This window comes from Streptococcus sp. FSL E2-3488 (assembly GCF_038003585.1).
Lineage (GTDB): Bacteria > Bacillota > Bacilli > Lactobacillales > Streptococcaceae > Streptococcus > Streptococcus thermophilus.
The window spans coordinates 1,326,443-1,441,785 of sequence record NZ_JBBOPL010000001.1; the positions used below are offsets into that span (position 1 = coordinate 1,326,443).

General features: G+C 39.6%; 91 protein-coding genes, 3 tRNA genes, 1 other RNA gene, 14 pseudogenes and 1 other annotated feature (1 of these 110 cut by a window edge). Of the genes and pseudogenes, 22 read left to right on the forward strand and 87 right to left on the reverse strand.

Translation table 11 applies throughout. The annotated features are described in order from the left end of the window. The first annotated feature begins 101 nt into the window (after positions 1-101). The 3 genes from MHH90_RS06810 (at position 102) to MHH90_RS06820 (ending at position 3,273) form a co-directional block, all read left to right on the forward strand. Positions 102-2,360: an ATP-dependent Clp protease ATP-binding subunit gene (locus tag MHH90_RS06810; RefSeq protein ID WP_167401453.1), complete on the forward strand. Its 2,259-nt coding sequence runs from the start codon at positions 102-104 to the stop codon at positions 2,358-2,360. A 142-nt stretch (positions 2,361-2,502) separates the two neighbouring features. Next, entirely contained in the window at positions 2,503-2,961 is a 459-nt protein-coding gene (locus MHH90_RS06815) for an NUDIX hydrolase (RefSeq protein ID WP_002947302.1), read from the forward strand. Positions 2,962-2,970: 9 nt separating this feature from the next. Further along, positions 2,971-3,273 (forward strand): DUF1827 family protein, encoded by a 303-nt coding sequence (locus tag MHH90_RS06820; protein WP_011680916.1) that lies wholly within the window; start codon positions 2,971-2,973, stop codon positions 3,271-3,273. A gap of 40 nt (positions 3,274-3,313) precedes the next feature. Here MHH90_RS06820 and MHH90_RS06825 read toward each other — a convergent pair. From MHH90_RS06825 to parE, 13 genes and pseudogenes are all read right to left on the reverse strand, one after another. Beyond that, a pseudogene (locus tag MHH90_RS06825) lies at positions 3,314-4,276 on the reverse strand (Gfo/Idh/MocA family protein). A gap of 98 nt (positions 4,277-4,374) precedes the next feature. Further along, on the reverse strand, positions 4,375-5,610 hold the full coding sequence (locus MHH90_RS06830) for an aminoacyltransferase (RefSeq protein ID WP_084825857.1): 1,236 nt from the start codon (positions 5,608-5,610) through the stop codon (positions 4,375-4,377). Further along, the gene (locus MHH90_RS06835; protein ID WP_014621342.1) at positions 5,588-6,130 is read right to left on the reverse strand and encodes a TVP38/TMEM64 family protein; all 543 of its coding nucleotides are present in this window, start codon (positions 6,128-6,130) and stop codon (positions 5,588-5,590) included. The genes MHH90_RS06830 and MHH90_RS06835 overlap by 23 nt, the downstream gene beginning before the upstream one ends. A 212-nt stretch (positions 6,131-6,342) precedes the next feature. Beyond that, on the reverse strand, positions 6,343-6,963 hold the full coding sequence (locus MHH90_RS06840; protein WP_167401452.1) for a DUF3862 domain-containing protein: 621 nt from the start codon (positions 6,961-6,963) through the stop codon (positions 6,343-6,345). A gap of 43 nt (positions 6,964-7,006) precedes the next feature. After that, positions 7,007-7,356: a transfer-messenger RNA gene (gene ssrA, locus MHH90_RS06845) on the reverse strand. A 294-nt stretch (positions 7,357-7,650) separates the two neighbouring features. Then, a tRNA-Arg gene (locus MHH90_RS06850) sits at positions 7,651-7,722 on the reverse strand. A 68-nt stretch (positions 7,723-7,790) separates the two neighbouring features. Beyond that, complete coding sequence (rpsA, locus tag MHH90_RS06855; RefSeq protein ID WP_011225678.1) at positions 7,791-8,993, reverse strand: 30S ribosomal protein S1; 1,203 nt, start codon at positions 8,991-8,993, stop codon at positions 7,791-7,793. A gap of 120 nt (positions 8,994-9,113) precedes the next feature. Further along, positions 9,114-9,185, reverse strand: a tRNA-Gln gene (locus tag MHH90_RS06860). A 68-nt stretch (positions 9,186-9,253) separates the two neighbouring features. Beyond that, positions 9,254-9,334 (reverse strand) — tRNA-Tyr (locus MHH90_RS06865). Positions 9,335-9,394: 60 nt separating this feature from the next. After that, on the reverse strand, positions 9,395-9,625 hold the full coding sequence (locus MHH90_RS06870) for a DUF2969 domain-containing protein (RefSeq protein WP_011225677.1): 231 nt from the start codon (positions 9,623-9,625) through the stop codon (positions 9,395-9,397). Between the two features lie 118 nt (positions 9,626-9,743). Further along, on the reverse strand, positions 9,744-10,772 hold the full coding sequence (locus MHH90_RS06875; protein ID WP_255408489.1) for a branched-chain amino acid aminotransferase: 1,029 nt from the start codon (positions 10,770-10,772) through the stop codon (positions 9,744-9,746). 157 nt (positions 10,773-10,929) lie between these two features. Then, positions 10,930-13,386 (reverse strand): DNA topoisomerase IV subunit A, encoded by a 2,457-nt coding sequence (gene parC / locus MHH90_RS06880; protein WP_084825854.1) that lies wholly within the window; start codon positions 13,384-13,386, stop codon positions 10,930-10,932. A 636-nt stretch (positions 13,387-14,022) separates the two neighbouring features. After that, positions 14,023-15,972, reverse strand: coding sequence for a DNA topoisomerase IV subunit B (gene parE / locus MHH90_RS06885; protein ID WP_084828589.1), 1,950 nt, complete (start codon positions 15,970-15,972; stop codon positions 14,023-14,025). Between the two features lie 137 nt (positions 15,973-16,109). On the opposite strand from parE, the gene plsY reads away from it, so the two are divergent. Then, a complete protein-coding gene (gene plsY, locus MHH90_RS06890; protein WP_002950167.1) occupies positions 16,110-16,751 on the forward strand; it encodes a glycerol-3-phosphate 1-O-acyltransferase PlsY in 642 nt (213 codons plus the stop codon). A 113-nt stretch (positions 16,752-16,864) separates the two neighbouring features. On the opposite strand, the gene MHH90_RS06895 is transcribed toward plsY, so the two are convergent. The 10 genes from MHH90_RS06895 to MHH90_RS06940 all read right to left on the reverse strand — a co-directional run bounded on the left by MHH90_RS06895 (position 16,865) and on the right by MHH90_RS06940 (position 25,139). Then, positions 16,865-17,224, reverse strand: coding sequence for a helix-hairpin-helix domain-containing protein (locus MHH90_RS06895; protein ID WP_002950165.1), 360 nt, complete (start codon positions 17,222-17,224; stop codon positions 16,865-16,867). Between the two features lie 70 nt (positions 17,225-17,294). Beyond that, complete coding sequence (locus MHH90_RS06900) at positions 17,295-17,549, reverse strand: DUF1912 family protein (RefSeq protein ID WP_002950164.1); 255 nt, start codon at positions 17,547-17,549, stop codon at positions 17,295-17,297. A 112-nt stretch (positions 17,550-17,661) separates the two neighbouring features. Then, a complete protein-coding gene (gene mmuM, locus MHH90_RS06905) occupies positions 17,662-18,612 on the reverse strand; it encodes a homocysteine S-methyltransferase (RefSeq protein ID WP_011680907.1) in 951 nt (316 codons plus the stop codon). An 11-nt stretch (positions 18,613-18,623) separates the two neighbouring features. Then, positions 18,624-20,000, reverse strand: coding sequence for an amino acid permease (locus tag MHH90_RS06910; RefSeq protein WP_167401451.1), 1,377 nt, complete (start codon positions 19,998-20,000; stop codon positions 18,624-18,626). Between the two features lie 128 nt (positions 20,001-20,128). After that, positions 20,129-20,728 (reverse strand): ribosome biogenesis GTP-binding protein YihA/YsxC, encoded by a 600-nt coding sequence (yihA, locus tag MHH90_RS06915; RefSeq protein WP_002950154.1) that lies wholly within the window; start codon positions 20,726-20,728, stop codon positions 20,129-20,131. Positions 20,729-20,737: 9 nt separating this feature from the next. Continuing rightward, on the reverse strand, positions 20,738-21,964 hold the full coding sequence (clpX, locus tag MHH90_RS06920; protein WP_084828584.1) for an ATP-dependent Clp protease ATP-binding subunit ClpX: 1,227 nt from the start codon (positions 21,962-21,964) through the stop codon (positions 20,738-20,740). 17 nt (positions 21,965-21,981) lie between these two features. Continuing rightward, the gene (locus tag MHH90_RS06925) at positions 21,982-22,152 is read right to left on the reverse strand and encodes a hypothetical protein (RefSeq protein ID WP_002886174.1); all 171 of its coding nucleotides are present in this window, start codon (positions 22,150-22,152) and stop codon (positions 21,982-21,984) included. A gap of 4 nt (positions 22,153-22,156) precedes the next feature. Further along, complete coding sequence (locus tag MHH90_RS06930; RefSeq protein ID WP_011680903.1) at positions 22,157-22,660, reverse strand: dihydrofolate reductase; 504 nt, start codon at positions 22,658-22,660, stop codon at positions 22,157-22,159. 107 nt (positions 22,661-22,767) lie between these two features. Continuing rightward, the gene (locus tag MHH90_RS06935) at positions 22,768-23,628 is read right to left on the reverse strand and encodes a thymidylate synthase (RefSeq protein WP_002950145.1); all 861 of its coding nucleotides are present in this window, start codon (positions 23,626-23,628) and stop codon (positions 22,768-22,770) included. A gap of 335 nt (positions 23,629-23,963) precedes the next feature. Next, positions 23,964-25,139 (reverse strand): IS256-like element IS1191 family transposase, encoded by a 1,176-nt coding sequence (locus MHH90_RS06940; RefSeq protein ID WP_340725732.1) that lies wholly within the window; start codon positions 25,137-25,139, stop codon positions 23,964-23,966. Positions 25,140-25,271: 132 nt separating this feature from the next. Between MHH90_RS06940 and MHH90_RS06945 the strand changes: the two genes are divergently transcribed. The 5 genes and pseudogenes from MHH90_RS06945 to MHH90_RS06965 all read left to right on the forward strand — a co-directional run bounded on the left by MHH90_RS06945 (position 25,272) and on the right by MHH90_RS06965 (position 29,221). Continuing rightward, positions 25,272-26,447 carry a hydroxymethylglutaryl-CoA synthase gene (locus tag MHH90_RS06945; protein ID WP_011680902.1) on the forward strand — a complete coding sequence of 392 codons (1,176 nt, stop codon included), beginning with the start codon at positions 25,272-25,274 and terminating at the stop codon, positions 26,445-26,447. Continuing rightward, positions 26,440-27,711, forward strand: coding sequence for a hydroxymethylglutaryl-CoA reductase, degradative (locus MHH90_RS06950; RefSeq protein ID WP_011680901.1), 1,272 nt, complete (start codon positions 26,440-26,442; stop codon positions 27,709-27,711). Before MHH90_RS06945 ends, MHH90_RS06950 begins: the two co-directional genes overlap by 8 nt. A 172-nt stretch (positions 27,712-27,883) precedes the next feature. Continuing rightward, positions 27,884-28,332: pseudogene (locus MHH90_RS06955) on the forward strand (DUF1836 domain-containing protein). Beyond that, entirely contained in the window at positions 28,325-29,002 is a 678-nt protein-coding gene (gene trhA, locus MHH90_RS06960; protein WP_011680900.1) for a PAQR family membrane homeostasis protein TrhA, read from the forward strand. Before MHH90_RS06955 ends, trhA begins: the two are co-directional and overlap by 8 nt. Before the next feature lie 33 nt (positions 29,003-29,035). After that, positions 29,036-29,221 carry a PspC domain-containing protein gene (locus MHH90_RS06965; protein ID WP_080998444.1) on the forward strand — a complete coding sequence of 62 codons (186 nt, stop codon included), beginning with the start codon at positions 29,036-29,038 and terminating at the stop codon, positions 29,219-29,221. 91 nt (positions 29,222-29,312) lie between these two features. On the opposite strand, the gene MHH90_RS06970 is transcribed toward MHH90_RS06965, so the two are convergent. From MHH90_RS06970 to mvk, 18 genes and pseudogenes are all read right to left on the reverse strand, one after another. After that, on the reverse strand, positions 29,313-29,495 hold the full coding sequence (locus MHH90_RS06970; RefSeq protein ID WP_011680899.1) for a hypothetical protein: 183 nt from the start codon (positions 29,493-29,495) through the stop codon (positions 29,313-29,315). Positions 29,496-29,506: 11 nt separating this feature from the next. Further along, positions 29,507-30,373: a DUF3114 domain-containing protein gene (locus MHH90_RS06975; RefSeq protein ID WP_167401449.1), complete on the reverse strand. Its 867-nt coding sequence runs from the start codon at positions 30,371-30,373 to the stop codon at positions 29,507-29,509. 19 nt (positions 30,374-30,392) lie between these two features. Continuing rightward, positions 30,393-31,336, reverse strand: a pseudogene (locus MHH90_RS06980) (alpha/beta fold hydrolase). Between the two features lie 49 nt (positions 31,337-31,385). Next, on the reverse strand, positions 31,386-33,332 hold the full coding sequence (gene thrS, locus MHH90_RS06985) for a threonine--tRNA ligase (RefSeq protein WP_002950123.1): 1,947 nt from the start codon (positions 33,330-33,332) through the stop codon (positions 31,386-31,388). 55 nt (positions 33,333-33,387) lie between these two features. Beyond that, positions 33,388-33,713 (reverse strand): annotated as a pseudogene (locus tag MHH90_RS06990) (MazG-like protein). Positions 33,714-34,044: 331 nt separating this feature from the next. Further along, positions 34,045-35,367 (reverse strand): glycosyltransferase family 4 protein, encoded by a 1,323-nt coding sequence (locus MHH90_RS06995; RefSeq protein WP_011225663.1) that lies wholly within the window; start codon positions 35,365-35,367, stop codon positions 34,045-34,047. Next, positions 35,368-36,366: a glycosyltransferase family 4 protein gene (locus tag MHH90_RS07000; protein ID WP_002947973.1), complete on the reverse strand. Its 999-nt coding sequence runs from the start codon at positions 36,364-36,366 to the stop codon at positions 35,368-35,370. It lies immediately after the preceding gene. 130 nt (positions 36,367-36,496) lie between these two features. Further along, a complete protein-coding gene (locus tag MHH90_RS07005) occupies positions 36,497-36,850 on the reverse strand; it encodes an LPXTG cell wall anchor domain-containing protein (RefSeq protein WP_024009797.1) in 354 nt (117 codons plus the stop codon). 67 nt (positions 36,851-36,917) lie between these two features. Then, the gene (locus tag MHH90_RS07010; RefSeq protein WP_023909504.1) at positions 36,918-37,388 is read right to left on the reverse strand and encodes a Spy0128 family protein; all 471 of its coding nucleotides are present in this window, start codon (positions 37,386-37,388) and stop codon (positions 36,918-36,920) included. Between the two features lie 270 nt (positions 37,389-37,658). Next, positions 37,659-37,811, reverse strand: coding sequence for a hypothetical protein (locus MHH90_RS07015; RefSeq protein WP_011680892.1), 153 nt, complete (start codon positions 37,809-37,811; stop codon positions 37,659-37,661). Positions 37,812-38,306: 495 nt separating this feature from the next. After that, the gene (locus MHH90_RS07020; protein ID WP_002950109.1) at positions 38,307-38,999 is read right to left on the reverse strand and encodes a 5'-methylthioadenosine/adenosylhomocysteine nucleosidase; all 693 of its coding nucleotides are present in this window, start codon (positions 38,997-38,999) and stop codon (positions 38,307-38,309) included. A gap of 67 nt (positions 39,000-39,066) precedes the next feature. Further along, complete coding sequence (gene macP, locus MHH90_RS07025; RefSeq protein ID WP_167401448.1) at positions 39,067-39,327, reverse strand: cell wall synthase accessory phosphoprotein MacP; 261 nt, start codon at positions 39,325-39,327, stop codon at positions 39,067-39,069. A gap of 3 nt (positions 39,328-39,330) precedes the next feature. Continuing rightward, entirely contained in the window at positions 39,331-39,879 is a 549-nt protein-coding gene (locus tag MHH90_RS07030; RefSeq protein WP_002947978.1) for an NUDIX domain-containing protein, read from the reverse strand. A 75-nt stretch (positions 39,880-39,954) separates the two neighbouring features. After that, positions 39,955-41,337: a bifunctional UDP-N-acetylglucosamine diphosphorylase/glucosamine-1-phosphate N-acetyltransferase GlmU gene (gene glmU, locus MHH90_RS07035; protein WP_011680891.1), complete on the reverse strand. Its 1,383-nt coding sequence runs from the start codon at positions 41,335-41,337 to the stop codon at positions 39,955-39,957. Between the two features lie 548 nt (positions 41,338-41,885). Beyond that, positions 41,886-42,893 (reverse strand): type 2 isopentenyl-diphosphate Delta-isomerase, encoded by a 1,008-nt coding sequence (gene fni, locus MHH90_RS07040; RefSeq protein ID WP_011680889.1) that lies wholly within the window; start codon positions 42,891-42,893, stop codon positions 41,886-41,888. A 49-nt stretch (positions 42,894-42,942) separates the two neighbouring features. Beyond that, complete coding sequence (locus tag MHH90_RS07045) at positions 42,943-43,938, reverse strand: phosphomevalonate kinase (RefSeq protein WP_011680888.1); 996 nt, start codon at positions 43,936-43,938, stop codon at positions 42,943-42,945. Then, positions 43,931-44,875 (reverse strand): diphosphomevalonate decarboxylase, encoded by a 945-nt coding sequence (mvaD, locus tag MHH90_RS07050; RefSeq protein ID WP_002947985.1) that lies wholly within the window; start codon positions 44,873-44,875, stop codon positions 43,931-43,933. Before mvaD ends, MHH90_RS07045 begins: the two co-directional genes overlap by 8 nt. Beyond that, positions 44,857-45,735, reverse strand: a complete 879-nt coding sequence (gene mvk / locus MHH90_RS07055; RefSeq protein WP_084828575.1) for a mevalonate kinase — start codon at positions 45,733-45,735, stop codon at positions 44,857-44,859. The genes mvaD and mvk overlap by 19 nt, the downstream gene beginning before the upstream one ends. A 262-nt stretch (positions 45,736-45,997) precedes the next feature. On the opposite strand from mvk, the gene MHH90_RS07060 reads away from it, so the two are divergent. Beyond that, the gene (locus MHH90_RS07060) at positions 45,998-46,561 is read left to right on the forward strand and encodes a nucleotidyltransferase family protein (RefSeq protein ID WP_014608096.1); all 564 of its coding nucleotides are present in this window, start codon (positions 45,998-46,000) and stop codon (positions 46,559-46,561) included. A gap of 268 nt (positions 46,562-46,829) precedes the next feature. Here the strand turns inward: MHH90_RS07060 and MHH90_RS07065 are convergent, their stop codons facing one another. From MHH90_RS07065 to MHH90_RS07095, 7 genes and pseudogenes are all read right to left on the reverse strand, one after another. After that, positions 46,830-48,125: an FAD-containing oxidoreductase gene (locus MHH90_RS07065; protein ID WP_340725860.1), complete on the reverse strand. Its 1,296-nt coding sequence runs from the start codon at positions 48,123-48,125 to the stop codon at positions 46,830-46,832. Between the two features lie 657 nt (positions 48,126-48,782). Beyond that, a pseudogene (locus MHH90_RS07070) lies at positions 48,783-49,127 on the reverse strand (alanine dehydrogenase); the annotation flags it as partial. Then, positions 49,096-49,233, reverse strand: coding sequence for an alanine dehydrogenase (locus MHH90_RS07075; RefSeq protein ID WP_002950088.1), 138 nt, complete (start codon positions 49,231-49,233; stop codon positions 49,096-49,098). The pseudogene MHH90_RS07070 and the gene MHH90_RS07075, both read right to left, overlap by 32 nt. A 432-nt stretch (positions 49,234-49,665) precedes the next feature. Next, the gene (locus MHH90_RS07080) at positions 49,666-50,811 is read right to left on the reverse strand and encodes an amidohydrolase (protein WP_084828573.1); all 1,146 of its coding nucleotides are present in this window, start codon (positions 50,809-50,811) and stop codon (positions 49,666-49,668) included. Between the two features lie 235 nt (positions 50,812-51,046). Continuing rightward, positions 51,047-51,766, reverse strand: coding sequence for a 16S rRNA pseudouridine(516) synthase (locus MHH90_RS07085; protein ID WP_014608092.1), 720 nt, complete (start codon positions 51,764-51,766; stop codon positions 51,047-51,049). Between the two features lie 79 nt (positions 51,767-51,845). Next, on the reverse strand, positions 51,846-52,529 hold the full coding sequence (locus tag MHH90_RS07090) for a VIT1/CCC1 transporter family protein (RefSeq protein WP_011226975.1): 684 nt from the start codon (positions 52,527-52,529) through the stop codon (positions 51,846-51,848). 93 nt (positions 52,530-52,622) lie between these two features. After that, positions 52,623-52,724, reverse strand: a pseudogene (locus tag MHH90_RS07095) (nucleoside phosphorylase); the annotation flags it as partial. 46 nt (positions 52,725-52,770) lie between these two features. Here MHH90_RS07095 and MHH90_RS07100 point away from each other — a divergent pair. After that, positions 52,771-53,618, forward strand: a protein-coding gene (locus MHH90_RS07100; RefSeq protein WP_340725797.1) for an IS630 family transposase whose coding sequence is annotated in 2 segments (ribosomal slippage) — positions 52,771-53,074 and positions 53,074-53,618 — 849 coding nt in all. Because the reading frame shifts where the segments join, the coding sequence is not laid out codon by codon here. A 7-nt stretch (positions 53,619-53,625) separates the two neighbouring features. Here the strand turns inward: MHH90_RS07100 and MHH90_RS07105 are convergent. The 7 genes and pseudogenes from MHH90_RS07105 to MHH90_RS07135 all read right to left on the reverse strand — a co-directional run. Then, positions 53,626-54,291: pseudogene (locus tag MHH90_RS07105) on the reverse strand (nucleoside phosphorylase); the annotation flags it as partial. A 78-nt stretch (positions 54,292-54,369) separates the two neighbouring features. After that, positions 54,370-54,864: a DUF6773 family protein gene (locus MHH90_RS07110; RefSeq protein WP_340725861.1), complete on the reverse strand. Its 495-nt coding sequence runs from the start codon at positions 54,862-54,864 to the stop codon at positions 54,370-54,372. A gap of 13 nt (positions 54,865-54,877) precedes the next feature. Continuing rightward, entirely contained in the window at positions 54,878-55,075 is a 198-nt protein-coding gene (locus MHH90_RS07115) for a helix-turn-helix transcriptional regulator (protein WP_004182985.1), read from the reverse strand. A gap of 178 nt (positions 55,076-55,253) precedes the next feature. Further along, positions 55,254-56,237 (reverse strand): oxygen-dependent tRNA uridine(34) hydroxylase TrhO, encoded by a 984-nt coding sequence (gene trhO / locus MHH90_RS07120; protein WP_084828571.1) that lies wholly within the window; start codon positions 56,235-56,237, stop codon positions 55,254-55,256. Between the two features lie 188 nt (positions 56,238-56,425). Beyond that, entirely contained in the window at positions 56,426-57,148 is a 723-nt protein-coding gene (locus MHH90_RS07125) for an ABC transporter permease (protein WP_002952657.1), read from the reverse strand. Between the two features lies 1 nt (position 57,149). Further along, positions 57,150-58,061 (reverse strand): ABC transporter ATP-binding protein, encoded by a 912-nt coding sequence (locus tag MHH90_RS07130; protein ID WP_002950066.1) that lies wholly within the window; start codon positions 58,059-58,061, stop codon positions 57,150-57,152. Next, positions 58,058-59,190 (reverse strand): annotated as a pseudogene (locus MHH90_RS07135) (ThiF family adenylyltransferase). The gene MHH90_RS07130 and the pseudogene MHH90_RS07135 overlap by 4 nt, the downstream one beginning before the upstream one ends. 332 nt (positions 59,191-59,522) lie before the next feature. On the opposite strand from MHH90_RS07135, the gene MHH90_RS07140 reads away from it, so the two are divergent. Beyond that, entirely contained in the window at positions 59,523-60,233 is a 711-nt protein-coding gene (locus tag MHH90_RS07140) for a LytR/AlgR family response regulator transcription factor (protein ID WP_011680876.1), read from the forward strand. A 135-nt stretch (positions 60,234-60,368) separates the two neighbouring features. On the opposite strand, the gene MHH90_RS07145 is transcribed toward MHH90_RS07140, so the two are convergent. Then, positions 60,369-61,720, reverse strand: a protein-coding gene (locus MHH90_RS07145; RefSeq protein ID WP_148259541.1) for an IS3 family transposase whose coding sequence is annotated in 2 segments (ribosomal slippage) — positions 60,369-61,261 and positions 61,261-61,720 — 1,353 coding nt in all. Because the reading frame shifts where the segments join, the coding sequence is not laid out codon by codon here. Positions 61,721-61,775: 55 nt separating this feature from the next. Between MHH90_RS07145 and MHH90_RS07150 the strand changes: the two are divergent. Next, positions 61,776-62,969, forward strand: a pseudogene (locus MHH90_RS07150) (sensor histidine kinase); the annotation flags it as partial. 165 nt (positions 62,970-63,134) lie between these two features. Here MHH90_RS07150 and MHH90_RS07155 read toward each other — a convergent pair. Further along, positions 63,135-63,836 (reverse strand): glucosamine-6-phosphate deaminase, encoded by a 702-nt coding sequence (locus MHH90_RS07155; RefSeq protein WP_024704019.1) that lies wholly within the window; start codon positions 63,834-63,836, stop codon positions 63,135-63,137. A 149-nt stretch (positions 63,837-63,985) separates the two neighbouring features. Between MHH90_RS07155 and queA the strand changes: the two genes are divergently transcribed. Beyond that, positions 63,986-65,029, forward strand: coding sequence for a tRNA preQ1(34) S-adenosylmethionine ribosyltransferase-isomerase QueA (gene queA, locus MHH90_RS07160; protein WP_024009787.1), 1,044 nt, complete (start codon positions 63,986-63,988; stop codon positions 65,027-65,029). Positions 65,030-65,126: 97 nt separating this feature from the next. Here the strand turns inward: queA and MHH90_RS07165 are convergent, their stop codons facing one another. The 4 genes from MHH90_RS07165 to MHH90_RS07180 form a co-directional block, all read right to left on the reverse strand. Further along, positions 65,127-66,914 (reverse strand): ABC transporter ATP-binding protein, encoded by a 1,788-nt coding sequence (locus tag MHH90_RS07165; protein WP_011680872.1) that lies wholly within the window; start codon positions 66,912-66,914, stop codon positions 65,127-65,129. Between the two features lie 12 nt (positions 66,915-66,926). Beyond that, positions 66,927-68,663, reverse strand: coding sequence for an ABC transporter ATP-binding protein (locus tag MHH90_RS07170; protein WP_014621319.1), 1,737 nt, complete (start codon positions 68,661-68,663; stop codon positions 66,927-66,929). Positions 68,664-69,574: 911 nt separating this feature from the next. Continuing rightward, entirely contained in the window at positions 69,575-70,750 is a 1,176-nt protein-coding gene (locus MHH90_RS07175; protein ID WP_340725732.1) for an IS256-like element IS1191 family transposase, read from the reverse strand. Positions 70,751-71,030: 280 nt separating this feature from the next. Continuing rightward, entirely contained in the window at positions 71,031-80,372 is a 9,342-nt protein-coding gene (locus MHH90_RS07180) for a mucin-binding protein (RefSeq protein WP_340725918.1), read from the reverse strand. 240 nt (positions 80,373-80,612) lie between these two features. On the opposite strand from MHH90_RS07180, the gene MHH90_RS07185 reads away from it, so the two are divergent. Beyond that, on the forward strand, positions 80,613-81,788 hold the full coding sequence (locus MHH90_RS07185; RefSeq protein WP_340725732.1) for an IS256-like element IS1191 family transposase: 1,176 nt from the start codon (positions 80,613-80,615) through the stop codon (positions 81,786-81,788). A gap of 376 nt (positions 81,789-82,164) precedes the next feature. Continuing rightward, a pseudogene (locus MHH90_RS07190) lies at positions 82,165-83,414 on the forward strand (ISL3 family transposase). Positions 83,415-83,506: 92 nt separating this feature from the next. Here the strand turns inward: MHH90_RS07190 and MHH90_RS07195 are convergent. Further along, positions 83,507-84,659 (reverse strand): annotated as a pseudogene (locus tag MHH90_RS07195) (MucBP domain-containing protein); the annotation flags it as partial. A gap of 39 nt (positions 84,660-84,698) precedes the next feature. Continuing rightward, the gene (locus MHH90_RS07200) at positions 84,699-84,986 is read right to left on the reverse strand and encodes a hypothetical protein (protein ID WP_011680866.1); all 288 of its coding nucleotides are present in this window, start codon (positions 84,984-84,986) and stop codon (positions 84,699-84,701) included. Positions 84,987-85,675: 689 nt separating this feature from the next. On the opposite strand from MHH90_RS07200, the gene MHH90_RS07205 reads away from it, so the two are divergent. From MHH90_RS07205 to MHH90_RS07220, 4 genes and pseudogenes are all read left to right on the forward strand, one after another. Next, a complete protein-coding gene (locus MHH90_RS07205) occupies positions 85,676-86,722 on the forward strand; it encodes an FtsX-like permease family protein (RefSeq protein ID WP_038694561.1) in 1,047 nt (348 codons plus the stop codon). Positions 86,723-86,726: 4 nt separating this feature from the next. Continuing rightward, positions 86,727-87,401, forward strand: coding sequence for an ABC transporter ATP-binding protein (locus tag MHH90_RS07210; protein ID WP_011681376.1), 675 nt, complete (start codon positions 86,727-86,729; stop codon positions 87,399-87,401). 62 nt (positions 87,402-87,463) lie between these two features. Then, positions 87,464-87,799 (forward strand): annotated as a pseudogene (locus MHH90_RS07215) (integrase core domain-containing protein); the annotation flags it as partial. 451 nt (positions 87,800-88,250) lie between these two features. Further along, positions 88,251-89,508 (forward strand): ISL3 family transposase gene (locus tag MHH90_RS07220; protein ID WP_340725862.1). Its coding sequence is split into 2 segments (ribosomal slippage): positions 88,251-88,874 and positions 88,876-89,508, totalling 1,257 coding nucleotides; the frame shifts between segments, so codons are not numbered across the junction. A gap of 170 nt (positions 89,509-89,678) precedes the next feature. On the opposite strand, the gene rplL is transcribed toward MHH90_RS07220, so the two are convergent. The 19 genes and pseudogenes from rplL to MHH90_RS07325 form a co-directional block, all read right to left on the reverse strand. Continuing rightward, positions 89,679-90,047, reverse strand: a complete 369-nt coding sequence (gene rplL / locus MHH90_RS07225; RefSeq protein ID WP_011680864.1) for a 50S ribosomal protein L7/L12 — start codon at positions 90,045-90,047, stop codon at positions 89,679-89,681. A 74-nt stretch (positions 90,048-90,121) separates the two neighbouring features. Beyond that, a complete protein-coding gene (gene rplJ, locus MHH90_RS07230; protein ID WP_014621268.1) occupies positions 90,122-90,625 on the reverse strand; it encodes a 50S ribosomal protein L10 in 504 nt (167 codons plus the stop codon). Positions 90,626-90,656: 31 nt separating this feature from the next. Further along, positions 90,657-90,793: a sequence feature (ribosomal protein L10 leader region), on the reverse strand. 122 nt (positions 90,794-90,915) lie between these two features. Then, positions 90,916-91,922: pseudogene (locus tag MHH90_RS10275) on the reverse strand (ABC transporter permease); the annotation flags it as partial. Between the two features lie 60 nt (positions 91,923-91,982). Beyond that, positions 91,983-92,144: a hypothetical protein gene (locus MHH90_RS07250; RefSeq protein ID WP_014727363.1), complete on the reverse strand. Its 162-nt coding sequence runs from the start codon at positions 92,142-92,144 to the stop codon at positions 91,983-91,985. Between the two features lie 261 nt (positions 92,145-92,405). Beyond that, positions 92,406-92,747, reverse strand: a complete 342-nt coding sequence (locus MHH90_RS07255) for a hypothetical protein (RefSeq protein ID WP_226024073.1) — start codon at positions 92,745-92,747, stop codon at positions 92,406-92,408. A gap of 22 nt (positions 92,748-92,769) precedes the next feature. Then, the gene (locus MHH90_RS07260) at positions 92,770-92,904 is read right to left on the reverse strand and encodes a hypothetical protein (protein WP_024009779.1); all 135 of its coding nucleotides are present in this window, start codon (positions 92,902-92,904) and stop codon (positions 92,770-92,772) included. Between the two features lie 162 nt (positions 92,905-93,066). Further along, positions 93,067-93,822: a class I SAM-dependent methyltransferase gene (locus MHH90_RS07265; RefSeq protein ID WP_220018017.1), complete on the reverse strand. Its 756-nt coding sequence runs from the start codon at positions 93,820-93,822 to the stop codon at positions 93,067-93,069. Positions 93,823-93,941: 119 nt separating this feature from the next. Then, entirely contained in the window at positions 93,942-97,121 is a 3,180-nt protein-coding gene (carB, locus tag MHH90_RS07270; protein WP_002947270.1) for a carbamoyl-phosphate synthase large subunit, read from the reverse strand. A gap of 344 nt (positions 97,122-97,465) precedes the next feature. Further along, the gene (locus MHH90_RS07275) at positions 97,466-98,554 is read right to left on the reverse strand and encodes a carbamoyl phosphate synthase small subunit (RefSeq protein ID WP_023909470.1); all 1,089 of its coding nucleotides are present in this window, start codon (positions 98,552-98,554) and stop codon (positions 97,466-97,468) included. A gap of 152 nt (positions 98,555-98,706) precedes the next feature. Further along, the gene (locus MHH90_RS07280; protein ID WP_002947266.1) at positions 98,707-99,633 is read right to left on the reverse strand and encodes an aspartate carbamoyltransferase catalytic subunit; all 927 of its coding nucleotides are present in this window, start codon (positions 99,631-99,633) and stop codon (positions 98,707-98,709) included. A gap of 24 nt (positions 99,634-99,657) precedes the next feature. Next, entirely contained in the window at positions 99,658-100,935 is a 1,278-nt protein-coding gene (locus tag MHH90_RS07285) for a uracil-xanthine permease family protein (RefSeq protein WP_011680858.1), read from the reverse strand. Between the two features lie 347 nt (positions 100,936-101,282). Further along, complete coding sequence (gene pyrR, locus MHH90_RS07290) at positions 101,283-101,804, reverse strand: bifunctional pyr operon transcriptional regulator/uracil phosphoribosyltransferase PyrR (RefSeq protein WP_002944491.1); 522 nt, start codon at positions 101,802-101,804, stop codon at positions 101,283-101,285. 233 nt (positions 101,805-102,037) lie between these two features. Continuing rightward, positions 102,038-102,928 (reverse strand): RluA family pseudouridine synthase, encoded by an 891-nt coding sequence (locus MHH90_RS07295; protein WP_014621261.1) that lies wholly within the window; start codon positions 102,926-102,928, stop codon positions 102,038-102,040. Beyond that, positions 102,912-103,373: a signal peptidase II gene (gene lspA / locus MHH90_RS07300; RefSeq protein WP_002946082.1), complete on the reverse strand. Its 462-nt coding sequence runs from the start codon at positions 103,371-103,373 to the stop codon at positions 102,912-102,914. The genes MHH90_RS07295 and lspA overlap by 17 nt, the downstream gene beginning before the upstream one ends. 8 nt (positions 103,374-103,381) lie before the next feature. Beyond that, complete coding sequence (locus tag MHH90_RS07305; RefSeq protein WP_002946084.1) at positions 103,382-104,287, reverse strand: LysR family transcriptional regulator; 906 nt, start codon at positions 104,285-104,287, stop codon at positions 103,382-103,384. Positions 104,288-104,402: 115 nt separating this feature from the next. After that, positions 104,403-104,774, reverse strand: a complete 372-nt coding sequence (locus tag MHH90_RS07310) for a hypothetical protein (RefSeq protein ID WP_232977095.1) — start codon at positions 104,772-104,774, stop codon at positions 104,403-104,405. A 75-nt stretch (positions 104,775-104,849) separates the two neighbouring features. Next, complete coding sequence (locus tag MHH90_RS07315; RefSeq protein ID WP_014608072.1) at positions 104,850-105,368, reverse strand: hypothetical protein; 519 nt, start codon at positions 105,366-105,368, stop codon at positions 104,850-104,852. Continuing rightward, positions 105,352-105,648 (reverse strand): hypothetical protein, encoded by a 297-nt coding sequence (locus MHH90_RS07320; protein ID WP_014608071.1) that lies wholly within the window; start codon positions 105,646-105,648, stop codon positions 105,352-105,354. Before MHH90_RS07320 ends, MHH90_RS07315 begins: the two co-directional genes overlap by 17 nt. A 63-nt stretch (positions 105,649-105,711) precedes the next feature. After that, on the reverse strand, positions 105,712-105,975 hold the full coding sequence (locus MHH90_RS07325; protein ID WP_002950007.1) for a hypothetical protein: 264 nt from the start codon (positions 105,973-105,975) through the stop codon (positions 105,712-105,714). Positions 105,976-106,335: 360 nt separating this feature from the next. On the opposite strand from MHH90_RS07325, the gene MHH90_RS07330 reads away from it, so the two are divergent. Continuing rightward, complete coding sequence (locus MHH90_RS07330; RefSeq protein ID WP_011680849.1) at positions 106,336-107,094, forward strand: peptidylprolyl isomerase; 759 nt, start codon at positions 106,336-106,338, stop codon at positions 107,092-107,094. A gap of 35 nt (positions 107,095-107,129) precedes the next feature. Here MHH90_RS07330 and MHH90_RS10280 read toward each other — a convergent pair. Further along, positions 107,130-109,031 (reverse strand): annotated as a pseudogene (locus tag MHH90_RS10280) (beta-glucoside-specific PTS transporter subunit IIABC). A gap of 303 nt (positions 109,032-109,334) precedes the next feature. Between MHH90_RS10280 and MHH90_RS07355 the strand changes: the two are divergent. Next, the gene (locus MHH90_RS07355) at positions 109,335-109,970 is read left to right on the forward strand and encodes a hypothetical protein (RefSeq protein WP_011225614.1); all 636 of its coding nucleotides are present in this window, start codon (positions 109,335-109,337) and stop codon (positions 109,968-109,970) included. A gap of 100 nt (positions 109,971-110,070) precedes the next feature. On the opposite strand, the gene MHH90_RS07360 is transcribed toward MHH90_RS07355, so the two are convergent. From MHH90_RS07360 to glyS, 4 genes are all read right to left on the reverse strand, one after another. Continuing rightward, positions 110,071-111,638 (reverse strand): IS3 family transposase gene (locus tag MHH90_RS07360; RefSeq protein WP_340725827.1). Its coding sequence is split into 2 segments (ribosomal slippage): positions 110,071-110,993 and positions 110,993-111,638, totalling 1,569 coding nucleotides; the frame shifts between segments, so codons are not numbered across the junction. Positions 111,639-111,723: 85 nt separating this feature from the next. After that, positions 111,724-113,115: an amino acid permease gene (locus MHH90_RS07365; RefSeq protein ID WP_011680847.1), complete on the reverse strand. Its 1,392-nt coding sequence runs from the start codon at positions 113,113-113,115 to the stop codon at positions 111,724-111,726. 170 nt (positions 113,116-113,285) lie between these two features. Then, positions 113,286-113,543 (reverse strand): DUF896 family protein, encoded by a 258-nt coding sequence (locus tag MHH90_RS07370; protein WP_002949992.1) that lies wholly within the window; start codon positions 113,541-113,543, stop codon positions 113,286-113,288. Between the two features lie 12 nt (positions 113,544-113,555). After that, positions 113,556-115,343, reverse strand: the 3' portion of a protein-coding gene (glyS, locus tag MHH90_RS07375) for a glycine--tRNA ligase subunit beta (protein ID WP_022096943.1). The gene runs 249 nt beyond the window's last position; the window shows 1,788 of its 2,037 coding nt (coding positions 250-2,037); its start codon lies beyond the right edge, outside the window; the stop codon is at positions 113,556-113,558.

The window sequence follows — 115,343 nt, forward strand, 5'->3', positions numbered from 1 at the left end:
TAACTACTGCATGCTATAATAGAATCATAGATTTGACCTTTTTTGACCAATATATTTTCAAATAAAGGTCTTTCCCAACTCAGATAGAAAGAGGTACTGATATGCTCTGCCAAAACTGTAACCTTAATGAAGCTAGTATCCATTTGTATACCAACGTAAATGGTAATCAGCAACAAGTTGACCTCTGTCAACATTGTTATAAAATCATAAAATCTGATCCAGAGAACCCCCTTAACCAATTCAATCAAGCAGGAGGTTCCAACTTCTTCGACGATTTCTTCAGTGACCTAAACAACTTCCGTTCTTCTAACGGAGACCTTCCTAATACACCTCCAACACAAGAGGGAGGTAACCGTGGAAACGGTGGTCCAGGCCGTCCTGGAGGACCACGTCAACAATCCCCTCAACAACCTCAAGGCCTTCTCGAAGAATTTGGAATTAATATCACAGATATTGCTCGTCGTGGAGACATTGATCCTGTCATTGGTCGTGACGAAGAAATCATTCGCGTCATCGAAATTCTGAACCGCCGTACCAAGAACAATCCTGTTCTTATCGGTGAACCTGGTGTTGGTAAGACCGCAGTAGTCGAAGGACTTGCCCAAAAAATCGTTGATGGAGATGTGCCACAAAAACTCCAAAGCAAGCAAGTTATCCGTCTTGATGTTGTAAGCCTAGTTCAAGGGACTGGTATCCGCGGCCAGTTCGAAGAACGCATGCAAAAGCTCATGGAGGAAATCCGCCAACGTCAGGATGTTATCCTCTTTATTGATGAAATCCATGAAATTGTAGGAGCTGGTAATACTGGGGACGGCAATATGGATGCTGGAAACATCTTAAAACCTGCACTTGCCCGTGGAGAGCTTCAACTTGTTGGAGCAACAACACTCAACGAATACCGTATCATTGAGAAAGATGCGGCACTCGAACGTCGTATGCAACCTGTTAAGGTAGATGAGCCAACAGTTGAGGAAACAATCACAATTTTGCGTGGTATCCAGCCTAAATATCAAGACTACCACCATGTCAAATACACTGATGAAGCCATTACTGCAGCTGCAGAATTATCCAACCGCTACATTCAGGACCGTTTCTTGCCAGACAAGGCCATCGACCTTCTCGATGAATCTGGCTCTAAGATGAATTTAACCCTCAACTTTATCGATCCTAAGGACCTCGATAAACGTTTGATTGAAGCTGAGAATCTTAAAGCTCAGGCTACTCGTGACGAAGACTTTGAAAAAGCTGCTTATTTCCGTGACCAAATTGCTAAATACAAGGAAATGCAACAGCAAACCATCAAAGATCAAGATATGCCTATCATTACTGAAAAACATATCGAAGCCATTGTCGAGCAAAAAACCAATATTCCTATCGGTGATTTAAAAGAAAAAGAACAATCTCAACTTCTCAACCTCGCCGATGACCTTAAGGCGCATGTTATTGGCCAAGATGCCGCAGTTGATAAGATTGCCAAAGCTATCCGCCGTAATCGTGTTGGACTTGGTGCACCAAACCGCCCAATTGGTAGCTTCCTATTTGTAGGCCCTACAGGAGTCGGTAAAACTGAGCTCTCTAAACAGTTAGCCATCGAGCTCTTTGGTTCATCTGATAGTATGATTCGTTTTGACATGTCAGAATACATGGAAAAACACGCTGTTGCTAAATTGGTCGGTGCTCCTCCAGGCTATGTTGGTTACGACGAAGCTGGGCAATTAACCGAAAAGGTCCGCCGTAACCCTTATTCACTCATTCTCCTTGATGAGGTTGAAAAAGCTCACCCAGATGTGCTTCACATGTTCCTTCAGGTACTTGATGATGGTCGTCTGACTGATGGTCAAGGGAGAACTGTAAGTTTCAAAGATACCATCATCATCATGACTTCAAATGCTGGTACTGGTAAAGTGGAAGCAAGTGTAGGTTTTGGAGCTGCTCGTGAGAATCGTACCAATTCTGTTATCAACCACCTCGGAGATTTCTTCAGTCCTGAATTCATGAACCGTTTTGACGGTATTATCGAGTTCTCTGCCCTAAGCAAGGAAAATCTCCTTACTATCGTGGACCTTATGCTTGATGGCGTCAACCAACGCTTGGCAAACAACGGTATCCACCTCAGTGTGACTGATAAAGTTAAGGACAAACTGGTTGACCTTGGTTATGATCCTAAGATGGGTGCTCGACCATTGCGTCGTACAATCCAAGACCACATCGAAGATGCCATTACAGACTTCTACCTTAAAAATCCAAATGAAAAAGATCTCAAGGCTGTAATGACTTCAAAGGGACACATCACCATTAAATCTGCTAAAAAAACTGAAAAAACTTCTCAGAAAACTGAAGCATTAAAAGAAGTCAACTAAGGAAAGAAACCAAGTCGAATGACTTGGTTTTTTATACTTTTACATTTTCTCTTTGTAAAATTATCCCTAATTCTGCCTAAATCAATAGGAAAATGAGGAGTTTTTTAGTATAATGTAGGAAAATAAACCTAAGGAGCAACTCATGAATCCAACATTTGGTGACAAGGTTGAGGAAGCTCATTATCAAACACGTTACGGTGTTTATGCTGTAATTCCTAACCAAGACAAGACAAAGATCATTTTAGTGCAGGCTCCTAATGAAGCTTGGTTTCTCCCAGGCGGAGAAATCGAAGCAGGTGAGAATCACTTTAGTGCCTTAAAACGCGAGTTAATTGAAGAAATTGGGTACACAGCCACTTTAGGTCAGTACTATGGACAAGCTGACGAATACTTTTATTCAAGCCATCGTGACACATACTACTACAATCCAGCCTACATTTATGAAGTTGTAGATTTTTCAGAGATTGGAAAGCCCCTTGAAGATTTCAACAACCTGGCATGGTTTCCAATTGATGAAGCAATTGCCAAGCTAAAACGTGGTAGCCATAAATGGGGAATCGAACAATGGAAAGAAAGCAATACACTAATTGCCAAATCCTAGGAGGAAACTATGAAACTCATTAATACAACCTGGACCCATCAAAAACTAGTTAACAATCAACTCGATAATACAGATGCCTTTCTTGTAGAGACATACTCTGCTGGAAATACAGATGTTGTCTTTACACAAGCACCGAAACATTACGAACTTCTAATCTCAAATAAACACCGTGCTGTTAAGGACAACGAATTAGAAGTTATCCGTGAATTCTTCCTCAAACGAAAAATTGACAAAGACATCGTTTTGATGGACAAACTAAGAACAGTACACACAGATAAATTAATTGAGATCTCATTCCCAACAACTGTATAAATTCAAAAAGAAGCCGTAGCCAACCGCCACAGCTTCTTTTTTATAAGACTTTAGAAGCTTGGTCCAAGACTTCCATAACCTGGCGGCTATGCTTCAACTGCTTGGCAACACTTTCAAAATCCATTGTCGCAATCATTTTTTCAAAAACTACAAATTCATCATACATACGATGGTTTGGGTTATTAAGATTAGTCACAATCTCTTCTTGACCATTAAGAGTAAGATCAATTTCAGGAAGGGTGTTGGTTACACCAAAAATGGTAATAGCTCCCTTATCACCTTGAATAGTTGAGCGAATTTCAGCACTACAGTCCTTTGCTCCAATGGCAGCAGCCTTAAAGTTACCATAGTCCAAAACTAAAATTCCTGAAGTATCTACTCCTCGCTCTACATTCGGTAGATATTCCACACGATTAGGATTTCCAAAAAGACCAACAAGAAGATGAATATTATAGATATTAAGATCTCTAAGCGCTCCACCACCAATTTCAGGATTGAAGGCAGGAGCAATTTCTCATCGCTTAAAGGCATCGTAACGTGACGAATATTGGGAATAATTGATGTTGACAATTTTGATATCACCAATTTCAGATAAGGAGTACTTGATAACTTTAAAATTTTCCAAATATTGATTTGTTATTGCTTCTATCAAGAGAAGCTCTTTTTCTTAAGCAAGCTTAATCAGCTCTTCGAACTCTTCCAAATGCAGGGTAAAAGGTCTCTCACAGATGACATGCTTGCCAGCCAGAAGTGCTTGCTTGGCATAATCATAGTGAGTATGATTAGGTGTTCCAACATAAATGGTGTCAACATCTGGATTGGACAAGATGGCTTCATAATCACTTGTCGCCTGAGTTAGACCATATTGTTTGGCTAAAGTTTCAGCCTTATCAAGTGATTGTGGTGTCGACATTATAGCCTTCAGCTCAATGTCCTCAATAGTCGTTAACACAGGAAGGACCTCTGTAACAATCATTCCTGTACCTAATAGTGCGAGTTTCATTAAACTACCTCCTTCTTTCTCTAAACGCTTTTATACATGGAGTAATTCCATAAACACAACTATAATGAAAGAGGACTCCCATAGAAGCCCTCCGAGACTTAGTTACGTCCAAGCAGTTTCTTAACTCCTTGAATGGCTTTATATTTTAGCGGTTGTGGATAATAACGGAAAGTTCCCATCTTACGAACGATATAACCATTAAAGTTTTGTTTAAATCGCAAAACCCCATCAGAACCATCAAAGATGCCCATGATACCAAGGAAATTATAGAAACCAATACCACGTTTAATAGCCTGTGTCATCACATACTCCTGCAAGAGTGCAGGTGCATAAAACTTATTAAATTCAGGGTAAGAGCCACTGAAAAGATAGACTGCCTCTTGAGGTGTGTAAACGAAAAGACTTCCGGCTAGAACAATGTCTTCCTGACCATACTTGTCAATAAAGGCAGTTGCTTCGCCCTTGCGAACATCAAAAGTCTCAAACTGACTTAATAGCTCCCTCAATTGGTTTTGTTTTTTCTCAGATTTTGGATTGGTCTCTAAATCAGCTTGTAATTTGACAATTCTAGCTCTCAACTTTGCCTGATTACTCTCTAAATGATCAAAGTAATCTTGAAAATTCAGGGTAGCTACCATAAAATCAGCATTATCACCAAAAGCATCATAAAAATCTTGATAATAATCTAAAGATTTGTCACTATACTCACGACGATCAGAGGTCGCTGAAGTGATTTCTTTAAAAATAGATAACTCATCGCGTTTCAATTTCTTCAGTTTAATACCGAATGTTTTGGCTTTTTTTACAAGAGGTTTCCCTTTTTTACTGAATGATTTGATGAGATCTTTTTCTTCAATCCCAGACAATTCTTTAACATAGTGCCAATCGGGCTCACCACCAGGATACCCTGTCTGCAAACCATCAAAACTATAACCTAGGTCAGTCAATTGACTAATCAATTGCTTCTGCTCACTACTTATTGGTTCACCATTACTATCAAAGATTTGATAAGTATCATAAGGTTTGATTACCAGTTCAAGAGCACCATTTGCCTTAGCATAGTCCTTCAAACATTGGTAAAAGTCACTTAGATGAGCCACACTTGAGTGAATTGGTCCACAATTCACCTCCATACGAAGCCCACCGGTCATAGGCATACTATAGACAATCGCTGAAACTTCTATTTGGTTACCTTCTTTCCAGGCAACATAGCTAATGCTAAATCCACGTTTCTCAAGAAGCTTAGCCATTTCTTCAGTTTGCATAAAAGAACGCTCAGAAACCTGTTGAGCATGTGTATTAAATTCTTCTTTAGTTACTTGAATAAAGCTCATTTTTTTCCTTCCTAAAATGGATACAGTAAATTACTAGTGAGATAAACAGCAAGAGAACAAGTATTGCCACTAACGGTAGTCGGATTGGACGACAATTAAGCAACAAATCCCCACTGACAGCATAAATAACGGAGAGTGGGGTCATTCCAATTAGTGGCGCTAAAATCCTTGTCCTTGTGGGTAATTTCATCTGAACATAAGCGTAATTGACCAAAGCTGATGGGATAAAAGGAATAGAGAATGCTAGGAAAATACCAATAAAGCGATGTTTAAAGTACTCATCATAGTTTAGGAGTTTCTCCATACGTTTAGACTTATCAAGTCTTCTTAAAATTTCAATTCTAGTCAAATTATCAAAAGTATTACCTATAATATTCAAGGGAATTGAAAGCAAAGGGGCATAAAGTAGCCCAACAAAAATACAAAAAATAGAACTTGAAACTCCAAAAATAGCTAATGACAGAATCATGAGACTAATAAGAACAAGTGCATTTAAAAAATTTGCCTGCTTAAAAACCAATTTTAAAAAGGTTTGATCATGATTAGCATTCCTCTATTTCTTGATTTTGGGGATAAAGTTATTTAAAAGAAGCCATAAGATTACCAGAATTAAACCTACTATCCCTATAAAAAATACCCTTTTTAGTCATTACATTTTCACAAATTTAATCACTCCTTTTATTATAACAAAAAAATACCTTCATTGATTTAGAAAGGCATCTTTTACTGTGATTACTTGTTAATCAAATTTTCTTGAGACTTGTTTTCCAAGGTACCATTTTTAAAGTTAAGAGTAAGGCTACCTGTTTTCCCTTTCTTAGTTACAAGGTTAGATGACCAAAGTGCTTGTGTCATTGTCGCATCAGAAGAAACAGCGATAGAATAAACATCTGGTACCCCAAGTATTTTGACCGCATTATCATAGCTAGTTCCATTTTTAAGATCTTCATACATTTTCAAAGTGATTTTAGAATCCCGAACGTAAGAAAAAGTTGAAATTGACTTAACAACGGTACTATTGTTAAAAAGTTTTGATGTAACAACAACATTATCATACTGCCAATTATAGACATCAAGCGTGGCGTCTCCTGCCTGCTCATGACTAGTTGATGTTGGCTCACCAAACCACCCCTTCAAACTATCAAGATTTGATCCCCCAGAAAACTCCTGAGAAGCATTTGCCATGATAATCTTATCAAAGTTCTGACGAACATTTCCATGCTTAACAGTTAAAACCTTTGATGCTTCATTATCCAAAGAACCTTTCGTCTCAGTCTTAGACGAAGAATTTCCGCAAGCAGCTAAGGAAACAAGTGAGACACCTAAAACGGTCAAAGACAAAAATTTTTTCATAATAAGTTACTATACACAAATAAAAGGCTGACGCCTCAAGTTTTTATGGAGCCGGTGGGAGTCGAACCCACGTCCAAGCATCTGCCAACATATTCGTCTACGACCATAGGTTATGTCTTTCATTTAACAGATAGACGACACATAACTCAAGCCTTCTATATGCGAGCCTATAAATCTCTTTTCGACCAGCTAGGCAATGATCGAACGTAGCTTATAAATCAATAAAACCTCTAAACAAACATAAGCAATCTGCTAGAAGTCACGCGAGCAGGTGTTTAGGCTGCTACAGCGTAAGAATTAGTATTTTTTGCAGTTATATTTAACTGAGCGTTAACGTCGCCACACGAGTCGCAGAATATGCCTCATAATGCCTGTCGAATCCGTAACGGCCCCAATATGAGATATTGATTATTATAGCAAAATTTTTAATAAATAGCAAAAAATTACCAAGATATACACAAAAGTATAGACTATGTACGATTTATTAGCATCTAGCTTTCTACCCAATTTACAGAAATAGATAATTCGGTTATTATTACAAATTACTATTCATTGACTTTCTCCCTAAACTCTAAAGATACTATATATCAGTTACCTTTTCTAACATTCCCTGAATTTAAAGAGCACTCTTGATAGATTTAACAACTAAAAAACGCTGAAAGCACTACGCTCTCAACGTTTCCACTTTGCACCCTAAGGGAATCGAACCCCTATCTCAAGAACCGGAATCTTACGTGATATCCATTACACTAAGGGTGCTAACAGTATACTATTATAGCATACTATATAATATAAAAAAAGACATGTTTCCATGTCTCTTTATTATCTTACAATTCGATATCTCCGAAAAGATCCGCCATTGAGAATCCAGATTGAGTTTCTGGAAGTTCGTAGTCACGTTTTTCTTGACGTTTTGGACGGCGTGGACGAGATTGACGCTTTTCGTTGTTTTCCCCTTCAGCGTTAGCTGGACGTTCTTCAAGAGCTTTGATAGAAAGTGATACACGTTCTGCATCAGCGTTTACTTCAAGAACTTTAACAGTAACGTCTTGACCTACTGAAAGAACATCTTTTGGATTTTCAACACGTTTGTGTGAAATTTGTGAGATGTGAACAAGTCCATCGATTCCTGGTAATACTTCAACGAAACCACCAAAGTCAGTCAAACGCTTAACTTTACCTTCGATTACATCACCAGCAGCAAGTTTTTGTTCAACACCATCCCATGGTCCAGGTGTTGTTGCTTTAAGTGAGAGTGATACACGTCCTGCTTCTTCGTCGATAGCAAGAACTTTAACTTCAATTTCATCACCAACAGATACAACTGATTTAGGTGAAACGTTACGTTCGTGAGACAATTCAGTCACGTGAACAAGTCCGTCTACACCACCAAGGTCAATGAAAGCACCGAAGCTTGTCAAACGAGCAACTTTACCAGTTACTACTGAACCAACTTCAAGTTTAGAGAAGACTTCTTTACGAGCTTCTATAGCTTCTGCTTCAACAACTTCACGACGTGAAAGGATGAAACGGTTTTCAGCTGGATCAACTTCTTTAATTTTAGCGTCAAATTCTTGACCTACGAATTGTTCAGTGTTACGAACAAAACGAGTATCAATCATTGAGGCTGGAATAAATCCACGGAGTCCTTCAAATTCAACTGAAAGTCCACCTTTAACAGCACGTGTTCCTTTAACAGTAACAACTTCTTCTTCACGACCAACAAGTTTATCCCAAGCTTTGCGAGCCTCCAAGCGTTTTTTAGATACAAGGTAAGTTACAGTATCAGTATCTTTACCAACAACTTGACGAAGAACAAGCACTTCAAGTGTTTCACCATCTTTAACAAGGTCGGCAACGTTTGCGTCACGGTCATTTGTCAATTCACGACGTGTCAAAACACCTTCGATACCTGTTCCTTCGATAACAACATTTGCTTGATCATTATCTACTGAGATAACTTCAGCTGTTACAACGTCACCTGTGCTAACTTCGCTAACACTATTTAGCAATTCTTCAAATTCGTTCATTCTAAAAAAATCCTCCAACAAGAGCCAGCCAATTCTGACCCTTGATAACAATATATTTTTCAAGGTACCCGCAAAGACAATTATTAACATAGACGGTGCCAATGCACCCGATACCATTGACTGGGGTAGCTGGATTCGAACCAACGCATGAGGGAGTCAAAGTCCCTTGCCTTACCGCTTGGCTATACCCCAATAACAAAATGCTATAAAAAAACATCTAAGCACTTGATATCGAATATTCCGATTCAGTTTCTTAGACATGGAGAGAGAGGGATTCGAACCCCCGAACCCGAAGGAGCGGATTTACAGTCCGCCGCGTTTAGCCTCTTCGCTATCTCTCCTTAAGAACAAGAAACAGTATAACACAGTTTCTTGATCAAAGCAAGCCTTTACTTTGGATTTTAATGATTAAGATTGTAGGCTTCGATAATGGCAGCTATTGCATCATCCATTTTCTTGTGGAAACCTGATACATTTTCTTTATCAACAACGGCAAACTTTCCATCGATTTCTACAATTTGTCCGATGACTTTCTTTCCAACAAGAAGCTCAAAACCTTCAATGGTTGCTTTGTTTACAATGACTTTGGCATCTTTGATTTGGATTTCAATTTTTTTGTCTTTTTTACTCATAGATCTATACCCGATACCTAAATCGAGCCATCCTTTCTTAGTGTATGTCCTTAATTTTACCGAAAAAGAGAAAAGCTTGCAAGGGCAAGCTTTAAAATAATCATTTATTTACTTGGAATTAGTCAACTTTGACAATCCATCCTTCTGGGGCCTCAACGTCACCAAATTGGATACCTGTTAGCTCATCATAAAGTTTACGTGTTACAGGTCCGACTTCTGTTTCTGAATAGAAGACATGGAAGTCATCACCGTGTTGTACACCACCAATTGGTGTGATAACAGCAGCTGTACCACAGGCACCGGCTTCGACAAATTTATCCAACTCGGCAATCTTAACATCACCTTGAATAGCTTTCATACCAAAACGATTTTCAGCCAGGTAAAGCAATGAGAATTTCGTAATTGATGGCAAGATAGATGGGCTAAGCGGAGTAATGAACTCATTATCTGCTGTAATCCCAAAGAAGTTTGCAGAACCGACTTCTTCAATCTTAGTGTGGGTTGCTGGGTCAAGGTAGATAACATCAGAGAAATTAGAATCATGGGCAATTTTCCCTGGCAACATACTTGCCGCGTAGTTACCACCAACCTTAGCAGCACCTGTACCATGTGGTGCTGCACGGTCATATTCGTCCTGGATAAGGAAATTCGTTGGAGCCAATCCGCCTTTGAAGTAGTTCCCTACTGGCATAGCGAAAATTGTAAAGATATACTCATCTGCCGGGTGAACACCAATAATGTCTCCAACCCCAATCAAGAGTGGACGAAGATAAAGTGTTGCGCCAGTACCATATGGTGGGACGTATTCTTCATTAGCACGGACTACTTTTTTACAAGCATCTACAAATTTTTCCACTGGAACTTGTGGCATCAAAAGACGATCAGCAGTACGTTGTAGACGTTTGGCATTTTCATCTGGACGGAACAATTGAATAGAGCCATCTTTAGTGCGGTAAGCTTTGAGACCTTCAAAAGCTTCTTGACCATAGTGAAGGGCTGGAGATGATTCTGAAATGTGCAAGGTTGCATCCTCAGTCAATTGCCCCTCATCCCATTTACCATCTTTGTAATATGAAATATAACGGAATGGAAGTTTACGGTAATTAAATCCTAAATTTTCCCAGTCTAAATCAACTGTCATGTGTATGTCCTCTTTTCTGTTACTATGTGCTCTCTAGTATAGTCCTTTTCATTGAAAATTTCAATGTTATTTTGCAAAATTCTGACAATTATTTTATAAGAGTTATTTTGTCAGCCAAAGAAAAAACTCTGTCCTCTAGTAAGAGAACAAAGCTTTCTTAACTCTATTTTTTAAGAATTTTGGCTGAGAAGACTTCTTTATCTGCTAGTCCTTCAATGAAACTTCCATTGCTAGTACGCTCTGACAGATTAAGAAGTGATAAATCAACCTCTGCAGTTTCACCTGTCGTAGCTATTACAAACAAGATCTGAGGAGTCTCTTCTACTGGTGTTGCTAGAAGATCTATCTCAGCTCCAGCATTTTCTGTAAAGACTGGACCAGCTGTGAAGACACGGTGAGGCTTGGTCTTAAGCTCACGAAGAACCTGGAGACCTCGACCAGCTCGCTTAGCCCGTGGAATATCGGACGTCGCCACACGTTTGAGACTAGCTCGTTGTGTAAGTAAGTAGAAACTTTGCGTATTTGCCACAAAAACGGCTTGAACCTTGTCGTCATCCTTAAGATTGATTGCCTTAACACCTACTGCCTTAGCACCAACCACTGGAACTTCATCCGCATTGAAACGAAGGGCATATCCTTTTTGAGTGATAATCATGATATCATCCAATTGAATTGGAGTTACTGTGACAATCATATCACTTTCATCCTTGAGTTTACCATATTTAACTGACTTAGACTTATAGGTACGCCATGGCGTAAATTCCTTACGTTCGAAACGTTTAATTTGACCAAGCTTAGTGGTTGCCAGGTAAGTACCAGTTTCAAAATCATCCAGGATTTCTGCATAAAGCACTTTTTCATCTTTTGAAAAATTAGTTATAGTTTGTGATAAATGCTCTCCTAGATCCTTCCAACGAATATCTGGTAACTCATGTATTGGACGATAAATCACATTGGCCTGATTGGTAAAAATCAAGAGATGCTGTGTCGTCTTAGCCTGCTGAACCAGAATCAAATCATCATCATCACGTTTTCCAACTTCTTCAATCTTCGAAGCATTGAAAGATCGTGGGCTAGTACGTTTGACATAACCACCACGAGTGATGCTGACATAGGTTTCTTCTTCAACAATTAGACTTGCGGTATCAATTTCAATAGTCTTGGTTTCTGCTTGCAACTCTGAACGACGGTCATTTCCAAATTTCTTCTTAATATCACGAAGTTCACGTTTCATGACATTAAACAGGGTACGCTCATCACCAATGATGGCAGCCAAGGTCGCAATCTGTTCACGTAAATTGGCTTCCTCATTTTGGAGAGCGACGATATCCGTATTTGTTAAACGATAAAGTTGCAAGGTCACGATAGCTTCGGCTTGTTCTTCTGAAAAATCATAGCTGACTTTAAGATTTTCCTTGGCATCTGACTTATTTTCAGAAGCTCTGATAAGGGAAATAACCTCATCCAAAATTGAGATAACACGAATCAACCCTTCAACAATATGAAGGCGTTTTTCAGCCTTTTCCTTATCAAATTTTGAACGAGCAACGATAATATCGCGACGGTGAGCAATGTAGCTAGACAAAATCTTTTGTAAGCCCACTTGACGTGGGGTGAAATGATCAATAGCCACCATATTGAAATTGTAGTTGACCTGCAGATCCGTATATTTCAAAAGGTAGTTAAGAATGGTTTGGCTGTCAGCATCCTTCTTAAGTTCGATAGCAATACGCAAGCCTGAACGGTCAGACTCATCACGAACTTCTGCAATGCCTGGAACCTTGTTATTGACTCGAATATCATCAATTTTTTTAACAAGAACTGCCTTATTAACATCGTAAGGAATTTCAGTAACAATAATCTGTTTCTTGCCACCTTTGAGTTGTTCAATTTCAGTACGCGAACGCACGACTACTCGGCCCTTACCAGTTTCGTAAGCCTTACGAATCTCATCTTTCCCCTGAATAATAGCACCTGTCGGGAAATCTGGTCCAGGCAAGAATTCCATCAACTTATCCAGTTTAGCAGATGGATGGTCAATCATATAAACAACGGCATCGATGACTTCTGCCAGATTATGTGGCGGAATGTCTGTAGCATAACCAGCAGAAATCCCTGTCGCACCATTGACCAAAAGGTTTGGAAAGGCTGCAGGTAAAACGGTTGGTTCCTTCTCTGTATCATCAAAGTTCCAAGCCCAAGGAACAGTGTTTTTATCGATATCTTGAAGAAGATACCCAGCAATCTCTGACAAGCGTGCCTCGGTATAACGCATAGCCGCTGGTGGATCACCGTCCATAGAACCATTGTTACCGTGCATCTCAACTAGGATTTCACGATTCTTCCAGTCCTGGGACATACGCACCATGGCATCGTAAATAGAGCTATCACCATGTGGGTGGAAATTACCCATGATGTTACCAACAGACTTAGCCGATTTACGATAGCCTTTGTCATAGGTATTGCCATCCTTATTCATGGAATAAAGAATACGACGTTGAACGGGTTTCAGACCGTCACGAATGTCAGGTAGCGCACGCTCCTGAATGATGTATTTGGAGTAGCGTCCAAAACGCTCTCCCATGATGTCCTCAAGGGACATGTTTTGAATGTTAGACATAAGATACAAAGGGACGATTCGGCTTGCCGAAAATCTCTGTAGAAAAATAGGAAACCGATGCAAGGTTCGATGAAGCCAAGGCGATTTATCTACTTTTCCTAAGAAATTAGTCCCGTGTTCAGTTACATTCAGTAACCAAACGACCCTTTCTGTAAAGTTTAAAATACGTTGTTAAATGGTGGGGAAGGAATTTTCACACAGTATTTAGGGCGTGTTCAACTCCTTTCAAAGAATGTTGAGTGGTTTTCTATAGAAAAAGGAATTTAGTTACTGCAAGTAACCGAACAATCCTTTCTGTAGTTTAAAGTGTTTAAAATAGATTATTGAATCAGTGATTAGAGAGTTCCTCCTCAGCATAAGCCGTCATCTCTCATTCTCTTTATGATTGTAGGCAAACTCCATCTTTTTAGCCAATCATACTTACCTGTAAAATCATCATGAGAAGCCTTACCTCTAAAAAACTTTCAGGGTCTCCAAATTTAGATTCAATTACCTTAAGTATGCATAGACGAAATACTATCGGTGTATACAATCCTAAAAGTCTAATTTGTCGACGATTCATGATGATTACAAGAAAAATTGAGGACAAAAAACTAATAAAAGAAAACCTAAGTATAGATCCATTATTCACACTCCTTAAAACGCTGTCGTTTCTTCCAAGGTAAATTTAACATTATCCTCAATCCATTGACGGCGAGGAGCTGCCTTATCTCCCATTAGCACTGAGACGCGGCGTTCGGCACGCGCTAAATCGTCAATAGTCACTTGGATAAGCGTTCTGGTCTCTGGATTCATGGTTGTTTCCCAAAGCTGGTCAGCATTCATTTCACCAAGTCCTTTGTAACGTTGGAGAAGCGCACCTCTACCAAACTTTTGACGAAGTTCTTCAAGTTCCCCATCGGTCCAAGCATATTCGACAACTTCCTTCTTGCCTTTACCTTTAGACATCTTATAAAGAGGGGGCAAAGCAATATAAACGTGCCCTGTTTCAACCAATGGACGCATATAACGATAGAAGAAAGTAAGCAACAAGGTCTGGATGTGAGCTCCATCGGTATCAGCATCGGTCATGATGATAATCTTGTCATAGTTGATATCGTCAAGGTTAAAATCAGCTCCAACACCTGCACCAATAGTGTAAATCATGGTATTGATTTCTTCATTTTTGAGAATATCTGCCATTTTGGCTTTCTCTGTATTTAGGACCTTACCTCGTAAGGGCAGAATTGCCTGGAATTTACGATCACGGCCTTGTTTGGCTGATCCACCAGCAGAGTCCCCTTCGACCAGATAGAGCTCATTTTTCTTGGCATTTTTAGACTGGGCTGGTGTCAGTTTCCCTGACAAGAGTCCCTTGTCTTTTTTATTTTTCTTTCCATTTCGGCTAGCATCACGAGCTTTTCTGGCAGCTTCACGGGCATCACGGGCCTTGATAGCCTTACGCACCAAGTTAGAAGCCAGATCTCCATTTTCCATAAGGAAATAAGTCAGATACTCTGAAACAATACCATCAACAATAGGGCGAGCAAGTGGTGACCCCAACTTATCCTTGGTTTGCCCCTCAAACTGAAGGTGCTCTTCAGGAACTAAGAGCGAGATAACCGCTGACAAGCCCTCACGGTAATCCGACCCTTCAAGGTTCTTATCCTTTTCTTTGAGTAAGCCAGTCTTACGTGCATAATCGTTAAAGGCCTTGGTAATAGCAGATTTGAACCCCGTCTCGTGAGTACCTCCGTCCTTAGTTCGGACATTATTAACAAAGGAAAGGATATTATCAGAGTAACCATCATTGTACTGAAGGGCTAATTCCAAGTGAAAATCTTGCTGATCTCCATCAATATAGATGACTGGCGTCAGCGTTTCCTTGTCTTCATTCAAGTAAGACACAAAGTCTTGGACTCCATTTTCATAATGGAATTCTTCGCGTACTTCTTCTTCACCACGCAAGTCTGTCAATGTCATGGTAACATTCTTAAGAAGGAAGGCTGATTCTTTGAGACGCTCTGAGATAGTATTAAATTTGAAGTCTGTCGTTGAAAAGATGCTAGCATCAGGCATGAAGGTTACTTTTGTCCCTGTCTTAGACTTAGGTGCCTTGCCAATCTTTTCGAGCCCTGTAACAGGGTGACCACCATTTTCAAAACGCTGGCGATAAACACTACCATCACGGGTAATCTCTACCTCAAGCCAGCTAGAAAGTGCATTTACAACTGATGATCCTACACCGTGAAGACCACCAGAAGTCTTATAACCACCTTGTCCAAATTTACCACCTGCGTGGAGGACTGTGAAAATAACTTCTACCGTTGGTTTACCCATGGCATGCATACCTGTCGGCATCCCACGTCCAGAGTCAGAAACGGAAACAGAACCATCCTTATTTAAGGTGACAGCAATGACATCACCAAAGCCTGAGAGAGCTTCATCGACCGCATTGTCGACAATCTCCCAAACCAAGTGATGAAGACCTGTCCCATCTGTTGAGCCAATGTACATCCCTGGGCGTTTGCGAACAGCATCTAACCCTTCCAGTACCTGAATGGCATCATCATTATAATTATTTACATTTATTTCTTTTTTAGCCAAGAGTGACCTCCAAAATTTTCATCCTTATTATTTTATAAGTTTTCAAAAGAATTTGCAAAGGAAATTGAGAAAGCTCATAGGGTATCTTTATGCTGACTAGCTTTGTCAATTACTAGGCTGTATGCTATAATTATCTCATGAAAATCTTATTGTTAATCCTTATCGCCTACTTGCTAGGTTCCATTCAGACTGGTCTCTGGATTGGAAAAGTTTTCTTTCACACTAATCTTCGAGAGCATGGATCTGGAAATACTGGAACAACCAATACCTTTCGTGTTCTTGGTAAGACTGCTGGCACAATCACTTTCTTAGTGGACATGCTTAAAGGAACTTTGGCAGTGCTCTTACCTATTTGGCTGGGTGTCACGGAAGTGTCACCCCTAATCATTGGTTTCTTTGCAATTATCGGGCATGTTTTTCCATTCTTTACGGGATTTAAGGGTGGAAAAGCCGTTGCGACAAGTGCTGGGGTGCTTCTTGGTTTTGTTCCCCTCTACTTTGTCTTCCTACTCCTGGTCTTTGCTTTAACGCTCTATTTAACCAGCATGATTTCATTTTCAAGTATCACTGCTGCAGTTGTTGGACTGATCACCTTGGCTACTTTTCCAGCCATCCACTTCTTGCTAGATGGCTATGACCCAATCTTTAGTGCTGTTCTTATCATCATAGCTTTAGTGATTATTTTCCGTCACACTGAAAATATAGCTCGTATCCGTAACCATCGAGAAAACCTGGTACCCTTTGGACTTAATTTAACTAAACAAAATCCAAATAAATAATTAATTACTATTGACCACTAGCCAAGCTAGTGGTTTTCTTGTTCTGCTAACCAACTGACGGCCTCAAAACAAATAATAAAGATCCAAAGTCTCTACCTCGGATCTTTTTAGGCTTAAGCTTTAAAGCTGACACCATTTTCTTTTAATTTTTTAACTGTCGCAGGTCCTACCCCCTTGAGCGCTAGGACTTCTTCTTCAGTCACAGTAGCAAAAGCCGCTACTGACGTCAAACCTTCATTGTAGAGGGTCTCTACAAGGTTCGAACGAAGACCGTCAACTTCTGGAAGTTCTGCAAAGGATTCAAGACTAAGATCTGTAGTTACCACTTCTTCCTTAGCAACTGTCTTAGATTCAGCAAGAGGTTGTGGTGCTACTGGTGGCACCGGTGGAACAGGGGCTTTAAGATTATTGAAAAGTCCTTGTTTTTTCAAACGGTGTTTAAAAGCTTTCTTTTTATTTTTTACTTTAGCCATGTCTAGTTTTCTCCTATTTTGACAAACGACTTTTTCTTATAAAGCACGGTTGTCATTTTTTCATTCTCTATTAATAGTGACGTTCTCCGAACAGGCCATCTGGCATATCATGGAAACCTTTACCCGCACGATAATTGGTAAACTTACCAATTAGGAAATTGTAGGCATCTAATTTAGCCTCATAACGGAAACTTGCATCACGTGCACGCTCATCGCCATCTTCTTCCCAGATTTTCTTGCTAGCAGCCAAAGCCGTTTCGTTTACTTTAACTTGGGTAACAACCCATTCCTCAAAGTCTTTTAGAAATTCTTGTTCGTAGGTCATGTTTTCCTCTTCATTTTAAAAACCAGCTTAATGCTGGCTTCATTTTCTACTAATAGTGTGTAGAGCTAATAGCCTTACAATTTCTTATTATAACAAATAATTAGAAATTTGACTAGGTTCTAAATTCTTGATATAAGGCTTTAATGTCATTTGGACGTGTTCGACAGCAACCACCCAAAATTTTCACGCCAAAATGAGCATGCCAATACTTGCTATGTTCAACTAGGGTTAAAGCGTCTTTATCTTTGGGTTTCCAAGTCTGACTGTCGCCATCATAAACTTCACCTGAATTGGGATAAGTAATGAGCGCCTTGCCAGCATTCTTAAGAAAAGCTAGAGCCTGGTTATACAGAAGAGGTGAACTACAGTTGATGCCTACAGCCAAGATTTGATTTGACTGAGAAACAAGCTTGGCCATTTCAGCTAGAGAAGTCCCATCACTGATAGCATCTGGAATCTGGACTGTAAAACTCATATAAGCTTCTGCTTCTGGAAACTCTTCAGCTAGAAGTTCAATCAAGGCTTGTGTTTCCAAACGATTTGGAATGGTTTCCAAAGCCAACAAATCCACACCTTGATCTAGGAGAATTTGAATCCTAGGGCGATGAAAATCCTTAAGCTCCTTGATAGTAATTTGACCATAATCACCACTATACTCAGAACCATTAGCCAAATAAGCCGCGTACGGACCAACATCTCCAGAAATCAAAGGATATGGTCGTTTTGCTTTCTCAGTCTCATCTAATGCTCCCCATACCTTATCACGTGCAGCCTTTGCTAACCGGACCGTCAGGGCAATAATCTGCTCCGCTGCTTTCTCGGTAAGTCCTGCCTCTACCAATCCAGGTAAGGTCGCCTGATAAGATGACGTGGTAATCAAGTCAGCCCCAGCAGCTACATAAGTTTCGTGAAGTTCTTGAATAACTTCTGACTTCTCAAGAAGGTACTTAGCTGACCAGAGCTTACCTGAAATATCATACCCCAGGGCTTCCATCTCTGTTCCTAGAGCCCCATGAAGAATGAGGAGAGAATTATTTTCCAAATAATCTTTAAATGTTGCCATAAAACTCCTCCTTACCATTTGTTAAAGCAAAGGTAGTGATAAAGGTAACAGAAAATCATGAAAGGAATACCGAAATAGAGTCCCGCACGTTGTGAACTATCCCAAGCAATCCCAAGCACAGAAATAGCCAACAGAACAATTGTGATATAAGGGAGGATTGGATTAAACGGTGTCTTATAGTCCAGTTCGTCTTCGGAATGTTCTAGCTTCCACTGTTTTCGGAAATTAATCTGTGCCATAGGAATAGAAAGCCAAACAACAACAACTGCAAAACCAGCAATTGATACTAGAGCTAGATAAACCGTATCCGCTGCATAGATACTTGAGAAGAGCGATAAAACTGCCCCAGCCATGGAAATCAAAAGGGCTGTGATTGGAACGCCATGCTTATTGATTTTCACTAGTTTTTTATTGAGCATTCCCTCATTGGCCAAAGACCAAAGCATACGGCTTGAAGCATAGAGTCCCGAATTCCCAGCCGAAAGAATAGCTGTCAGGATAACAAAATTCATAATGTCTGCCGCAAATGGAATCCCCATCTTGTCAAAGACATCAACGAAAGGGGCTGAGGATACCCCTGCTTCTTTCATTGGAAGAAGCGAAGCCAATACCACAATAGTCAAGACGAAGAAGATAACCAAACGTCCAATGGTTGTTTTAATAGCACGTGGAACAGCCTCTTTGGGATTATCTGTTTCACCAGCTGCAATACCGATTAATTCTGTTCCCGAAAAGGCATAATTAACCGCCAACATAACTGACACAATGGCAAGACCTCCATTGGGAAAGAGACCATTGGCCGTCAAATGCTTAAACATAATAGCTTCATGGTGACCTTCAAAACGCACCAAACCAAACATAGCTCCTAGACCTAGTATGATAAAAACCAAGATGGCGATGACTTTGATTGACGAGAAGACGGATTCTGCTTCCGCAAAAGATCTCACACTCAAAGCATTAATCCCCAAAATTACTAAGGCAAAGAAGGCTGCAAAAATCCAAGCCGGAACTGACGGAAACCAGCGTTGCATCAGCATGGCCGCACCTAGGAATTCTGTCCCCAAGGCAACCGTCCAACAAATCCAATAAAGCCAGGCTACAGTAAAACCTGTTCCAGGACTGATAAACTTAGTGGCATAGGTGTGAAAGGATCCCGTTACTGGCATAGCTACTGCTAACTCCCCCAACGAAAGCATAACCAAGTAAACGACAACAGCTCCCACAAGATAAGAGAGGATAGCACCAAGGGGACCTGCTTGTGCAATCGTATAGCCCGAGCTCAAGAAAAGACCAGTGCCGATAACACCACCCAGCGAGAGCATAAAGAGGTGGCGTGAGGTCATCTTCCGTTGAAACTGACCCTCATTTTCATAATTATGGTTTTCCATAGATTCCTCCAATAAATGTAATAAAACAAGCTTATCACAATAAAAGATCTTTGGATAATAGGTTGAAACTATCAAAGAGATAGAGAAAAACTATCACAAGAAAAAACTCGGATTTCACCGAGCTTTTCTTACAATTCTGCCAAAATAGTATCCCATGCCTCGTCATAGCCATCACGTGTGACAGATGAAAAAACGATGAAATGGTCATTTTTGTCGAAATTGAGTTTTTTCTTAATGATCGATTCGTGCTTGTTCCATTTTCCACGAGGAATCTTATCAGCCTTAGTCGCTACAACAATAACTGGAATTTCATAATACTTTAGAAATTCATACATTTGAATATCGTCCTGAGTTGGCTCATGTCGGAGGTCAACCAAGCTAACAACGACACGAAGATTATCTCGAGTCACAAGGTACTCCTCAATCATTTTCCCCCATTTAGCACGTTCTTTTTTGGAAACACGGGCATAACCATAACCTGGAACATCCACAAAGCGTAACTTGTCGTCAATATTATAGAAATTGAGCAATTGTGTTTTTCCTGGTTTACCAGAAGTACGTGCTAGATTTTTACGACCAAGAAGTGTATTGATAAAGCTTGACTTACCAACATTCGATCGTCCTGCTAGGGCAACTTCAGGTAGGTCATCTTGTGGGTAGTGACTCTTATTTGCCGCACTGAGTAAAATCTCAGCATTGTGCGTATTTAGGACTTGTTCTTCAGTCATAGGTCCTCCTTATGCTGTTTCCAATACTGGAGCAGCTTTCCCATCAACAGCTTCTTTGGTGATACGAACCTTAGTGACATCTTCCTGACTAGGGATTTCAAACATAACATCCATCATGACTTCTTCAATGATAGAGCGAAGCCCACGCGCACCAGTCTTACGTTCAATTGCCTTACTTGCAATAGCCTCAAGGGCATCCTGGTCAAACTCAAGTTCAACCCCATCATAAGACAAGAGGGTTTGATACTGCTTCACCAAGGCATTCCTAGGCTCTGTCAAAATACGCACCAAGTCGTCAACCGTTAACTGTTCAAGGGCCGCAAGAACTGGCAAACGTCCGATAAATTCAGGGATAAGTCCAAATTTTTGGATATCTTCAGCCACAATTTCTTTCATGTATGATGATTCGTCATCAATTGCTTTATTATTTTGACCAAACCCAATGATTTTCTCACCAAGACGTTGCTTAACGATATCTTCGATACCATCAAAAGCACCACCCACGATAAAGAGAATATTCTTAGTATCAATTTGAATCATCTCTTGATTAGGGTGTTTACGACCACCTTGAGGTGGAACGCTAGCCACTGTTCCCTCAATAATCTTCAAGAGAGCTTGTTGAACCCCTTCACCTGAAACATCACGAGTGATTGAAACATTCTCACCTTTTTTGGCAATCTTATCAATCTCGTCCACGTAGATAATCCCACGTTCCGCACGTTCAATATTAAAGTCTGCCGCTTGGATTAGTTTGAGGAGGATATTTTCCACATCCTCACCCACATAACCTGCCTCTGTCAATGATGTCGCATCCGCAATCGCGAAAGGAACATTCAAACTACGAGCCAAAGTCTGAGCTAAGTAAGTTTTCCCTGACCCTGTTGGTCCAATCATGAGGATATTTGATTTTTGCAAGTCCACATCATGATCTTCACGACTTTCTGTGAAGTTGATACGTTTATAGTGGTTGTAAACAGCTACTGCCAAGGCACGTTTGACACGATCTTGCCCCACGACATAGTTGTTCAAAATATCTAAAAGTTCTTTTGGCTTTGGCGTTTCAGCCAAGTCAGCTAAAACTTCTTCAGCCGTTTCCTCACGAATGATTTCTTGTGACAAGGCCACACATTCGTTACAGATAAAGACGCCATTACCGGCGATAATTTTCTTCACTTCTTCTTGGTTTTTGCCACAAAATGAACAATAAACCATCTCTTCATTACGATTTCCAGCCATTTATTCCTCACTCTTTTCTAAAATAGGGTGCCATAGAAGGCATGAATAGTATTGACAAGGTTAGTAAAAGCATTTAAAAAGAGAAAAACTGCTAACCCATAACGTTTCTTACGAAAGGCAGGAATTGCGGAAAGCACACAAAGCACTCCCAATAATGCAGTAAATAATCCAAAAACACTACGTTGCATGAACCTAGTCCCCTTCTTTTTCATAGCGACTTATACTAAAGTCATAGGCATTTTTTTCATTCTTGGGCACGCGGTCACGCGATACCTCTTTAAATGCCGTCGTATCTAGTTGTGGAAAATATGTGTCTCCCTCTAAATCAGCCTCAATAGTTGTTTTGATGAGCATATCATAATGTCCATCAAAAGCCTTGTAGACACTAGCACCACCAGCAATATAGAGATCCTTATCTTGCTGTTCAAACCAAGCTAGAGCTTCCTCAACACTCGTAACGGTCGTTACTTCCTCACAGTCGAAGTCCTTGTCTCGTGTTAGAATTAAGGTTTCACGTCCTGGGAGGCAACGACGGTTCATGCCATCAAAGGTCACACGTCCCATAAGAATTGCTGAACCCATGGTCGTTTTCTTGAAATGTGCCAGTTCAGCAGGCAAGTGCCACGGCATGGTGTGATTCTTCCCAATAACATGGTTACGAGCTTCCGCCCAAATAGCAATGATTTGTTTAGACACGGTATTTCCTTTTCTTTATAAGTTTACAATCCATTCTAACAAAAAAAGACAAAAAGAGCTTGGAAAAACTTTGCCAGCTCTTTATGGGCTTAAATCATAAGCATGTATTAAATTGCTAAGTCAAATTTGAGTTGAGGTTTAACAGGATCATAGTCCACCAATTCAAAATCTTCTGGTTTGATATCAAAGAAATTAGTTTCATCAGGAACATTGAGGACCAAGCGTGGTTGACAATCAGACGGCTGACGCTTGAGGAGTTCCTCAGCTTGTTCAAATTGATTGTCATAGATATGGAGGTTGTTGATGAAATAAAAGAATTTACCAACTTTCCAACCAAAATGCTTGGCAATCATCATCTGAAGTGCCACATACTGCATAGCATTAATGTGATGGGCCACCAACATATCGTTTGAGCGCTGCGTCAAAGTGGCATCCAAATAAACGTCCTCACCCACACGACGAACATCAAACATGGTCTGGAAGGCGCAAGGCTGAAGTCCAGCTGTCTCCTCGAAGGCCTCGTAATCCCAAAGGGAAATGACATTACGGCGATTCCAAGGATTGGCTTCTAACTGTGCTAACAAACGATTAATAATATCGTGCTTCTTAACGACTGCCCCATAACGCTGACCGATTGAACGCTTGTCCCCATTATTAGCAGGGACGCCTTCAACTTCCCAGTCATTCCAATAATGAACATTATACTTATCTTCAAGCACATCTAGGCTATTTGTCTGGTCTTGATAGATCCAGAACACTTCTTTGATGGCAGATTTGATAGCAATGGGACGCAGAGTCGTAATTGGAAACTCTCCCTTGCTCAAATCATATTCTGCAAAAGACCCTGTGATGTATTTGGAATTGGCTGTTGTGCCATCCTTGTATTTAGGACGTGCTTGCTCTGACCAAACTCCCTCTTCCATGATTTTAGTGATATTTTCTTTAAAAATAGTGTCTGCTTTCGTCATGATTTTCCTCTTTATTCCATTGAAAATAAAGTCTCACTTAATACTCGTAACATATAGATGGAAATAACTTTGCTTATCTAATTATAGCTGTAAATAATGTTGCTTTTCATTTTTATTTTACCTTATTCTGGTGCAAATGAGAACTAAAAGCTATGGGATTACCAAAACTACGTCTTTTGAAATCCTCTAGTTCATATCAAAAAATAAAGTGTTACTAACTATCAGAGTTTTTTTTCAAGGCGAAAGCTCTTTTTTATGGTAAAATCACTATAGATTAGTATCCTCTGGATACTGTCAATAATTATGTGTAAACACTCAAGTAGAGTTGAAGAATGTTAATCAAATAAGCTTTCAAGTGTGTCAGCACATTGGCCAAACCCTTTATGGATGCGTTGATTTTGCTTGAAATTATAATCTTCAAACAGGGTAACTAAATAACGTTCCAGAGCCTCCTCGTTAGGAAAAAGAACCTTCTTTTTCGTTTGACGTTTGATTTCTTTGTTAAGAGACTCAATGAGGTTTGTCGAATAAATGCTATGCCAAATCTGGTAGGGAAACTGATAAAAAGTTAAAAGATTATCCGTATTCTCCAGACTTTCCATGACTTTCCTATACTTTGGTTTCCATTCGGCGATAAAGTTCTCTAAAATTTGCACTGCCATTTCTAAATTTTCAGCACGATAAATCGTTTTAAATTGCTCCAGAATAACCGCTCTATCTGCTCGTTTCACTTTACTAGCTAGATTTCGACTAATATGAATTAAGCAACGTTGTTGTTTAGCTAATGGGTAAGCCTGATTGATAATCTGTTCAAGCCCCTTGAAGCCATCGGTCACTACAAGAGAAACCTGTTGGATTCCTTGGTTTTGAAGCTTGTCTAACAGGGTGGACCAAGAAGCATTGTTTTCATTTGGGGCGATTTCATATCCAAGAACAGCCTTCTGTCCTTCTGGTGTAATGCCAAGTGCGATATGAATACATTCTTTACTAACGGTTCCACGTCTTAAGGGGAGATAGGTTCCGTCAAGAAATAAAACAGAGTAATTGGCTTCTAAGCTTCGCTCATGAAAAGTAGCGACATTCTCCTGAGTTGCTTTTGAGATATTAGAAATTGTGGCAGGACTATAGTGATGACCATACATTCGCTCGATGATATCACTAATTTCTCGAGTCGTTACACCGGTTTGATAGAGTTTGATAACCATCTCTTCCAAGTGGTCATCTCGACGTCCATAAGCGGGAAGCAAAGCTGGACTAAAGTTCCCATTACGATCTCTAGGAATACTCAACTGAACAGTCCCATATTTGGTTTCGAATTTCCGTGCATAGCTTCCGTTACGACTATTCCCAGAATTATAGCCTAATTTATCGTAAGGTTCATACCCTAAAAAGGCTGATAACTCTGCTTGAAGCAGATCATTCATTGCTGTTTCAAGAGAAGTACGGAAAAATTCATCAATATCTTGCTTTTGGGCTAGGAAGTTAAGTAGTTCTGTGGTAAACTGAGTCATAGGAATAAATCTCTTTCTAGTAATGTTTTGCAACTCTACTATAACGGATTTATTCCTTTTTGTGTTTACACAACTTATTTTACACTACCATCCTCTGGATACTTTACAATGAAGAATAAAAGGAAACATCATATGTCTATTGGAATTGACAAGATTGGGTTTGCGACCAGTCAATATGTTCTAAACATGGCGGATCTTGCTCTTGCTCGAGGGGTGGACCCTGAAAAATTCAGCAAGGGGCTGATGCTTGATGCAACCAGCATTACACCAATTACAGAAGATATCGTGACACTTGCATCTGACGCAGCCGCTGACATTTTAACTGACGACGACAAGAAGGCCATTGATATGGTCATTGTAGCTACTGAGTCTTCCATTGACCAATCAAAGGCTGCTGCAGTTTATGTCCATAGTCTTCTCAACATTCAACCATTTGCCCGTTCTTTTGAAATGAAGGAAGCTTGCTATGCAGCAACTGCTGGTCTTAACTACGCTAAATTGCACGTAGCAGCTCACCCGAATAGCAAGGTTCTGGTTATCGCTAGTGATATCGCCCGCTATGGTGTAGGATCCTCAGGTGAATCTACTCAGGGAGCTGGTGCCGTAGCCATGCTAGTCAGTCAGAATCCACGTATTTTAGAGCTTGCGGATGACAATGTGGCACAAACCCGTGATGTCATGGACTTCTGGCGTCCAAACTATAGTTCAACGCCATTTGTTCAAGGCATCTATTCAAACAAGCAGTACCTTGATAGTTTGAAGACAACTTGGGTAGCTTATCAAGAACGTCATCAAGTCGATTTTGCTGATTTTGCAGCTTTTTGCCTTCACCTTCCTTATCCTAAATTGGCTCTTAAGGGACTTAATAAGATTATTCCCAAAGATTTGAATCCAGAGAATAAAGAGCGTCTCACAAGTAACTTCGAAGCTTCTATTACCTATAGTCGACAAATCGGAAATATCTATACAGGATCACTTTATCTTGGACTTCTTTCTTTGCTTGAACAGTCACAAAATCTTAAAACAGGAGATAAGATAGGCTTCTTTTCTTATGGTTCTGGAGCCGTCTCTGAAATTTTCTCCGGTCGTTTAGTGGAAGGCTACAAAGACATGCTTCGTTCTGATCGTCTAGATATCTTTGCCCAACGCCATAACTTGAGCGTTGCTGACTATGAGCAACTTTTCTATGAAGAGGCTCAATTGGATGACACTGGCTCAACCCAATTCAATACTTATCAAACTGGACCTTTCCGTTTGACTGAAATCTCTGAACATCAACGTATCTATAAAGGAAATCAAAATGACTAAACTCTCTTGGACTGGTTTTTCCAAGAAGACATTGCAAGAACGCAAAGAGCATTTGAAAAATAATGCTCTTTTGTCTCAGGAAAATCAAGACCTTCTGGATAATGACCAACAGCTTACTCTTGAAACAGCTAATCAAATGGCTGAAAATGTCATTGGTCGCTTTACACTTCCCTTCGCCATTTGCCCAGATGTATTGGTAGATGGCGTTACCTATCAGGTTCCCATGGTTACCGAGGAACCTTCAGTTGTGGCTGCTGCTTCCTATGCTAGCAAGCTCATCAAGCGTTCTGGTGGCTTTACAACCAAGATTCATGACCGGCAGATGATTGGGCAAGTAGCCCTCTTTGATGTCCCTGATAAAGCCACTGCGGCAAGTAAGATTCAAGCAGCTAGTCAGAAACTTATAGATATCGCCAAAGAAGCTTACCCTTCTATTGTTAAGCGTGGGGGTGGTCCTCGCAAGCTCTGGACTGAAACCAAGGGAGATTTCCTCATTGTCTACTTGGCAGTTGATACTCAAGAAGCCATGGGTGCCAATATGGTCAACACCATGATGGAAGCCCTGGTACCAGAATTAGAAAATCTCTCGGAAGGTCAAAGCCTCATGGCCATTCTCTCAAACCTAGCTACCGAAAGTCTTGTCACAGCTACCTGTCGTCTTAACACACGCTTTCTCAGTCGTAACAAGGCAGAGGCCCATAATTTTGCTAAAAAAATGGAACTGGCTAGCCAATTGGCCCAGGTCGACCCTTACCGAGCAGCTACCCATAATAAGGGAATTTTCAATGGTATCGACGCCCTAGTTATCGCGACTGGCAATGATTGGCGAGCAGTTGAGGCTGGGTGCCACGCCTATGCTAGCAAAGACGGAAGCTATCGTGGCCTATCGACATGGACCTATAATCAAGAAACTAAGGAACTGGTGGGAGAATTAACCCTACCAATGCCAATCGCGACCCGAGGTGGTTCTATTGGACTTAATCCGAGTGTATCAATCGCCCACGACTTGCTCAACCATCCAGATGCTAGAACCCTAGCAGGTATCATCGTCTCTCTTGGTTTGGTACAAAATCTTGCTGCTCTTAAAGCGCTTACCTCAACAGGTATCCAAGCAGGACATATGAAACTTCAGGCTAAATCTCTAGCTCTACTAGCTGGTGCTAATCCAGAAGAGATGCCTCACGTTTTGTCTGAGCTTCTCAAGGCCAAACATATGAATCAGGAAACTGCCCAAGCGATTTTGGAAAAACTCAGAAATCCTTAAAAAGAATACCGTAGCAGTTTAAAATATTACTTACCTTTTTAAGACTAAAAAAAAAGATGTTGGAACCTCTTATTCCGTCATCTTTTTTCTTGTCTTTTAAGTTCTGACTTTACTTGAATTTCTATAATGTTATAATCTAGTTATGAAAACTAGATAAAGAGGTTTTTGTAATTTGACAACACAACAATACCCTCTCTGGGAAGAATTACCAGAGATTGAACTCTATTTGGATCAGGTTTTGCTCTATGTCAATCAGGTCACCCAAAGCACTCTGGGACCAAACGAAAAGGGGCTAACTGCCTCTATGGTCAATAATTATGTCAAACATGGCCATATCGCAAAATCTATCAAGAAAAATATAATGCTGCTCAGGTAGCTAGACTTATTGTCATTACTAGTCTGAAGACCGTCTTTGAGATTTCAGAGATTGCCAAAACCTTAGAAATCCTACGACCAGATGCCGAAAGTCAAAAGAGCTACTACAATGACTTTATAGCCTGTATGAATGGTCAGTTTCCCCAAGAAGTTCCGCAAGTCATACTCTCATTCTGTCAGACGCTTCAATGCTACCGAGCTACCCATCAACTTTTAAACGACCTTGAAGGAGGAAACAATGTCTAATACTGCTACTTTTAACACTTCTCAAAACCTCAAACTCAGTAAAAAACTTAGCTTTGGTGAGGAAGTGGCAAACAGCGTGACACACGCTGTCGGCGCCATTGCCATGCTGGTCTTATTGCCAATTACTGCCGTTCATGCTAACAACGGCTACGGCATGACTGCTGCTGTCGGTATGTCCGTTTTTGTCATCAGCCTCTTCCTCATGTTCTTGAGCTCAGCTATCTATCATGCTATGGATTACAACTCACCTCACAAGATGGTTTTGAGAATTATTGATCACAGTATGATTTATATCGCCATTGCTGGAAGCTACACCCCTGTTGCACTCTCACTGGTTGGCGGATGGCTAGGCTATAGCATCATCATCCTCCAATGGGGAACAACGATTTTTGGGATTCTCTATAAAATCTTTGCTAAAAAAATCAATGAAAAATTCTCCCTCTTCCTCTATCTGATGATGGGATGGTTGGTTATCTTCATTATTCCAGCTATCGTCACTAAGACAGGGCCTGCCTTTTGGGGACTCATGCTTGCTGGAGGGTTGTCATACACGGTTGGGGCAGCTTTTTATGCTAAGAAAAAAACATACTTCCACATGATTTGGCACCTCTTCATCATGCTGGCTTCAACTCTCCAATATATGGGGATTGTCTACTTCATGCTTCCTTAAAGCCCATACTAGACTTCAAGGTGTTATGGTATAATAAGGAAATACGGAGGTAAATCATATAAAAAAGAACTCAGACGAGATTCAAACAACAAAATCATCGCCGGTGTTTGTTCTGGTATCGCCAATTATCTTGACATTGACCCTGTAATTATTCGCCTTATCTGGGCTGTAGCGATTTTCTTATTGGGAATAGGTTTTCCATTCTACATCATTTGTTAGATTATTATCCCAGAAGAAAGCGAGTGGTAAGTTATAATTGAATATAAAAAAATAAGCCAGACCTGAATTTCTTACAGATCTGGCTCTTTCTTTATTTTTTCAAACGGAAAATCAAATAGCTGACATTAACAAGTAGTAAAACACTCCAAAGAATGAGGAAAGGGATATTTCCTCGGACAGCATTGTGCCAAATACCTAGGGCATATAAGGCCATAAAGACTAGCGATCCTAGAACCGCTGTTCCTTCTTTATTGTTTTGTGGTTGATTAGACATATAAATCTCTTTTATTGCTTTGTATAAAACGGCTTGACACCATAAACCATGGCGAGAAAGGCTCTGGCTTGGCGTTTGACATCATTAGCCAAAGATCTATGGGACTGGGCATAGATACCATTTGGATTGTAAAAAGACTTGTCAAAATGCTCAGGCTCTTTTTGGCCCCACTTCTTCCTCAATTTGTTGGGTGATCGAAACCCCTTAGTCATCCGATTACGAAAGGCCGGATCGTTTAGTTGGACTGGCTCCACATCCAGTTGCCAATGGCGCTTGAAATTACCATAGTTGAAACTAGCACCATTTACCACACCACTCTCAGTTACCTTCTCCGCATCGACCTCATTGAGAAAATTTCCCTGACTATCCAAAATAAACTCTATGCGATTATAAAGGAGAATCTTAAGATTAACACTGGGAGTTTCATCTGGATAAATCACCTTGCCATCACGGATAGCAATCTTTTGGTGCAGACGTCCCTGATCAAACATGGTGAAAGGTTTCCATCTGAGATAGACAGCTAAAGCTTCCTTGTCTGTCATCCCTGTTCTTTTATAATGTGTCCTCACATACTGGGCCTGTTGACTCGAAATCAGGTAACGTAGCTGATGGATTTGTCGCTCTACAAGGCCTTCCTGAGACAAGCTATCACCAGGAAAAGCTAAATCTACCAAGCTGACAATATCCTTCCAGAAGACATCATGAGGCGCCAAGTCAAGGTCAAAGTAGGATAATAACCGCTGAGTTTCCTCAAGCTCCCCAGATAGATCCTCTGGCATCTCTATATAAGCAAGCAATAACTTCAGTACCTGTAATGGCTGATATTCCTTTTGCCATTCCTTCCATAAGCTAGAAAAGGCTTTTGAGCCTATGAGCATCTCATCTCTCCTCAATCATTTAATCAGTTGTCTCTTGTATGAATTCCTCTATGCTTCTAATCACCTCTTTGGTCTGATAGTGATAGAAATAATGAGGAGAATCATAATAAGTGACTTCCATATTTTTCTGACCCTTTGCAAAACTAGTCGCATAATGTCGCCACTGCTCCTGACCAAAACCTGTCCCTTTTCCATTAGACACCATGAGTAGCACGGGCATTTGAGATTTAATACTAGTAGAGTTCACCTTTTTATCATTCTCTTTCGCACATAGGCTCTCATTTAACATAGCTTGCGACAAGAGTTGTCTGTAAGCTATTTCTTGATAAAGACGGCGGTCACTATCACTTAGGTTCTCATTGGGCATATATAATTGTCTCGGCAGTAATCTTAACAGACCTAATTGACTTTCCCAACGATCTAGACGTAACATCTGAGGTGCCTCTTCAACTGGAAATAACTTTCTGGAAATGCCCAATCAAGACAAACCACAGCTTTCACTTCACTTGGGTAGTTTTCTTGCCAAAGAAGCGTCTCTAAGGAGACCATCGAATGAGAAAGAATAATATATGGACCTGATACTTGTGACTTGGCTAGGGATTGACGTATCTCTGAAAGGATCACAGATACATCTCTTGACTTAGACGTGTCCTCACACTGTAACCATAGTCAGCTCTTTCAACAACAACTATTTTGTACTCCTTTGAGAACCCATCATACACATCTTTAAAATCTAGGATTGGTGAAGCCATTCCAGCACCAGAGAGAAAAACTAGGGTTTGTGACCCCTGACCCTTTACAAAGACGCTAATTTTGTATCCATTGACAGCTATCATTTGCCCTACAGGGTTAAGAGAAGCATTTTTTCTTTGCAAGGCTAACCTATGATAAGTAAAGCTAGCCAGTAACAAGACTAGAACTACTTCCTAGCAGAAATAAAAGTCTCTTTATAAAAACATGCATGGTTTGTCCTACCAAAAAGTCAGCTAGCTTAGCTAACCGACTTTCTGATCTATTCGGCATCTGGGCGTGATTTGCGAGCGATATCAGCAAGGATATTTTCTACAAATTCTGACACAGTCTCAGTGTGTGTTTGTTTTTGACCATAACGACGAACGTTAACAGTTCCGTCTTTCATTTCCTTGTCACCAACAATCAATTGGTAAGGAATTTTTTGCGTTTGAGAAGCACGAATCTTAAACTGCATTTTTTCATTACGTTCATCAACTTCGGCACGAACACCACGATCACGAAGTTTCTTAGCCACTTCCCATGCGTAGTCCACGTGTTTTTCGTTAGATACTGGGATAAGGGTTACTTGGTGAGGGGCAAGCCATGTTGGGAAGGCCCCCTTGTAGTTCTCAATCAAGATCGCAGTAAAGCGTTCCATAGTTGAGATAACCCCACGGTGAATCATCACTGGACGGTGTTCTTCACCGTCAGCTCCGATGTAGTGAAGGTCAAAACGTTCTGGAAGCAAAAAGTCCAACTGGATGGTAGAAAGAGTTTCTTCCTTACCAAGAGCAGTCTTAACTTGGATATCCAATTTTGGTCCATAAAAGGCTGCTTCACCTTCAGCTTCGTAGTATTCAACACCCATGTCATCAACAGCTGCTTTCAACATGCGTTGAGCATTTTCCCACATTTCATCATTGTCAAAGTACTTGTGCTTATCTGCAGGGTCACGATAAGACAAACGGAAACGGTAATCAGTCAAGTTGAAATCTTCATAAACATCAATGATCAATTGAAGAATTTTCTTGAATTCTTCTTCGATTTGTTCTGGAGCAACGAAAGTATGTCCATCGTTCAGTGACATTTCACGTACACGTTGAAGACCTGTAAGGGCACCTGATTTTTCGTAACGGTGCATCATACCGATCTCAGCGATACGTATTGGCAATTCACGATAAGAGTGAACATGGTGTTTGTAGACTTCGATATGGTGTGGACAGTTCATTGGACGAAGGACAAATTCTTCCCCATCTCCCATATCCATTGGAGGGAACATGTCTTCACGGTAGTGATCCCAGTGACCTGAAGTTTTATAAAGTTCAACTGACGCAATTGGTGGAGTGTAAACGTGCTGGTAGCCCGCAGCGACTTCCTTGTCTACAATGTAGCGTTCCAACTCACGACGGATTGTGGCACCATTTGGCAACCAGAAGGGAAGCCCTTGACCGACTTCTTGAGAAATCATGAACAAATCAAGTTCTTTACCAAGTTTACGGTGGTCACGTTCTTTAGCTTCTTCAAGGCGTTTAAGGTAAGCCTTGAGATCTTTTTTATCGAACCAGGCTGTACCATAGATACGTTGCATCATCGCATTATCACTATTTCCACGCCAGTAAGCACCAGCAACATTCAAAAGATGGAAGATTTGGATACGACCAGTTGATGGCACGTGCGGACCACGACAAAGGTCAACGTATTCGCCTTGACGATAAATAGTCAAACCACCATCATCTTCTGAGTGTTCTTCAATCAATTCCAATTTATATGGATCGTTCTTGAAGATTTCACGTGCCTCGTCTTTAGTCACTTCTTCACGGATTGATGGGAAGTTTTCTTTAACGATTTTCTTCATTTCTTCTTCGATACGAGGAAGATCTTCGTTAGAGATTTGGCCAGCTTGATTGTCTGTATCGTAGTAGAATCCATCTTCGATAGCTGGACCTACACCCAAATGAATATCTGGGAAGAGACGGCGAGCTGCTTGAGCAAACAAGTGTGCCGCTGAGTGACGCAAGATTGGAAGGGCATCTTCGTGATCTGGTGTCACGATTTCGATGCTTCCATCTTCAGTGATTACACGAGTTGTGTCAATCAATTTACCGTTAAATTTACCAGCAAGAGCTTTTTTCGCCAAAGAATTACTGATAGATTGTGCAATTTCAAAGGTTGTCACGCCAGATTCGAATTCACGAACAGCGCCATCTGGGAAAGTAATGTTAATCATAATTTTCTCCTTTTATTATTTCATAGTTTCTAAGCATTGACTTTTGACTATCAGACTACTTCCTAGTCTTAATGTTCAACTGTTTCTCTTTATCAGAGAGGAAGTTTTCCATTTCCGTCAGAATATCTACATCCAAACGTTGAGAAAGTTCTACTAGCCACCAGATATTTTCTGAAAGTTTTTGTTCCAGTGTGTGGGGTATTTCATCATAGTAGCGTCTCCTTGCTTTGTCATCACTAGTCGTAGGAAATTTCCAATATCATTAGATAAAGCCAAGAGGTCCTCTTCTACCGTCCACTTGGAATCATGATACTTAACTTCCAAATTGTGATAAGCTTGTCGGATTGCCCAACTACGGTCCACTAATTCTTGCAAGTCCATAGTTAGTCTCCTCACAAAAAAATTGCAACATCCAAAAAGGACGTCGCAACGTGGTTCCACCTTAGTTCGTGTACGACAAAAAATAAGTCTGTCTTACACCTCTGATTGGCTCTAACGTGGCCACCGTTTTATGTTTGCATAAAAAGTTAATCGAGTAGTCCCAACCATGTCCTCTGCGTGATTTCCAGCACCGCACGCTCTCTGAAAGATTTCCCATGACTGATATGTCTCTATGCGTTATTATAGCATGAAACAGTAATTTTTCAAGCTAATTTTCTCTTTTATTAATCAATCTAAGATTTTATCTGACTAGGAAAATATGATAGCTTTCCTAATCCAAAAATTTTTTGATATTTCTGATTTTCTTGACCTGTTTGGCAGATCCTTTGATAATCCGAACAGAGCCATTGACAGGCAAGGTAATAGCCTTAGTTGGCAAATGAGTCACCATACGGGTCAATCGTTTCATAGTGCTATCTTCACCATTAAGATCATTATGGAAATCCTTAGAAATCGTAAGGTCCAAGTAATACTCATAGACACGTTTTCCAAAGTTTTCCGCAGAAATTTCATAGAGCTTCTCAGCCCACTTAGTTTCATCTTTTTCTGGCGTTACTATAGCCGCTTCCAAAATTGCCCCTGCTAAATCATTATCATGATAATACAGTATTCCAAACATCTTGTCAGTGATGATATTGTCCAAATAAGTATTTCCATGAGCAATGATAGGTGTACCGCTTGCCAAGGCCTCCAAATAAGTCAACCCTTGAGTCTCACTGGTTGATGCCGAGATAAAGAAATCAGCAGCCTTATAGTAAAGAGCTGTTTCGCCAGGTGCAATCATACCAGTGAAAACTACCTTATCCTCAATACCAAGTTTCTTAGCTTGGGACTTCAAGTGTGGTAGATAAGGTCCATCGCCAGCAACAACTAACCGAACTTTGTCCTCTTCCTCTAAAACCGAAGGTAGAGCCGCCATAACTGCTTGGATATTTTTCTCATAAGAGACACGAGACAAGCTCAACAACATGGTTTCATCTGAGGAAATACCAAGCTTGGCTCTCAAGTCCGACACATCTTCCTCAGTAATCTCTGGACGCTGGAATTTCTCAAGTTCAATACCTGTTGGAATGACCCTTTTCTCAGCAGCAACCTTATACTTGAGCAAAAGGTCATAAACAATCTCACTCGGGCAGATAACCCCATCCAAGTCACTCATAAAACCACGAACAATGTACTTAACCATACTCGGTCGAATAACCATACCTTTGGCAATATAGCGGACATAGTCTTCATACTGGGTGTGATAGGTGTGTACAACAGGTATCTTAAGTTCATGCGCAATGGCAATCCCTAGAAGCCCCAAGGAGAACTCTGTCTGCGTATGAATAATATCTAGCTTGTACTGTTTTGCAATCTCTAAAGCCTTAGAAAAGCCACGATAAGCCACTCGACGATCCTTAAAAGCAAAGAAGGGCACACTAGGAATACGAATAATCTGCCAGTCTTCATAGCGATCAACATCTCTATCAGTCGTAGTAAAAATAAAGACATTATGCCCCATTTTTTCCAACTGCGTCTTCAGTGTGCGAATACTAGTCGCAACACCAGATACCTGTGGAAAATAGGTATCCGTAAACAATCCGATACGCATTTAAATCTCCAATACTTCTTTGTAGGCTTTAGCAAGTTTTTGGGCGACATCATCAATCGAGCGACTTTCCGCAACCTTGTATCCTGCTTCACGCTTGTCCACTTTACCATCGATAATATCTTGTAAGGCCACTACAAATTCATCCACATTGTGACCAAATGAAGCAGATTTCTCATCAATCCAACCCTCATAAACAGGGATATCACGTAAGACTACATGTTGGTGACTAGCAAGGGCTTCAAGTACTACAATTCCTTCTGTCTCTTCATAAGATGGGAAAAAGAAGGCGTTGGCACCACTCATAGCTCCCTGGAAGACATCTCCCGTGAAATAACCTGGGAAGCTGACATTATCAGGATGCTTACCATTGACAATGTCTCGAATCTTTTTAGGAATTAGCCATTTACTAATACTGCCTAGCCAAATGAAACGAACATGTGGCATCTTCTCAGCAACCTTGACAAAATCTTCAATTCCCTTACGTTGGAAGTAAAGACCCGCACAAATAACCACTGGTTGTCCTTCCTCGATACCAAAGTAATCTCGGAAAACTTCTTCCTTGCGTGGGTCCTTGCCGTATTTTTTCAGATCAATCCCATTTGAAACAGCAATGATTGGTGTGGTCACCCCATAAGATTGAATCAATTTTTTAGAATACTCAGATGGCGTAATCACGTAATCAGCCTTTTGATACATATGGGCCAAATATTTCCCAAAAAGTGACGCCATGAAGTTAGAACCAATGAATGAATTTTCAAAGTCTTCACGTGTCGAATGACCATGCATGATGACCTTCTTACCACGACGTTTTGCTGCATGCAACAACATCAAACTGCGTGGTCCATAAGTATTGATATGAACAACATCATAATCACCCAAGATGTCTGTTGTATAGGGAATCCCCGCCAAGTCCAAGGCACGCATCTGATGGTGAAGAGCCCGTCCGATTCCTGATTTTTCAAGAATCGATTTTCCTTCAAGATAAAGTAGAACTTTCATACTCATAATTATAGCTTAATTTGTTCGAAATTTCATCTTGCAGTTAACTTTATCTTGATTTCTCATTTAATGAGATAGGGTAGAAAAGCACAAAAAAGATCGAGTACTCTCGATATTTTAGGTCATCGTCTTAAACGTTTTTACGGCGACGATGGCTATATGCTACACCCATGACTGCTACCACTCCTAGTGATAGCAAAGCAGTATCATTAGTTTGATTAGTCTCTGGAAGTTGAGGACCTGATTTCTCAGAGGATACAACTGGCTTAGCTGATTTGGGTGTCACCGGTGGAGTAGGCGGAGTTGGTATTGTTCGAGGTTTTAGTAGAATGAAACTATTGTTGAATTCCATATTCAAAGGAAGGATAACCGCTGCTACAAGCAGATTATCCTTTTCACCGACAGTCTTAGTAACAGTCACTTGGACTTTTCTAAAACGGTCTTTAAGGACAAATTGGAATTGATCTGCTTTTAGATCTTGCATAACACCTGTCTTAGTTAATTCCTTGCTGAACTGAATAGTGGCTTTAGCTGGAGTCGCAAACTTATTGTTAAAGATACCTACCGTCTTCTGGGTAGGAAACCTTGGCAACCAATTTAACTTGGTTATCGACAGTTTCTCGAACAAGCTGAATAGTAATATTGGCTTCTAGCTTATCATATACCACATCTTCATCATTTCCTGGAACTTCAGTCACGCGATAATGATAGATGCTTGGCTTGCTAAGTGAGAAATCTGAAAAGACAATTTTACTCTTGGCATCATTAGTGGTTTCCCCTAACTCAACAGGATTGGCACCATCAGTAACATCAAGGAGTTTGAATGTAAACTCTCTATCTTTGAGGTCTCTACCTGTCAATTCCTTTTCAAGTTCAAAATTGAAATGAATAAGGTTATCCCCGATGGCATCTCCACAACCTCCATCCAAGTGAATGGTTGACTTATAAGAATTAGAAATAACATCAGCATGAAGCTTAATACGGTTAACAGGGTTGTGTGATTCTTCAACAGGTTGTGTCAAACGGGTTTGATATCAAACATAGACCATGCGGTCTAACTGATTAAGTTTAAGATCAAAATGGGAGTCGTCATAAGAGAAACTCTTAATCAGGTCTATAGCAGATCCCTTGTCAATTCAAGGATCTGCTAAATCAATGTAGCGAAGCTGTAGAGAACCGTCCAAAAACCGTTGATTGTCAGACCAAGTGTCAATCAATCTCAAGTTGTTATGGACAAGACGTGAGTCGTTAAGACACATTTGCCAATTTAGAAGAGTTAGACTCTGCTTATCTTAGCTTCCCCATTTAGAGATGACCTCTTCCCATGGAGGAGGTGACTGCACTTTACCCACTGTAACTTGAATGATACGTCCCACAAAATCAAGAGTAATATGCTCCCTTTCTTCTACTTCATCAGAATATAAGGTATCCAACTCCCAAATCATAAGCTTATTGTTTAGATGGATCTTGAAATAATTATTAAAAGTCGTTGTGATACGATTCTTTTCAGGATTTATCTATTCAAGACCCACAATTTCATTTTTAGGATTATAGACATTGATCTCGTAGCTAGTAGGGAAACGCAGCCTTAAATCACAGAATAGATTATTCATGATTCTATCTTCCTATTTTTGCAATCCTTTTCAACAAGAGTTACACGCTATTTTCAGAACTTTGCAAGTAAATAGATAGTGCAATCTAAAAAAACTTATATTATAGACTTTATGGTCAGACCCCTCTTTTAACATTGTTTCACTTCCTCATTTTTTGCCATAATTTTAATTGTGATTCTATTTTAAAAATGCCGAAATTCAAGTTATTGCTTTCAAAGATTGGAAGATTATATGAATGTATAGTAGAAAAAAACTGCCATCCTCTTAAGAATGACAGTAGCTTTTAACCTTATTAAGAAGGTGGACCTTAACACTCATTTATACTACTTAAGCAAGTTCTTTGAGAAACTCCACTAGGATCGCAGCTGATTGTTTACCCGCCTGAATAATAAATTCGTCAAAGGTAATATTAGCGTCATGAGCTGCTGTATCACTCATAGCACGGACAACGATGAAAGGCTTCTTCACACTTTGTGCAGCTTGAGCAATGGCTGCTCCTTCCATTTCAACGGCTAAGACTTCTGGAAAGTGCCCTTTAATAGCATCAATCTTATCCTGACCTGCAATAAAGCTATCACCAGTCGCAATAAGACCAATTTTAGAGTCGATAGAGGCTTGAGCCAAAACCTTTTCAAAAGTCTCTACAAAGCTAGGGTCACTTTCAAAGTAAAGCGGCTGCATAGACATTTGACCATAATCATAGCCAAAAGCTGTCAAATCAACATCGTGGTAGACTAATCTTGATGCCACAACAACGTCCCCAATCTTAAGTTCAGGCGCTACGGCTCCTGCAGAGCCAGTGTTAATTAGAGCATCAACCTCAAAGTGGTCTGCCAGAACAGCCACAGACATGGCTGACATGACCTTCCCTACACCTGATTGCACCAAAACAACATCATGTTTACCCAATCGTCCTGTATAGTAGATATTGCCTAAAACAATTTTTTCAACCTTATTTTCCAATTGCTCCACTAGAAGCACTAATTCCTGCTCCATGGCAGCTATAATTCCGATTTTCATATAGTTCCTTTTTTACTTGTAATCTTAACAGAGATCAGCAAATACATCTATCCAACTCACAGACTTTTTAGAAATAAAAGACAGCAACAATGAGAATAATTAAGAGGACGACAATCCAAAAGAGAATACGATTAAGCTTGTGCTGAAATTGATTACGTTTAGCATTCTCAATCCGGCGGCTCTTGTATGCAGAGGGCTGATAATTAGCCTCATAGTCCTCATCATAGAACTCTTCCTCGTAATCCTGATAATAAGGATGATCCTCTAAGTCAATTTCCCCACGCTTGGCTTGCTCAATGACATCGTCAGTCAAAAGTGTCTTACTCATAACTTATTTTCCTCCAAAATGAAGTGCATAGTACTGGAGAGCAATGATGGTTTTAGCATCCTGAATAGCACCTGAAGCTACGAGTTCCATACACTCCTCATAAGTCAACTCATAGATTTCAAGAAACTCATCTTCGTCAAGCGGACGTGGATTTTCAACAGGCTGGAGGTTTGTAGCCACATAGAGTTTAATTTTTTCATTACAGAAACCAATGGATGTGTAAAACTCATGAATCAATTTAAGTTCGCCCCTATACTGAGTTTCCTCTTCAAGTTCACGCGCTGCTGCAGCCATCTCATCGCCAGCCTCACCGACTTCCAGTTTACCCGCAGGAATCTCGTAGGAAACCGCCTCAATAGCCTTACGGTATTGCTTGACAATAATAATTTTCCCTTCAGGGGTAATAGCTAAAACGGCCACTGCTCCCTTGTGGAAAATCAGTTCACGGCCAGCTGTCTTACCGTCTGGTAAGAGAACTTCATCCACTGCAACTTCAAAAATATGTCCCTTAAATTTTAACTCACGTTTGAGTGTTTTTTCTTCAAACTCCATGACTTGACTCCTTCAATCTATAAGCCCAATCTAATTCATCTCCTCAATAGAACCAAGACTTAGATGAGCTTAAGCCTACTTTTGTTGGCTTGGGTGGTGAGGTTTCTTAATAGCGTAGCCTTCTTTATTGACCTGACGGCTGCGTCCAATGGCTACGCTGTCAGCTGGGACATTATCCGTAATGGTTGAACCAGCTGCTGTAAGTGCATTGTCCCCAATTTCAAGCGGTGCAATCAAGGTTGAATTGCTTCCGATAAAGGCGTTGTTAGCAATTTGGGTCTTGAATTTATGTTGGCCATCATAGTTTACAGTGATCGTCCCTGCACCAAAGTTAACGTCAGAACCAACTTCCGCATTACCAATGTAGGTCAAGTGACCGGCCTTAGTATTTTCACCGATAGTAGACCCCTTAACCTCGACGAAGTTACCAATATGAACGCCTTCTTTGAGCATTGAATCCGGACGAATATGGGCAAATGGACCAACTGTAGCGCCTTTTTCAACCACTGAATGCTCAATCATTGAGTTAGTGATAACAGTATTGGCACCGATAGTTGAATCAACAATATAAGTTCCATTAGTCAACACCGACTCTGCTCCGACTTTAGTTTTTCCTTTAAGAGTAACATTAGCTTCAATCACAACGTCCGGTGCAATTTCCACATCTACATCAATGTATGTCGCATTTGGATTTTGGAAAGTAACACCATTAATCATGTGAGTCTTGTTAATACGACGACGCATAACATCTTCTGCCGTAGCTAGGGCAACACGGTCGTTAACTCCAAGACTTTCTTCAAAGTCACGAAGGGTATACGCACCTACCTTTTCACCATTTTCACGGAAAATAGAGATGACATCTGTCAAATAGTATTCTCCTTGAGCATTGTTAGTATTAATATTTTTAAGTGCTTCGAAGAGACGTTTATTGTCAAAGACATAAGTCCCTGTATTAATTTCTTTAACCTGTTGTTCAAACTTATTTGCATCTTTTTGCTCAACAATCTTAGTGACTTCACCATTTTCATTACGGATGATACGGCCATAACCAAATGGATTATCGGCAGTTGCAGTCAAGATAGTGGCAACATTTTTATGATTAACGTGGAAATCAATAAGGTTTTTAAGGCTTTCACCAGTAATCAAAGGCGTGTCACCGGCGATAACAAGCGTTTGCCCTTCAAGTCCAGCCAACTCTTCTTCAGCCATCATTACTGCGTGACCAGTCCCCAACTGTTCAGTTTGCATAGTGAAGGCAGATTGACCATCCAAAACCTCACGAACAAGCTCAGCCTTATGACCAATAACAGTAACATTTTTAGCTGGTTCGATAACTGAAACTGCACGGAAAACATGCTCAAGCATAGTGATGCCTGAAACCTTGTGTAATACTTTTGGAAGATCTGATTTCATGCGAGTTCCTTTACCCGCAGCAAGGATAATAGCGTAATTACTCATTTTCTTTTTCCTTCTTAAGATTTTTTTGTGATGGTTTCCTTCGAGGCGGTTTTAGCCTTGAGTCCCAAATCTCAGGGCCTCCACCTCCCACTGGGATAGCCTACGAAAGAGAGGGGCCTTAAAAATAAGTCTCTTATTTCTTAGAAAATATGTCCTCATAACTGACGTTTTTTAGGGCCTCTGATTATCTATAATCGCCCTATTATACCATAAATGAAAAGGTTTTGGCAGAATGGACGGTATTGAAAAAAGAGCTGACGCTCTTTTTAGAATAATCTTTTTTGAGACTTTCCTGAAGTGAGTGCGGACGTCAGTGATCTTCTTCGAAGCTCCATGACTAATTTTTGAGCCCCTTCACTTTTTAATTTCTAGGCTCAGGCTAAAACAGTTCCCCAAACTGTTTTATTCTCAAAAATTCCGAGTTCTTGAAACACTAGTGTTTCAAGAACTTTTCTCACAGCGGAAAGTCTCATTAAATGCTCTTTTAAATCAAGTCTAAACAAGATTTGAGTTACTTATCCTTTACCGAGGTTAAAGTGATATCACCTTTATGACTTCTCTTGTTTGACATAAGTCCCTTGTAACTTTCCATATAAGATGTAATCTACAGATTTGAGCTCATCAATAGTGCGACAATCAAGGGCACACATGATAAGGCGAAGGTCATCCTTCCAGCCATTGACGATAGCCACAACCTTATCCACAGGATAACGTTCCACCAATTCAAGAACTGTTCGTGAGAGGCCTACACCTTTTGCTCCTAAGACCAGACATTTAACCATATCAAGTGGATTGCGCACGCCACCAGAGGCTAGGATTTCCACCTCCTCACGAAGGTCTTGGGCTTGCAAAAGGGTCTGAACCGTACTTTGTCCCCAGTCATTTAGGTAATCACAGTTACCACCTCGACTATTTTCAATATAGGCAAAGCTAGTTCCACCACGACCTGAGATGTCCACAGTCTTGATGCCCTGAGACATGGCGTAGCGAATGGTTTTCTCATCCATACCAAAGCCAACCTCCTTAAGCACAAGAGGAACCTCTATTTTCTGTGCATAAGCCGCCACATTTTCCTTCCAAGTGTGGAAAATACGCTCTCCCTCAGGCATGAGAAGCTCCTGCATAAGATTAACATGGAGCTGTAAAAAGACTGGATCCATAGCTTCCACCGTCTTAATCCCCAGGTCCACAGACTTATCAACACCGATATTGGTCGCAAGGTCTAAGTCTGGAAACTCATTACGATAGTCAAAGGATTCTGGTGCCTCTCCTTTTAGAGCAGCACTGTAGGAACCCGTCACCATGAGAATACCTGTTCGGCTAGCCACCTCAGCTAGTTTTCGATTAACAGCCCCACCTTTGGCAGATCCACCTGTCATGGCATTGATATAAAAGGGGAATTTCCAATCTCGTCCAGCAAAATGTGTGGACAAGTCAATCTGATCTAAATCATAAGTCGGTAGAGACTTGTGGATAAGTTCCATATCGTCAAAACTATTGTAGGGCGACTGGTACTTGAGGGCATAACGGATGTGATCGTCTTTACGATTTGTCATAGGTTATTTCTTTACTTTCTTGCGTGGATTATATTCTACTAAGCTGACCCTAAATCTCATACAAGAGCTCTATGCCTGCCTGTTGCCAGCGCTCAACTAGGATATCTCTGCTAGCTTGATCAAAGGTAAAGGCGATACCGCAGTCACCACCTCCAGCTCCAGAGGACTTGGCAATAGCATCAAGCCGTTGTTCAGCTTCTTTGAGTTTTTTCAACTTGTCCACATAGATATCTGGACTCAATGATTCTAACTGGTCGCTTACTGTTTGAAGGCTTCTCTTAAGCAAATTCTTATTTCCTGTTTCCAGTGCCTTGATGGCATCTTGGACGGCAACTTCTGTTTCACTTAAATACTTGCTTGATATGCGAGATTTGACCATTTTAACCATGTCTTTTGAGATAGCAGCTTGCTTGGTCCACCCCACTAAGAAGCGAGCTTTTAGTTCTGACACTACTGGACTGATACGGTAACCCCAGTCTATTTCCAAAAGTTCGGATAGAGTCATTTGATCTATAAGCTCCGCTATTTTTGCACGGTCAAAGGAGTGATAGGAAACCAGATCCTCGTATACGATACAAGCTAAATCTCCCATAGAACCATTGTCTCCTTGTTTGAGGAGGGTGTAACTAGCTAATTTAAAGAGAATGTCTTTGGATAAGTCTTTCTGAAGCGATGCCGCCAAGGCCTTAAGGGTCAATACTACAACTGAACCTGATGAGCCAATGCCAAATTTAACCCCATCTCGTTCCAACTTTCCAGTGATTGAAAGGTCTAGAGCAGGCAAGTTCTCACCACAATAGGCCTCAAAAGTATTCAAGGCCTCTTGAATGAGGGCGTAATTTACGTCTGGCTCACGGTCCACACTGTAGTCAAACATGTCTGAGGTCAACTGGGTAGTTTGGGCTTTCTTGATCTCTGCTGACATAAAAATAGGAATAAATTGAATTAGGGCTGTCTGCCCCGGTGTTAAGACTGAATATTCTCCAGCAATGTAGAGTTTCCCACCTGTTTTTACTGTGACCTGATTGACCGACTGCTTAGGCATCTGGCAACTCCTTGGTGCGTGAAACGATGACCTGATAATCCTTGCGTAAGTGTTCTGCTAGGCGGTCAAGGTCTTCTTCCATACAGAGCACCTTGACATTTGGTCCTGCATCCATAGTGAAATAACATTGCTCACCAGAGGCACGGAGGGCCTTAACCTTGTCCATAGCCTGATAAGAGGCTTCCGTTAGATATGAAAATGGAGGGTTAGCCGTACTTGTTGTTTGGTGCATACGAAGGGCATTGGCTTCAGTGAGCTCACCGACCGCTTGGAAATCATTTGCTTTGAGATAGGCCAACATATCCTTATAATCTAGCTCAGACTGTCTGATCCACTCTGGGAAAGAAGTCGATGTTTCGGTACACAATTTCATACCGTCTCGGCTAGATACGGGTTTCTTTTGATCTGTCAAAACCAACATAATCATGGCCAATTTGAGATCTGTTTCAACTGGATAAACCTCACCACTATCCTTATCCCAAGCTGCCAGCGGCCCAAAGAAAGAACGTGATGATGAGCCTGAAGCAAACTTGGCAATCTGAGCCAATTCAGACTGCGTTTTTCCTACTTGGAAGAGCTCGTTAGCGGCCTTGACCAAAGCTGAAAGGCCTGAGGAACTTGATGATAGGCCTGCTGCTGTTGGCATATTGTTCCATGTTTCGATTTTGACAGGCTGATTTGGATCAGTACGGAAGATATCTAAAACCTTGCTGGCCTTAGTCGTCTCTTTTTCTCCTTGGAGCTCGTCACCGATATACATGACATCACTGGTCGCATCCTTAGGCAGAAAAGACAACTTGGTTTCCGTATACATATTTTCCAAAGTCAGTGAGATACTACTGGTTGAAGGAATCATACGATCCGCATCCGCCTTACCCCAGTATTTGACAATAGCAATATTTGCGTACGATTTGACGCTTACAGGCTTTCTATCCACGTGTTTACGGCTCCTTTTTCTTGAAGTTTTTTAGCAATCGTTCGGGCTTGGTCTTTAGTACTTGTCAGAGCAATAATACAGCCACCAAGCCCTCCGCCTGACATCTTGGCTCCCAGTGCACCATGGTCCAGAGCAGTTGCTACTAGAAGGTCCGACAAGGCACAAGACACGCCTAAAGATTTAAGATGATTATGGGCTTGAGACATGAGCTGTCCAAGAAGCTTTTGATCCTTGGCTTTGAGGGCCCGTTCTGCCTTCTGACTTAATTCACCCAATTGGTTGAGGTCTGACAAGGCATCTAAACCATTAGCTTCAACCTTTTCCACAGCTTCACGGGTGTTTCCATGGATACCCGTATCAGCAATGACCAGATAAGCACCTAAATTGACCTCGATTTCCTTGAAACCGATATTACGCGTAAAGCTAATGGCTTTGTCACTCAAGCATGTCTTAGCATCCAGACCACTCGGTTTACTATGTGCTATGGTCTCCGCCTGATGAACCAGCATTTCCAAGGTCTCCCGGCTAAGCTCTTGATCGAAATAATCAAAGACCGCTCGAATTGCCGCAATGGCTACAGCCGCAGACGACCCCATGCCACGCTTTTCAGGAACACTTGACTTAATAGCATAGCTGATAGGCCGATTCTTGATTTTCAGATAATTAAGCGCTGAAAAAATCGCCGTCGTCAAGGGATCTTGAGCCTTGAGCGTCAAAGGAGTCTCAGCCGCCTGAATCTGACAGACAACCTCAATATCCTTAAGAGGGAGAGCAAGGGCAGGATGACCATAAACGACCGAGTGCTCCCCCATCAAAATAATCTTACTGTGAGCCTTGCCCACTCCTACTTTCTTAGTCATAAATTACACACACTCACAGACAAATTTTCAGGCGAGTGTCTTTCTATATTTTTCATACAGATTCTAGTGGTGACTCAAGGTCAATAAACCTCCCTGAGTGGATTAAGAGCCCCAATCTAAGGAATTTTCCTATGTCACTTCTATCTTATCATCAAAGCGCAAAAAAAGCGATATCTAACCTAGAGTGTCGCTTTGCATTAGAGACATGGTCCTAAATTGATATTTCTATCTTAAACTAGTACAATACCAATGAGGTTAAAAAATGATTGATGTCGAAAAACTAATTAAACAGAACTCCGAACTAATGGCACTATTAAAGATTATCCACTCTTTCCAACTTAATGACTGTTGGCTTTGTGCTGGAACTTTACGCAATTATATTTGGGACTACTTAAGCACCGGAAGTACATCTTCAAATATCAATTTCTCAGATATCGATGTCATTTTCTTTGATAAAAACATATCATATGAGCAAACTGTTGAAATAGAAAATCAAATAAAGAAAAAATATCCTGAATACAATTGGGAAATAAAAAATCAGTATTATATGAATATACATAGTCCTAATACTGAAAAGTATGTCAGCTCTACCGATGCTGTTTCAAAATTTCCCGAAAAATGTACTGCCATAGCTGCTAGACTAAATGACAATCAGGAACTAGAAGTATTTATTCCTTTTGGAACAAACGATTTGATTAACTTCAGAGTATCACCCACACCGCATTACTTTTCAGACAAGGACCGACAAATGATCTATAACGAGAGAGTAAAAAAGAAAAATTGGAACATATTCTGGCCAAACATTTCTATAGAATTTATCAAATAGATTAACCTATGATTTGTGATTTGCTTTTTACAAGACTTTCCGCTGTGAGAAAAGTTCCTGAAGCATAATAGTTTCAGGAACTCGGAATTTTTGAGAGTAAAACAGTTCGGGAAACTGTTTTAGCCTGAGCCTAGAAATTAAAAAGTGAAGGGGCTCAAAAATTAGTCATGGAACTTCGAAGAAGGTCGCTGACGACCGAAATCACCTAAGGAAAGTCTTAAAAAATTTTTCTTCTATATTAAAAAAGAGCCTCACGGCTCTTTTCATTTTAAATCGCAAACAAGTCGTTTAGGTTCTCAGCCATAGTTGGGTGAGTGAAGATTTGGTTAGCCAAATCTGTGTATGGAATATGATGGTTCATAGCAAGGGTAATTAGATTGATAATTTCATGAGATTCTTGACCAAAGAGGGTCACACCCAAGATTTCCTTAGTTTCAGGATTTACCACAGCTTTGAAAGCACCGCGCAAATCACCGTTAACATGACCACGAGGCATGCCAGCAACTGGTCCACCTGCTGCTCTGGCTTGGTCTTCAGTAAGGCCAACCTGTGCCAAAGGTGGGTAGAGGAACATGGCAGTTGGAACTGCTCCACGTGTTTCAAGGTTATAGCTACCATCCCCTGTCAAGTAATTAAAGACAATACGGAAATCATCTAATGAAATATAAGTGAATTGAAGTCCACCATTAACATCACCCACTGCAAATACACCAGGAACGCTTGTTTCCAAATGCTTATTAACCTGAATACCGCCACGTTCTGTCAAGGCAATATCTGTATTTTCCAAGTGAAGAGGTTCGATATTAGGCTTGCGTCCTGTCGCATAGAGGAGAGCATCAAAACGAAACTCACCTTTGTCAGTAACAACGACAACTTCATCACCGTCATTTTTTACTTCGGAAGTTTTAACACCCTGCTCAAAGACAATGCCGTCCTCTTCCATGTATTGCTTGGCCAACTTAGCAATAGATGGCTCTACACGTGGCAAGAAGCTAGTCGCTGCATCCAAGACAGTCACTTGACTACCCAAACGGTTATAAAGGCCAGCAAATTCAAGACCGATATTACCACCACCTAGGATACCCAAGCGTTTTGGCAAAGCTTCAAGAGTTTGAATGCCAGTTGAGTCGTAAACATGCTTAGTTGTTGTCAAACCAGGAATAGGCAAGATATTAGATACAGCACCAGTATTAATAACAATAGTCTCAGCTGTAAGCTCTTGGCGGTCATCCCCAGCTACTACTTCAATAACCTTATTTGACACAAAATGTGCCTCTGCATCAATGACATCAACGCCATTGTCTGCCAACATTTTATAATTCTTAGCATTAAGACGACTAGTCACTGCACCACGTTCTTTCATGGTGTCGTCAAATGACCAGCCCTTCTCAGCCGCAACAATCATAGTCTTAGTTGGGATACACGCAATATTAATGCAAGTCCCACCATACATAGCTTTACTGCGCTCGATGACAGCAACTTTCTTACCAGCCGCATTCATCTTAGCAGCCAACGTTTTACCGGCTTTACCGAAACCGATAACAATCAAATCATAGTTCAACATTTCTGTATCCTCCTATTTATTGACATTATATCATTTAATTTTTCAGACTACCAATATCTGAACTGGAAAATAAAAAAGCTACAGCTTTTTATGTAACCGATTTCATATCTTATGTTAATGGAGATATATGCACCCTTTGAAAATTATGTGGTAAAAAACTAAAAAAAAAAAGAAGAACACAACATTTTTTCTAAAGAGTTGTCCACAGTTTCTCCAAAAAGCTTCGAAAGAAATATTTGCTCCTATCTTCGAGCAAGTATCACATGGTAAATCATTTCAAGCAGCGCTGCCACACCTACTGTAATTAGAAGCTTGGTCAATGATACATCGATTTTTACACCAAAATAAAAGACGACAAGATAAGAGAAAATAATTTCTGTGAGAACACGAATATGATTGGCTATGGTAAAACCTCTTTATGAGCGCATTTTTTAAGTAAAAACAGAAAGAGTCATAGGTGCTCATTACTAATGTTGAGATGTCTGCTCATTATAGCATAAAACAATACCTAGATTAGAAAAAATAAGCAGATTTAAGCTTTATAGACACTTGACGATCAACTACCAAACACACGATTACCTCTTATCCTAACTAAAAAAGTCACACCAATTCATGGCGCGACTTATCTTTCATTCTGATAGAATTATAAACTTATAGTCACTCGTCAATAGCTGTACAGCTTCTATTCAATCCTTCTGGAACAGGTTGGCTAGTAATGTGAACTTGATAAGTCGTTACACCTTGGCGAAGGCCTTCGTCATTTTCAATAGCCTGTTTAAAGCCTACTCCTGCAAGAGCTTCGATATAAGGAATGGTAACATTGGTAAGAGCAATGGTTGATGTACGTGCTACTGCAACTGGAATATTAGCAACAGCATAGTGAAGGACACCGTGTGTTTCATAAACAGGCTTATCGTGACTTGTCACACGATTCACAGTCTCAACAACCCCACCTTGGTCAACGGCAACGTTAACAATAACAGAACTTGGACGCATTTGTTTCGATTAATACTACGTGTCCCTTAGCCAAAAGACTTTGGACACCTGCAGGTGTAAGAGCTACACGGTTTTCGTTGTTTTTGATTTCTTTTGGAATACCAATTAACATATTTTCTCCTCATTCGGAGGTCATAAGGTAAAGGATTGTGCAAATCGCTTAACCACTTCCTATCTATCTTTCTGTAATGATAGCGCTTTCATTTTAACTAAAATCAAGAGAAAAAAATCTCCGCTATTTTAAGACCTTAGAATCATACTCCCCTAACTATCTAAACAATTCACAAAAGAACCCAACCAATCGGCTGGGCTCTTAAGTTGTAAACTAAATGATCAAAAGAGTATTTTTTCTTATGCACATCCTCCTTTTTATTTTCAAAAGCAGCACCAATTTAAAATCCTTAAGCTTCATGGAAAACTCTTAATAAAATAATCAAAGAGTCCTTGGTCTGCTAATTGCTTATGACCCAAGAGAAACTCTGGATGATTGGACTTCTTTCCGCAACAGTTTTTTCATTACTAGTGATTCCAATTAAGGGAATAGTCAGTCGTCTTGCTCCTTAAAATAATCAAGGAGGAAAAGAGCGTTTTCCACATAGTAATTCACAGCTACTGGCAAGGCCTCATCTTTCACAAGGAAATCATCATGGTGCCAGTCTGGTGCATTTTCTTCACCATTTGAGCCAACAAAGGCAAAGACTCCTGGTATTTCCTTTTGATAGGCCGCAAAGTCTTCGCCCCCTGTTGATGGCAGCGTTTCAATCACTTCTGCGAAGGCTTTAGAATTTTCAAAGATGAGTGGTGTGAGTGTCTGGTCATTGTAGGTCACGTAAGGTGAATTACCCCAAGTAATGTCAACTTGAGCACCAAACTGATCCGCTGTCGCCTGAACAACTTTTTCAAAGCGAGCAATGACATCTTCCCGAACCTTAGGCTCGAAAGTCCGAATCGTTCCTTCGAAGAAGCCGGCTGCTGGAAGAACATTCCAGGTATTTCCAACTTCGATATGAGTAACTGACAATACAGCTGACTCAAAGGGAGATACCGTCCGAGCAACAATTTGCTGTAAATTATTAATGATAGTCGTAGTAACCAAGACCGTATCCACACCCAAATCAGGACGGGCTGCATGGGACGAAACACCCATGACATCAACCCTAAACTGCTCCACGCCTGCCAAAATAGCACCTGAACGAAGGCCAATCTGACCAGGTTTCAAGTGAGGATTATTGTGATAACCGATGATAGCTGACACACCCTCAATACCGCCCGCTTCAATGACCTGATAGGCCCCTTGGAAATTTTCCTCAGCCGGTTGAAAAATTAATCGAACAGTCCCCTTAAGCTCTGCTTCTCTTTCTTTTAAAAGCTGAGCAGCACCAAGCAGAGAGGTCTGGTGAAAATCATGACCACAAGCATGCATGGCACCATTGTCGCTGGCATAAGGAAGTCCTGTCTTTTCCTTAATCGGTAGGGCATCAATATCAGCACGCAAGGCAATAATAGGATGACCTGACCCAATCTCAGCGATGAGTCCTGTCTTCAAGGGATAATTTAAAGGCTCAACACCTAGATTTTTCAAATAAGCTTTCAAAAAGACTGTCGTCTCATGCTCCTCCTCAGAAACCTCTGGATGTTGATGAATCTGATGACGCGTCTTTGCTAAATGATCGTAAAATACTTCTGTCATAATGAACCTCCCTCTCTGATCAGTTTTAGATTGTCAATCCATTTGTGAAACTCTCAATCGAATTGATTCCATCATACCACCAGAAGCGATACTTGAGAAATAAAAAATATTTATAGTATTCCATAAGTATTTCTTATACCTCTAAAAAATACTGTCATTATAGGTGTTATCGTATTAAGACTAGCGATAAGATAGTCTTATCAGCTGATTGAAAGTTCCTATCGCACCTTAGCTACTAACCCAAATAAGTACGCAAGATTGTTTTTTCCGCTTCAGTCAAGGTTCGGTAGGAACCTACTGCCATCCCTTCATCAAGTTTAAACTCTCCGAAAGAGATACGCTTGAGATAGGTCACCTTGACCCCATAAGCCAAAAACATCTTTTTTACTTGATGAAACTTACCTTCTGAAATCGTGACTCGAGCGCAACTTTTATCACTTGCAGAACTTAAAACTTCCAGCTGAGCTGATTGACAAACAGTCCCATCCTCAAAGACCACACCAGACTCAAAAAATGCAGGTGCATCAGGCCCCAGAATATCATTAACCTCAACATAATATGTCTTAGCCACATGATAGCGTGGGTGAAGCATGGCAAAGCCCAAGGGACCATTATTGGTAATCAACACCAAACCTTCCGTATCTCTATCCAAACGTCCCACAGGATAAAGGCCCTCTCGCTGATCCTCAGGCCTAATCAAATCAATAACTGTTTGGTGTTCCTTGTCCTTTCTGGCTGACACCACTCCTGACGGCTTATTCATAAGGTAGTAGACTTCTGGCGCATGCTCCAGTTCTTTACCAGAAACCATGATGGTTTGAAGACTAGCATCCACATTAAGATTATCTCGATCCGCCAGGACACCATCTACATATACCTGACGACTACGAATGAGCTTCTTGACCTGATTGCGAGAACCATAGCCCGACTGTCCTAATAATTTATCTAAACGCATAGCCCTATTGTACCATGGATAAGTCTGGTCTAGTAGACAAAAAAAGCCTACCTAAAAGGTAGACTCATACTACTAACAATTACACATTCACATGAAAGACTTGCCCAACTACATAGGTCACGAGCATGGTCAAGAGTCCTACTGCCAAGTTTCGCAACATCGCTTGTTTAACAGGTGCTTTCCCAAGTTTAGCACTAACATAGCCAGTCAAGATTAAGGTCAGTGCAACCACAACCGCTGTTATAGGAATACGATAAGGATCTGGGAAAAGCAGGATAGCTAGCGTTGGAGGCAAAGATCCCACTGAAAAGGACAGAAAACTAGATACGGCAGCATGCCATGGATTGGTGATTTCTTCCATATCCACCCCATATTTTTCCTCAACTAAGACCTTGATAGGATTTTTACTGAAGGCTTGATTGACCTTAACTTCCGCTTCTGTTTCGCAATCCCCTTGACTGAGGAAGGTTTGATATAAACTTTCTCTAGCTGACTCAGGAGAGCGATCCAAAAGGGCTTGTTCCTTAGCGACAGCCGCTTCTTCGGTATCTTTTTGCGTTGACACACTGACATATTCACCACCTGCCATCGAAAAGGCACCGGCAAAAATCGCTGACAAGGCTGAAATCAAGATAAACCAGATATTAGATGTCGCACTAGCCACACCGATAACCACTCCCGCAATGGAAATGATGCCATCATTGGCACCCAACACACCAGCTCTCAAAATATTTAAACGTTCTGCAAAATTCTTATCTTCCAACAATTGTTCGCTCCTTATTTAGAATCATTATAAAAAAGTATTATAATAGTTATTTAGATTGATTACAAATAATAAATCTAAAAAGTAGAATTTTTAAGGTTTAATCCAGTCACACGCAAACTCCAAAGCTAATAAAGCTATCTTATCTTTTTCATCCAAGTCCATATGATTCATCAAGTTACGGGCGTCCCAATTATAGTAAAATGAAACAAAAATAGTACATTTGTGGTATAATGTACTTATGGCATATTCATTAGATTTTCGTAAAAAAGTTCTCGCATACTGTGAGAAAACCGGCAGTATTACTGAAGCATCTGTTGTTTTCGATATTTCCCGCAACACCATCTATCAATGGCTAAAATTAAAGGAGACTACAGGCGAGCTTCATCACCAAGTTAAGGGAACCAAACCGAGAAAAGTTGATAGAGAAAAATTAAAGAACTATCTTGATGCTCATCCAGATGCTTTTTTGACTGAAATAGCTTCTGAATTTGGCTGTCATCCAACAGCTATTCATTACGCTCTCAAAGCTATGGGATATACTCGAAAAAAAAGAGCTGTACCTACTATGAACAAGACCCTGAGAAAGTAAATCAGTTCCTTAAAGAATTTAATAACTTAAGTCACTTGACACCTGTTTATATTGACGAGACAGGGTTTGAGACATATTTTCATCGAGAATATGGTCGATCTTTGAAAGGTCAGTTGATCACTGGTCAGGTCTCTGGAAGAAGATTCCAGCGGCTATCTTTAGTCGCAGGTCTTATAAACGGTGAGATTATAGCCCCAATGACCTACAAAGAAACCATGACTAGTGACTTTTTCGAAGCTTGGTTTAAAACATTCTTACTACCCACTTTAGATAAACCATCTGTTATCATTATGGACAATGCAAGGTTTCATAGGATGAATAAGCTAAAAGAGTTATGCAAGGAGCAGGGTCATAGACTTTTACCACTTCCTCCTTACTCACCTGAGTATAATCCCATTGAGAAAACATGGGCTCAAATTAAAAAACACCTCAGAAAAGTATTGCCAAATTGCGATACTTTTCTTGAGGCACTTTTGTCCTGTCCTTGTTTCAATTAACTATACCTTCAGAAAGGTGGTCCGCAGCATAGAAGAAGTGGCAGATGTCAACACCTCTAAACTTTGCTAAAGCTGCAACAGCAGAACACTCCATATCCACACAAATGGCTCCTGCTGACTTTCTAGCTTTGAGTTTACCATTCGTCTCACGGTAAATGCCATCAGTTGTCCAAACCTTGCCTTCCTTATGAGAAATCTGACGTTCATTGAGATAGGAACGAAAATGGTCTAAAACACCCACATTTACCGCAATCTCATCGCTGGCTTCCACATAGTGAAAACTCGTCCCTTCATCTCTAAGGGCATGACTAGGAATAATAATAGAAGTCTCTTTAATATCTTCATCAAGCACCCCACAAGTACCAAAAAGTACAAGTTTATCAGCTCCCAAGGCAAAAATATCCTCTAAAATACCCACACAGGCAGAGGCGCCTACAGGTGCATTAAAAATGGCCAACTCATTATCATCAATAACAAGCTTATAAATCGGAATAGCCACATTCGCCATGGATATTTCATAGATAAGTTCATGGGGAAACATCTCAAGCATTCGTTGAAAGGTCAAACGAGAAAAACAGGATACAGCTATTTTAGGAAAACCTTCAAGAGGCTCATGTAAGGCCTCGGGATTTATAATCGCTTGTCTATTCGCATCAAATTCAGTTAGTAGCATACGTGACCTCCTTAGTTTTAGGAACCATTATAACACAAAAAAATCAGACCAAAAAGAATGGTCTGATTCTATCACTATTTATTCTTCATTCTCCAAATCGTCTAGTTGTTTTTCAAGACGTCTTCTCTCAAATCTTCCCAATGCAGCGAGAGCCCAATTCACTAAAAAGACAAAGGGAACATATATGGTATAAGTAATTGGCCAAGCCATGAGATATCTAGGATCCAAGGGATTATTATGATAGACATCATGGTTGTACCGATAGTTAGCTGACATTATCATAAGGGTGATAAGCCCAGTCACTAGTAAACAACCTAAGACTGTTATACTCGAACTACCAAAAGCATTTACATCAAGACGTTCAGCTCTATAAATAGACCAAATACTACTTATCAACAATGGATAAAGTAAGTAATCAGCAGAGATGACACCATTGTTAAAGAGGGAGCCATAAACTAAGCATACAAGCGTCCCTACAATCATTATGTAAAAACATTCAGCAGCAACTTTATTAGTTAGAGCTACTTCGCGTTCATCTGTAACCTTATTATTAATCAGTTTGAATTTCATCATCTTTACTTCCTTCCTAATTCTCCCAAAACAGTTGATCCAGAGTCCTGTCCAATGTCTTGCAAATGGCAATGCATAAGGCTAGGCTGGGATTGTACTTTCCAGCTTCAATCAAACCTATGGTTTGTCTTGTTGCACCTACAGCTTCTGCCAAGTCACCCTGGGTCATATCATGCTCTGCTCGAGCTGCTTTTAAACGTAAATTCTTTGCCACATACTCCCTCCTTTACATCATATCTGATATTATCGTCGAAATTGATTAGGTTCACCAGCTATTTTCATCTTTATTATACACTATATATTTCTAATTGCAATATATATCTGTCATAATTTTAGAAATAATTTGCAAAACAAAAAGCCAAGATTTCTCTCAGCTTCTTCTCTATTTAAACTTAGGCTGGTGTTACATCCAAGCTCTCACCAATAGCCGCAAGGCGTGAGACAACTTCTTCTTGGCTCAAACCATTTTCAGAGACATAACGGTTACGTGGGTGAACACGACATTCATGTGAGCAGCCACGGAGGTATTTGTCTTCATTTTCCTCTGAAGCAAGGATACGACGGTTACAGAATGGGTTACCACAGTTGACATAGCGTTCGCAAGACGTGCCATCGAACCAGTCCTTACCGACAACGATAGGGTCTACATGGTTGATATCAACAGCAATACGCTCGTCAAAGACATACATCTTACCATCCCAAAGCTCCCCTTGAACCTCTGGATCTTTTCCGTAAGTTGCGATACCACCGTGCAATTGGCCAACATCTTTGTAGCCTTCACGGACCATCCAACCTGAGAATTTCTCACAGCGGACACCACCAGTACAGTAAACAACCACGCGCTTGTCCATGAACTCTTCCTTATGGTCGCGAACCCATTGTGGCAATTCACGGAAGTTGCGAATGTCAGGACGAATGGCTCCACGGAAGTGACCAAGGTCATATTCATAGTCGTTACGTGTATCAAGGACAACAGTATCCTCATCCAAAAGAGCGTCTTTAAACTCTTTGGGTGACAAGTAAGCACCTGTAGTTTCAAGTGGATTGATGTCGCTATCAAAGTTATTATCCTCTAAGCCAAGGTGAACAATCTCCTTCTTGTAGCGAACAAACATCTTCTTGAAAGCTTGTTCTTCTTCCTCATCAATCTTGAACCAAAGGTCCTCCATCCCTGGAAGGCTATGAACGTAGTCCATGTATTTTTGAGTGGTTTCATAGTCTCCAGAAACCGTTCCATTAATCCCTTCGTCAGCGACCAAGATACGACCTTTTAGACCGATTGACTTACAAAAAGCCAAGTGGTCAGCCGCAAATTGCTCAGCGTTTTCGATGGGAACGTATTTATAATAAAGCAATACTCGAATAGGTTTTGCCATTGTACTTCCTCTTTCTTTATGAAATATCTATATTTGTTGTTTGATAATAAAATCAACTTAACTATTATACCGCTATCAAAGAGGACTAGGCAATTGATTTGTTTGGAGGAGAATTGTCACAAAAGAAAAAGGCTGAGTACCAGATGTCTAAACCTGAGTTTCGTAAGATTGTTTTCCATAAGATAGTATTACAACTCTTTCTGTAGTGTCCCTAAGATAAGCAGTTGTGTCAGAAAAATCCAGAAAATAAGAACTCCTATATCTACAAGCGAAACAGTTCCATGTCTATAAAAGCTAGCTCTAAGAAGATTCGCAGAAGGGACAAATGGAAGTAGAAAATAAAGTTGATCTAACCAATCTGGAAGACGACCTGCCGGATACATGATTGGTGAAAACATAAGACCAATCATTAAAATAAGCTGAGACATTAGCGTGACAATATTTTGGGAAAATATATAAGCAATTGAAAATCCTAGACTAATCATTGTTAGGCAAATAAGTAACATCACAAAAACAGACAAAATTGACAAATTTAATTGGACAGAAAAGCGAAGACAGCCTAATAAAAAAGTGAAGAATACACCTGGTAAAATAGCAATTAACCATATACATAGGTCAGCTAAAGAAATTAGAATTCTAGGAATAGGTAAAGCTCGAATATAGTCCACATGACCTTCTGACTTGGCATTGGCTATAACAGGAGATGAAATCGTACAGCCAATAGAAATAACTCCCATTAAAACTGATCCAGAGGCAAGATAGTAAGCAGTTGTTGTGTCCATCTTACCAATTACCAACGGATACCCAAAAAGAAGTGAAACGGACAAAAGCACTTGAGCTAGTGTGAATAGAATGAATAGATTTTTTTGTCGAAGATAGTTCCAACGAAGTAAGTAAAAAAATTGAGTCATATCAGTTAACAAGCTCCTCTTTATAAAGATCGGAAATAGATAATGTTTTCATCTTAACTGAAAGGTTTGAAATAAGCCCTTTTTCTATACCTTCCTTAACTTGAATGAGTATTCGTGTTAATTCACTTTCTTCAATTTCCATCTGACAAACACAACCATTGACCATCGTAAAATGTTCGAATAGACTTAAAAATTCTTTACTAACAAAATTGAAAGAAATTTGATAATGATTTTTATAAGACATTTGGTGTACTGGACCAGATTTTAATAATTTACCATGGTTAAAAAGAGCAAAATTATCCGCATATTTTTCAACTTCTAGTAGATTGTGGGTAACAATGATAATAGTGTGTCCTTTATAAGCCAGTTTTTGTAATAATCGCCACTGTTTTTCACGACGTACAGGATCAACATCGTTGGTTGGTTCGTCAAGAAGCATGATATCAGCAGAGCCAATTAATGCCATGGCAAAAGATGTAAGCCGTTTTAAGCCTCCTGAAAGATTCTTCCCTTTTTTATCACGGTATTCTACTATTTCCAGATCTGCTAGAAGGTGCTCAATTTCTTTTTGGAGTTCTGAGGTACTTAACCCTCTCATTCTTCCAATCATCTCTAAATTTTGCTCAACAGTTAACTTTTCAAGAGGTGCATACTGTTGTGACATATAACTCATCATTGTTCGAGCTTGTTTACGGTTATGTATAAAAGAAATATCTCCGTAGTGAACATCTCCCTGATCAGGCTTAATAAAACCAATCATTTGCTTTAAAAGAGTTGATTTACCAGCACCATTATGTCCTATAAGAGCTGTGATTTTTGCAGCTTCTAGCTCTAAGAAGATATGGTTATTAGCAAAATGTTGTTTATCAAATGATTTTGTTAAATTTTCAATGGTGAGCGTTTCAAAAGTCATAATTTTATTTCTCCGTATTGAGAAAAGATTTCCCAATTTTCCTCCTTACCGTTACCACATGTAGGACACTCATCAGGATAATGTCCCCAAGGTTTGTGTGTGAACGACGCTCCGTTTTCATAATTAATCTCGTATTGGCGATTAAGACTCATTGGTTCTGCATATTTAGTTATTAATCGAACAGCCTCATCAACAATAGCAGATGTCAATTGAAACATAGCCGGACCATAAGCAATTGTAGGAATTTTCTTAGTAACAGTACGAATACCCCGAAATTGTTCCAAGAATAGACTATCAATTTTCGTGTAATGAATGTTTAAACAATCAAAACATCCTGTTTGATGGGGTACTACAGAATAAACACGTCCGCGACTAACTTGACTTGCACCAAAAACACACGGAATATTTTTTGTAACTACAGCTTTATTTACAATACGCTGAATATCATATTGTGGTTCATCAATAACACAAATAACAATGTCAACATTGTCTAATAATGGCAACAAGTCGTTTACACATGTTATACGTAAATTATGAGTTTCAACTTCGATATCAGAATTCATTTTTGACACTTCTTGATGGGCAATCTGTGTTTTAAGAGCCCCTACGTCTTCCTCCTTATATAAAAATTGCCTACCTAGATTACTTTTTTCAATGATATCAAAGTCCACAATTTTTATTTTTTTAGGTCCTAGACCAGATAGCAAAGTTAGTATATTGGACCCTCCTCCGCCAAGTCCTAATAAAAGAATTGTCGTTTCATTAAGTCTCTTTTGAATATCTATACTATCTTTAAAACTATTTAAATAGCGACTAAAATAGTAGATATTTGAATGATATCTTTCCTTAATACAATTTATTGTAGCACCTTCTTCAATAACCCCCTCCTTATCCAATAGTTCAATAGCACCTATTATATCTTGTTCCGTCAAATCTGGATACTTAGTTAAATAATATCTACAACGTCATTAATAGTCCTTCCATCTAAAATATTAACTAAACTCCACATTTTATCGTCCTCATCACTGATTTCAGTAGTTATACCAATTTGGGAGCCTACCCTAAACAAATTATCGTGAAGTTTATAAATAGGATATATTTCTTTTATTCTTGGACAATGGAATTTCATTTTTTCCTCACTATTTTTCAAAAAGAAAGACGAGGTGATTCTATAATTTCCCCTTGCCTTATTGTAGTAATTCTATCAAAAATTTTCCGTGATAGAATCGAAGGTAACATTTGCTTATATGTTTATTTAACATTTTTAAGCAATTAAATAATACCCCAGCTAATTTCGGTTTGAGCTACGGCCTTACGTACTTGAATGTTTTTCATTTGGAATTCTCCTTTCATCTTTAATAAGAATATTGTATACTAAACTTACATTTTTCTTACAATTATGTCATAATTGACCATTTTAACGTTATAACTAACATACAGAAATGAGTGAGGAGGTTTTCAATGTTAAAAGTTGCTATTTGTGATGACTCTGATAGAGATGCTAGCCAATTAGAACATTATTTACTTTCTTATGATAAATTTCCTCTAGAAACAAAACTTTATACAAATCCACAAAAACTCTTAAATCAGCGGACGCCAGACATCCACTGTGTCTTTTTGGATATCAATATGCCAGGAATCAATGGAATTGACGTAGCACAAAAGATTAGAAAATTTAATCCTTTCATTCCTATTATTTTTGTGACAAGTTATCGTGATTATATGGAACAAGTCTTCGAAGTTCAGACTTTTGACTATATCGTAAAACCGATAGAACCTCAAAAGTTAATGAAAGTATTGGATCGTATTTTGCGTTTTTTGGATATAGGCCAAGCACTTTTTACCTTCTCATTTGGTAAACACAATTATTCTGTCCCTTCGAGCGATATTGTATTTTTTGAGAAAGATAAACGTTCAGTATTTATATACACAAAGACAGGTACCTACAAGTCTCTACTAAAAACAAAAGAGATTTTGGAAAAACTCCCTAATTATTTTATTCAAATTCATGCTTCCTATATTTTAAACCCCAAATACATCAAAGACTTTGATTCAAAAACAGTTACTATTTTACTAAATGGGACTGAAGAACACCTACTCCCAATTAGTAGAAAGTTTCAGTTTTCTTTTAAAGAAAAGTATTACAGCTATCTAAGTGAAAGGCATTTTTAATGTTAGTAGGATTACGAATAATCAGTATCTTGTACGATTTATTTCTAGCAAGTATGTTATTTTATAGACCATTGTCTAAAATCAATATGAAAAAGAAGCCTTTAGTGTACTGACCCCAAAAAGTTGGACAATAAATTATTGAAAGGATTTAGTTCTGTATTGCACAGGACTGAGTCCTTTTAATTTTGTCTTGATACGTTTATTGTTGTAATAAAAAATATAATCCGTAATGGCTTGTTCTAGCTTATCAAGCGACTTAAAAGTCTTTTCATAACCGTAAAACATCTCAGACTTTAAGATGCCAAAGAAGGACTCCATCATGCCATTATCTGGACTATTTCCCTTGCGTGACATAGATGGACGAATCCCTTTGGATGCCAAGAAATCATGATAAGACTGGTGTTGATATTGCCACCCTTGGTCGCTGTGAAGAATAGTTCCTTGGTAAGAGGTAGCCGGAAATGCTCTTTTAAGCATGGTTTGAACCTGTTTTAAATCAGGTGAGCGTGACAAGGTGAATTCAATAATCTCACTATTGTATCCATCAAGAACAGGGGATAAATAGAGTTTCTCTCTAATATTTGGTAAAGCGAATTCAGTGACATCCGTATAACACTTCTCATAAGGCTTAGCCCCTTCAAACTGACGTTGAATTAGATTATCAGCTTTCTTCCCAATCTCTCCCTTGTAAGACGAGTATTTACGCTTACAACGAGTACGAGCAGCGAGTCCCATGAGTTTCATTAACCGTTGAACCTTCTTATGATTGATAACAAATCCTCGGTTTCTTAGTTCTAAATGAATACGACGGTATCCATAATTGCCTTTATGGTCAACGTAAATGGTTTGAATCATCTCTTTGACCTTCTTATCTTTCTTAGCTCTATTAAACCGTTTCAACTGATAATAATAAGTAGAACGAGCTAGCTTAGCGGTTTTTAGTAAGAGGTCTAATCGAAATCCTCCTGAGACCAGTTCTCTAACTGTTTCCGCCTTTTGCGCTGTAAGGCTTCGTCCCTCAAGCGCAATTCCCTCAACTTTTTTAGATAAGCTACCTCGGTACGCAGACGCTCATTCTCTTCCAGAATATGTTCTAGCTCAGTCATTTCTTTACAAGTTTTCTTTGGTTTACGTCCCATCTTACTCGGTCTCCCTCGTTGTTTCTCAACAATAGTATACCCGTTTTTCTTGTATTGTGCTATCCAATTGGTGAGTAGGGATTGTTGGGGAAGAGCATAATCCAGTGATACGGTGAGCTGAGATTGACCGTCAATAAGAACTTTATTAATGATTTCCTGCTTTAATTTAGAGGGATAATACTTATTTTTCCCTTTTTTAACAACCTCAATACCATGTCTCTCCATAAGCCGTACCATGTACTTAAGATTGGATAGACATACACCGTACTTTCGACTAATATAAGGCCAAGAAAAACCAGCCTGTCTTAACTGATATATTTCTAGTTTATCTTCATAACTTAATTTCATACAAAAACACCCCAATCGTTAGATTTTTTTCTGTCTAACTTTTGGGGTGCAGGTCATAGTAGCCCTTTTTTTCATATTGATTTTTCATGGGGAACTCGTGTTCCTATTCTCTGAAAGTCGTATTTTTTTGGTCAGTAATCTCCTTCTAAACATTTTAGAATACTATCTAATCGGTCTCAATTTTGATTATCCTATTCGCCAGTCTTCCTTTTGGATTCTTTTACAAACTAGTCTAAGTTTGTTAGCAGGAGCTGTCCTAAACCAAGGAATCCAACTAATTTTACCTTTAGGGGAACTATCAAAAAATTTAGAAGCTATTAGTTTGTATCTCGGAATAAGTTTCTTCTTATCTACAGGAATAACTCTTATCTTACGAAAGCTTCTCCTATCCCATCAAAGGCTTCGTATTGCTACTTCTAAGGGAAACTGGCTTTATCAGTTTATCGTGCCTCTTTTATCTATTTTCTTTGCTTTTACAATATCTGCCATTCAAGGAGGGGTATTTGGAGCAGATTACCTGTCAATCATTTCTCTCTCATCTCTCATTGTATTAACTCTCTCCTCTCTTTATTTTAATCTGTACCTTGCTCGTCAACAGCAGCAATATTACCAAAACCAATTGGAAAAAGAACAATTACAGTTCCAAGTTCGAGAAATACAACAATCTCAAGAAGAATATCAACGTCTCCAAAGCCTTCGGCATGACTTAAAAAATAAACATTTAACTCTTTTATCGCTTTTAGAGAAAAATCCTGAAGAGGCAAAAGATTATCTTTATTCATTAACAGATAGTATAGTAGGTGAACAAACTTTCTACTCTAAAAATCAAACTATTAATTTTTTACTTAATCAAAAACTACATCATTTAAAAGATGAGATAGAAATGGAAATTGATTGCTTTGTACCACAAGAATTATCTATTCAACCAGATATTTTAGCTGTTATATTAGGAAACTGCCTAGACAATAGTATTGCAGCTTGTCTCAGACTACCAAATAAAGAAAGAAACTTATCACTTAATATCCGATACTTTCAACAAAATCTTTTTATCAATATTAGAAATAATTTTGATGAGAAAGAAAAATCTACTCGTAAATCCCGTCAAAAAGATGGCTGGGGGTTGCGAAGTATTGATGCTCTTGTTCAAGAATATCAAGGTAATATCAAACACTTTATAAAAGATGGACAATATCAAATAGAGATTTTATTACCAATAAAAATAGGGACTATTCCGACTAAAGAATTTTAGGTAATTGATGAAAAATGAGTAATAATTAGGTAACGTAAATATTTGAAGTCAAAATCTATATTATGTTTATTCATTAATAAACAGGTTGAGTAGCACTAGCTCAACCTGTTTTTTTCTATAACTTTCTGATTACCTAACTCGCATCTGCTCGACTCATGTTTTCTCCTACAATTTCGCAGCAGCAGCCTCATCTAAGATAAGAGTCACGTCTGGATGATGTTGCAAGACACTAGCTGGCACTTCCTCTGTCACTGGCCCCTTGACCATCTTGAAAATGGCATCTGCCTTCTTGTCACCATAGGCAAACAAGATAATCTTCTTAGCAGCCATAATAGAAGCAATTCCCATTGAAATAGCCTTTGTAGGGACTTGGTCACGACTGGCAAAGAAACGGCTATTTGCTTCAATGGTGCTATCCGTCAAGTCGACCACATGGGTTTGACTATCAAAAGGCGTACCTGGCTCATTAAAACCAATATGCCCATTACTTCCGATTCCTAAGATTTGCAGATCAATGACATGTTGTGCCAAGACGTCATCGTAATCCTTAGCCGCCTTCTCCAAATCTTCAGCCATACCGTCAGGTAAGAAGCTTTCCTTAAATGGCTTGGCATCAAAGAGTTGAGCCTTCATAAAGGCATGATAGCTCTGCTCATGCTCTGGTGATAGTCCGACGTATTCATCCAAATTGACGCTGTAAAGTTCCGAAAAATCCACGTCACTCTCAACCATCTCTTGGTAAAGGGCGATAGGGGAACTACCTGTCGCCAATCCCAATGTTTGAGCACCCGCTGTAAGGCTCTCTTTTAGAAGTTCAAAGGCAACTTTGCCTCCCTCAACTTGATTCTTAACTAAAATCTTTTTCATTCTATTCACCTCAATATTGGTATATACCATTTTCTTTATTATCTCTTTTTTAACCTTCCTGTCAAGCGTTTTCACTTGATAAGTTTAATGACTGTCGCCCTATATCGTGCTATAATAAAAAGGCTGAAAATTTTTAAACGAGGAAACAAATGAATACAAACGATTTTGATTTTGAACTACCAGAAGAACTAATTGCCCAAACCCCATTGGAACAACGTGACGCCTCTAAACTCTTAGTCATTGATCCTGTAACTAGGGAAATGACTGATACCCACTTCGACCACATCATTGATCAGCTTAACCCTGGAGATGCCTTGGTCATGAACAATACGCGCGTGCTTCCTGCCCGCCTCTACGGTGAAAAAACTGATACACACGGCCATGTAGAATTTCTCCTTTTGAAAAATACCCAAGGTGACCAATGGGAAGTTTTGGCCAAACCAGCCAAACGCCTTAAAGTAGGTGCTAAAGTCAGTTTTGGTGATGGTCGCTTGACTGCCACTATCACTAAGGAACTGGATCACGGCGGACGTATCGTAGAATTTAGCTACGACGGTATCTTCCTTGAGGTTTTGGAAAGCTTAGGCGAGATGCCACTGCCACCTTATATCCATGAAAAATTGGAAGACCGCGATCGTTATCAAACGGTCTATGCCAAGGAAAATGGCTCTGCCGCTGCTCCAACAGCTGGACTCCATTTCACACCTGAGTTACTTCAAAAAATTGAAGCTAAAGGCGTAAAATTGGTCTACCTCACCCTCCACGTTGGACTAGGAACCTTCCGACCTGTTTCTGTCGATAATGTCGACGAGCATGAAATGCACTCAGAATTTTACACCCTCAGCCAAGAAGCGGCCGATACCCTCAATAGTGTCAAAGCTGCTGGAGGTCGCATTGTTGCAGTAGGGACAACCTCAATCCGAACACTGGAAACAATTGGAAATAAATATGATGGCCAACTCCAAGCCGACTCGGGCTGGACCAATATCTTTATCAAACCAGGTTATCAATTCACAGTCGTAGATGCCTTTTCAACCAACTTCCACCTTCCAAAGTCAACCTTGGTGATGTTGGTTTCAGCCTTTGCTGGTCGTGAATTCGTCCTAGAGGCCTACAAACACGCCGTCCAAGAACGCTACCGCTTCTTCAGTTTCGGAGATGCCATGTTCGTAACACGACCTTCGGAAAAATAAATAGTGATGTTGAGACTTCTCTTACAGGGGAAGTCTCTCTTACTGCACATCACATTCAGAAAAAATCCACCAGTTATGAACTGGTGGATTTTTTTGTTTATTTCTCTGCAAATTGACTATTATACAAATCGTAATAGAAACCTTTATCTGCAAGGAGGGATTCATGGTTCCCTTGTTCGATGATTTGTCCATCTTTAAGGACCAAAATCTTGTCTGCTTCTTGGATTGTTGATAAACGGTGAGCGATGACAAAACTTGTTCGACCTTGCATAAGTGTCTTCATGGCTTTTTGAATCAAGAGTTCCAGACGGGTATCAACTGATGAGGTTGCCTCGTCCAAAATCAAGATTTTAGGGTCAGCCAAAAGTGCACGGGCTATGGTCAAAAGTTGCTTTTGTCCCAGTGAAATGTTACTTGATTCCTGGTTTATTTCCATGTTGTAGCCACCAGGCAGCGTACGGATAAAGTGATCCACATTGGCAGCCTTCGCTGCTTCAACAATTTCTTCATCAGTTGCCTCAAGATTACCAAAACGAAGATTTTCCTTGATAGTTCCTTCAAAGAGCCAAGCATCCTGAAGCACCATACCAAACTGTTTACGATAATCTTTACGCGACAAGTTGCGTATATCATGACCATCAACCGAGATAGAACCTGCAGTAACATCATAGAAACGCATGAGAAGATTGATAATAGTTGATTTTCCAGCACCGGTAGGACCGACAATAGCCACCATTTCACCAGGATTAACCTCAAGATTAAAGTCACGAATCAAAGGTTTATCAGCTACATACTGGAAGTCCACATGATTAAAGATAACTTGACCAGTTAAATCTCCTTCAAGCACCTCAGTAGCATCATTAGCCTCGTCTGGTTCATTCATCAGTTGGAAAATACGGTCCAAGGAAGATTTAGCACTCTGCAATTGTCCAGCCAGCTGAGTCAAGTTCTGAATAGGTTGATTAATCTGCCAAACGTACTGAACGAAAGCCTGCATATTACCAATCGTCAAGCGACCAGCCAAGACTTGCAAACCACCTAGGACGGCAACAATTAGATAGGTCAAGTCAGATAAACCATTAAGGAAAGGCATCATGAGGCCTGAAATGAAATTGGCCTTAAAACCTACCTTTTGAAGGTCTTCCGTAATTTCTTTAAAGTCGTCTAATGATCTACCCTCACGCCCAAAAAGTTTAATCACATTGAAACCAGTCAGATTTTCCTGAACAAAACCGTTAAGAGTACCTAGGGCATCAGCCTGCTGCTTAAAGTAAGGTTGAGACTTACTCATAATGAAGCGAGCACCAAAGTAAGAAATCGGAATAGTGATAACAAACACAGCTCCCAACTGAAGATTAAGGTAAAGCACTGTCCCAATAACCAAGGCTAGAGTAAAGATGGCGTTGACAACCTGCAAGAATGACTGCTGCAAGGCATTTGAAACTGTCTCGACGTCACTAGTAAAGCGACCCAAAAGGTCTCCAAATTGTTGCTTATCAAAGTATGACACTGAGGTACGATTGATTTTCTCAATCATCTCATTTCGCATATCCTGAACCGTTGCTTGCACAGCATTGGTCATAAAATAGTTGGAATAGTAAGAAGCCAACTCATAGATGAGACCACGCAAGAGGTAAAAGACCAAAACTAAACCAACGTAGGACACGTTGATATGAGCACCTGCTACCCCCTTAATGATGTCCAGTGTATTTTTAGTCAGTTCCGTAATGGCTAAACCAATGACCACCGGCTCAATAACACTCATGATGACACTAATAATTTTCAGGAAAATAGCTAAGTAAAGTGGGAAACGATAAACCTGCAAGTATGACCAAAGGCGGCCAAAACTTGAGGAATGAGTTGTTTTCTTTTTATTATCCTTCATTTTCACCTCCTTCTAGTCTTCCGTAAGACTCTTTTGATTCAATTGTGAATTAGCAATCTCACGGTAAATCTCATTACTTTCCATGAGCTCTTCGTGACGGCCACGACCAACAATTTCACCCTTATCAAGAACGATAATCTGATCTGCATCCATAATGGTTCCCACACGTTGAGCCACAATCAAGACTGTCGCATCCTGGGTCACTTCTTTTAGACGACGGCGCAAGGTCGCATCAGTCTTGTAGTCCAAGGCAGAGAAGGAATCATCAAAGATGTAAAGGTCAGGACGTTTAACCACAGCACGTGCAATTGACAAACGCTGCTTCTGTCCACCAGAAAGGTTGCTACCACCCTCAGCCAAGTGAGAATCATAGCGTTCTTCCTTACTTTCGATAAATTCCTTGGCTTGAGCCACATCAGTGGCTTGATTCAATTCTTCATGACTGGCATTTTCCTTACCATAACGGATATTTTCACCGATAGTCCCTGTAAAGAGTAGGGCTTTTTGTGGGATAAAGCCAATCTTACGACGAAGAGCCTTAAGATTGTAGTCACGGACATCTACACCATCAACAAGAATGCGTCCAAGTGTTACATCATAAAAGCGTGGAATCAACTGTACAAGTGATGATTTTCCTGAACCCGTAGATCCGATAAAGGCAATGGTTTCACCTGGTCTAGCTTTGAAAGAAATGTTGTGTAGGACAGGACTTTCAGTTTCACCGGGATAGGCAAAGGTCACATTGTCAAATTCCAAATATCCCCTAGTCTCGGTTTCTGTCACGCCATCTTCATTTGGATTGATAGAAATCGGCATATCCATAATTTCCTGCAGACGTTCACTAGATACCGCTGTACGAGGATACATGGTAAAGAGATTAGCTAGAAAGAGGAAGGATAATAGTGCATGGAAACTGTACTCAATGAAGGCAACCAAGTCCCCGATTGCCAGAGTTCCAGAACCTAATGGATTTAGGGCAAACCAAACAATAGCCACAATCATAGCGATGATGATTTGTACAAAAAGTGGCTCTGTTAAACCAGTCAATTTAAAGAGCTTGCTTGAATTATCTGCATAGACAGCATTTTCAGAGGCAAACTTCTTCTCTTGGAAATCTTCTCTAGCGAAAGCACGGATGACACGAAGTCCAGTCAGATTTTCACGAGCATACTGGTTAATCTTGTCGAGAGTTGCCTGTTGTTTTTCAGAAAGCGGACGCGTTTTTACCGCCACATACCAGACAACTACAGCTAGTAAAGGCAAGGAGATTGCCACAATCCAAGCCAAAGATGGACTTGTCGTCAAAATCAAAAAGACACTGGAAACCATCATCAAAGGAGTGATAACACCCAACTTGAGGACTTGATCTGCAAACTGCATGAGAACAAAAGCATCCGACGTGATACGAGTCACCAAAGAAGATACCCCAATTTGTTCGTACTCATGGTGTGAATACTCCTGAAGTTTGGCGTAGATATCATTACGCATGACCTGCACCATAGTAGTCGTCAACTTACCAACCGCATAGACCAAAAGCACACGACCAACAATACCAGTTAAGACCACACCAAACATGACCCAAGCATAGGTATAAAGCTTGTCAGCATCCCCACGGTTAATTCCCTCATCAATCATTCTGGCGAGAACCGTCGGCAGACCCAGGTTAGCAATAACAAATAAAATAGCTGCCGTAAAATTCATCGCTAGCCACTTAGGGTAACGCCTGAGATAAGACCAAATATAAGCCATAAATTCCCCCTTTTTCTTCTTCATTTAGCTATACTTTTAGGTTCACAAGAATCGGATACTAACTTTCAATACCTTAAAAAGCACATAAAAAGGGCGTGACAAGCACGCAAATTACCTACATTCTAACAAATGAAAATATTAAAAGCAATAGAAAAAAGCAGGGCTTACACCCTGGTTTTCTTTATTAAGCGACTTGAGTCGTTACCTTATTATTTTAAGAGTACCTGAAGCAGACTGATTCTAATTACTGATATTGCTGAATTTATTTAATGAATTTACATTTTGACAATTTTTTGGAAGGATACTAAAGAATATTTGATTGTAAAATATTTTGAGTGATCTTTCCAGAATCCCGATTACATCATTATGATACCAAAGACTATAAGCATTTTAAGTCACTGATTTATCAGTGTGACCTAGTCTATGTGAAACATATAGGGGACATATCTTAGGAACATTAAGAAGATAATATGAATGACTATAACTCAAGCCTTTTCTAGGATTCCTTTAAACATCCACAATCTCAGCCTGTCGTTTAATAATACGGCAAATAATTGATTTAAATAAGGGATTGCCAAATCGAGCTAAAACATAATCATCTTCGTCATTTTACACTTGAACTCACGCCAATTAGTTAATACTTCTAAAGTTACATCGTCTAAATCAATTTTACGCAATCCAGCAACCATCTTTGCTTGCTACTTAGAATACTAATTTCCATATTCAACTTTTTAAAGTGTTTCATAGGCGTTGAGAAGCTTTTTATAAGGTTTATAGCCATCCCAATTACACTCAATATATGATATTTATTATAATAAATTAAGAATTCAATTTTCAGTTTAGTTTCCTGAAGAGATTATATAGATACTGTCAATAATTATGTGTAAACACTCAAGTAGAGTTGAAGAATGTTAATCAAATAAGCTTTCAAGTGTGTCAGCACATTGGCCAAACCCTTTATGGATGCGTTGATTTTGCTTGAAATTATAATCTTCAAACAGGGTAACTAAATAACGTTCCAGAGCCTCCTCGTTAGGAAAAAGAACCTTCTTTTTCGTTTGACGTTTGATTTCTTTGTTAAGAGACTCAATGAGGTTTGTCGAATAAATGCTATGCCAAATCTGGTAGGGAAACTGATAAAAAGTTAAAAGATTATCCGTATTCTCCAGACTTTCCATGACTTTCCTATACTTTGGTTTCCATTCGGCGATAAAGTTCTCTAAAATTTGCACTGCCATTTCTAAATTTTCAGCACGATAAATCGTTTTAAATTGCTCCAGAATAACCGCTCTATCTGCTCGTTTCACTTTACTAGCTAGATTTCGACTAATATGAATTAAGCAACGTTGTTGTTTAGCTAATGGGTAAGCCTGATTGATAATCTGTTCAAGCCCCTTGAAGCCATCGGTCACTACAAGAGAAACCTGTTGGATTCCTTGGTTTTGAAGCTTGTCTAACAGGGTGGACCAAGAAGCATTGTTTTCATTTGGGGCGATTTCATATCCAAGAACAGCCTTCTGTCCTTCTGGTGTAATGCCAAGTGCGATATGAATACATTCTTTACTAACGGTTCCACGTCTTAAGGGGAGATAGGTTCCGTCAAGAAATAAAACAGAGTAATTGGCTTCTAAGCTTCGCTCATGAAAAGTAGCGACATTCTCCTGAGTTGCTTTTGAGATATTAGAAATTGTGGCAGGACTATAGTGATGACCATACATTCGCTCGATGATATCACTAATTTCTCGAGTCGTTACACCGGTTTGATAGAGTTTGATAACCATCTCTTCCAAGTGGTCATCTCGACGTCCATAAGCGGGAAGCAAAGCTGGACTAAAGTTCCCATTACGATCTCTAGGAATACTCAACTGAACAGTCCCATATTTGGTTTCGAATTTCCGTGCATAGCTTCCGTTACGACTATTCCCAGAATTATAGCCTAATTTATCGTAAGGTTCATACCCTAAAAAGGCTGATAACTCTGCTTGAAGCAGATCATTCATTGCTGTTTCAAGAGAAGTACGGAAAAATTCATCAATATCTTGCTTTTGGGCTAGGAAGTTAAGTAGTTCTGTGGTAAACTGAGTCATAGGAATAAATCTCTTTCTAGTAATGTTTTGCAACTCTACTATAACGGATTTATTCCTTTTTGTGTTTACACAACTTATTTTACACTACCATTATATATTTTTGTATTTTTACCAAGAATAAATTAGTATAATTTTATTTCAATTAAATTACATATACTTCCTTTAGTTCAATGTGCACATATTCCTTTCATAGATAAAGTAAAAAAACTGATGAATCATTCGATTCATCAGTTTTAAGGAAGATATGTTCATTGCAAACAAATCGTATCAATTAGAAAGATTAATCTTCTTTCTTCTTACGAGCTACAAGACCAAATCCACTCAATACTCCGAGAAGTCCAAGTGCTGCTAGGCTAGCATTATCTTCTGTACCTGTATTTGGAAGTTCACGTTTGCCATCCATATATTGAGGTGTAGAAGGTGATGCTGGTTGAGCTGCAGTTGTTGGAGTTCCATTATTATCTCCATTATCTGTAGGTCTTACAGGTTGTGGTACTGGAACATAAGTGATTACAGTATCTTCTGTTGGGTTTTCAGGTGTTGGTGGAACATATCCTTTACTTGGATCGTTTGGATCTACTGGTTTCAGTGGGTTTCCATTTGAATCTTTTGGAGTTGTTCCTGGCACTTGAGGAATCACTGTTGTTGGTGTTCCTGGTTTTGTTGGATCTGTTGGATCGTTTGGATATTGAGGTTTATCAAGTTTTGGTTCCTCGAATCCTTCTGGTACTTTTGGTACCCATGAACCAAGTTTAGTGTAGACAACTTCGATATTTTCATCTTTAGAGTCTACCGTTAATCCTGTTGTAGCTGCTACTTCTTTTTGTTTAGCATCTTTCAGGATGTAGCCTTGAACTACTGGTGATTCAACTTTATCGAATGTTGTATCTCCATCTTTAGCTGTCCAGTTGCCGTAAGTGATTTCACCTGTTACAGAATTAATCTTACCTTCACGAGTGAATGTAACTTTATCTGTTACTTTCTGAGCTACTTCCTCACCTTTTTCGTTAACGGATGTGATTGTACGGTTCACGTGGCGAGTTGTATCAATCTGTTTAATGAGATCTTCTGTCCATTTTGGTCCATCAGGGTTGTTAGGATCGATTGGATCACCTGGTTTTGGTTTATTTGGATCATTTGGATTTTCTGGATCTACTGGTTTGATTGGTTCAACGTGTGGTTTAACCGTTACTACAAAGCTTTGATCTACTTTCGTATCTTTATCGAAGTTCTTATCTGTAGCTGTTGTGAATCCATCAGTTACGAGGTCATACCCTAGAGCTTTAAGTTCAGCAAGCTTAGCTACTGTTGAGTAATCAATTGGTTCTCCAGATTTACCTTCTAGGTTATCTGTGTGAAGTACTGTTCCTGTTCCTTCTACAACATAAGTTACTGTTGCTTTTTGAGAATCTTTCTCATAAGTGATTACAGTATCTTCTGTTGGGTTTTCAGGTGTTGGTGGAACATATCCTTTACTTGGATCGTTTGGATCTACTGGTTTCAGTGGGTTTCCATTTGAATCTTTTGGAGTTGTTCCTGGCACTTGAGGAATCACTGTTGTTGGTGTTCCTGGTTTTGTTGGATCTGTTGGATCGTTTGGATATTGAGGTTTATCAAGTTTTGGTTCCTCGAATCCTTCTGGTACTTTTGGTACCCATGAACCAAGTTTAGTGTAGACAACTTCGATATTTTCATCTTTAGAGTCTACCGTTAATCCTGTTGTAGCTGCTACTTCTTTTTGTTTAGCATCTTTCAGGATGTAGCCTTGAACTACTGGTGATTCAACTTTATCGAATGTTGTATCTCCATCTTTAGCTGTCCAGTTGCCGTAAGTGATTTCACCTGTTACAGAATTAATCTTACCTTCACGAGTGAATGTAACTTTATCTGTTACTTTCTGAGCTACTTCCTCACCTTTTTCGTTAACGGATGTGATTGTACGGTTCACGTGGCGAGTTGTATCAATCTGTTTAATGAGATCTTCTGTCCATTTTGGTCCATCAGGGTTGTTAGGATCGATTGGATCACCTGGTTTTGGTTTATTTGGATCATTTGGATTTTCTGGATCTACTGGTTTGATTGGTTCAACGTGTGGTTTAACCGTTACTACAAAGCTTTGATCTACTTTCGTATCTTTATCGAAGTTCTTATCTGTAGCTGTTGTGAATCCATCAGTTACGAGGTCATACCCTAGAGCTTTAAGTTCAGCAAGCTTAGCTACTGTTGAGTAATCAATTGGTTCTCCAGATTTACCTTCTAGGTTATCTGTGTGAAGTACTGTTCCTGTTCCTTCTACAACATAAGTTACTGTTGCTTTTTGAGAATCTTTCTCATAAGTGATTACAGTATCTTCTGTTGGGTTTTCAGGTGTTGGTGGAACATATCCTTTACTTGGATCGTTTGGATCTACTGGTTTCAGTGGGTTTCCATTTGAATCTTTTGGAGTTGTTCCTGGCACTTGAGGAATCACTGTTGTTGGTGTTCCTGGTTTTGTTGGATCTGTTGGATCGTTTGGATATTGAGGTTTATCAAGTTTTGGTTCCTCGAATCCTTCTGGTACTTTTGGTACCCATGAACCAAGTTTAGTGTAGACAACTTCGATATTTTCATCTTTAGAGTCTACCGTTAATCCTGTTGTAGCTGCTACTTCTTTTTGTTTAGCATCTTTCAGGATGTAGCCTTGAACTACTGGTGATTCAACTTTATCGAATGTTGTATCTCCATCTTTAGCTGTCCAGTTGCCGTAAGTGATTTCACCTGTTACAGAATTAATCTTACCTTCACGAGTGAATGTAACTTTATCTGTTACTTTCTGAGCTACTTCCTCACCTTTTTCGTTAACGGATGTGATTGTACGGTTCACGTGGCGAGTTGTATCAATCTGTTTAATGAGATCTTCTGTCCATTTTGGTCCATCAGGGTTGTTAGGATCGATTGGATCACCTGGTTTTGGTTTATTTGGATCATTTGGATTTTCTGGATCTACTGGTTTGATTGGTTCAACGTGTGGTTTAACCGTTACTACAAAGCTTTGATCTACTTTCGTATCTTTATCGAAGTTCTTATCTGTAGCTGTTGTGAATCCATCAGTTACGAGGTCATACCCTAGAGCTTTAAGTTCAGCAAGCTTAGCTACTGTTGAGTAATCAATTGGTTCTCCAGATTTACCTTCTAGGTTATCTGTGTGAAGTACTGTTCCTGTTCCTTCTACAACATAAGTTACTGTTGCTTTTTGAGAATCTTTCTCATAAGTGATTACAGTATCTTCTGTTGGGTTTTCAGGTGTTGGTGGAACATATCCTTTACTTGGATCGTTTGGATCTACTGGTTTCAGTGGGTTTCCATTTGAATCTTTTGGAGTTGTTCCTGGCACTTGAGGAATCACTGTTGTTGGTGTTCCTGGTTTTGTTGGATCTGTTGGATCGTTTGGATATTGAGGTTTATCAAGTTTTGGTTCCTCGAATCCTTCTGGTACTTTTGGTACCCATGAACCAAGTTTAGTGTAGACAACTTCGATATTTTCATCTTTAGAGTCTACCGTTAATCCTGTTGTAGCTGCTACTTCTTTTTGTTTAGCATCTTTCAGGATGTAGCCTTGAACTACTGGTGATTCAACTTTATCGAATGTTGTATCTCCATCTTTAGCTGTCCAGTTGCCGTAAGTGATTTCACCTGTTACAGAATTAATCTTACCTTCACGAGTGAATGTAACTTTATCTGTTACTTTCTGAGCTACTTCCTCACCTTTTTCGTTAACGGATGTGATTGTACGGTTCACGTGGCGAGTTGTATCAATCTGTTTAATGAGATCTTCTGTCCATTTTGGTCCATCAGGGTTGTTAGGATCGATTGGATCACCTGGTTTTGGTTTATTTGGATCATTTGGATTTTCTGGATCTACTGGTTTGATTGGTTCAACGTGTGGTTTAACCGTTACTACAAAGCTTTGATCTACTTTCGTATCTTTATCGAAGTTCTTATCTGTAGCTGTTGTGAATCCATCAGTTACGAGGTCATACCCTAGAGCTTTAAGTTCAGCAAGCTTAGCTACTGTTGAGTAATCAATTGGTTCTCCAGATTTACCTTCTAGGTTATCTGTGTGAAGTACTGTTCCTGTTCCTTCTACAACATAAGTTACTGTTGCTTTTTGAGAATCTTTCTCATAAGTGATTACAGTATCTTCTGTTGGGTTTTCAGGTGTTGGTGGAACATATCCTTTACTTGGATCGTTTGGATCTACTGGTTTCAGTGGGTTTCCATTTGAATCTTTTGGAGTTGTTCCTGGCACTTGAGGAATCACTGTTGTTGGTGTTCCTGGTTTTGTTGGATCTGTTGGATCGTTTGGATATTGAGGTTTATCAAGTTTTGGTTCCTCGAATCCTTCTGGTACTTTTGGTACCCATGAACCAAGTTTAGTGTAGACAACTTCGATATTTTCATCTTTAGAGTCTACCGTTAATCCTGTTGTAGCTGCTACTTCTTTTTGTTTAGCATCTTTCAGGATGTAGCCTTGAACTACTGGTGATTCAACTTTATCGAATGTTGTATCTCCATCTTTAGCTGTCCAGTTGCCGTAAGTGATTTCACCTGTTACAGAATTAATCTTACCTTCACGAGTGAATGTAACTTTATCTGTTACTTTCTGAGCTACTTCCTCACCTTTTTCGTTAACGGATGTGATTGTACGGTTCACGTGGCGAGTTGTATCAATCTGTTTAATGAGATCTTCTGTCCATTTTGGTCCATCAGGGTTGTTAGGATCGATTGGATCACCTGGTTTTGGTTTATTTGGATCATTTGGATTTTCTGGATCTACTGGTTTGATTGGTTCAACGTGTGGTTTAACCGTTACTACAAAGCTTTGATCTACTTTCGTATCTTTATCGAAGTTCTTATCTGTAGCTGTTGTGAATCCATCAGTTACGAGGTCATACCCTAGAGCTTTAAGTTCAGCAAGCTTAGCTACTGTTGAGTAATCAATTGGTTCTCCAGATTTACCTTCTAGGTTATCTGTGTGAAGTACTGTTCCTGTTCCTTCTACAACATAAGTTACTGTTGCTTTTTGAGAATCTTTCTCATAAGTGATTACAGTATCTTCTGTTGGGTTTTCAGGTGTTGGTGGAACATATCCTTTACTTGGATCGTTTGGATCTACTGGTTTCAGTGGGTTTCCATTTGAATCTTTTGGAGTTGTTCCTGGCACTTGAGGAATCACTGTTGTTGGTGTTCCTGGTTTTGTTGGATCTGTTGGATCGTTTGGATATTGAGGTTTATCAAGTTTTGGTTCCTCGAATCCTTCTGGTACTTTTGGTACCCATGAACCAAGTTTAGTGTAGACAACTTCGATATTTTCATCTTTAGAGTCTACCGTTAATCCTGTTGTAGCTGCTACTTCTTTTTGTTTAGCATCTTTCAGGATGTAGCCTTGAACTACTGGTGATTCAACTTTATCGAATGTTGTATCTCCATCTTTAGCTGTCCAGTTGCCGTAAGTGATTTCACCTGTTACAGAATTAATCTTACCTTCACGAGTGAATGTAACTTTATCTGTTACTTTCTGAGCTACTTCCTCACCTTTTTCGTTAACGGATGTGATTGTACGGTTCACGTGGCGAGTTGTATCAATCTGTTTAATGAGATCTTCTGTCCATTTTGGTCCATCAGGGTTGTTAGGATCGATTGGATCACCTGGTTTTGGTTTATTTGGATCATTTGGATTTTCTGGATCTACTGGTTTGATTGGTTCAACGTGTGGTTTAACCGTTACTACAAAGCTTTGATCTACTTTCGTATCTTTATCGAAGTTCTTATCTGTAGCTGTTGTGAATCCATCAGTTACGAGGTCATACCCTAGAGCTTTAAGTTCAGCAAGCTTAGCTACTGTTGAGTAATCAATTGGTTCTCCAGATTTACCTTCTAGGTTATCTGTGTGAAGTACTGTTCCTGTTCCTTCTACAACATAAGTTACTGTTGCTTTTTGAGAATCTTTCTCATAAGTGATTACAGTATCTTCTGTTGGGTTTTCAGGTGTTGGTGGAACATATCCTTTACTTGGATCGTTTGGATCTACTGGTTTCAGTGGGTTTCCATTTGAATCTTTTGGAGTTGTTCCTGGCACTTGAGGAATCACTGTTGTTGGTGTTCCTGGTTTTGTTGGATCTGTTGGATCGTTTGGATATTGAGGTTTATCAAGTTTTGGTTCCTCGAATCCTTCTGGTACTTTTGGTACCCATGAACCAAGTTTAGTGTAGACAACTTCGATATTTTCATCTTTAGAGTCTACCGTTAATCCTGTTGTAGCTGCTACTTCTTTTTGTTTAGCATCTTTCAGGATGTAGCCTTGAACTACTGGTGATTCAACTTTATCGAATGTTGTATCTCCATCTTTAGCTGTCCAGTTGCCGTAAGTGATTTCACCTGTTACAGAATTAATCTTACCTTCACGAGTGAATGTAACTTTATCTGTTACTTTCTGAGCTACTTCCTCACCTTTTTCGTTAACGGATGTGATTGTACGGTTCACGTGGCGAGTTGTATCAATCTGTTTAATGAGATCTTCTGTCCATTTTGGTCCATCAGGGTTGTTAGGATCGATTGGATCACCTGGTTTTGGTTTATTTGGATCATTTGGATTTTCTGGATCTACTGGTTTGATTGGTTCAACGTGTGGTTTAACCGTTACTACAAAGCTTTGATCTACTTTCGTATCTTTATCGAAGTTCTTATCTGTAGCTGTTGTGAATCCATCAGTTACGAGGTCATACCCTAGAGCTTTAAGTTCAGCAAGCTTAGCTACTGTTGAGTAATCAATTGGTTCTCCAGATTTACCTTCTAGGTTATCTGTGTGAAGTACTGTTCCTGTTCCTTCTACAACATAAGTTACTGTTGCTTTTTGAGAATCTTTCTCATAAGTGATTACAGTATCTTCTGTTGGGTTTTCAGGTGTTGGTGGAACATATCCTTTACTTGGATCGTTTGGATCTACTGGTTTCAGTGGGTTTCCATTTGAATCTTTTGGAGTTGTTCCTGGCACTTGAGGAATCACTGTTGTTGGTGTTCCTGGTTTTGTTGGATCTGTTGGATCGTTTGGATATTGAGGTTTATCAAGTTTTGGTTCCTCGAATCCTTCTGGTACTTTTGGTACCCATGAACCAAGTTTAGTGTAGACAACTTCGATATTTTCATCTTTAGAGTCTACCGTTAATCCTGTTGTAGCTGCTACTTCTTTTTGTTTAGCATCTTTCAGGATGTAGCCTTGAACTACTGGTGATTCAACTTTATCGAATGTTGTATCTCCATCTTTAGCTGTCCAGTTGCCGTAAGTGATTTCACCTGTTACAGAATTAATCTTACCTTCACGAGTGAATGTAACTTTATCTGTTACTTTCTGAGCTACTTCCTCACCTTTTTCGTTAACGGATGTGATTGTACGGTTCACGTGGCGAGTTGTATCAATCTGTTTAATGAGATCTTCTGTCCATTTTGGTCCATCAGGGTTGTTAGGATCGATTGGATCACCTGGTTTTGGTTTATTTGGATCATTTGGATTTTCTGGATCTACTGGTTTGATTGGTTCAACGTGTGGTTTAACCGTTACTACAAAGCTTTGATCTACTTTCGTATCTTTATCGAAGTTCTTATCTGTAGCTGTTGTGAATCCATCAGTTACGAGGTCATACCCTAGAGCTTTAAGTTCAGCAAGCTTAGCTACTGTTGAGTAATCAATTGGTTCTCCAGATTTACCTTCTAGGTTATCTGTGTGAAGTACTGTTCCTGTTCCTTCTACAACATAAGTTACTGTTGCTTTTTGAGTATCTGCTGTATAGGTGATCGTTGTATCTTTACCAATATCAGAAGGTATTGGCGGAATATAGCCCTTAGTACGGTCATCGGGATCAACTGGCACCAAAGGAGTCCCCATATGGTCTTTAGGTGTATAGCCAGGAAGAAAATCAATAAACGGGTAACCAGGCACAGATGAATCAGCAATCTTAGTAGGGTCAATAGGATCATTGGGATAAATAATTGATTTTGTCGAGCCATCAGGATTAGAGACGACCCAGTTGCCGAGCTTTCTGTAAACATACTTAACATCAGAGGTTTGTGGAATATATGGATTTTTAATTGCGACTGTCGTATAACCTACTTGATACTTTATCACAGGATCTGAGGGCTTTATATTTGTATATGTCTTGAGAACTTTTCCATCTTGAGCAATTGAAGCAGACATTGTTCCATCTGAACCAGTCTGAGTGTAAGTAACAACTATTCCATCATGAAAGTCTTTAACATAACTAGCACCAATCTCTCCGAATGGTGACATAACGCCATTTGAATTAGAAGGTGCAGTAGCATAGTAACCATTTATAAGTATGGGACTCGTCGTATATTTTTGGCCAACTAACCCTTTTTGTGTATAAGGAACAACCGGATTACCATTACTGTCGGTGATTTGCTTGCCATCTTTATCAACAAAATAGGTTGTTTGTGTGATCAATTTGGGTACCATATAGGATAGTTTATTGTAGTAGCCAGTATCATATTTACTAACAATATATTTAACAGCAAGAGGATCTCTTAAACTTTCAACCATCGCATAATAAGTATCATTATAGTAGGTAATACTATCAAATACAGCAGATGGTACCTTAGTATTTTGATTTAAAGTGTATTGTTTTAAAACTTTATTTGATGGCGATAATTCCGTTACATAAACAATTCCATCGCCCGTTCGATTAGTTGAAAGAACAATCTGGTTTCCATAATATGTTTGCACCCATTCATAACTGTAATGAGATTTATCTGGATCAATCCACATTCCAGATGGATAATCTGGATCACTAACTGAGAAACCCGTATTGGTAACTGAACCTGACAATACCTTTCTATCGTAGTTTTGAGCAAACTTAGTTGTATCTATTGCACTTCTTTTGACTCTTCGTCTTTGGTTAATAGAATCTGTATTCTCTCTATTACCACGCTTGTTATTATCCACTGTTTCCACAGAATTTGCATACTTTGCATTTGTCTTAACTGCAGTGCCGGCGGTACCTGGAGTACCATTAGTTGTATAAATTTCAGTTGGTCTTAATTTCTTTTCAGCAGTATTTGATTCAGTTACAGCTGTGCTCAAAGCTGATACAGTTTCTGCTTGTGCATCTACATCGGCTTGACTAGCATCTGTATTCGCTAGAGTTGCTTTAGTTGCTGCCTTTGTAGCTGCAACTTCTGATTTCACTTCTGTAGCTTTTTCAGTTTCTGGATTCACAGTTTCTGGCTTCATAGTCTCTGAATTCACAGTCTCTGGATTCACAGTTTCTGGCTTCACAGTCTCTGGATTCACAGTTTCTGGCTTCATAGTCTCTGGACTCACAGTTTCTGGCTTCACAGTTTCTACTGTTTCTGCTTTAGGCTCAGCCTTTTCCGTCTCCTTGTCACCTTGACTAGAAGCAGATGTTGTAATAGCTGTTTCAGCTGATTGTACTTCCGTCGCTGATACTACGCCATTACCTAAGAACATTAAACCAACAGCAATTGCTACTGATGCTGCTCCAAAGCTGAACTTACGAATACCGTAACGAATGTACTTCTCTGTTCGAAAATCTTGTTGTTTCCCTCGCATATGAGTAATAACCCCCTTATAAATTGTTTTATTTTTCAAAATACTTAATTTTTTAAAAAAAAACGATAATTTTAAAATTTAATGTAACAATGTTTTTATGCCGAAACTATATACTTTGAAAATAATTTAATCGTATCACACTTCCGTATTAGGTAGTGTAAAATAAGTTGTGTAAACACAAAAAGGAATAAATCCGTTATAGTAGAGTTGCAAAACATTACTAGAAAGAGATTTATTCCTATGACTCAGTTTACCACAGAACTACTTAACTTCCTAGCCCAAAAGCAAGATATTGATGAATTTTTCCGTACTTCTCTTGAAACAGCAATGAATGATCTGCTTCAAGCAGAGTTATCAGCCTTTTTAGGGTATGAACCTTACGATAAATTAGGCTATAATTCTGGGAATAGTCGTAACGGAAGCTATGCACGGAAATTCGAAACCAAATATGGGACTGTTCAGTTGAGTATTCCTAGAGATCGTAATGGGAACTTTAGTCCAGCTTTGCTTCCCGCTTATGGACGTCGAGATGACCACTTGGAAGAGATGGTTATCAAACTCTATCAAACCGGTGTAACGACTCGAGAAATTAGTGATATCATCGAGCGAATGTATGGTCATCACTATAGTCCTGCCACAATTTCTAATATCTCAAAAGCAACTCAGGAGAATGTCGCTACTTTTCATGAGCGAAGCTTAGAAGCCAATTACTCTGTTTTATTTCTTGACGGAACCTATCTCCCCTTAAGACGTGGAACCGTTAGTAAAGAATGTATTCATATCGCACTTGGCATTACACCAGAAGGACAGAAGGCTGTTCTTGGATATGAAATCGCCCCAAATGAAAACAATGCTTCTTGGTCCACCCTGTTAGACAAGCTTCAAAACCAAGGAATCCAACAGGTTTCTCTTGTAGTGACCGATGGCTTCAAGGGGCTTGAACAGATTATCAATCAGGCTTACCCATTAGCTAAACAACAACGTTGCTTAATTCATATTAGTCGAAATCTAGCTAGTAAAGTGAAACGAGCAGATAGAGCGGTTATTCTGGAGCAATTTAAAACGATTTATCGTGCTGAAAATTTAGAAATGGCAGTGCAAATTTTAGAGAACTTTATCGCCGAATGGAAACCAAAGTATAGGAAAGTCATGGAAAGTCTGGAGAATACGGATAATCTTTTAACTTTTTATCAGTTTCCCTACCAGATTTGGCATAGCATTTATTCGACAAACCTCATTGAGTCTCTTAACAAAGAAATCAAACGTCAAACGAAAAAGAAGGTTCTTTTTCCTAACGAGGAGGCTCTGGAACGTTATTTAGTTACCCTGTTTGAAGATTATAATTTCAAGCAAAATCAACGCATCCATAAAGGGTTTGGCCAATGTGCTGACACACTTGAAAGCTTATTTGATTAACATTCTTCAACTCTACTTGAGTGTTTACACATAATTATTGACAGTATCCCGTATTATAAGCAAATTTTCCATTTAAAATTTAGACTATAATAACTAAATTTTATTTTTCAAAAATTATTTATAGTAGTAATTATATTTTTGTTTTTAAGTATCTACATTTTTTTGTAATATTAAAATAATTTTTACCATTTTATAAAAAGTTAGCCAACTCATTTTCAGAAAACATTTGTAAATTTCAAAAAACCAATGATTTTTGGCTCTATAATTTCTGTAGTGGGTAAAACTACTGTAGAGATTATAGAGCTTTTTGAGTGTACACTAAAAGTCCCATAAGAACTATAATGAAAAGTGACAAAACTACCATTAGGAAGAACTTATGAGACCTATTAAGAATACCACAGAATTAATCGGAATTAAAGACCAAAATATCAAGATTTCACTTGTTTTTGAAACTGATACTCATATCGAGATTCAAGCAAAACTCGATTACCCTGCACCATCATGTCCTCACTGCCATGGAAAGATGATCAAGTACGACTTTCAAAAGCCTTCTAAAATCCCTCTTCTCGAGCAAGCGGGAACGCCAACTCTACTACGTCTGAAAAAACGTCGTTTCCAGTGTAAAAGTTGTAGAAGAGTCACGGTAGCTGAGACATCTATCGTTGAGAAAAACTGCCAAATCTCCAATCTAGTCCGACAAAAAGTTACACAGCTTCTAACTGAGAAGGTGTCACTAACTGATATTGCAAGAAGACTTCGCGTGTCGACGTCCACTGTCTATCGTAAGCTTGATCAGTTCACTTTCAAGGAACATTATGACAAACTCCCTGCTGTTATGTCCTGGGATGAGTTTGGGTTCAAGAAAGGGGAATTGGCTTTTGTGGCGCAGAATTATGAGACAAACCAACTCATAACCATCCTTGATAATCGCCGCCAAACTACTATACGAAACTACTTTTTGAAGTATCCATTGAAAGTCCGGCAACAGGTACAGTTTATCACGATGGATATGTCTGGAGCTTATATTCCACTGGCTCGCAAGCTCTTTCCAAACGCAAAAATCGTTCTTGATCGTTTCCACATCATCCAGCACCTTGGACGTGCCTTTTTAAAGACTAGAATTGCAATTATGAACCAGTTCGATAAGAAGTCACTACCCTATCGAGCCTTGAAAAATCACTGGCGACTCTTCCAAAAGGACAGCTGTAAGTTATCTCTCAACTCTTTCTATTCAAAGACTTTCCGCCAAACTTTAGCACCACATGAAGTTGTTAAGAAGACACTAGTCTTTTCAAAAGAGCTTACTGACTACTATACACTTTATCAGCTTTTGCTTTTTCACTTTCAGGAGAAGAGAGTAGGTGAGTTCTTTGACCTGATAGAGGAAAATAGAAGCAAGGTCAATCACTATTTTCAAACGGTCTTTAGGACTTTTCTTAGACACAAGCAATACATCCAAAATGCACTAGAAACAGACTATTCAAACGCAAAACTTGAAGCGACTAATAAGTTAATTAAAGACATTAAACGCTTGGGCTTCGGTTTTAGAAACTTCATCAACTTTAAGAAACGTGTCTTCATCACACTGAACATACATAAAAAGAGGACCTATCCGGTCCTCTCTAGATGTTAGCTTTTCGTCACCCACTACAGTTGACAAAGAGCCTGATTTTTACATCATTGGTTTTCTATTATATTCGTTTATCAGAAAGATTTAATTAATCTTCCTTCTTACGAGCTACAAGACCAAATCCACTCAATACTCCAAGAAGTCCAAGTGCTGCTAGGCTAGCATTGTCTTCTGTACCTGTATTTGGCAACTCTTTTTGACCTTCAACATCTTTTGGTGTTGCTGGTTGACTTGGTTCAACCGGTCTTGGAGTCGGCATTTCAACATTTTTGAAGATATGTTTGATATTTCCATTTGGATCAGTCACAGTCTTCACATATTCGTAACCTGAAACTGTTCCCGGTTCTTTAGAGCCTGGTTCAGTTGGTTTCAATGGATTTCCATTGTCATCAGCCCAAGTAGTTGTACTTTGCTTACCTGGAGTTGGTTGAGGAAAAGGTGAAGGTTGTTGGAGCTGGTGTTGAAACTTTCTCATAAACGTGTTCGATGTCGCCATTTGGAAGGGTCTTAGTTTCTACAAAGCGGTAGCCTGGGATATCTTTCTTAGGTTGTTCGCCGTCTTCTGTTGGATAGTTTGGAATTTCGTTACCATCTTTATCCTTATAACTTGCCTTAACTTTTTCGTAGACGTGCTCTGTATCTCCGTTTGGAAGTGTCTTAGTTTCTACAAAGCGGTAACCTGGAATATCTTTCTTAGGAGTTGTACCTTCCTTAGTAGTTGTTCCTGGAATTACATTGCCATCTTTATCTTTGTAAGTTGTTATGACTTTTTCATAGATATGTCTTGTATTTCCTTTTTCGTCTACTTCAGTTTTAACAATCTTGTATCCTGGGATATCTTTAGTAGGTTTAGTTCCATCTTCTGTTGGTGAAAGTGAGTTACCCTCTTTATCAACGAATGAAGTATCAGGATGAACTTTTGGTGTGTAAGTAGCTGTTACTGGCATTCCGTTCTTACCTACACGTTTAACTGTTACTCCTGTTGCTTTACCTACGAAGTCAGGTTCTGGTGTGAAGGTTACTTTACTGTTTTCATCGATTGTATATATACCTTCGTCTGGTACTTTCTTCTCAGTTGTTCCATCGTCAAATGTTCGTTTAACAGTTTCATCAATTGGTACATTTGGATTTCCTAGGATGAAGACTGGTGTCCCTGTTTGTGGTTGTCCTTTAGGTCCTTCAGATTCTGCAGGTGTTCCTTCTGGTGTTACTGGTGTAACTGTTGGTATGTATGTTCTGGTATAGTAAATTTGTAACACTCTCCTACCTAATAAGTTAAACTATTCATTAGAATAGGAGACATAACATGAAACACTATCCAGACGAAACACGACAAAAAATTGTTCGACTACACATTCAAGACGGACGAACATTAAAAAGCTTAGCTTGCTGAGCATAGCCAATTTATGCATCAAGATTCCCAATGTATCTAAAAACGCCAAATATAAGGTTTTATCCAAACTCATTATATAGCAAGAAATCTTCATTGTTCCTATTGGTTCTTTTAAAAGTGTGGCCAATTCGGGGCAAAATTTAAAGTTTAGTTTGCCACAAATAATAATTGTCATTTTATAATATTCCTACTTGATTGTTTTTTATAGGTAAAGAAAAAAGATAAAATGACATTCATAAATTTTTAAAACCATAAGAATAGACACCCAATCATTAATAAATGAATAAGAAGGCGGATACAATGGTGAGTATAATTAATTTTCTTTCCACTTTTCTTTCTATCAGAGAAAAAGCTAACCGAAATTAATAACAAAATCATTGATATCAATAGCTTTAGAACAATATTCGAATAAGATAATCCAAACAACGCTGAGAAACATAAAATAAAAACTAAGACCACTGAAACAGTTGATACTCCCAGCTTCTTCTTATGTCCAAAGTAAGTTGAAAGCAATAAAATAATAGAATAAGTAAAAATAACGTAATTCATTGATTCGCCTCTATTGTTATATAATAATTCTAATATTATTTGATAATATATATATTACCACAATTAGAGATAAAATGAAAAACACATCCCAAATATATGTTTTAAAACTGTTTCTCCTAACTACTTCCTTAAAAGTCAAATTCTTTCTCATTCCAAAATAGTAAATCAGCACAAAATTAATGAAAAATAACTTCGTTGATTTATCAAAAAGAGTATATGTGACACCCCAATAAAAATTACTAGTACTATTAAAAACCTTTTCAACACATTAAGTGATACACTAATAATAAATAGAATTAATGACAGGAGATTATTATGTTTTTAGCTATTAAAGAGATGCTACATGAAAAATTGCGTTATAGCCTAATAGTGGCACTTATATTTTTAGTAAGTTATCTTTTGATTATTCTTACTGGTTTAGCCACTGGTTTAGCTAACCTAAACAAAGCGGCAATTAACGAGTGGGATGCTTCAAGTATTGTCTTAAATAGTGATTCTGAAGGACGTTTACAACAATCTTTTCTTTCACAAGATCAGGTTGCTAGTTTACCCAATAATGGTACCAGAATTTCACAGTATAGTACACTTGTAAAATCAGAAAATGGATTAAAAGAGAATACTCAATTAGTAGCTCTTGATTCCAAATCGTTCATATTTAAAAAATTGAAAATAACAAGTGGTAGTAAAAATGTCCGAAACAATGCCGGCGTCGTATCGGATAAATTCAAACGTGATGGATTCAAAATCGGTGACCACTTGTTAGTTGCTAATTCATCATTGAGGATTAAAATTACAGGTTTTACACCCAGGGCAACTTTAAGTGCTCTTCCCGTGGTTTATATTTCACCAGACACTATTCAATCACTGAATAAAGGTGTAACAAATGCTGTGGTATTCAAGAATACGTTAAATAATTCAAAAATACCAAAAGGGACTATTCAGTTAAGCATTGACTCATTTATTAATAAATTACCCGGATATAGTGCACAACAACTCACATTCAACTTCATGATTGGTTTTTTGTATATTATTATTCTAATTGTTATTTCAATTTTCTTGTATATTCTGACCGTTCAAAAATTACCTAACTTAGGTGTCTTGAAGGCGCAAGGAGTCTCAACGCAATATCTTGTTTTGAGTACGTTATTTCAATCATTTATTATGTCAGTTATTGGCGTTATTATAGCCATTATATTAGGTGAAATAACAGCTATTACGTTACCCAGCGAGGTACCCATTGTCATCGATAAAAGTAATATTATTGTAACTGGAATCGGTATTATTATTATGTCCTTGTTGGGTGCGTTGATACCAATTCGCCAAATTGCCAAAGTTGATCCTTACAAAATTATTGGAGGTTAATTTCATGTCAAATCTCATTTTCGACTCAGTCACAAAAATTTTTGGTGAGGGGGGTAGTAAGTACGTAGCACTAGAAAATATTAATTTCGAAGCAGAAAGCGGTCAGCTTATTTTAGTTGTAGGGCCATCAGGATCAGGAAAAACTACATTTTTGACTATAGCAGGCGGACTACAGACACCAACTAATGGTGACGTAAAAATAAATGACAGTACAATTAACAGTTTGTCCAAAAAACAACAAACAAAATTAAGATTGGAAAAAATAGGATTTATTTTACAATCTTATAACTTAGTCCCATTTTTAACGGTCGAAGAACAGTTTAAATTCGTAGATAAACTAAAAAAACAAAATTTGACTGAACAAAAATTGCATGAGCTTCTTTCTGATTTAGGACTTTTAGAACTGCTAAAAAAATATCCTAATCAACTTTCTGGTGGACAAAAGCAGCGTGTGGCAATTGCTAGAGCATTATACACTGATCCTGACTATATTTTAGCAGATGAACCCACAGCCGCATTAGATACAGATAGATCCATGAAAGTAATCGAGTTACTCAGAGATTTAGCGCACAAAAGAAATAAAATTATTATTGTAGTTACTCATGACTTAAGGTTAAAAGATATGGCAGACAAAGTTTATCAGATAATTGACGGTAAAATGACAATCCTGGAGAAGTAATTTAATTTATGACTAAAAATCAGCAAAAATATAATTATGACTAAGGAATATATTATTAACTAACCCTTAATAAAGCAATTCATGCTCAGCATTGTAATCCATCTAAACTGATACTTCATTCAGATCTAGGTGTACAATTCACCTCACTAGAATTTACGAGATTTTGTTCATCATTGGGCATTTCTCAAAGTATGAGTCGTGCGGGTACTCCGTATGATAATGCTCCAATGGAACGTTATTACAATACATTAAAAGCTGAAGAAGTTTATCAACATCGGTATGATACCATCGAGGAACTGGACCAAGCTATAAACGACTTTGCCTATGTTTGGTATAATCAAATTAGACCTCATTCTTATAATAACCACCTAACACCTCTAGAAAAACGATTGAAATAATTTTATTTAGTCAATGGTGTTACAAAAATGCTTGACCAGGACAGAACCACTACCATGATAACTTAATTCCACTCTATCACCCTCCTATAACTATAATAAAAGTTAGGATTTTATCTAAGCATTATTTATGATTATTTTAACACAAGACAATATTTATAATTCAGTTTGATGAAGAAAAATAATTATTTCAGAATCTTCTCTTTGATACTTTTAATTGACAATGACAAAACTATCATATAAAAAGAAGTGGCAGAAATATACTGATTTCCTCTTTTCATTGTTGCAAATTAGTTTACTTCGCAATCTAATCCTTGATGGTTATAAACGGCTCTATAATTTCTGTAGTGGGTAAATCCACCATGGAAATTATGGAGCCTTTTTGAGTATATACAAAAAGTCCCATATGACCTATAATAAAAAGTGCTCAAACTATCATTTTAGAAAGACTCATATGGAACAACTAAATCTTATCACAAATTTTCTCAGAATTAAAGACAAAAATATCACTATCACTGATGAATATGATATGGGAACTCACTTAGAACTCCACGGTCACTTGGATTACACAGCCCCTAAATGTCCTTCTAGTAAGGGACAAATGGCTAAATATGATTTCCAGAAAGCCTCTAAAATCCCCTACCTAGAAACAGCTGGCTATCCCTTACTTATCCGTCTTCGAAAGCGTCGTTTCAAGTGTAAAGATTGCGGAAAAATGGCGGTCGCTGAAACTCCTCTTGTCAAGAAGAACCACCAAATCTCTGTCGCTGTTAACCAGAAAATCGCACAATTACTCATCGAAAATCAAGCAATGAAACATATTGCACACAGGCTATCAATTTCAACATCGTCAGTTATGAGAAAGCTAAATGAGTTCAAGTTTGAAACGGATTGGAATACCCTACCTGAGGTGATGAGTTGGGACGAGTATGCCTTCAAGAAGGGGAAAATGAGCTTCATCGCTCAAGATTTCGACTCCCTAAATGTCATCGCCATTCTCGACGGAAGAACCCAAGCAACCATCCGAAACCACTTTCTACGCTATCCTAGAAAGGTTAGAAATCGGGTCAAAGTGATTTACCATGGATATGTTTAGTCCCTACTATCAACTTGCTAAACAGCTTTTTCCGAATGCAAAAATTGTACTCGATCGCTTTCATATCGTGCAACACCTTAGTCGTGCTATGAACCGTGTCCGTATTCAAATTATGAATCAATTCGACAGAAAATCGCAGGAATACCAAGCCTTGAAACGTTACTGGAAATTGATACAACAAGATAGCCGTAAACTCAGCGATAAACGATTTTATCGTCCTATGTTTCGAATGCATTTGACTAACAAGGAAATCCAAGAAAAACTCCTATCCTACTCAGATGAACTCAGACAGCACTATGAACTCTATCAATTTCTCTTGTTCCATTTCCAAGAGAAAAACTCAGATCATTTCTTCAGTCTCATCGAACAGGAAATAGCCACTGTTAATCCTATTTTCCAGACGGTATTTAAGACATTTTTAAAGGATAAAGACAAGGTTTTAAACGCCATGGAATTGCCTTATTCCAACGCCAAACTGGAAGCTACCAATAATCTCATCAAAGTCATTAAGAGAAACGCCTTTGGTTTCAGGAACTTTGAAAACTTTAAAAAACGGATTTTGATTGCATTGAACATAAAGAAAGAGAGGACGAAGTTCGTCCTCTCTAGGTGTTAGCTTTTAATCTACCCACTACAGTTAACAAAGAGCCTTATAAACAAACCCCACCAAGATTAAATCTTTGGGGGGGTGATGGGGAATAATAACATTCCCCCGATTTTTTATCGCTCTAAGCAATTCTAAAACCTTGATTTAATAGGCTTCCGCAATCAAATTGCGATACTCTATTATTTAAGAGTAACTGAAGCTCCAGCTTCTTCAAGTTTAGCTTTGATTTCTTCAGCTTCAGCTGCAGAAACACCTTCTTTAATAACCGATGGTGCACCGTCAACGATAGCTTTAGCTTCTTTAAGACCTTCGCCTGTGATTTCACGTACAACTTTGATAACGCCAACTTTTTTGTCACCTGCAGATGTCAATTCAACGTCGAATGAATCTTTAGCAGCACCAGCGTCAGCAGCACCATCTGCAGCAGCAGCTACAGGAGCAGCAGCAGTTACGCCAAACTCTTCTTCGATAGCTTTTACAAGGTCGTTCAATTCAAGGATTGAAGCTTCTTTAATTTCAGCAATAATGTTTTCAATGTTCAATGCCATTGTGATTTCCTCCAAATGTGTTTTTTAATATAGTGTTTTAAACGTAGCTTAGGCTACGAGTTGTAAAGATGGGCTTATGCAGCACCGTCTTCTTTGCTTTCTGCAACCGCTTTGACAGCGTATGCAACGTTGCGCACTGGCGCTTGAAGTACAGAAAGGAGCATAGAAAGCATACCTTCTTTGTTTGGAAGTGATGCAAGAGCGTTGATTTCTTCGACTGAAGTGAACGCGCCGTCAACAACACCACCTTTGATTTCAAGAGCTTCTGCGTCTTTAGCAAATTCGCTAATAACTTTTGCTGGTGCGATAACATCTTCGTTTGAGAATGCTACTGCAGATGGACCAACGAAAAGTTTTTTAAGGTCTTCAAGACCTGCTTTTTCAGCTGCACGGCTCAAGATAGAGTTTTTGATAACTTTAAATTCAACGCCTGATTCACGAAGATTACGACGAAGAACTGTATCTTGGTCAACTGTAAGTCCACGAGAGTCAACAACAACGATAGATGCTGCTGCTTTCATTTTATCAGCGACAATAGCAACTTGTTCAGCTTTCTTAGCAATAATAGCTTCACTCATTAGTAGTTTTACCTCCGTTTTTATTTTTGGGCTAGGCACAAAAAAACCGTACCTAAACCTAGACACGAAAGTACAATACGTCACAAAAAAATAGTTACGTTTTGTGCCTCGGTTGGATGTTTACGAGTCTAGCTCCCCAACTGTCTTAGGTCAGTTTTTTTCAAACCTTATATAGAATACCATTACCTGAATCAGACGTCAAGAGAAAAATACAACTTTTTTGGATTTTTTCTCTATCTTTTTTGAACATCATAAAGCCTCTAAAAATCCAAAGATTCAAGAGGTCTTTTCTAATCATATCTAAGAGCTTCGAAAGGATCGAGTTTTGATGCCTTATTTGCCGGCAGGATTCCTACGCCTGCTGAGAAGCCTATTCTTCCCATGGCTACGCCAAGAGAGACCGTCTCTTTAAGATCCATTGCATTCCCAATTATTCCAACTACAAGGGCCGCAAAACCTAGACCAATCAGGCCATCCAGGATGGTAAAGACCATCGGTTCAATCAAAAACGAGTCAAGATTTTACGACATATGGAGCCTAAAACGTTACGAAGACCAATCTCTCGTGTCCACTCAGTTACTGAAACCAACATGATATTCATAACACTAATCACACCAACTAATAATGAGATCGCAGAAATATCACCGACAACAGTGGTAATGATCCCAATAATCGTGTTGACCTGATCTAAGGCTGAACTCATATCTGCTGACTTGTACTCTCTATTGTCACCTTGGGACAAGTGGGTCAAGCGTTTAGCGACATCCTTAGCGACACTGCTACTATTTTTCACATCGGTCACATGGAAACAAATCTGACCATTAGGATCAGTATTATTCTCAGCTGCTAACTAGATATTGGCCACAAGAGCTGTCCCAATTTCACCAGAGGAACCAATCGCTGTGTCAGTGTTTCTTATAGACACCAATCACACGACAATCATTGTTACCAACAGTAACTACTTGATTAAGGGCATCCTCATTGGTCTCAAAGAATTTTTTAACTACCATCTGATCAATGACAATGACACGCGAAAAGTTTTTGTAATCATTGTCTTGCAAGGAACGTCCTGCCAGCATCCCTAACTTTTTAGCTTTAAAGTAACCCTGACTGGCACCTGTGATATTAACATTCTTCACAGTTTTTTTTGGAGGGAGATAGAGGACGTTAGGTTGTTGGTCACAAAATTACTATCGATACCTGGCGTCTGCTTGGCCACTTGCTCTAGCCAAACTTATTTAACCAGTTTGGTAGGTTTTGCCAAATCTGCATAAGCAGGATCTAGCTCCCCAGCCTTTAGTGTCTCTCCATCCTTAAAGGATTTTTCAGCCTTGGTAATAACTTTTTTGAACTTCTTTCAGCCCTGATGCAATTTTTGTTGCTTGGCATCGGCATTACCAAGTTTGACCCTAACTTGCTTGATTTTCTGAGTCTCATCATCGTAAAGCCAGACATAGTTGTCAGTTCCTTTCTTGCTCACAGCAGTTACAGGAACCAACAAGACATCATCATTTGTCACTTAAAGATATACATTAAAACATTGCTTAAGTTTGCCGATGGAGCTAGTCAATTGAACCTTATATTCATACTGGGAACCTGACTGACCTGAATTGCCAGATGTCCCATCTGACTGACTGGCATTTTGCTTAGGATAATTGGAAACGTAGCTGACTTTACCTGTCCAAGTTTGATCTGGGTATACTTTGGAAGCAATCTTGACCTTTTAACCTATTGAAATATTTGGAATGTCATATTCTGTTAAGGTCCCTTGAATCTCAAATTAGCCCTCACTTGTCACATGAACTAGGGTTTGGCTCTCTTTTGAAGCAGGGTCCACAGAGTCCGCAACTTCTACGACTGTTCCATTAGCATCTGAAACAATCACTGTTTGGTTGAGAACATCTTGTGCCTTTTCTAGCTCTGATGCTGCATTGGCAATGGCATCATTATAATCTTGCAAGGTTTGGTAATTACTTGCCTCGGTTTTCTGACACTGTTGAGGACTAACGGTAGTTGTCGAATCATCCTCATCCGAATCACTAGTTGTTTGTGCTGAAGCCGCAGGAGCCGTTCCATACTGTTGGAAAAAATTGCAGTCACGATCTTGCCATATTATAAGCACGACTATCTGTATCATAGGCTGCTTAGGCTGATGTGCTGTCATATTGGATCAATTGCTGAGCAACACTAATTTTCTCACCAACATAGACTGTCACAGATGCATTTCGTCCAATAGTATTGTCAAAATAAACGTACTGTTCCGATTCTGCCCTCACCATACCAATTAGAAGAGCGGACTAGGCAAGTTGTTCCTTTTTTACCTTCAATAATCCAAACTCTTTTTTTATTTTTAAATAACTTTGGACTGATTTTCTTTCGCATAAGTCTCTCTTTTTTGTATTATATGAATAAAACAATTGCAATACTTTTAACTTTAAGTGTCAATGGCCTTCGCTTACATCCATGACACCATAATGCAGCTTTTGATTGGGCCGAACCTGGCGTTCAAAACCAAGTTCTTCAAAAACGGTATCTCGAAAATGTGCCTTGATGATAATTTTTTCCCGTGCAACACGTTTAGCTTCTTTTAGCCATTCTTCTGTCAGACGGCTACCATTAGCTAGAGGTTTGATAGCTTGTAGATTTTCTGATTCCTTGATGGTCTCTGAAAACATAGGATCGGCATAAATGATATCAAAAGAGTGATCATCCTGAGATTTCAAAAAGGATAGGCTATCGCTCTTAATAGCTTTAATAGACCGCATGGCCTTTTCAAGCTGCTTATCATCCGTCTGATAAGAGGCAAGACCACGAGAAACCACCTGAAAAATCACATCTTGACTCTCAAGGGCAGTCACCTGATTTCCCGCTGCTGCCATCACTAGGCTATCAGAAGCCAGACCCATAGTCGTGTCAAGAATAGACTTGGGAGATTGCCCCAAAAGACTAATTAAAGCATCATGTGGAGCCTTAAGCCGAAGGACAGCCGTATCTGGATGAAAGGTCAACTCACTGGCATCTGCATTGACAAAAGACAATCTGTCCTTATATAGAAGATAAAAGGGGCCAAATCGTTCCAGACATTTGGATAAAGACAACTTGCGTCGTGGCTGATAGTCAGCTCCTAGTTCGCTAGCTAATTCTTGAGCACGTGCAATTAAGGACTCGTTTTCACGTAAAGATGTCGTAATAATCATGTTTCTAGTATAGCAGAATCTTAGGAAACAAAACTATAGCCTAAGCTTTCATTTTTAACTTCTTAGCTTACATTCGTGTAAGAAAAAAGCCCCAGCAAAGCTGAGACTCAATATTGTGTTTAGATAGCTTCTGTTGTAAAGCTGCGGCTTTCAAGCACACGCACCATAGCATCTGCTGTATCAAGGGCTGTGAAGAGTGGAATTCCTGCTTCAATAGCTGAACTACGGATAGCTGCTCCATCTTCGTCATAAGTACGTTTGTTACCAACTGTATTGATAATAGCTTGTGCTTTACCTGTACGAACGAGGGCTGGAATGTCATTGTCATCGTTTTCACCCAACTTGTTAACAAGCGTTGCGTGAACCCCGTGTTCATTCAAGAACTTAGCTGTTCCTTCAGTTGCGTAGATACCATAACCGATAGCATCGAAACGACGAGCCAAGTCAAGGGCTTCTTCTTTGGTATCGTCATGAATAGTAAAGATGACGTTACCAAAGGTTGGCAAGTGGAGGTAAGATGCTTCAAAGGCTTTATAGAGCGCTTTTTCAAGAGTCACATCTGTACCCATAACTTCACCAGTTGATTTCATTTCAGGTCCAAGGAGACTATCTACCTGAGCCAATTTTGTGAATGAAAAGACTGGTGCTTTGACATGGACATGGTTACTTTCTGGATAAAGACCATCTTTGTAACCTTGCTCAGCCAATGATTTACCAAGAATCAAGTTTGTAGCAACTTGAGCCATTGGGATATCAGTCACCTTAGACAAGAATGGTACTGTACGGCTGGCACGTGGGTTAACCTCGATAACATAGACTGTTTCGTCCTTAATAACGAACTGGATGTTCATCATACCGATACAGTTAAGACCGATAGCCAAACGTTTCGTGTAATCAGCGATAGTCTCTTGGATTTTCTTAGAAAGAGTTTGTGGTGGGTAAACCGCCATTGAGTCCCCTGAGTGAACCCCCGCACGTTCGATGTGTTCCATAATACCTGGAATTAAGACATCCTTACCATCAGAGATGGCATCCACTTCACACTCACGTCCTATGATATAGCTATCAACAAGGACTGGGTGGTCTGGACTAGCCTTAACGGCTGTGCGCATGTAAGAACGAAGGTCATCTTCATTTTCAACAATTTCCATAGCACGTCCACCCAAAACGTATGATGGACGAACAAGAACTGGGAAACCAATCTTACGAGCCGCTTCAACTGCTTCTTCTTCATTTGTCGCTGTTTGTCCTGGTGGTTGTGGAATGTCAAGATCTTTAAGAGCCTGTTCGAAGAGGTCACGGTCTTCTGCACGGTCAAGGTCAGCAACCTGTGTACCCAAGATTTTCACACCTGCTTTAGACAATGGCTCTGCCAAGTTGATGGCTGTTTGTCCACCAAACTGAACCACCACACCCTTAGGTTGTTCCAATTCAATAACGTTCATCACGTCTTCGAAGGTCAATGGTTCAAAGTAGAGTTTGTCTGACACTGAGAAGTCTGTTGAAACTGTCTCAGGGTTAGAGTTCATGATGATGGCTTCGTAGCCAGCAGCTTGGATAGCTTTTACAGAGTGAACTGTCGCATAGTCGAACTCAACCCCTTGTCCGATACGGATAGGACCTGAACCAAGAACGATGACCGATTCTTTATCAGATTTGATTGACTCATTTTCCCACTCGTAAGTTGAGTAAAAATATGGTGTTGATGATTCAAACTCAGCCGCACAAGTATCAACCATCTTGTAAACAGGAACAATGTTGTTTTCCAAACGTGTCGCACGTACTTGGTTAGCTGTTTGATTCCAAAGATCAGCAATCTTACGATCAGAGAAACCGTTACGTTTAGCTTCTTTCAAAACATCAACATCGCCTACGTGAGTAGCCAATTCTTGTTCCAATTCGAAGATGTGGAGCAATTTATCAAGGAAGAAGATATCAATCTTAGTCAACTCTGATAATTCTTCAATAGTGTAACCACGACGAATGGCCTCAGAAATATAGAAGAGGCGGTCGTCTTGAGCTTTAACAACTTTTTCAACCAAGGCATCGTCTGTTACTTCGGCAAGCTCAGACATTTCATTGTGGTAAACTCCGATTTCAAGTGAACGGCATGCTTTAAGAAGTGACTCTTCAATGTTACGACCGATAGCCATAACTTCACCTGTCGCTTTCATCTGAGTACCGAGACGACGTTCACCGTGTTCAAATTTATCAAATGGGAAACGTGGAATCTTAGCAACCACATAGTCAAGGGCTGGTTCAAACATGGCATAAGTTGTACCAGTGACTGGGTTAATCATTTCATCAAGTGTCAAACCAACAGCAATCTTAGCCGCCAATTTAGCGATTGGATAACCAGTGGCCTTTGAGGCAAGGGCTGATGAACGTGATACACGAGGGTTTACTTCGATAACATAGTACTTGAAGCTATGTGGGTCAAGCGCCAACTGGACGTTACAGCCACCCTCAATTTTAAGGGCACGGATAATCTTCAAGCTGGCATCACGAAGCATTTGGTTTTCAATATCTGATAAGGTTTGCGTTGGGGCAAATACGATTGAGTCCCCTGTGTGGATACCAACTGGGTCAAAGTTTTCCATGTTACATACCACAAGAGCATTGTCTTCGGCATCACGCATAACTTCGTATTCGATTTCTTTGAAACCAGCGATCGAACGCTCAATCAAACATTGGGTTACTGGTGACAATTTCAATCCATTTTCAGCGATTTCACGGAGTTCTTCTTCGTTAGCACACATACCACCACCAGTACCACCAAGGGTAAAGGCTGGACGAACGATAACTGGGTAGCCAATCTCTGTCGCAAAGGCAACTGCTTCTTCAACCGTATTTACAATTTCTGATTCTGGAATTGGTTGTTCCAACTCTTCCATCAATTGTTTGAAAAGGTCACGGTCTTCGGCTTGGTCAATGGCAGACAATTTTGTTCCCAAAAGCTCTACTCCAAGCTCATCAAGAATACCAGCTTTTGACAATTCCATGGCCATATTCAAACCAGTCTGTCCACCAAGTGTTGGCAATAGGGCATCAGGACGCTCTTTACGAAGAATACGTGTGACAAACTCAAGCGTAATAGGTTCAATGTAAACCTTGTCTGCGATTTCCTTATCAGTCATGATAGTCGCAGGGTTAGAGTTAACAAGAACAACACTGTAGCCTTCTTCTTTCAAAGCCAAGCAAGCTTGCGTACCAGCGTAGTCGAACTCAGCAGCCTGACCAATGATAATAGGACCAGACCCGATAACCATAATTTTTTTAATATCAGAACGTTTAGGCATATTTAAGATACAAAGGACGACCAGAAAGCGCTAGGATTTTAGGCAATCGTTGCAGGATGCCAGCATCCAAAACGATTGTTCTAAATTCCGAGCTTTCCGTCCGTGTTCAGTTTAAGATAATATTTTTAACATGACGCTTTTAACTTAATAAGGAATCTGTAACTCCTTGTAATCAAAGCAAGCATCACTAAAACTGAAAACAATACAGTTTAATTAGTCTCTTTAACTGAATACAAGTCCTTAATTCTCCTTTCTATTTGACAACTCTCTGGTTGTCATTAAATAAGGTAGTAGACTGGGGAAAACAAGGGTCACACCCCATTATAGTCACTAGACAGTTGCAATTAACGACGTGCATTTTCAGCTTGGAAAGCATCAATCAATTCTAAGAACTCATCAAAGAGATAGCTCGCATCGTGTGGACCAGGCGCTGCATCTGGGTGGAATTGCACTGAGAAGGCAGGGAAGTCACGGTGACGAACACCTTCAACTGATTTATCGTTAATCTCTTCGTGCGTTACCATGAGGCACTCTGGAAGTGTGTCACGGTCAATGGCATAACCATGGTTTTGGCTGGTGAAATCAACACGACCAGTCGCAATTTCACGAACCGCATGGTTAAATCCACGGTGACCAAACTTCATCTTGTAGGCCTTGGCACCATTCGCCAAACTAAACAACTGGTGACCCATACAAATACCAAAAATTGGGATTTTGCCTTGGATGCCACGAATCATATCAAGTGCATGAGGCACATCTTCAGGGTTACCTGGACCATTAGATAACATCACACCATCTGGATTGAGATGGAGAATTTCTTCAGCTGTGATGTCATGAGGAACAACCATCACATTACAATCACGTTTTGAGAATTCACGTAAGATTGAGTGCTTCAGACCAAAGTCAACCAAAACAATATTTTTACCAACACCAGGTGCTGGGTAGGCTGTCTTAGTCGATACCTGCTCAATATTGTTGGTTGGCAAAACAGTGGCACGCAATTGATCTTGCAAGTGCTCAATGCTGTCTCCAGGTTTAGCCAAAGTCGCCTTCATGGTACCATGTTGACGGATAATCTTAGTCAAAGCACGTGTATCAATACCAGAAACACCCGGGATGTTTTTAGCTTTCAAAAACTCATCCAAGGTCATTTGGTTACGCCAATTGCTGGCACGACGGCTAGCCTCTGAAACAACCACTCCCTTAGTTGTTGGCGTGATTGACTCATAGTCATCACGGTTAACCCCATAGTTTCCAACCAGTGGATAAGTAAAAGTCAAAATTTGACCGTTGTAAGACTGGTCAGTGATAGATTCTTGATAACCCGTCATACCAGTATTAAAGACGATTTCACCCGTCACATGCACATCAGCACCGAAGGCTTGACCTTCAAAAATAGTGCCGTCTTCTAAAATAAGTAAACGTTTTGCCATTATAGTAAATTGTTCCTTTCACTTAGAACAAGGCCCGTCTCAAGTCTAAAGCAAACAACAATAATGCAGCTGAGCCAAAAAGTAATTCGTTTGCACAAGGCTTAGGGCGTGTTCTTTTTCGTCTGATTCTCTCAGGAATCTGTTAACGTTGTTTACGCTTTGCCATTTAAAATAGCTTCGATAATCGCCATACGGACAAAGACTCCATTTTGCATCTGAGTAACGATACGTGCCTTAGGTGCCTCAACCAAGCTATCAGCAATTTCCACATCACGATTAACCGGAGCTGGGTGCATAATGATTGCTTGATCTGCTAACTTGGCATAACGTTCTTCAGTCAAACCATAGAGAGTATGGTACTCTTCTTTTGAAAATCCTTTGTCATTCCTATGACGTTCGTGCTGAACACGAAGCAACATGAGTACATTCAAGTCCTCAATGACGTCGTCAATGGCCACATGCTGACCATAAACATCAAACTCACTTGAATACCACTCTGTAGGGCCAGCAAAATAAATCTGTGCTCCCAAACGCTTGAGAATTCGCATATTTGACTTAGCTACACGCGAATGCGTAATATCGCCTGCAATACAAATCTTTAGATTTCCAAAAGTTCCGAACTCTTCATAAATTGTCATCAAATCAAGCAAACACTGACTTGGGTGTTGCCCAGAACCGTCACCACCATTAACAATAGAAGTCTGAATAGTCCTACTGTCAATCAACTGCTTGTAGTAATCGACTTCCGAGTGGCGAACCACACAGATATCAACACCCAAAGCAGACATCGTCAAAATCGTATCATAGAGGGTTTCACCCTTATTTACTGAGCTAGTCCCAGCATCAAACTCAATCACGTCCAATCCAAGTTTTTTCTCAGCTACTTCAAAGGACTTATGTGTTCGTGTTGAATTTTCAAAAAAGAGATTGGCAGCGAAATACTGTCGATCCAGCTGGAAATCAGCTCTACCGTTTTTAAAATCTCCACCTCGACGAATCATGCCCAAGACCTCTTCATTCGTGAGGGTTTCCATAGTCACCAAATGTTTTAGTGACACTTTCCCATCTGCAATCGCCATAGTTTTTCCTTTTTTAATGATTGATTAGTTCTTGCTACCTTTATTAGGATCTGGCAAGATTTGGTAAAGCAATATTCCAAGAATGGTTGAGCTTGCCACACCCGTGATTTGAAAACCACCAAGATCAATCATCAAACCACCGATACCAGATACCAAGATAACACTAGCAATCAAGAGATTCTTTTTATTATCAAAATCAATCTTATGTTCAACTAAAATTTTCAAACCGCTAGCAGCGATAACCCCAAAGAGGGCAATTGAAATTCCACCCAAAACAGCTGTTGGTATGGAACTCAAGAGAGCAGACACCTTACCAATAAAACTCATCAAGACCGCAATCACTGCTGCACCCGCAATAACGTAAACTGAGTAGACCTTACTGAGGGCCATAACTCCAATATTTTCACCATAAGAAGTTACTGGCGGAGCTCCAAAGAAACCAGCGATAATCTGTGCCAAACCATCACCTGTTAGAGTACGATCAAGACCTGGATCTTTAAAGTAATCACGTCCAGTTAAACTATTCAAAACCATAACATGCCCAAAGTGTTCGGTCATTGTCACAAAGGCAATCGGAGCCATTGTCAAAATCGCACTTGGATAGAGTTTGAAGTCATAATTCACAAACGGAATGTCAAAACTTGGAACTTGGAACCAATGAGCAGCCGCAACTTTTGAAAATTGGACAAACTCATGGCCCGTTAACCAACCAAGAACCACTGAGAAAATGTAACCCACGATTAAACCAAGTAAAATTGGGATAACACCGATGATTTTCTTACCATACATATTAAAGAGGATGACGGAAAAGAGAGTTACCATAGAAATCACAAGACTAAAGATACTATAGGTATCATTAACCATTGTCGCATCCTTGACTGCATTTGCCGCAAGACTCAAACCGATTACGATGATAATTGGACCAACCACAATTGGCGGTAGGACTCTATCAATCCAAGCATTCCCCACATACTTAACAACCAAGGCAACAACCAAGTAGACCAAACCTCCAGCCATGGCACCTTGAGCCACCGCTCCGATACCGTCAGTCTTCATAAGCATTTGCATAGCCGCAATATAGGCAAAACTAGACCCCATGTAAGCTGGAATCTTGTACTTAGTCACCGTCAAGTGAGCCAAAGTTCCCAAACCAGATGAGAAAAGAGCAATAGCGGGATCAATCCCAACCAAAATCGGTACAAGAACCGTCGCACCAAACATTGCAAACAAGTGCTGGAATGACAAACCCACCAATAAACCAACTTTAGGCATATCATTCACATCATATTTTACGTTATTCACGATATCAAAATACTCCTTAAAAACACGATACAAAGCCCGTCTAAAACCTAAAGCAAAAATAGGAAATACGATGACGGAGCCGATGGCTCCAAAGAGTATTTATCTTTTTTACACAAGGCTTAGGGCGTGTTCAATTAACAAGACACTAAGGGACGTTTTGGCTAAGCCAAACATTTCTGTAGAAAAATAGAAAGTCGACAATACACTCCAAAGTGTGCTAGGGGTAGGGGACTTATCTTTTTCCTAAGAAATGAGTCCCGTGTTTATTTAAACCAACATCTCAACTCTCCCACCACAGCGAAAGAATCATTGTAGGATCGTAAACTCACCTATCTAAAGACTAAAATCTAGTTTGGATCAATAATGTTGACACTATCCTTACCATCAACTTCTGTCACCAATACTTCAATTTCTTCTGACTGACTTGTTGGGATATTTTTACCAACATAGTCCGCACGGATTGGCAATTCACGGTGACCACGGTCAACCAAGACAGCCAATCCAACACGCGCTGGACGTCCATGACTAACGATATTATCAATCGCAGCACGGATAGTACGACCTGTGTAGAGCACATCATCTACAAGGATAACATCTGTACCATCAATTTCGATAGGAATAAGGGATGTGTCCTGTTCAGATTTAACATCATCACGGTAAGCCTTAGTATCAAGCTCAATCAATGGTACATCAAGGTTTTCCAATTGTTTCAAGCGCTCTTGAATACGCTGAGCAATATAAACACCACGTGTCTTAATACCAGCCAAGACAATCTTGTCGAGATTCTTGTTTCGCTCAATAATCTCATAAGTGATACGTGTAATGGCACGTTTCATGGTTACGTCATCGACGATTTCTTTTTTCTTCATAAAAAAACCTTTCTAAATACAAAAAATCCCCTTGAAACAAGGAGATACACAAAAACATGGCACAGTTCACCTGCGCACTTCTCATAGCTCCTTGCCTGCCTCTCTGGACAGTAATTAAAGGACTTATTTAATTAGGTAGATTATAGCAAATTTCAGACTCTTTTACAAGAAAAAAAAAAAAAAAAAAAAAAACGGACACTCTCTCACAAGAAAGAACATCCGTTGGATGACTATTAAGCTTTCCTCAATTTCTCCAAGGTCTCCTTGAAAATAATGGGTTCTTCTGCGGTAAATTCGACCAATTCGCCTGTCGTAGGATGCGTGAAACCAAGGGTCTTAGCATGTAGAAATTGTCCATGGCCCTTGAGGGTCTTGCGTGGCCCATAAAGAGGATCTCCCGCCACCGGGTGACCAATATACGCCATGTGCACACGAATCTGGTGGGTACGACCTGTTTCCAGCTGCAACTCTACCAACGTATAGTTGCCAAAACGTTCAAGAACGGTGAAGCGTGTTACTGCAGGCTTTCCCTTAGCTGTTACTGCCTGTTTCTTACGGTCTTTGTCCGAACGCCCAATCGGAGCCTCAATCACACCTCTATCGTTAGGCAGATTGCCATGCACGATAGCCACATACTTGCGAAGCGACTTCTTATCCTTAAGCTCAGCTGCCAAAGCATTGTGGGCCTTATCATTCTTAGCAATCATAAGGAGACCAGACGTGTCCTTATCGATACGGTGAACAATCCCAGGACGAACCACGCCATTGATAGACGAAAGGTCCTTGACATGGTACATAAGAGCATTGACCAAGGTGCCAGATGTGTGGCCAGCTGATGGATGGACCACTATACCTTGAGGTTTGTTGACCACTGCCACATCCGCATCCTCGTAGATAATATCCAAAGGAATATCTTCAGCCTTGTATTCCAAGACCTCTTCTTCAGGCAATACATAGGTGATGACATCACCCTCTTTTACCACATACTTAGCCTTGGCCGACTTACCATTGACTAATACTGTTCCAGCCTTAATCGCTTCATTGGCCTGACTACGTGACAATTCTGTCAAATCGGCCAAAGACTTGTCCAGACGGTTTCCCGCCTCTTTAATGATGACTTCCATTTTCCTCTTTCCATAAGATTAAAATCAAGAGCAGCACGCCCACCGTTAGATAGGAGTCTGCCACGTTAAATATTGCAAAATCGATAAAATCAAGCTGAACCATATCAACCACGTAACCCAAATGCACACGGTCGATAAAGTTGCCAATACCACCTGAGATAATCAAAATCAAAGATAGAACCAACCAAAGACTCTTCTGGTAATTCTTAACCAGATAGAACAGAGCCGCACCAATCACTAGAACCGTCAAAATTACAAAGAAATATTTCTGATTCTGTAGAATCGAAAAAGCAGCACCACGGTTCTGTAGATAGGTCAAGCTGAAAACGCCAGGAATAGCCTTAATAACTTGGTTGAGGGAAATATTTGCCACAACCCAATGCTTGACCCACTGATCCAAACCAATCAAAGCCAGAATAGCCACAGGAATCGCAACTTTACGCATAAGTCCTCCTATGGTTTATAAGTATCAAAGTAGTCAAACATAACATTGACAAACTTGAGAGCACACGACGACAAGTTAATTCCTTTACGGCGAACATAAACCATCTTGTTATCCAAATTATCCTCAAGTGGAATAACTGTAATACCGTTTACACTTTGAGCATCAAGGAAACCAGAACCCGTCGCATAAGCATCCGTACGCTCCAAGATACCATTCAAAGTCGCACGATCTGTCACGTTAAACATAAGAGACGAATCTGATGTATCCACAAAGTTTTCAGAATAGTACAGGTACTCGTCCTTCTCCTGAGTAAAACGTACGGTAGGTAGGTGTGCCAAATCCTCCATTACTAAACTCTCTTTATGAGCCAGTGGATGGCCCTTACGAAGATAAATATGAGTCTTAAATGGAATTAAATCAATAGACTCAAGCCCAAGCTTATCCATATTTTGTTGGATACCCTTACTATTTTGACGATTCAAATAGATAATTCCAATCTCACTTTGCCCCTTGGCTACTTCATCCAAAATTTGAACGGTCGTAGACTCAAAGATACGTAAATCCTTGTAATCAGGGTAACGTTCCGAAAAAGTTGTAATCAAAGGTGGCAAAAAATCATAGTGCTGACTGGAAATCGAAAACTGGTTGCCCTTCTCAGAAGCATTAAGATAGCGATTTTCAAAACTATCAAAACTTCGAACCACCTCAAGCGCGCGTTCATAAAAGGTCATGCCCTGACTGGTCAAGACTGCCCCCGTCGTTGTACGGGTGAAAATTTTAAAATTTAACTCCTGCTCCAAATCCTTGATAGCCACTGATAGACTAGGCTGACTCACAAAGAGCTTGCTGGCCGCCTCACGAAAGGTTCCGCTGTTGGCAATGGCTACGACATAACGTAGTTGTTGTATGTTCATATGTGACACTTCTTTCTTGAAAAATCAATCAGTTTTATTATACCAGATTTTATCCTCTTTTGTTGATAGTAAAAAGCCCAGGCAACCCTGAGCTTGAATTAATTAAAAAGTAGTCTTATTCGTCTGATTTGTCTGTCAAGAAGTACTCGTTTTCACGTTTGTCATAGTCGAAAGTTAAGTGAACGGTCTTAAGTTTACCACTGTCTGGACTATAATCGTAGAAACTAAGCGATACTTTTTGTGTGAGGTATCCTTCATTAGTCTGAGTCAGCTCATGCGTACTAAAGCTGACCTCAGAGTGGTTTGAGACAACATCTGAAAGAGGTGTTCCCTTAAGCAAATCTGCTTGAGTACCAACAGTTAACTTATCAAAATCCTCTTTTGTCCAGTCGCTTTGATAGTCACTAACTTCCTTAACCTTATCATAGCCGAAGTCTGCGGAAGCATGCGCTAGGATGTAAACACCATCTTTAGACTTAAAGGTCAAAATGTATCACCATCCTCTGTAGTGTCAAATAACAAGTAAACAGTCTTAAGTTTACCATCTTCAGATTTAAAGTCGTTATAAAAAAACGGTCAATTCTTTCTTGAACTCATCTTCACGAACTGTTGAGATGGTGTAATCAGCGTCTGAAGCTTTAGGGTGATCCTTAAGGATACCTTCGAGTTTTGTTCCGTTTGATGGGTTGCTGTAATCTCCCTTATTAAGAGCATCAAACTGTTCTTTCGTCCAGTCAGATTTGTAAGAGTCATCAGTTTGTACAGCATCTGTAGGGAAGTTTCCTGAAGCATGTGACAAGATAAAGGTACCATCATACTGTTTCTTAAAGGTTAGGTAGACACTTTCGCTATAGTCTTTGCCAGAATAAGTCATGTTCAAGTCATCACCTGACATTTGAGCATCTGATACTTTACAGTAAGTCTTCATAATTGACTTAGCAGAGTCTTTTCCAACTTTCAACTTCTTGAATTTAGATTCATTCCAGTCAAGTTTAGTATTTTTGTCAATGTAATCGTTGACGTCAGTGCTATCACCTTTTGAGTCTGATTTTGAATCGCTGTCATCATTTTTTGTCATCATCTTTATCAGCAACTTTTGATGTCTTGCTTGAGCTTGTGCTATCACTAGAGTCTTGAGATATTTGGAAAATCAAACCACCAATAGACACAAAGATCATAAGACCAGCAACACCTATTGCGATGATCGAGAGCAATTTCTTGCTTGATTTAAGGCTGAAGACAAGCGAAACGACTGCTACAGTAACTGTAAGGACTGTCAAAATGATGAAGAGCCAAGTAGGACTGACAAACCATGCCAAGATGGAAAAAATTACTGCAAGAGCAATCGCAACGATTGGCAAGATAAGGTTGAAGAGTGGTTTATCCGCTGAGCTATCTACTGAATTAGGTACAGTTCCGAATCCTTAAGCTGTAGGGATATATCCCTTTTCAAACATGCTTGAATCAAATTGTGGTATTAGTTGTTGCGCAGGTGCTTCTGAGAAGGCTGCCGTTCCAAATGGTGATTCACTGCTTGCTTGTTCTGTGACAGCACCTTCAGCTGTTTCAGCAACATCAGCTTGTTCTGCTGGCACTTCTTCAGCGACAGGTTCATTAGCTGGTTCTTGTACAGATGCTACTTGAGCAGTCAAAGCGCTAGTGTCAAAGTCAGCTGCTTTAGCGTCCAAAAATTCTTGGGGGATAGGTTTACGCCCATGTACCGACTCAAAGAGTTCAGCTCATTCTGCTTTAGTTGACATAAAGATCTCCTTTTTTTCAAGAAATCTAAACAAGACATTCCTTCAAATTAGTGAAGTTTTCTATAGTAAGGATTTAGACAACTATCTCCGATCAAGGTTGGTGCAAATGTCCCTTAAAAAAGGCTGACCTCACTTTACACCTTGAGGCAACCTCTCCCTATATCTAGTCCCATGTTCAATTTATTGTTGATAATTCCATTCTAGCATAATTAAATACCTCTGTTAACCGTTTCCCAAGAGGTTTTTTTCTGCTAAAATAGTAGTTATAATGCACCAAAGGAGTTATATATGAAAAACATTAAAAAGTACATTCCATTAATTATTATACTTGTTATCGCCGGACTAGGATTTGTCTACCGTGAGAATATTTCTCGTGCTGTTCGTGGAGATGCTTACGTGGATAACAAGATATTCACTAAACAATTAGAAAAAGCTCAAAAATCCGGAAAAGAGGCTTTTCCACAGTTGACAGACAAAGTCGGCAAGGACGAAGCTGAAGTTATCCTCCATACTTCAAAAGGTGATATCACTGTTAAACTCTTCCCTACGCTTGCTCCTAAGGCTTCTGAAAACTTCTTGAAGCACGCCAAGGATAAGTACTACGATGGTCTTACCTTCCACCGTGTTATCAAGGACTTCATGATTCAAAGTGGTGATCCTAAGGGAGATGGTACCGGTGGAGAATCTATATGGAAGAAAGGTTTCGCTGTTGAGCCTACACCATTCCTCTACAACATTCGTGGCGCACTTGCTATGGCTAATACAGGTGCCAAAGATTCAAACGGCAGCCAATTCTTCATCGTTCAAAACAAGGATGACCAAAGTAAGCAACTAGGAAACGCAGGCTATCCAAAACCTATCATTGACGCCTATAAAAAAGGTGGTTACCCTGCTGGTGATACGAAATATACCGTCTTTGGACAAGTCATCAAAGGCATGGATGTCGTTGATACTATTGCTAACCTTGAAGTTGATGACAATAACAAACCAAAAGAAAATCTAACTGTTAATTCAGTCGAAGTCATTAAAGACTACAAATTCAAATAAAAATAAATCCGAGAATCAGCTTCTCGGATTTATTTTTATTTAACAGCAGCGAGGAGATAATCACCAGCGTTAACGCGGGCTTCTTTAGTAGTTAAGACCCACCGAAGTTAGTGTTTGTCACAATGACCGTGTGATGACTGGTAATTTAGCGTCTCGGATAGTTGCTAGGTCAAATTCTATAAGTTTTTGGCCTGCTTCTCCGATATCCCCGGCTTCTACATGGGTCTTGAAACCTTTACCAGCAAATGAAATAGTATCCATACCAATATGGATGAGAAGCTCTGCACCATTTTCAGTTGTTAAATCAATAGCATGCCCAGTAGGAAAGACTAAATTAACGGTTGCCTTAGCTGGTGCAACAACTACACCATCAGTAGGATCAATAGCAATCCCCTTGCCCATAGCTCCTGATGCAAAGACTTGGTCAGTTACACGGTTAAGCGGTACAATATTCCCGATAAGCGGACTAGCAATGATTTCTTGTTGAATTTCTTTAGGAACAGGTGCAGCTTCATCAGCTTTTCCCTCAGCCTTAGCTACTTCACCGCCACTGTTATAGATTTGGTACTCGTACAAAGAGTTGGATGAGGAAGGCGAGAACACCGCCAAGGACAGCAATAAGAATCGCAAAGATAACTTTAGTAGGCTACCGTCCGAGCCAATAAGGCTTGGAAAGACAAAGACACCCAGACCACCAGTTGAATACATCTTAATATCTAGGGCTATCATGGCAGCTCCCATCAATTTAGAAACGCCACATGAAATGTAGAATGGTGTTTTCATTGGCAGTGTCACACCATAGATAGCTGGTTCTGTAACCCCAAAAATAGATGAAACAAACGCTGGCATAGAGATGGTGCGGACTTTTTCTTCTTTTGTCTTAAGCATAATAGCTCCCAATACACCTGTTTGCGTAAAACATGGCAAAAGTGCTGCTGAAAGAATACTTAAACTACCGTTTGTTGCCACGTCTGAGATTGCAAGAGGAATAAGTGCCCAGTGCATTCCGAACATAACCAAGACTTGCCACAAAATACCAAGTACAAGACCAAAGACAATCGGATTGAAGTTCATGATTGCTTGGAAAAGATTTGTCAATCCATCAGACAAAGTATTGGCAACTGGTCCCACCACCAAGAATGTTAATGGAAACGGTAATGAGTAATGTAAAAAGAGGTACTACGAAGACTTTAATCACATCTGGTGTCATCTTGGTAAAGAATTTTTGAATGTATGAAGCCACCCAAATTGCTAAGATAGAAGGCATCACAGTTGAAAGGTAACCTCCTGCAGGAAGTGCAAAAGGAATTACTCCTAGAACATGCCCTTGATCAGCCTTTTGAAGAGCAGTGTGACTAGTGTAGCAAGATCAGGATAAACAAGTGCTCCTGCAATCGCAAAAGCTGTAAACTCATTAACCTTGAAACGACGGGCAGATGTTAATGCAATCAAGATTGGCAAGAATTGGAAGACACTATCTCCTGCTGCATTCAAGATAACATACATAGGACTCGTTGTAGCTGACAAGCCACATGCTGCCATGATAGCAACTATACCTTTGATAATCCCTGCTGCAGCCAAAGGCCCAAGGAAAGGTTGAAAAATACTTGAGACTAGAGATACAAAGCGGTCAAAGAGATTTCCCTTTGGTGCATCACCTTCATCAAGATCCAGACTACCACCTGCTGGTAGACCGCCAACTTGAAGAATCTCCGCATAAACATCAGGGACATGGTTACCGATAACCACCTGATATTGACCTCATGCCTTCACAACAGTAACGACACCATCACGATTCTTAAGATAGTTATCATCTGCTTTAGACTTATCTTTCAAATCAAAGCGCAAACGTGTCACACAGTGTTTCAAGCTATTGATATTTTTTTACCATCAACGTGTTTGAGAATGTCCTCAGATAATTTAGTATATTTAGCCATAAGGGCTCCTTTTTTTCTAGGATTTTAGTTGCTTTGAGGCTTTTTCAACAAAAAAACTAAATAAATACGAAGAACCAATTGGGTTGAGTATGCACTACTCCCATTAGTTTTTCGTATTTATCTAGGTTTTGCCTGCTGACCAGTAACAATCCTTTTGCTATGGTTCTATAATATCAGAGTTAAAATAATTTTGCAAACACTTACAAAATTATTTTTTTGTTTTTGGATGTAAAATCTTGACCAAGACTTTAAGTCGTGATAAACTATTGTTAGTTTATAAACTAACATAAAGAGAGTTATACGATGAAAACAAGAGCAATTATTGAATTTAAAGACACTTACGCTAGCATGGAATGTCAGGAACTTGGTTACCAAACCAAGGAAACCGCCTTGGCGATTATTTCACCTACTGGACAAATTCTATCAAGTACACCGCTTTTTAAAAAGGCATATGGTTCTAACACTGCTCACATCGACCAGCTTCCTTTCACCATAGATACCCTCAATATTACAGCTAAAGGACTTAGTGAAAAAGTTAGAGCTAATTTAGAGGATTGGATTGCCCATACTATTATTCTTCCAATGGACTATGATAAGTACTTTACTAAACATCAAGCATTGCTACATCTCTTAGCAGAGTCGCCTATCGTTGAGTCTGTTCAATCCTTAACTTATAAGACTGTTAAGATATATTTTTCAGAAGCACTTAACGACGAACACATTCGCCAACTTCAAGGCTTTATTCTTTCTCAGGCAGGTATCTACAGCTACATTGGTACTTCTACAGTATCAGATCGAAATGCTTATCAAGCACTTGAATGGGCCAAACTAGATATAAATGGGCGTGCACACAACAATCACAAGCCTGCTATTTTTCACCGCAGCAAAAGCCTCTTAGGTGGTTTTCTTCAACATGGAAACCAAGAAAGCATTTCATAATTTATAACCAGGACACCTTGTGTCCTTTTTTTGCAATAAAAAACTCACCAGAAAGGTGTGAACCGCTCCCTGTCAAGTAGACAGTGAAATACTAAAATGATTAAGCAACCTGATTCCTGAATTCCAAAGGAGTCAGGTTGTTTAATTTTGCTTGATACCGTTGTGTGTTGTAGAATTCGATATAGCGTTCTACATCTGCGACTAGTTCTTCATAAGTCTTATATTTCTTAAGATGATAAGACTCTGTCTTGAAATGCCCAAAGAAACTTTCAATCGGTGCATTGTCAATACATTTTCCCACACGTGACATAGACAAAGTCAGCCCAGCTTGTTGTGTGATATAACGGTATTCCTTTGAAGTGTACTGACTACCACGATCGCTATGGATAATTGGTGTGGCACCTAGATTAAGCTCTAAAGCCTTCTTAATCGTCTTTATAACAAGTGGATTGTCATTGTTATGACTAACCTCATAAGCGATGATAGAGCCATCATACAAGTCTTTAATGGCACTGAGATAAGCCTTGGCTCCCATTCCATACTGTAGATAGGTAACATCGGTACACCATTTCTGATTAGGTGCGGTAGCTGTGAAATCACGGTTGAGAATGTTTTCTTCATAGAATCTGTCACCAGCTTTCGTGCAAGAATGTCTGACACGACGGATAACTGAGCTGATGCCTAGTATTCTCATTAGTCGACGAATACGCTTCTTGTTGTAGTTGGTTCCAAGTTGGCGGTTGATAAACGTTGTCATGCGCCGATAGCCTAAGATGCCATTGTAGAAGCTGTGAAGTTTCTTAAGGGTCTCCATGAGTTTCGTATTTTCTTTCTCAGAAAGAGTCTCTTGATGATTGAACCACTTGTAATAGCCTGAACGTGATACCTTTAAAATCTGACACAAGATTTGAATAGGGGCATCTGGTTCTTCATCATGATAATCCTTGACTGCTTGGAACTCCGCCAAATGCTTACCTAGTCTTACCATCGATTTCTTCGTTTGACGTCTTCTAACTTTTTTAGCAGACCAACCTCAATTTCTAGGAGACGATTGCGTTCCTTCAGTTGTTTAATCTTGAGTTGAAGTAGCTCAGCTTCGGTTAAATTAGGTTTACTTTCTAACCCTCTTCCACGTCTATCAACCAAACCTTGTGACCCACTCTTTTCAAACTTACGAACCCAAGAATAAACCTGTTGGTAAGAAACACCAAACTTCTCAATAGCTGCTTGATAGTCTTTACCATGAGCAATCGTGTAGTTAACAATCTCAACACGCTCTTCAAATGTTGTCGGTCTTCCTTGTTTCATACGGCTATATCCTTTACTAGTAGCTTTTAAGTCTTTACCACTAGTATACCGTTTTATCCAACTTCTGAGAACATAAGTATCAGAAATATCATAGCGTTGACACACAGCTATCAATGTCCCTTTTCCATTAAGATAATCTAAAACAGCTTGTTCTTTTAATTCAGAAGAGTATCTCTTCCAAGTTTTGGATTCCTTAAGACCATCAATACCAAACTTCTCATACTTTACTTTCCAAGACTGGATAGTCTTATCACTAACTTCATATTGCTCACTGAGTTGTGAAATGGACTGCTCATGCTTGAGTAACAATTGAACTATCTCTAATTTTTCCTCTAATGATTTTGGACTTCTTTTGGACATATGAAAACTCCCTATATAGTTTCTAGTGAATTTTTGTTTTTTCACTGTCTACTATATGGGGAGTATATCAGTGAGTTAGGTTGGTTTATTTACTATATTTTAAGTTACTATAGATACCAAATACCACAATCCAGATCACTGATCCAATAGCTCCAACAACAGTTGACTTTTGCAAGAAGAGGCAAACAAAGACGAAGACAAAAAATGCAATAGTCAAAGGATTAAGAATTTTATAGGCTGGCATAAGGAAGCCATCTGCCATAAATTCTTGAGATTTACGGTACTTGAGATGAGCAAGCATGGTCAAGATGTAGATAGCAATGTAAACACCTGATGACGATGCGGTAATCAAAGCAAAGGCATCAGACACACCAGGTAAGACATTGATAAAGGCTGAGATACATACCACAATAGCTGATACAATGATGGCATGAGAAGGAATACCATTACGTGCCAAGGTATCAAGCTTCAAAGATTTCATAACCTTGCTGTTTGGTGTTTCCTTAGCGATTTGAAAAAGGTGACGACCAGTTGAATAAAGTGTTGAGTTCAAAGATGAGGCTGCTGCTGTCAAGACAACAAAGTTAATGAGAGCTGCTGCCCACTTGATGCCAGCCATTTGGAAGACCATTACAAACGGTGACTCATTAACTGGGAGCTTCTGCCACGGAAAGATAGCCATAATGGCAATGAGCGCTCCCACATAGAAGATTGCAATACGAACCGGAATTTCCTTGATTGCCTTTGGCAACACCTTACGAGGATTTGCTGTCTCAGATGTTGTAATTCCTACAAACTCAATAGCTTGGTAGGCAAAGAAAACCATCTGGAAGGCCATGGCAAAGCTTACCCAACCTTTAGGAAACATTTGAAAGCCTTGTGTAATGTTAATAAGGCTCGCATGTCCAGCTGGCGTTTCAAAGTTAGTTGCTACCATAAAGATCCCTGTAGCTATCAAGGCAAGAATGGTGATAATCTTGATCATCCCAAACCAAAACTCAACTTCCCCGAAAATCTTAACCGCAATCAAATTTACCGAACTCAAGATAAATAGGAAGACAATCTGAATTTGCCAGGCAGGCCAACTTGGAAACCAAAACTGCACATAGTTCGCAACGGCTGTAATTTCTGCCATACCAAGAAATACCAACGATACCCAGTAAGACCACCCTGAGAAAAATCCCCAGCCTTTACCAAGGTATTTCGTAATAAAGTTAATAAAGGTATGTTGATCCGGATCCATGTAGAGCATCTCACCGATAGCTCGCATCATGAGGTACATGAGGACACCTGTCAGCATATAAACTAGGATGATTGAAGGTCCTGTTAGGGAAATGGAACGCCCTGCCCCAAGAAAGAGACCTGTACCGATTGTACCAGCGATGGCAATCAGCTGAACGTGTCTGTTTTGAAGACCTCGTACCATACCATTTTTAGTCTGGTTATCGTCGTCGTTATGATGTTGCTTTTGTGACATTTTTTTCACTCCAATTCTATTTAATACGACTCAGAGAGCCCAGCTATTTTTAATATAACTTATATTGTACCATTTTTGAAACAATTGGTCAATATTGTGTATATAATTCAGAATATTTTAATTTAAAAAATAGGAGCTCGGACTAAATTCAAGCCCCTATTTTTAAATTATTATGATTCAGGATCATCTAGGCTACGCCCATGTAGACCTTTTTCACGTTGGACTTGACGTAGTTTTTCGGGTGTCACATCATTTCCTTCTTCATCCACAATTTTGATTCCTTCAATGTGGTGACGAACAGCACGACGATAACCCGCAATATATTCCTCACGAAGTTTTGCTTGCTCTACTGCTTCTTCTGGTGTCAAGCCTTCTGTTTTTTTCTTTTTTGCAAGCTCATTGATTCGAGCTATTTTTTTAGAATCCATTTACTCTTACCTCTATTTTGTATTCAATTGGTTAAAGGCTGCAACAGTTTTAGCTTTAGCCACAAGAGCAGAAAGAAGAGCCAAACGGTTATTTTTAACAGCCACATCATCTGCCATAACCATCGTATTGTCAAAGAAAGCATCAATGACTGGGCTAAGAACAAAGAGTTGAGCCAATTTGTCGCTAGCTGAACCTGTCAATTCAAGACTTTCTGCTGCTTGAGCCAAGGCTTTTTCTTGATCATTTTCAAAGAGACTAGCATCGACTGCTACTGAAGTATCTGCTTTTTCTGCCAAGTTGAAGGCACGAGAGAGTGACTCAACAGCTGCCTTGTAACCATCCGTCTTAGCAGCTTCTGAAAGAGCTTCAGCTGCTTCAAGCATATCTGCTACTACAAAGTTTGAACCAGAAAGAACAGCTTCTTTGATATCTTTTGGTGTGCTACCCATCATCTTGTCCACACGGGCCTTGATAAATCTAATAACTTCTGCTTGATTGTCATATGAGAGACTATCAAATGAAAGTCCGTAAAGACTGTCAATCAACTCATCCATAGGAATGTGCCAACCAAAGGCATCCAAGATACGAACAATTCCTTGTGTTGCACGGCGAAGTGCATAAGGGTCATTGGAACCTGATGGAATCAAACCGACTGAGAAGAAGGAAAGGAGGGTATCCAATTTATCCGCAAGGGCAAGGATAGCACCAACTTTCGTTTCAGGAAGGGCTCCGTCTGCTGAATCAGGAAGGTAGTGCTCACGGATAGCTGTCGCTACTGCCTCATCTTCACCAGCAAGGAGGGCATATTTTTCACCCATAATCCCTTGAAGCTCATCAAACTCACCAACCATACCAGTCAAGAGGTCAAATTTGTAGATTTCTGCTGCACGCGCTACTGCTGCCTTTTCCTCAGCAGTCAAACCTGCTTTCTCAGCCAATGAAGCCGCAATGACACCAGCACGTGCCATATGTTCTGAAAGAGAGCCAATCTTTTCATGGAAAGTGACGTTTGCCAATTTAGCAACGAGATCTTCAATCTTGAGTTTTTGGTCTTCACGCCAGAAGAATTCACCATCTTCGAGACGCGCCACCAAGACTTTCTCATTTCCTCGAACGACATTTTCCAAGTGCTCAGCGTTCCCATTACGAACTGAGATAAAGTTTGGTTTAAGCCTACCATCAAGATCACGCACCACAAAGTAACGTTGATGGGTCTCCATTGATGTCACCAAAACGTCTTCTGGAACGTCCAAATATTTAGTATCAAAACCTCCCATGAAGGTAGTTGGGTATTCGACCAAGTTCAAAACTTCGTTCAAAAGACCTTCTTCGATTTGGACTTGAACACCTTGTTCTGCTTCGATAGCTTTGATTTGCTCACGAATCATGTTTTCACGCTCTTTACTATCTGCAATCACGTAAACGGTACGAAGGTCTTCTTCATAAGAATCCGCATTGGTGATTTCCACTTCGTGCCCGAGGAAACGGTGCCCACGACTAACACGACCTGACTTAATACCCAAAAAGTCTAGTTCAAGGGCTTCATCCCCCAAAAGAACGATCAATGTGTGAACAGGGCGAATATATTCAAAGCTGTTGTTAGCCCAGTGCATGCTGACGGGGAAGGTCAATGAAGCAAGTACTTCTGGGATACCAGCCAATACTTCTTTGGCAGATTTTCCAGCTTCATGTTTCGTCACATAGACGTATTCTTCCCCTTTGACTTCACGGAATTCGATATCGTCAACCGTCAAGCCTTTCCCACGAACAAATCCTTGGGCAGCTTTTGAGAAGTTTCC

Coding starts and splice junctions, on each gene's coding strand:
- MHH90_RS06810 (WP_167401453.1), top strand. CDS start 102: ATGCTCTGCCAAAACTGTAACCTTAATGAAGCTAGTATCCATTTGTAT.
- MHH90_RS06815 (WP_002947302.1), top strand. CDS start 2,503: ATGAATCCAACATTTGGTGACAAGGTTGAGGAAGCTCATTATCAAACA.
- MHH90_RS06820 (WP_011680916.1), top strand. CDS start 2,971: ATGAAACTCATTAATACAACCTGGACCCATCAAAAACTAGTTAACAAT.
- MHH90_RS06830 (WP_084825857.1), bottom strand. CDS start 5,610: ATGAGCTTTATTCAAGTAACTAAAGAAGAATTTAATACACATGCTCAA.
- MHH90_RS06840 (WP_167401452.1), bottom strand. CDS start 6,963: ATGAAAAAATTTTTGTCTTTGACCGTTTTAGGTGTCTCACTTGTTTCC.
- rpsA (WP_011225678.1), bottom strand. CDS start 8,993: ATGAACGAATTTGAAGAATTGCTAAATAGTGTTAGCGAAGTTAGCACA.
- MHH90_RS06870 (WP_011225677.1), bottom strand. CDS start 9,625: ATGAGTAAAAAAGACAAAAAAATTGAAATCCAAATCAAAGATGCCAAA.
- parC (WP_084825854.1), bottom strand. CDS start 13,386: ATGTCTAACATTCAAAACATGTCCCTTGAGGACATCATGGGAGAGCGT.
- plsY (WP_002950167.1), top strand. CDS start 16,110: ATGAAAATCTTATTGTTAATCCTTATCGCCTACTTGCTAGGTTCCATT.
- MHH90_RS06895 (WP_002950165.1), bottom strand. CDS start 17,224: ATGGCTAAAGTAAAAAATAAAAAGAAAGCTTTTAAACACCGTTTGAAA.
- MHH90_RS06900 (WP_002950164.1), bottom strand. CDS start 17,549: ATGACCTACGAACAAGAATTTCTAAAAGACTTTGAGGAATGGGTTGTT.
- mmuM (WP_011680907.1), bottom strand. CDS start 18,612: ATGGCAACATTTAAAGATTATTTGGAAAATAATTCTCTCCTCATTCTT.
- MHH90_RS06910 (WP_167401451.1), bottom strand. CDS start 20,000: ATGGAAAACCATAATTATGAAAATGAGGGTCAGTTTCAACGGAAGATG.
- yihA (WP_002950154.1), bottom strand. CDS start 20,728: ATGACTGAAGAACAAGTCCTAAATACGCACAATGCTGAGATTTTACTC.
- clpX (WP_084828584.1), bottom strand. CDS start 21,964: ATGGCTGGAAATCGTAATGAAGAGATGGTTTATTGTTCATTTTGTGGC.
- MHH90_RS06925 (WP_002886174.1), bottom strand. CDS start 22,152: ATGCAACGTAGTGTTTTTGGATTATTTACTGCATTATTGGGAGTGCTT.
- MHH90_RS06935 (WP_002950145.1), bottom strand. CDS start 23,628: ATGACGAAAGCAGACACTATTTTTAAAGAAAATATCACTAAAATCATG.
- MHH90_RS06940 (WP_340725732.1), bottom strand. CDS start 25,139: ATGACTCAGTTTACCACAGAACTACTTAACTTCCTAGCCCAAAAGCAA.
- MHH90_RS06945 (WP_011680902.1), top strand. CDS start 25,272: ATGTCTATTGGAATTGACAAGATTGGGTTTGCGACCAGTCAATATGTT.
- MHH90_RS06950 (WP_011680901.1), top strand. CDS start 26,440: ATGACTAAACTCTCTTGGACTGGTTTTTCCAAGAAGACATTGCAAGAA.
- trhA (WP_011680900.1), top strand. CDS start 28,325: ATGTCTAATACTGCTACTTTTAACACTTCTCAAAACCTCAAACTCAGT.
- MHH90_RS06970 (WP_011680899.1), bottom strand. CDS start 29,495: ATGTCTAATCAACCACAAAACAATAAAGAAGGAACAGCGGTTCTAGGA.
- MHH90_RS06975 (WP_167401449.1), bottom strand. CDS start 30,373: ATGCTCATAGGCTCAAAAGCCTTTTCTAGCTTATGGAAGGAATGGCAA.
- thrS (WP_002950123.1), bottom strand. CDS start 33,332: ATGATTAACATTACTTTCCCAGATGGCGCTGTTCGTGAATTCGAATCT.
- MHH90_RS06995 (WP_011225663.1), bottom strand. CDS start 35,367: ATGCGTATCGGATTGTTTACGGATACCTATTTTCCACAGGTATCTGGT.
- MHH90_RS07000 (WP_002947973.1), bottom strand. CDS start 36,366: ATGAAAGTTCTACTTTATCTTGAAGGAAAATCGATTCTTGAAAAATCA.
- MHH90_RS07005 (WP_024009797.1), bottom strand. CDS start 36,850: ATGCAAGATCTAAAAGCAGATCAATTCCAATTTGTCCTTAAAGACCGT.
- MHH90_RS07015 (WP_011680892.1), bottom strand. CDS start 37,811: ATGATTTGGGAGTTGGATACCTTATATTCTGATGAAGTAGAAGAAAGG.
- MHH90_RS07020 (WP_002950109.1), bottom strand. CDS start 38,999: ATGAAAATCGGAATTATAGCTGCCATGGAGCAGGAATTAGTGCTTCTA.
- macP (WP_167401448.1), bottom strand. CDS start 39,327: ATGAGTAAGACACTTTTGACTGACGATGTCATTGAGCAAGCCAAGCGT.
- MHH90_RS07030 (WP_002947978.1), bottom strand. CDS start 39,879: ATGGAGTTTGAAGAAAAAACACTCAAACGTGAGTTAAAATTTAAGGGA.
- glmU (WP_011680891.1), bottom strand. CDS start 41,337: ATGAGTAATTACGCTATTATCCTTGCTGCGGGTAAAGGAACTCGCATG.
- fni (WP_011680889.1), bottom strand. CDS start 42,893: ATGACAAATCGTAAAGACGATCACATCCGTTATGCCCTCAAGTACCAG.
- MHH90_RS07045 (WP_011680888.1), bottom strand. CDS start 43,938: ATGCCTAAGCAGTCGGTCAATCAGGTCACAGTAAAAACAGGTGGGAAA.
- mvk (WP_084828575.1), bottom strand. CDS start 45,735: ATGACTAAGAAAGTAGGAGTGGGCAAGGCTCACAGTAAGATTATTTTG.
- MHH90_RS07060 (WP_014608096.1), top strand. CDS start 45,998: ATGATTGATGTCGAAAAACTAATTAAACAGAACTCCGAACTAATGGCA.
- MHH90_RS07065 (WP_340725860.1), bottom strand. CDS start 48,125: ATGTTGAACTATGATTTGATTGTTATCGGTTTCGGTAAAGCCGGTAAA.
- MHH90_RS07075 (WP_002950088.1), bottom strand. CDS start 49,233: ATGTTAATTGGTATTCCAAAAGAAATCAAAAACAACGAAAACCGTGTA.
- MHH90_RS07080 (WP_084828573.1), bottom strand. CDS start 50,811: ATGACAGAAGTATTTTACGATCATTTAGCAAAGACGCGTCATCAGATT.
- MHH90_RS07085 (WP_014608092.1), bottom strand. CDS start 51,766: ATGCGTTTAGATAAATTATTAGGACAGTCGGGCTATGGTTCTCGCAAT.
- MHH90_RS07110 (WP_340725861.1), bottom strand. CDS start 54,864: ATGATGAAATTCAAACTGATTAATAATAAGGTTACAGATGAACGCGAA.
- trhO (WP_084828571.1), bottom strand. CDS start 56,237: ATGGCAAAACCTATTCGAGTATTGCTTTATTATAAATACGTTCCCATC.
- MHH90_RS07125 (WP_002952657.1), bottom strand. CDS start 57,148: ATGACTCAATTTTTTTACTTACTTCGTTGGAACTATCTTCGACAAAAA.
- MHH90_RS07130 (WP_002950066.1), bottom strand. CDS start 58,061: ATGACTTTTGAAACGCTCACCATTGAAAATTTAACAAAATCATTTGAT.
- MHH90_RS07140 (WP_011680876.1), top strand. CDS start 59,523: ATGTTAAAAGTTGCTATTTGTGATGACTCTGATAGAGATGCTAGCCAA.
- MHH90_RS07155 (WP_024704019.1), bottom strand. CDS start 63,836: ATGAAAAAGATTTTAGTTAAGAATCAAGTTGAGGGAGGCAAAGTTGCC.
- queA (WP_024009787.1), top strand. CDS start 63,986: ATGAATACAAACGATTTTGATTTTGAACTACCAGAAGAACTAATTGCC.
- MHH90_RS07165 (WP_011680872.1), bottom strand. CDS start 66,914: ATGAAGGATAATAAAAAGAAAACAACTCATTCCTCAAGTTTTGGCCGC.
- MHH90_RS07170 (WP_014621319.1), bottom strand. CDS start 68,663: ATGGCTTATATTTGGTCTTATCTCAGGCGTTACCCTAAGTGGCTAGCG.
- MHH90_RS07175 (WP_340725732.1), bottom strand. CDS start 70,750: ATGACTCAGTTTACCACAGAACTACTTAACTTCCTAGCCCAAAAGCAA.
- MHH90_RS07180 (WP_340725918.1), bottom strand. CDS start 80,372: ATGCGAGGGAAACAACAAGATTTTCGAACAGAGAAGTACATTCGTTAC.
- MHH90_RS07185 (WP_340725732.1), top strand. CDS start 80,613: ATGACTCAGTTTACCACAGAACTACTTAACTTCCTAGCCCAAAAGCAA.
- MHH90_RS07200 (WP_011680866.1), bottom strand. CDS start 84,986: ATGACAATTATTATTTGTGGCAAACTAAACTTTAAATTTTGCCCCGAA.
- MHH90_RS07205 (WP_038694561.1), top strand. CDS start 85,676: ATGTTTTTAGCTATTAAAGAGATGCTACATGAAAAATTGCGTTATAGC.
- MHH90_RS07210 (WP_011681376.1), top strand. CDS start 86,727: ATGTCAAATCTCATTTTCGACTCAGTCACAAAAATTTTTGGTGAGGGG.
- rplL (WP_011680864.1), bottom strand. CDS start 90,047: ATGGCATTGAACATTGAAAACATTATTGCTGAAATTAAAGAAGCTTCA.
- rplJ (WP_014621268.1), bottom strand. CDS start 90,625: ATGAGTGAAGCTATTATTGCTAAGAAAGCTGAACAAGTTGCTATTGTC.
- MHH90_RS07260 (WP_024009779.1), bottom strand. CDS start 92,904: ATGGTGAGGGCAGAATCGGAACAGTACGTTTATTTTGACAATACTATT.
- MHH90_RS07265 (WP_220018017.1), bottom strand. CDS start 93,822: ATGATTATTACGACATCTTTACGTGAAAACGAGTCCTTAATTGCACGT.
- carB (WP_002947270.1), bottom strand. CDS start 97,121: ATGCCTAAACGTTCTGATATTAAAAAAATTATGGTTATCGGGTCTGGT.
- MHH90_RS07275 (WP_023909470.1), bottom strand. CDS start 98,554: ATGGCAAAACGTTTACTTATTTTAGAAGACGGCACTATTTTTGAAGGT.
- MHH90_RS07280 (WP_002947266.1), bottom strand. CDS start 99,633: ATGGCGATTGCAGATGGGAAAGTGTCACTAAAACATTTGGTGACTATG.
- pyrR (WP_002944491.1), bottom strand. CDS start 101,804: ATGAAGAAAAAAGAAATCGTCGATGACGTAACCATGAAACGTGCCATT.
- MHH90_RS07295 (WP_014621261.1), bottom strand. CDS start 102,928: ATGGAAGTCATCATTAAAGAGGCGGGAAACCGTCTGGACAAGTCTTTG.
- lspA (WP_002946082.1), bottom strand. CDS start 103,373: ATGCGTAAAGTTGCGATTCCTGTGGCTATTCTGGCTTTGATTGGTTTG.
- MHH90_RS07305 (WP_002946084.1), bottom strand. CDS start 104,287: ATGAACATACAACAACTACGTTATGTCGTAGCCATTGCCAACAGCGGA.
- MHH90_RS07315 (WP_014608072.1), bottom strand. CDS start 105,368: ATGATGACAAAAAATGATGACAGCGATTCAAAATCAGACTCAAAAGGT.
- MHH90_RS07330 (WP_011680849.1), top strand. CDS start 106,336: ATGAAAAACATTAAAAAGTACATTCCATTAATTATTATACTTGTTATC.
- MHH90_RS07355 (WP_011225614.1), top strand. CDS start 109,335: ATGAAAACAAGAGCAATTATTGAATTTAAAGACACTTACGCTAGCATG.
- MHH90_RS07365 (WP_011680847.1), bottom strand. CDS start 113,115: ATGTCACAAAAGCAACATCATAACGACGACGATAACCAGACTAAAAAT.
- MHH90_RS07370 (WP_002949992.1), bottom strand. CDS start 113,543: ATGGATTCTAAAAAAATAGCTCGAATCAATGAGCTTGCAAAAAAGAAA.